Source organism: Flavobacterium luteum, from assembly GCF_008806775.1.
Classification (GTDB): domain Bacteria; phylum Bacteroidota; class Bacteroidia; order Flavobacteriales; family Flavobacteriaceae; genus Flavobacterium; species Flavobacterium luteum.
Genome location: NZ_WAEM01000002.1, coordinates 692,058 through 793,885 on the forward strand (window position 1 = coordinate 692,058; position 101,828 = coordinate 793,885).

At 31.9% G+C, this 101,828-nt stretch carries 75 protein-coding genes and 1 tRNA gene; 39 read left to right on the top strand and 37 right to left on the bottom strand.

Features of this window, described 5'->3' with window-relative positions; translation table 11 throughout:
* Positions 1 to 328: 328 nt before the first annotated feature.
* The 4 genes from F6464_RS06850 to F6464_RS06865 form a co-directional block, all read right to left on the bottom strand.
* Entirely contained in the window at positions 329 to 1,600 is a 1,272-nt protein-coding gene (locus F6464_RS06850; protein WP_151107050.1) for an O-antigen ligase family protein, read from the bottom strand.
* Positions 1,601 to 1,672: 72 nt separating this feature from the next.
* The gene (locus F6464_RS06855) at positions 1,673 to 2,206 is read right to left on the bottom strand and encodes a class I SAM-dependent methyltransferase (RefSeq protein WP_151107051.1); all 534 of its coding nucleotides are present in this window, start codon (positions 2,204 to 2,206) and stop codon (positions 1,673 to 1,675) included.
* Positions 2,203 to 3,489 carry an oligosaccharide flippase family protein gene (locus tag F6464_RS06860; protein ID WP_151107052.1) on the bottom strand — a complete coding sequence of 429 codons (1,287 nt, stop codon included), beginning with the start codon at positions 3,487 to 3,489 and terminating at the stop codon, positions 2,203 to 2,205. The genes F6464_RS06855 and F6464_RS06860 overlap by 4 nt, the downstream gene beginning before the upstream one ends.
* Positions 3,490 to 3,949: 460 nt before the next feature.
* Positions 3,950 to 4,900 carry a glycosyltransferase family 2 protein gene (locus tag F6464_RS06865; protein ID WP_151107053.1) on the bottom strand — a complete coding sequence of 317 codons (951 nt, stop codon included), beginning with the start codon at positions 4,898 to 4,900 and terminating at the stop codon, positions 3,950 to 3,952.
* Positions 4,901 to 5,190: 290 nt separating this feature from the next.
* Here F6464_RS06865 and F6464_RS06870 point away from each other — a divergent pair, with 290 nt between their 5' ends.
* The 3 genes from F6464_RS06870 (at position 5,191) to F6464_RS06880 (ending at position 21,392) form a co-directional block, all read left to right on the top strand.
* A complete protein-coding gene (locus F6464_RS06870; protein WP_151107054.1) occupies positions 5,191 to 8,580 on the top strand; it encodes a CotH kinase family protein in 3,390 nt (1,129 codons plus the stop codon).
* A 178-nt stretch (positions 8,581 to 8,758) separates the two neighbouring features.
* The gene (locus F6464_RS06875) at positions 8,759 to 12,139 is read left to right on the top strand and encodes a CotH kinase family protein (protein WP_151107055.1); all 3,381 of its coding nucleotides are present in this window, start codon (positions 8,759 to 8,761) and stop codon (positions 12,137 to 12,139) included.
* Positions 12,140 to 12,290: 151 nt separating this feature from the next.
* Positions 12,291 to 21,392, top strand: coding sequence for a putative Ig domain-containing protein (locus tag F6464_RS06880; RefSeq protein ID WP_151107056.1), 9,102 nt, complete (start codon positions 12,291 to 12,293; stop codon positions 21,390 to 21,392).
* Between the two features lie 69 nt (positions 21,393 to 21,461).
* Here F6464_RS06880 and rfbD read toward each other — a convergent pair whose 3' ends face one another.
* From rfbD to F6464_RS06920, 8 genes are read right to left on the bottom strand one after another with little or no spacing between them, the layout of a single operon-like run.
* Positions 21,462 to 22,301 (bottom strand): dTDP-4-dehydrorhamnose reductase, encoded by an 840-nt coding sequence (gene rfbD / locus F6464_RS06885; RefSeq protein ID WP_151107057.1) that lies wholly within the window; start codon positions 22,299 to 22,301, stop codon positions 21,462 to 21,464.
* On the bottom strand, positions 22,295 to 22,846 hold the full coding sequence (gene rfbC / locus F6464_RS06890; RefSeq protein WP_151107058.1) for a dTDP-4-dehydrorhamnose 3,5-epimerase: 552 nt from the start codon (positions 22,844 to 22,846) through the stop codon (positions 22,295 to 22,297). Before rfbC ends, rfbD begins: the two co-directional genes overlap by 7 nt.
* 4 nt (positions 22,847 to 22,850) lie before the next feature.
* The gene (rfbA, locus tag F6464_RS06895; protein WP_151107059.1) at positions 22,851 to 23,708 is read right to left on the bottom strand and encodes a glucose-1-phosphate thymidylyltransferase RfbA; all 858 of its coding nucleotides are present in this window, start codon (positions 23,706 to 23,708) and stop codon (positions 22,851 to 22,853) included.
* Between the two features lie 27 nt (positions 23,709 to 23,735).
* Entirely contained in the window at positions 23,736 to 24,734 is a 999-nt protein-coding gene (locus F6464_RS06900) for a hypothetical protein (protein ID WP_151107060.1), read from the bottom strand.
* A gap of 7 nt (positions 24,735 to 24,741) precedes the next feature.
* Positions 24,742 to 26,433 carry a DUF6909 family protein gene (locus tag F6464_RS06905; RefSeq protein ID WP_151107061.1) on the bottom strand — a complete coding sequence of 564 codons (1,692 nt, stop codon included), beginning with the start codon at positions 26,431 to 26,433 and terminating at the stop codon, positions 24,742 to 24,744.
* 42 nt (positions 26,434 to 26,475) lie between these two features.
* Positions 26,476 to 27,357 (bottom strand): carboxypeptidase-like regulatory domain-containing protein, encoded by an 882-nt coding sequence (locus tag F6464_RS06910; protein WP_151107062.1) that lies wholly within the window; start codon positions 27,355 to 27,357, stop codon positions 26,476 to 26,478.
* Positions 27,354 to 28,853, bottom strand: coding sequence for a GH3 family domain-containing protein (locus tag F6464_RS06915; RefSeq protein ID WP_151107063.1), 1,500 nt, complete (start codon positions 28,851 to 28,853; stop codon positions 27,354 to 27,356). Before F6464_RS06915 ends, F6464_RS06910 begins: the two co-directional genes overlap by 4 nt.
* 6 nt (positions 28,854 to 28,859) lie before the next feature.
* Entirely contained in the window at positions 28,860 to 29,729 is an 870-nt protein-coding gene (locus tag F6464_RS06920) for a M23 family metallopeptidase (protein WP_151107064.1), read from the bottom strand.
* Between the two features lie 99 nt (positions 29,730 to 29,828).
* On the opposite strand from F6464_RS06920, the gene tatA reads away from it, so the two are divergent.
* Positions 29,829 to 30,023, top strand: a complete 195-nt coding sequence (gene tatA, locus F6464_RS06925) for a twin-arginine translocase TatA/TatE family subunit (RefSeq protein WP_151107065.1) — start codon at positions 29,829 to 29,831, stop codon at positions 30,021 to 30,023.
* A 68-nt stretch (positions 30,024 to 30,091) separates the two neighbouring features.
* On the opposite strand, the gene F6464_RS06930 is transcribed toward tatA, so the two are convergent.
* The 7 genes from F6464_RS06930 to F6464_RS06955 all read right to left on the bottom strand — a co-directional run bounded on the left by F6464_RS06930 (position 30,092) and on the right by F6464_RS06955 (position 36,723).
* Positions 30,092 to 32,218 (bottom strand): Tex family protein, encoded by a 2,127-nt coding sequence (locus tag F6464_RS06930; RefSeq protein WP_151107066.1) that lies wholly within the window; start codon positions 32,216 to 32,218, stop codon positions 30,092 to 30,094.
* The gene (locus F6464_RS06935) at positions 32,215 to 32,787 is read right to left on the bottom strand and encodes a helix-turn-helix domain-containing protein (RefSeq protein WP_151107067.1); all 573 of its coding nucleotides are present in this window, start codon (positions 32,785 to 32,787) and stop codon (positions 32,215 to 32,217) included. Before F6464_RS06935 ends, F6464_RS06930 begins: the two co-directional genes overlap by 4 nt.
* A 108-nt stretch (positions 32,788 to 32,895) precedes the next feature.
* A complete protein-coding gene (locus F6464_RS06940; RefSeq protein ID WP_151107068.1) occupies positions 32,896 to 34,038 on the bottom strand; it encodes an ATP-binding protein in 1,143 nt (380 codons plus the stop codon).
* 123 nt (positions 34,039 to 34,161) lie between these two features.
* Entirely contained in the window at positions 34,162 to 35,064 is a 903-nt protein-coding gene (locus F6464_RS06945; protein WP_151107069.1) for a cation diffusion facilitator family transporter, read from the bottom strand.
* On the bottom strand, positions 35,057 to 35,389 hold the full coding sequence (locus F6464_RS14645) for a hypothetical protein (protein WP_225318037.1): 333 nt from the start codon (positions 35,387 to 35,389) through the stop codon (positions 35,057 to 35,059). The genes F6464_RS06945 and F6464_RS14645 overlap by 8 nt, the downstream gene beginning before the upstream one ends.
* 2 nt (positions 35,390 to 35,391) lie before the next feature.
* The gene (locus F6464_RS06950; protein WP_151107070.1) at positions 35,392 to 35,820 is read right to left on the bottom strand and encodes an RpiB/LacA/LacB family sugar-phosphate isomerase; all 429 of its coding nucleotides are present in this window, start codon (positions 35,818 to 35,820) and stop codon (positions 35,392 to 35,394) included.
* A 669-nt stretch (positions 35,821 to 36,489) separates the two neighbouring features.
* Positions 36,490 to 36,723, bottom strand: a complete 234-nt coding sequence (locus tag F6464_RS06955; protein ID WP_151107071.1) for a DUF2007 domain-containing protein — start codon at positions 36,721 to 36,723, stop codon at positions 36,490 to 36,492.
* Between the two features lie 111 nt (positions 36,724 to 36,834).
* Here F6464_RS06955 and rnr point away from each other — a divergent pair, with 111 nt between their 5' ends.
* From rnr to F6464_RS06975, 4 genes are all read left to right on the top strand, one after another.
* Positions 36,835 to 39,015 carry a ribonuclease R gene (rnr, locus tag F6464_RS06960; protein ID WP_151107072.1) on the top strand — a complete coding sequence of 727 codons (2,181 nt, stop codon included), beginning with the start codon at positions 36,835 to 36,837 and terminating at the stop codon, positions 39,013 to 39,015.
* A 2-nt stretch (positions 39,016 to 39,017) separates the two neighbouring features.
* On the top strand, positions 39,018 to 39,686 hold the full coding sequence (locus F6464_RS06965) for a head GIN domain-containing protein (RefSeq protein ID WP_151107073.1): 669 nt from the start codon (positions 39,018 to 39,020) through the stop codon (positions 39,684 to 39,686).
* 35 nt (positions 39,687 to 39,721) lie between these two features.
* Positions 39,722 to 40,396 carry a LysE family translocator gene (locus tag F6464_RS06970; RefSeq protein ID WP_151107074.1) on the top strand — a complete coding sequence of 225 codons (675 nt, stop codon included), beginning with the start codon at positions 39,722 to 39,724 and terminating at the stop codon, positions 40,394 to 40,396.
* 196 nt (positions 40,397 to 40,592) lie between these two features.
* Positions 40,593 to 41,486: a restriction endonuclease gene (locus F6464_RS06975; RefSeq protein ID WP_151107075.1), complete on the top strand. Its 894-nt coding sequence runs from the start codon at positions 40,593 to 40,595 to the stop codon at positions 41,484 to 41,486.
* A 376-nt stretch (positions 41,487 to 41,862) separates the two neighbouring features.
* On the opposite strand, the gene F6464_RS06980 is transcribed toward F6464_RS06975, so the two are convergent.
* Positions 41,863 to 41,933: transfer RNA gene (locus F6464_RS06980), tRNA-Cys, on the bottom strand.
* Between the two features lie 84 nt (positions 41,934 to 42,017).
* Entirely contained in the window at positions 42,018 to 42,377 is a 360-nt protein-coding gene (folB, locus tag F6464_RS06985; protein WP_151107076.1) for a dihydroneopterin aldolase, read from the bottom strand.
* 119 nt (positions 42,378 to 42,496) lie between these two features.
* On the opposite strand from folB, the gene F6464_RS06990 reads away from it, so the two are divergent.
* From F6464_RS06990 to F6464_RS07005, 4 genes are all read left to right on the top strand, one after another.
* Positions 42,497 to 44,593, top strand: coding sequence for a glutamine--tRNA ligase/YqeY domain fusion protein (locus tag F6464_RS06990; protein ID WP_151107077.1), 2,097 nt, complete (start codon positions 42,497 to 42,499; stop codon positions 44,591 to 44,593).
* Between the two features lie 312 nt (positions 44,594 to 44,905).
* On the top strand, positions 44,906 to 45,235 hold the full coding sequence (locus F6464_RS06995; protein WP_151107078.1) for a YtxH domain-containing protein: 330 nt from the start codon (positions 44,906 to 44,908) through the stop codon (positions 45,233 to 45,235).
* Between the two features lie 41 nt (positions 45,236 to 45,276).
* Positions 45,277 to 45,627, top strand: coding sequence for a competence protein (locus F6464_RS07000; RefSeq protein ID WP_151107079.1), 351 nt, complete (start codon positions 45,277 to 45,279; stop codon positions 45,625 to 45,627).
* Positions 45,628 to 45,632: 5 nt separating this feature from the next.
* Positions 45,633 to 45,914 (top strand): DUF6327 family protein, encoded by a 282-nt coding sequence (locus tag F6464_RS07005; protein ID WP_151107080.1) that lies wholly within the window; start codon positions 45,633 to 45,635, stop codon positions 45,912 to 45,914.
* Between the two features lie 30 nt (positions 45,915 to 45,944).
* On the opposite strand, the gene F6464_RS07010 is transcribed toward F6464_RS07005, so the two are convergent.
* The gene (locus tag F6464_RS07010) at positions 45,945 to 46,922 is read right to left on the bottom strand and encodes an SPFH domain-containing protein (RefSeq protein WP_151107081.1); all 978 of its coding nucleotides are present in this window, start codon (positions 46,920 to 46,922) and stop codon (positions 45,945 to 45,947) included.
* 78 nt (positions 46,923 to 47,000) lie between these two features.
* Here F6464_RS07010 and F6464_RS07015 point away from each other — a divergent pair, with 78 nt between their 5' ends.
* Entirely contained in the window at positions 47,001 to 47,645 is a 645-nt protein-coding gene (locus tag F6464_RS07015) for an outer membrane beta-barrel protein (protein WP_151107082.1), read from the top strand.
* A 33-nt stretch (positions 47,646 to 47,678) separates the two neighbouring features.
* Here the strand turns inward: F6464_RS07015 and gltX are convergent, their stop codons facing one another.
* Positions 47,679 to 49,184 carry a glutamate--tRNA ligase gene (gene gltX / locus F6464_RS07020; RefSeq protein WP_151107083.1) on the bottom strand — a complete coding sequence of 502 codons (1,506 nt, stop codon included), beginning with the start codon at positions 49,182 to 49,184 and terminating at the stop codon, positions 47,679 to 47,681.
* A 153-nt stretch (positions 49,185 to 49,337) separates the two neighbouring features.
* On the opposite strand from gltX, the gene F6464_RS07025 reads away from it, so the two are divergent.
* From F6464_RS07025 to F6464_RS07055, 7 genes are all read left to right on the top strand, one after another.
* Positions 49,338 to 52,697, top strand: a complete 3,360-nt coding sequence (locus F6464_RS07025) for a hypothetical protein (RefSeq protein ID WP_151107142.1) — start codon at positions 49,338 to 49,340, stop codon at positions 52,695 to 52,697.
* On the top strand, positions 52,690 to 53,115 hold the full coding sequence (gene ybeY / locus F6464_RS07030; protein ID WP_151107084.1) for an rRNA maturation RNase YbeY: 426 nt from the start codon (positions 52,690 to 52,692) through the stop codon (positions 53,113 to 53,115). Before F6464_RS07025 ends, ybeY begins: the two co-directional genes overlap by 8 nt.
* 64 nt (positions 53,116 to 53,179) lie before the next feature.
* Positions 53,180 to 55,051, top strand: coding sequence for a tRNA uridine-5-carboxymethylaminomethyl(34) synthesis enzyme MnmG (gene mnmG, locus F6464_RS07035; protein WP_151107085.1), 1,872 nt, complete (start codon positions 53,180 to 53,182; stop codon positions 55,049 to 55,051).
* Positions 55,052 to 55,099: 48 nt separating this feature from the next.
* Positions 55,100 to 55,570 (top strand): hypothetical protein, encoded by a 471-nt coding sequence (locus tag F6464_RS07040; protein WP_151107086.1) that lies wholly within the window; start codon positions 55,100 to 55,102, stop codon positions 55,568 to 55,570.
* Positions 55,570 to 56,424: a class I SAM-dependent methyltransferase gene (locus F6464_RS07045; protein WP_151107087.1), complete on the top strand. Its 855-nt coding sequence runs from the start codon at positions 55,570 to 55,572 to the stop codon at positions 56,422 to 56,424. Before F6464_RS07040 ends, F6464_RS07045 begins: the two co-directional genes overlap by 1 nt.
* A 251-nt stretch (positions 56,425 to 56,675) precedes the next feature.
* A complete protein-coding gene (locus F6464_RS07050) occupies positions 56,676 to 57,245 on the top strand; it encodes an OmpH family outer membrane protein (RefSeq protein ID WP_151107088.1) in 570 nt (189 codons plus the stop codon).
* 153 nt (positions 57,246 to 57,398) lie between these two features.
* Positions 57,399 to 59,669, top strand: a complete 2,271-nt coding sequence (locus tag F6464_RS07055) for a helix-turn-helix domain-containing protein (protein ID WP_151107089.1) — start codon at positions 57,399 to 57,401, stop codon at positions 59,667 to 59,669.
* Between the two features lie 77 nt (positions 59,670 to 59,746).
* Here F6464_RS07055 and F6464_RS07060 read toward each other — a convergent pair whose 3' ends face one another.
* A complete protein-coding gene (locus tag F6464_RS07060; protein ID WP_151107090.1) occupies positions 59,747 to 60,406 on the bottom strand; it encodes a response regulator transcription factor in 660 nt (219 codons plus the stop codon).
* 47 nt (positions 60,407 to 60,453) lie between these two features.
* A complete protein-coding gene (locus tag F6464_RS07065) occupies positions 60,454 to 62,364 on the bottom strand; it encodes an ATP-binding protein (protein ID WP_191963332.1) in 1,911 nt (636 codons plus the stop codon).
* Between the two features lie 479 nt (positions 62,365 to 62,843).
* Between F6464_RS07065 and F6464_RS07070 the strand changes: the two genes are divergently transcribed.
* Positions 62,844 to 63,104: a T9SS type A sorting domain-containing protein gene (locus F6464_RS07070; protein WP_151107092.1), complete on the top strand. Its 261-nt coding sequence runs from the start codon at positions 62,844 to 62,846 to the stop codon at positions 63,102 to 63,104.
* 173 nt (positions 63,105 to 63,277) lie between these two features.
* Positions 63,278 to 64,447: a T9SS type A sorting domain-containing protein gene (locus tag F6464_RS07075; protein WP_151107093.1), complete on the top strand. Its 1,170-nt coding sequence runs from the start codon at positions 63,278 to 63,280 to the stop codon at positions 64,445 to 64,447.
* A 265-nt stretch (positions 64,448 to 64,712) separates the two neighbouring features.
* On the opposite strand, the gene F6464_RS07080 is transcribed toward F6464_RS07075, so the two are convergent.
* Complete coding sequence (locus F6464_RS07080; protein WP_151107094.1) at positions 64,713 to 65,096, bottom strand: DoxX family protein; 384 nt, start codon at positions 65,094 to 65,096, stop codon at positions 64,713 to 64,715.
* Between the two features lie 5 nt (positions 65,097 to 65,101).
* Complete coding sequence (locus F6464_RS07085; RefSeq protein WP_151107095.1) at positions 65,102 to 66,250, bottom strand: DNA polymerase III subunit; 1,149 nt, start codon at positions 66,248 to 66,250, stop codon at positions 65,102 to 65,104.
* Positions 66,251 to 66,444: 194 nt separating this feature from the next.
* Here F6464_RS07085 and F6464_RS07090 point away from each other — a divergent pair, with 194 nt between their 5' ends.
* From F6464_RS07090 to F6464_RS07110, 5 genes are all read left to right on the top strand, one after another.
* The gene (locus tag F6464_RS07090) at positions 66,445 to 68,124 is read left to right on the top strand and encodes a hypothetical protein (RefSeq protein ID WP_151107096.1); all 1,680 of its coding nucleotides are present in this window, start codon (positions 66,445 to 66,447) and stop codon (positions 68,122 to 68,124) included.
* Positions 68,125 to 68,200: 76 nt separating this feature from the next.
* Positions 68,201 to 69,388 carry a phosphoglycerate kinase gene (locus F6464_RS07095; RefSeq protein ID WP_151107097.1) on the top strand — a complete coding sequence of 396 codons (1,188 nt, stop codon included), beginning with the start codon at positions 68,201 to 68,203 and terminating at the stop codon, positions 69,386 to 69,388.
* A 238-nt stretch (positions 69,389 to 69,626) separates the two neighbouring features.
* Positions 69,627 to 71,900, top strand: coding sequence for a LysM peptidoglycan-binding domain-containing protein (locus F6464_RS07100; protein ID WP_191963333.1), 2,274 nt, complete (start codon positions 69,627 to 69,629; stop codon positions 71,898 to 71,900).
* A 136-nt stretch (positions 71,901 to 72,036) separates the two neighbouring features.
* Entirely contained in the window at positions 72,037 to 73,017 is a 981-nt protein-coding gene (locus tag F6464_RS07105; RefSeq protein ID WP_151107098.1) for a DUF4837 family protein, read from the top strand.
* A 4-nt stretch (positions 73,018 to 73,021) separates the two neighbouring features.
* Complete coding sequence (locus tag F6464_RS07110; RefSeq protein ID WP_151107099.1) at positions 73,022 to 73,468, top strand: GNAT family N-acetyltransferase; 447 nt, start codon at positions 73,022 to 73,024, stop codon at positions 73,466 to 73,468.
* Here the strand turns inward: F6464_RS07110 and F6464_RS07115 are convergent, their stop codons facing one another.
* The 7 genes from F6464_RS07115 to F6464_RS07145 all read right to left on the bottom strand — a co-directional run bounded on the left by F6464_RS07115 (position 73,469) and on the right by F6464_RS07145 (position 82,130).
* A complete protein-coding gene (locus tag F6464_RS07115) occupies positions 73,469 to 74,284 on the bottom strand; it encodes an OmpA family protein (RefSeq protein ID WP_151107100.1) in 816 nt (271 codons plus the stop codon).
* Positions 74,284 to 75,921, bottom strand: a complete 1,638-nt coding sequence (locus F6464_RS07120) for a S41 family peptidase (RefSeq protein WP_151107101.1) — start codon at positions 75,919 to 75,921, stop codon at positions 74,284 to 74,286. The genes F6464_RS07115 and F6464_RS07120 overlap by 1 nt, the downstream gene beginning before the upstream one ends.
* Before the next feature lie 341 nt (positions 75,922 to 76,262).
* Entirely contained in the window at positions 76,263 to 76,655 is a 393-nt protein-coding gene (gene rnpA / locus F6464_RS07125; RefSeq protein ID WP_151107102.1) for a ribonuclease P protein component, read from the bottom strand.
* 245 nt (positions 76,656 to 76,900) lie between these two features.
* A complete protein-coding gene (locus F6464_RS07130; RefSeq protein ID WP_151107103.1) occupies positions 76,901 to 77,383 on the bottom strand; it encodes a dual specificity protein phosphatase family protein in 483 nt (160 codons plus the stop codon).
* Positions 77,384 to 77,520: 137 nt separating this feature from the next.
* Positions 77,521 to 79,416, bottom strand: a complete 1,896-nt coding sequence (locus F6464_RS07135) for a M1 family metallopeptidase (protein WP_151107104.1) — start codon at positions 79,414 to 79,416, stop codon at positions 77,521 to 77,523.
* A gap of 179 nt (positions 79,417 to 79,595) precedes the next feature.
* Positions 79,596 to 81,197, bottom strand: a complete 1,602-nt coding sequence (locus F6464_RS07140) for a S8 family peptidase (RefSeq protein ID WP_151107105.1) — start codon at positions 81,195 to 81,197, stop codon at positions 79,596 to 79,598.
* A 66-nt stretch (positions 81,198 to 81,263) separates the two neighbouring features.
* Positions 81,264 to 82,130: an MBL fold metallo-hydrolase gene (locus F6464_RS07145; protein WP_151107106.1), complete on the bottom strand. Its 867-nt coding sequence runs from the start codon at positions 82,128 to 82,130 to the stop codon at positions 81,264 to 81,266.
* A 246-nt stretch (positions 82,131 to 82,376) separates the two neighbouring features.
* On the opposite strand from F6464_RS07145, the gene F6464_RS07150 reads away from it, so the two are divergent.
* The 4 genes from F6464_RS07150 (at position 82,377) to sufD (ending at position 86,432) form a co-directional block, all read left to right on the top strand.
* Positions 82,377 to 82,706 carry a HesB/IscA family protein gene (locus F6464_RS07150; RefSeq protein WP_151107107.1) on the top strand — a complete coding sequence of 110 codons (330 nt, stop codon included), beginning with the start codon at positions 82,377 to 82,379 and terminating at the stop codon, positions 82,704 to 82,706.
* 71 nt (positions 82,707 to 82,777) lie between these two features.
* On the top strand, positions 82,778 to 84,226 hold the full coding sequence (gene sufB, locus F6464_RS07155; RefSeq protein WP_151107108.1) for a Fe-S cluster assembly protein SufB: 1,449 nt from the start codon (positions 82,778 to 82,780) through the stop codon (positions 84,224 to 84,226).
* A gap of 64 nt (positions 84,227 to 84,290) precedes the next feature.
* Complete coding sequence (gene sufC / locus F6464_RS07160; protein ID WP_151107109.1) at positions 84,291 to 85,043, top strand: Fe-S cluster assembly ATPase SufC; 753 nt, start codon at positions 84,291 to 84,293, stop codon at positions 85,041 to 85,043.
* 72 nt (positions 85,044 to 85,115) lie between these two features.
* A complete protein-coding gene (gene sufD, locus F6464_RS07165; protein WP_151107110.1) occupies positions 85,116 to 86,432 on the top strand; it encodes a Fe-S cluster assembly protein SufD in 1,317 nt (438 codons plus the stop codon).
* A 97-nt stretch (positions 86,433 to 86,529) separates the two neighbouring features.
* Here the strand turns inward: sufD and F6464_RS07170 are convergent, their stop codons facing one another.
* Together F6464_RS07170 and F6464_RS07175 are read right to left on the bottom strand one after the other, a co-directional pair.
* A complete protein-coding gene (locus F6464_RS07170) occupies positions 86,530 to 87,243 on the bottom strand; it encodes a hypothetical protein (protein ID WP_151107111.1) in 714 nt (237 codons plus the stop codon).
* Positions 87,244 to 87,315: 72 nt separating this feature from the next.
* Positions 87,316 to 88,650, bottom strand: a complete 1,335-nt coding sequence (locus F6464_RS07175; RefSeq protein ID WP_151107112.1) for a serine hydrolase domain-containing protein — start codon at positions 88,648 to 88,650, stop codon at positions 87,316 to 87,318.
* A 123-nt stretch (positions 88,651 to 88,773) separates the two neighbouring features.
* On the opposite strand from F6464_RS07175, the gene F6464_RS07180 reads away from it, so the two are divergent.
* The 6 genes from F6464_RS07180 (at position 88,774) to F6464_RS07205 (ending at position 92,700) form a co-directional block, all read left to right on the top strand.
* The gene (locus tag F6464_RS07180; protein ID WP_151107113.1) at positions 88,774 to 89,988 is read left to right on the top strand and encodes an aminotransferase class V-fold PLP-dependent enzyme; all 1,215 of its coding nucleotides are present in this window, start codon (positions 88,774 to 88,776) and stop codon (positions 89,986 to 89,988) included.
* A 10-nt stretch (positions 89,989 to 89,998) separates the two neighbouring features.
* A complete protein-coding gene (locus tag F6464_RS07185) occupies positions 89,999 to 90,436 on the top strand; it encodes a hypothetical protein (RefSeq protein ID WP_151107114.1) in 438 nt (145 codons plus the stop codon).
* Positions 90,433 to 90,852 (top strand): SufE family protein, encoded by a 420-nt coding sequence (locus tag F6464_RS07190; RefSeq protein WP_151107115.1) that lies wholly within the window; start codon positions 90,433 to 90,435, stop codon positions 90,850 to 90,852. The genes F6464_RS07185 and F6464_RS07190 overlap by 4 nt, the downstream gene beginning before the upstream one ends.
* 4 nt (positions 90,853 to 90,856) lie before the next feature.
* On the top strand, positions 90,857 to 91,180 hold the full coding sequence (locus F6464_RS07195; RefSeq protein ID WP_151107116.1) for an SUF system Fe-S cluster assembly protein: 324 nt from the start codon (positions 90,857 to 90,859) through the stop codon (positions 91,178 to 91,180).
* A 2-nt stretch (positions 91,181 to 91,182) separates the two neighbouring features.
* The gene (locus F6464_RS07200; protein ID WP_151107117.1) at positions 91,183 to 91,695 is read left to right on the top strand and encodes a DUF2480 family protein; all 513 of its coding nucleotides are present in this window, start codon (positions 91,183 to 91,185) and stop codon (positions 91,693 to 91,695) included.
* Positions 91,696 to 91,773: 78 nt separating this feature from the next.
* A complete protein-coding gene (locus F6464_RS07205; protein ID WP_151107118.1) occupies positions 91,774 to 92,700 on the top strand; it encodes a DUF3078 domain-containing protein in 927 nt (308 codons plus the stop codon).
* A gap of 59 nt (positions 92,701 to 92,759) precedes the next feature.
* Here the strand turns inward: F6464_RS07205 and hflX are convergent, their stop codons facing one another.
* Positions 92,760 to 93,986 (bottom strand): GTPase HflX, encoded by a 1,227-nt coding sequence (gene hflX, locus F6464_RS07210; protein WP_151107119.1) that lies wholly within the window; start codon positions 93,984 to 93,986, stop codon positions 92,760 to 92,762.
* 183 nt (positions 93,987 to 94,169) lie between these two features.
* Here hflX and F6464_RS07215 point away from each other — a divergent pair, with 183 nt between their 5' ends.
* Together F6464_RS07215 and F6464_RS07220 are read left to right on the top strand one after the other, a co-directional pair.
* Positions 94,170 to 98,417 carry a gliding motility-associated C-terminal domain-containing protein gene (locus F6464_RS07215; protein ID WP_151107120.1) on the top strand — a complete coding sequence of 1,416 codons (4,248 nt, stop codon included), beginning with the start codon at positions 94,170 to 94,172 and terminating at the stop codon, positions 98,415 to 98,417.
* A 514-nt stretch (positions 98,418 to 98,931) separates the two neighbouring features.
* Positions 98,932 to 101,828 (top strand): T9SS type B sorting domain-containing protein (locus F6464_RS07220; protein ID WP_191963334.1); only part of this gene is annotated, 2,897 nt, incomplete at its 3' end.

Sequence of the window (101,828 nt, forward strand, 5' to 3'; positions counted from 1 at the left end):
TAAAATAATAGTGGTATAAATATAAAACCCAATGATTTAATTAGTATTCCTATAGGTTCTTCTGGTATTAAAAAACATGATAATCCAAAAATTAAATATATGGACAGAAAAATAAGTAATTGTAATTTAAATATAACATCTGATATTTGTCTTATATTATTTAAGTTAAAAAGCAATAATAATAATATTGCTGGAGTAGAAATGCTAATTTTAAATACAAATGAAAAGCTAATGAAAACAAGTAAAAATTTTTCAAAAAACTCTATGTAAGATAAAAGTTTATTGTTTTTTAAATATAACGTTCCATTTTTCATAAAATCTTATCTTGTTAATTTGCTGGATTAATTATGCTTTGTCTTTTATTCCATACCAAAGCTAAAGGTATCGAAAGAAAAACCCATACAAAAAGCATTATAAATGAAGGAAAAGCATTAAAAGAAATTATTAATGAGATTATTCCTCCTGTAATTGCATCTTCTTTTAACTTTATTGATTTAAGTAAAGTTAGGCCCAAAAATAAAATAAATAAAATAAATCCGAAAATACCATATTCCGACCAAATTTCGAGATATACATTGTTGGCAATTGCTCTATCATTTACTCTTTTCATTGCATGATTAAAATAGGGGGAGCGTACTTTAACAATACGTTTATATTCATTATATTTATCATAATGCAAGCCATAGTTTGCCGGACCCACACCTATAATGGGATTGTCAAGCCCTGAATAAAATGCTGCCTGTGCGGTAATTGTTCTCTCTACCTTTGAATAATTAGCTCTAGTTACTTTATTAACAGGATCAAATAATTTCCCATATATATTCATTTTGTAATAATCTGTTTGAATAAATAAGAGTAAAAAAATAAAAATTATAGGGCAAAATTTTATCATGAAACTGGTCTTCAAAAATATTTTTCTATAATAAAAAACTATAAGCACAAATGAGCTAATTAGAGATACTGTCGATAATGTAATTATAACGGTTACTAATAAAAACCAAGCTTTTTTAGGCTTATTTAAATAAAATGCAATTGCCGCAGATAGTATTAAAAATGCCCCGAAATAATTTCCTTCTGCGAAAGTCCCACAACGTATTAATCCATTTAGGTTTTGAGGTTTGTCATCCATTCCTGGTAATTTTAAATAAGGCATATGTAGTGCAGAAGATAAAAATAAATACCAACCATAACAAGCAACAATTATTGCTCCTATAATCCATTTATCAAGATATTTTATATTTTTCGTAAATATTTTAAAGGATAAATAATAGGAGACTAAACAAATATAAAAATAGCATAACCGTATAAAACTGTCCCCTATTCTATTTATTCTAAAAGGAATTCTTTTAGGTGAATAATCGTAATTCCAATAGATATTTACAATAAAAGATAAAGTTACTATAAAGCCAAACAACATAACAATCGTATTCTGATTTAAAAACCAGATCGAACGACCTGAAATTGTTTTTTTATTTACATAAAACAGCAAGAGAATTACAAGAAATATTTCAGATATTTTTAAAGGAAAAAAGATATTTATTGTAAGAGCCTGTGTAAAAGGTAAAAATATTAGAAATAATTTATTTAAATCAATTTTCATTTTTAAGTTTTACTGTAAAGTGTACATTTTTTATTGACTTATTTCTTTATGGCATTTTGCTATTTACTATAATTACTTTAGTAATTTAATCTCTATGTTTAGAGCTGGTGCAATACTTCTAAGAAATGTTTCTTCATATATTTTTCGGGTTGTATTGTTTAGATTAACTAAAATAATGAAAGGCCAATTGACTGGGTTTTTATTGATAAATGTTATTTTAGAATCTATAACTTCTTTAAAGTGAAAATCATAATAATATTCTCTATTATTTAATGCTCCGTTAGTAAAAAAATTAAATGTTCGAAATGAAAACATTTTTTTATGGGTTGGATCTATAAAATTATTAGAAGATGTAAAATGGGGAACTCTTATTTCTACCACACCATTTACTGCCAAGACACGATGAATTTCTTTCAAAACTTTTGGATAGTCTATATGTTCTAATATATCGTAACATATTATATATTCAAAAGTATTACTTTCAAAAGGAAGTGGGTTTTTATCAATATCGCATACGACATCAACTCCGGGTAATTGGGCTATGTCTAAATTCACAAACCCTTCTTTAATGTCATTGCCACAACCAATATTTAGTTTGTTTTTCATTGTCTTAAAAAATTATACTTTGGGTATTTAAAAATTAAAATTGCCCACAAAGATATTGAAATAAATAGCTCAGTTATATATATGCCTGTCGAAATTCCGTAGATTCCATAGCTTTTTGACAATATTACATTTATAAATACATTTATAAATACCGCTAAAATAATAATGGGAGTAACCGATTTGTGTTTTCCATAAACCAAAAATGTTAAATAAGGAACCATATTTAATGCTACTATGAACGGTATCCAAGAATTATATATTAATAATTTTTGACATTGCTCTATGTTAGATTTGACAAAATAGGAAACAATAATATCCGAAAAAACATTTAAAATTACAGCAGCAGTGAACATACTTATAACTAAAAAAATAAATAACTTTTGAGCAAATGCTCTGTAATTTGTTGAACTTTCAATCGCTATCTCACAGGATTTCGGAAAAACACTTTGAATTACAAAAGAGCCACAAAATTTAACTGCCAAAATGATTTTTTCAACAACACAATAAATACCCAATGAATATTCGTCTACAAAATATCCTAAAATCATAGGGTTTAAATACGAATTAGCGTTAATAGAAAGTACTTGAATAAAAATTCCGAAGCCTTCCGAAATTTCTTTAACAATTGCTTTATAGTTTGGCAAGTAATGCCTCCAATTCATTTTATAAATCAAAATTAAGCAAGCGAATAAATACGTGAAAAAATCTGAAAGTCCTATAGTTAAATTTACCAAAAATAAATTGCCTTTGTCTTGTAGAAAAAGATATAATACTAAAATAGTTGCTATTTTAAAGAAAACATAGAAATAGAAAACATAGTGCATTTTGTGCAAGGCTCTTAAGACCCACATCGGGTTAAAGGCTCGGCCTAATAGGATAGTAATTGAAGTCCAATATAAAAAAGAATAATCACTTGCTTTTGGAAAAACAAAATAAATAAAACCACAAAGAAAGATTGCTATTGCTAATAAAAAAACTTTAGTATAATTAATAATAAAAAAGTGTCTATTTATAAATATTAAATCGCTTTTATTAATTGTAATCTCTCTAGTCGCATTAATATTAAAACCATAATCTGTTATTGACGATATAAGAACTACAATAGACTGAAACAAAATTACAAGACCAAATCCTTCAAGACCGCACCTTTGAATAATAATTGGCGATAATAATAAAGGAAATACAAAATTGAAGGAATTGATAAAAAACAAAAACAGGGAAGAATTAATATGCTCTATGTTAGAAACCAATAAAGATGTAATTTTAAGTCTCGCTTTAAACATTTTATAATTATAGCTTATTTAATAAAATTGATCTTGTATAATTATTAATATTTGTATTAAAAATGGCTAATGTACATAGAATTAGGCTACAAATAAAATTAATTTAAGAACAAATACTAAGAAATCAATAATTAAATTGGTCACTTTATTAAAATTGTTTTTCCTATTTGGAAGGATTTTGTAATTTCTTGCATTTCATAGACTAAATAGGTTTTGTAACGATTTAACATATTAATTCTTCCCTGTTTTTATATTGTTTTAACGCTTTATTGATAAACATAATAAAAAGTAGTAAAAATATATTTCTGATTTTATTACTTTTCTTTTTTTACAAATTCTTCAATAAGCCAAAATATCGCCATAAAAAAATTTTAACTTCAAATAAAAAACAATCACTCAAGATGAAGATGGAAGTTGTTATCATGATTGGGTCGAAACAGAAAAATAATCTTACTTGTTTTTATTCTCCTATCTCTTCACCATCTTGAATAATTTTATCTATAACAAACAATGGCCTATTTCTAACTTGATTGTAAATTCGTAAAACATACTCGCCTATTAATCCTAAAGAAATTAACTGAACGCCACTAAATAAAATTATTGCTAAAATGGTAGCTGTAAATCCTTGTGGTACATCATTGTAATATAATTTTCTATATACATTATACGCAAAATAAATTAATGAAAAAAGTATCGTTATAAAACCCAATCTTGTAATGATTTTTACAGGAAAATCACTAAAATTAAAGAATCCGTTAAAGGCCAATTCGAATAATTTACGCCAAGAGTACTTTGTTTCTCCTGCAAGCCTCTCATCACGATCATATTCAAAACCTATTTGTTTAAAACCAACCCAAGCTCTCATGCCTCTTAAGTATCGGCTTTGTTCGGGCATACTATTTAAATTATCTACTACACGTTTGCTCAACATAGAAAAGTCGCCGCTATCGATAGGAATATTAAAACTGGAAATCTTTTTTTGTAATCTATAATAGGCTAAGTAGGCCATTTTTTTTAAGAAACTTTCTTTTCTGTTTTTTCTAATAGCATAAATTACATCATAACCATTTGTTAGGAGTATATAGAATTCATGTATCAATTCGGGAGGGTCTTGCAAATCACCATCAATAATCATAGCTCCTTTTTTTCCTCTTACGTATGCTAAACCAGCACTTACAGCCAATTGATGACCGTGGTTTCTGGATAAAAGTACTCCAGTAAATCGATTGTCGGCTTTACAAATTTCTAGGATTAATTGGTCTGTTTTATCGCTACTTCCGTCATTTACTAGAATGACTTCACACGTAAATTCTGTTTGATTGATTACATTGGAAAGTCTCTCAATTAAAGCCTCGAAAACAGCTTCTTCGTTATATAGCGGAACAACTATGGAAATATCTATTTGTTTCAAATTATTTTAATTAACGCTTATAGTACTTTTTATAGAAAAAGTAGTCATTCTATATTTTGAATGTAAAACTATAAAAATAATCGAATCCTAACCTCTATATTGGAAAATTATGTCTATACTAAAATTTTTAATTATTGCCTTTGTCTACAAAAAAAACAAGTCGTTTATTTAATAAAATTTGATAAATTATTGTATTTCATAGACTAATTAAGCAGTGTAACGATAAAATATAACTTTGTATTTCTATTTGTATATTTTTACTTCTTTATTAATCAATAACTTAAAAAGTCATGAAAAAAATATCCCCGTTTTTTATTACTTTGCTTATCATTCTTTTTACAAATTCTGCAATCAGTCAAAGCATTGTTATAAACGAAATTTTAACTTCTAATACAACTATTAATACAGATGAAGATGGAAGTTATCAAGATTGGGTTGAATTAAAAAACAATGGAGCAACCGCAGTAAACTTAACTGGTTTTGGTTTAACTGATGATGCTTTGCTGCCTTACAAATGGATATTTCCTAATGTTTCTATTGCTGCTGGGAAATACCTACTAGTTTGGTGTTCAGACAAGAACCGAACTACTTCTGGAAGTCCACTTCATACCAATTTTAAATTAAGTTCTGCTGGCGGAATAATTACTTTAACAAATAAAACAGGTACGGTTTTAAATACTGCTACAACTCCAGCAATGTTGCAAAATATTTCATATGGCCGTATACCAAATGGTACGGGTGATTTTAAATTTTTCAGTGCTGTAACTCCCGAAGCTCCTAATGGATCTGTTGCTTTTACCGAAGCGTTAAGTCCGCCGACATTTTCTAACGAATCTGGGCTTTTAACCACAGGTTTTAATCTAACACTTTCAACAACCGTTGTTGGTGCAACAATTTTATACACTTTAGATGGTTCTGAACCCCAACTTTCTAATTTAGGGGGAACTACTTATAATTATAAAAATCAATATCAGGAAATAAGTACTGCTCAAGCATCTGGCCCTCTTTTAACGAATACTTTTAAAACTTTTCAATACGTTGCGCCTTTAGCAATAGCTGACCGATCAGCTTTACCTAACAAAATTGCTTCAATTTCAACCACATACTCATTTAATCCCACTTACATTCCTGAAAGTCCTATTTTTAAAGGAACTGTAGTTCGTGCTAAATTAATCAAAGCTGGAGCATTAGACAGTAAAACTGAAACCAGAACCTATTATATTTCTCCGCTTGGAACAAGTCGTTTTTCGTTACCTGTTTTAAGTTTAAGTATTGATGAAAACAAGTTATTTGATTACAACACGGGAATAAGTGTTGCTGGAAAGGATTTTGAAGATTGGAGAACTTCTAATCCAAGTGTAGATGCAACTTATGAAGAAGGCAATGCAAATTACTTTCGTAAAGGTAGAGACTATGAAAAAGTGGCTAATATTAGCTATTTAGTGAATGGGGTTGAGACTTTAAACCAAGATATTGGTATTCGAGTTCATGGAGGAATATCTAGAACTACTAGAAGTAAATCTTATACTTTATATGCTCGTGCCGAATACGGAAAAGACAAAATGAAATATAATTTTTTCTCTAATTTAACAGAAAACACATTCGATAATTTAGTGTTACGAAATTCAGGCGGGGATTTCATTCATACCATGTTTAGAGATGGTTTGTGTCATAATTTAGTGCGCTCCTTAAATTGTATTACAGAATCGTATCAGCCAACGGTAACTTTTATAAATGGAGAATACAATGGAATTTTAAATCTTCGTGAAAAATATGATGACAAGTATTTTGCTCGAACTTTTAATATTGCAGCGACTGAATTAGACTATTTAAGAGATCAAGGGGATTCAAGCAATGGTCAAGCTGATTATGGTGATGACACCCATTACCAAGCGATGTTGTCATATTTAAATGCCAATAGCATGGCAACACCTTCAAATTATACCTATATTAAAACCCAAATGGACACTGATAGTTTTAACGATTATCATATCACTAATATTTACCTACAAAATGTAGATTGGCCTGGAACTAATATTGAATATTGGCGAAAAAGAACGGCTAGTTATACTCCAAATGCACCTTATGGTCAGGACGGGAGATGGCGTTGGGCTTTTCATGATTTAGATGATACTTTCGGTCTACCAACTGACGACATTGGTCTTAATACATTGGCGCTCGCAACAGATCCTAATGGTCCTGAATATCCTAATCCAGCATGGTCTACTTTTATTTTACGTAAACTCTTAGTGAGCCCCGTTTATAAAAATGAATTTATTAATCGTTTTGCCGATTTAATGAATACAACTTTCCTTCCTTCAAGAGTAGTTGGAATGATTGACTCTATGAAATCGACTATTGAACCTGAAATATTAGAACACATTGCAAGATGGAAAATGCCACTAGAAATCGATAATTGGGAATTCTATTTGAATCAAGAACGGGATTTTGCCAATCAAAGAGCAGCATTTCAGAGAGATCATATCCGTTCACAATTTGGAATTGCATCTAATATTAATGCCACTTTGAATGTATCTAATGAAGCAGATGGTTACATTAAAATAAATACGATTGATATAAAATCGGGTACGCCAAGTATTGCATCAAATCCGTATCCTTGGACTGGAGTCTATTTTTCGAATATTCCTGTAACTTTAAAAGCTGTTGCTAAACCTGGTTTTGTATTTAGTAAATGGACTGGCGCTTCATCGAGTACCAATCCTGAAATTACAATAACCTCAGCTAATAGTTTTAATGTTACTGCTGTATTTGTTCCTGAAGCTGTGGCATCAAGTCAACCTATTTATTTTTGGATGATGAATTCAACAATTGCTAATAATATTCCTTTAGAAACTTTAAATTCAACTTATAAAAAAGGTACCACTGACGCTGTTATTCAATACCAATCATGTTTAGTTGGCTATCCTTTTGTTTCTACCGATGTGGTAAACTGGAGAAAAGCTTCTATGGAAAGACGAAATAGTCCAACAGATATTAACTATATTTCACTGGCTAATAATGATCTTACTTTCGCAACAAGCGATATGAAAGGATTACAAATTAAAGAACCTTTACAAAGTGGAAGCTTGGAAAATAATTTGATTTTTAAAATTTCTACTATTGGTCAAAAAGATATTAAGTTCTCCTTTGCAGCCATAAATGAATTAACTAACGCTACTGCAATTGTTGTCGATTATTCGGTCAACGCAGGAAGTCCTGTCTGGATAACATCGGGGCTGACTTCAAGCTCTTTGCCTTTGACCAGTGTGTATCAATTATTCAACATTAATTTCGCAACAATTACAAGTGCAAACAATAATGCTGATTTTAAAATACGTTTGCGTTTTACAGGAGCCAATATGACTGCCGATACCGGTGCTAGAATTACTTTTAATAATTTCGCCGTATACGGAACCCAAGTTTCTTTATCCGTAGTTTCGAATACCGCATTGAAATTCTCTGTATATCCTAATCCCTTTTCTGATATTGTAAACATAGTTGGCATGAATCAAACCGAAAATGTAGCTTTCAACTTATTTACAATTGATGGAAAATTAATCAAAAAAGGTAGATTAGAAGAAAACAATCAAATACATTTGAATGATTTATCAAAAGGATTGTATCTGTTGCAATTAACTTCTGATGGCAAAACGGAAACGAAAAAAATAATTAAAAAATAATCTATTTAATACTTCTCTTATAAGGGGTTAATAGTATAATGCTATTAACCCCTTTTTATATAAAATTTGTTAAATTATTGCATTTCATAGACTAATTAAGTTATGTAACGATAAAATATGTCTCTATATTCCTATTTATATATATTTACCGCATTACTAATCAACATATTAAAAAGTCATGAAAAAAACGCCCCTGTATTTTATTGCTTTACTTCTCATTTTTTTTACAAATTCTGCAATAAGTCAAAGCATAGTTATAAACGAAATTTTAACCTCTAATACTACCATCAATAAAGATGAAGATGGAAGTTATCAAGATTGGATTGAACTAAAAAATAATGAGGCAACATCAGTAAACTTAACTGGTTTTGGTTTAACAGATGATGCCTTATTACCTTACAAATGGATTTTTCCTAATGTTTCTATTGGTGCAGGGCAATACTTACTGGTTTGGTGTTCAGACAAAAACCGAACAAATTCTACAAAACCGCTTCATACTAACTTTAAATTAAGTTCTGATAGTGAAACAATTACTTTGACCAATAAGTCTGGTGTAGCTTTAAACACTACTACAACTCCTGCAATGTTACAAAATATTTCTTATGGTCGTATCCCAAACGGAACAGGAGATTTTAAATTTTTCAGTACTGTAACTCCCGAAGCCGCAAATGGGTCTGTTGCTTTTACAGAAGCGTTAAGTCCGCCAACATTCTCTAGAGATTCTGGGTTTTTAACCTCTGGCTTTGATCTAATGCTTTCAACAACCACTACAGACGCTACTATTTTATATACCTTAGATGGTTCTGAACCTCAACTTTCTAATTTAGGAGGAACTACTTATAGTTACAAAAACCAATATCCGGAGCGCCCTGGTGACGCAACTGGACCATTATTAACAAAAAATTATACAACATTACAATATAGCACTCCTATAGCAATTGTTGATCGCACAAGTCAAGAGAATAAAATTGCCTCGATTTCAAGTACCTATTCTTTTAACCCAACTTATATTCCTACATCGCCTATTTTCAAAGGAACTGTTGTTAGAGCAAAATTAGTTAAACCTGAATCTTTAGATAGTAAAACGGTTACCAATACTTATTTTATTTCGCCTCAAGGTGCTAAAAGATTTTCATTGCCCATAGTGTCTTTAAGTCTTGATGAAGATAAATTATTCGATTACGATAAAGGAATATATGTGGCAGGTGTAGACTTTGATAATTGGAGAGAAGCCAATCCCACATCAGACCCAGCCTGGAAAGAAAACATTTGTAATTACTGGAGAAGAGGTATTGAAAATGAAAAAGTAGCTAATATGACTTATTTCATTGATGGATTACCTGTTTTAAATACTGATATCGGAATTCGCATCCACGGTGGTGGATCTAGAGGACTTCAAAGCAAGTCGCTAAATTTATATGCCCGTTCTGAATATGGAACTAAATCTCTTGACTATAAATTTTTTAATAATAAAACAGATGATAAATTTGAAAGTTTAGTACTTCGAAATGCGGGTAATGATTTTAAAGGATCACTTTTTAGAGATGCTTTAGCCCAACGATTGATAAAATCTTTAAACTGTATTACAGAATCATATCAACCAACGGTTTCATTTGTAAATGGAGAGTTTTGGGGGATTTTAAACATTCGTGAACGCTATGATGATGACTATTTTAAAAGAACTTTCAATATAGACCAAACCGAATTAGATTATTTAGAAGATCAAGGAAAGTCATATAATGCATCTTATGGCGATCATATTGATTATCAAAATATGATTAGTTACATTACCAAAAATAGTTTAGCAAATGATACTAATTACAATTATATCAAAACCAGATTAGACCCTGATAGTTTTAGTGATTATTATATATCTAATGTCTATCTTCAAAATAGTGATTGGCCAGGAACAAATATCCAATTTTGGAGAAAAAGAACAACTGGTTACTTACCAAATGCTCCTTATGGTAATGATGGAAGATGGCGTTGGGCCTTCCATGATTTAGATACAACTTTTGGATTTACTTACAGTGATGTAACCTATAATACTTTAGCATTAGCGACTGCTGCTAATGGACCAGTATACCCAAATCCAGCTTGGTCAACTCTAATTTTACGAAAATTATTAGAAAATTCCTGTTATAAAAATGATTTTATAAATCGTTTTGCCGATTTAATGAATACTACTTTCTTACCCTCTAGATTACTTTCCATGATTGATGAAATGAAAGGTGTGATTTATCCAACACTTCCAGAACATATTTCTCGATGGAAATCTCCAGCCAAAAAAAGCGATTTTGATTGGTTTATAAATTGGGAGAAAAAATTTGCTGTAGAAAGACCAGCTGCTCAGAGAGATCATATTCGTTCTCAATTTGGAATAACTTCAAACATTAATGCAACTTTAAATGTTTCAAATTCAAATGATGGTTATATAAAAATAAATACAATTGAAGTTAAAGCAGGAACAGATGGAATAACCTCAAATCCTTATCCTTGGACTGGTATTTATTTTTCTAGCATTCCTGTAAAATTGAAGGCTATTGCTTATCCTGGATTTGTATTCAGTAAATGGACTGGCGCATCAGATAGTACAAATCCTGAAATTACTGTAACATCTGAAACAAGTTTTAATGTTACAGCTGTATTTGTTCCAGAAGCTGTAGCATCGAGTCAACCCATTTACTACTGGATGATGAATTCAACAATTGCCAACAATATTCCTTTAGAAACTTTAACTGCATCATACAAAACAGGAACAGCTGATGCTGTAATTCAACACCAATCGTGTTTAGTAGGTTATCCTTTTGTTTCTACTGATGTGGTAAACTGGAGAAAAGCTTCCATGGAAAGGAGAAATAGTCCAACGGATATCAACTATATTCCTATAGTAAATAATAACCTTCCTTTCACCACTAGTGATATGAAAGGATTACAAATTAAGGAACCTTTACAAAGTGGAAGCTTAGAAAATAATTTAATTTTTAATATTTCGACCGTTGGTCAAAAAGATATTAAAATTTCTTTTGCTGCAATAAATGAATTAACAAACGCTACTGCAATAATTGTCGATTATTCGGTTAATGAAGGAACTCCTGTCTGGATAACTTCGGGTCTGACTTCAAGCTCATTCCCTTTGACCAATGCCTATCAATTATTTAATATTAATTTTGCAACCATAACAGCCGCAAATAACAATGCTGATTTTAAAATTCGTTTACGCTTTTCTGGAACGAATATGACAGCCGACACTGGTGCTAGAATTACTTTTAATAATATTGCGGTTTACGGAACCCAAATTACCTTATCAATGGTTTCGAACACTGCTTTGGAATTTTCTGTTTATCCTAATCCCTTTTCTGATAATATAAACATCGTCGGAATGAATCAATCCGAAAATGCAATCTACAACTTATTTACAATTGATGGTAAATTAATTAAAAAAGGTAGATTAGAAGAAAACAATCAAATACATTTGAATGACGTGTCTAAAGGATTGTATTTATTGCAATTAACTTCTAATGGTAAAACAGAAACAAAAAAAATAATTAAAAAATAATCTATTTAATACTACTTATACTAGGAGTTAATAGTGGCACTATTAACTCCTTTTTTTTATTACCTTTTGTCGGATTTATTTGTTTTATATCGTTTAAATTTAACAGTTTGTTGACTATAGTTGTAACTTCATCGACTAACTATTAAGTTGTATGAAAAAAATTACTTTTCTATTTTGTTTATATTTTTTAATTTGCTCTTCGAAAGCTATTTTTTCTCAAAATATTGTCATTAACGAAATTCTAGCTTCTAATACTAATTCTATTCAGGATGAAGACAGTTCTCGCCAAGATTGGATAGAATTGTATAACTCTGGAGCTACTGCTGTAAATTTTTTAGGCTTTGGCTTGTCAGACGACCCTCTACTTCCGTACAAATGGACTTTCCCAAATGTTTCCTTAGGTGCAGGACAATATTTAATTATTTGGGCTTCAGATAAAAACAGGTCTGTTGCTGGAAATCCTTTACATACCAACTTTAAAATTAGTGCTTCAGGAGAAGCGCTTTTTCTTACCAATACGTCTGGAGTAACAATTAATAGCGTTCCTGCGGTTAGTCTGCAAGCAGATGCTTCTTATGGTCGCTTTCCGAACGGAATCGGTCCGTATGTTTTTTTTGAATCTCCAACTCCAAATGCTGTAAATGCAGCTGCTGGTTTTTCTGAAGCTTTAAGTCCGCCTGTTTTTTCTCAAGCTTCTGGTTTTTTAACGTCGGGATTTAATTTATCCATTTCCTCTCCAGATCCTGGAACAACTATCATATATACTCTTGATGGTTCTGAACCCGACGAAAACAACTTAAGCGGAACAACATATAATTATAAAAATCAATACCCTAAATTACCAGGACAAGCATTTGGCCCATTCCTTTTTAACAGTTTCAAAACATTACAATATACTGCCCCTATTGCTATTTCAGACAGAACTCCTCAACCCAATAAGATTTCTGTAATGTCTACTACTTATGATTTTACACCTCCATACTTTCCTAATGGCACCATTTACAAAGGAAATGTTATTAGGGCCAAAGTTATAAAGCCAGGTGCTTTGTCTAGTAAAGTGGTTTCTAGAAATTATTTTATTACTCCTTCGGGTTCAACTAAATATTCACTTCCTGTACTTTCGTTTTGTTTTGATGAAAATGATTTATACGATTATGAAGATGGGATTGTAGTGGCTGGAATAGATTTTGACAACTGGAGAACAGCAAACCCAACAAAAACACCTTCAAGGCAAATTGGAAATTTTGAAAGAGATGGAATTGCTAATGAGCGTAAAGCCAATATGCACTATTTTGTAAATGGTTTAGAAAAAATAAATCAAGATGTTGGTATTAGAATTCGAGGTGCCTTCTCAAGAGTATATCCTAGTAAATCTTGGAATATTGCCGCTCGTTCTGATTTTGGTGATGATAACTTATCTTATAAATTTTTTGCTGACGAACCGTTTACTAGTTACGAAAGATTAAGCGCAAAAAGTGGCGGAAGCGATTTTTACAATACCATGTTTAGAGATGCCCTAAACCATCAATTAGTAAAAGACTTAAGAATGGAAACGGAGTCTTTTCAGCCAATGGTAGTATTTATGAATGGTGAATATTGGGGCCTTCTTAACATGCGAGAAAAATATGATAATAATTATTTTAAGCAAGTTTACAATATTGATGCTGTCGATTTATTAGAAAATCAAGGTGCAGTTCAAGAAGGAGATGCAATAGATTATAATAATATGTATTCTTATATCTCAAGTAATAGTTTTACCAGCAATGCTAATTATGCCTATATTCAAACTAGGATGGATACGGATAATTTTATAGATTATTTTACAACAAATATTTTCGCTCAAAATGATGACTGGCCAGGAAATAATATTGTTTATTGGAGAAAAAAAACTGCTGGTTTTGTTTCTAATGCTCCATACGGTCATGACGGGAGATGGCGTTGGGCCATTCATGATATGGATAGTACTTTAGGTAAACCAGATCATAATTCATTAGCTGATGCAACCTCAACAACAGGTACGAGTCCAAATCCGCCATGGTCTACGCTTATTCTAAGAAAGTTATTAGAGAACAATACGTTTAAAAATGATTTTATCAATCGGTTAGCCGATTTGATGAATACAAATTTTATTTCTTCTAGAATTGTTGCAAAAATTAATGAAATTTCTGCAATCATTGCTCCTGAAATGAATGATCAGTATTTCAGATGGAAAGCACCTCTTGATAATGGAGATTGGCAATATCACTTAAATAAAGAAAAAGATTTCGCCAATGAAAGACCCGCTTTTCAAAGAGGTCACATTCGTTCTAAATTCGGGATTTCATCAAATATAAATGCGAATTTAAATGTATCAAATTATGATCATGGATATATCAAAATAAGTACTATTGATATTAAAGATGGAACTCCTGGAATTACAGGAAATCCATATCCGTGGACTGGAATTTATTTTAGTGGAATTCCGCTTAAGCTTAAAGCAACTGCAAAACCTGGATTTGTTTTTAGTAATTGGACTGGAGCTTCAACTAGTAGTGATTCAGAAATCACAATTACTCCAACAGCCAATTTTTCTATTACAGCTGTATTCGTTCCAGATGGCATTGTAGATATTAGTGTTCCTATCTATTTCTGGATGATGGATGGGAATATTGTTAATGGAGCACAATTGACTACTCTAAATTCAACTTATGAACTAGCATCTAATGGCGTAATTCAATACCAATCTTGTAATTCTGGTTATCCTACAACAAATGCAGGAAAGTCCTCTATGGAAAGAAGAAATCTTCCTACAACTATCAATTACAGACAAGCGGTTAACGGAAATATTGCCTATCCTGCTGATATGAGAGGAATTCAAATCAAACAACCTTTCCAAAACGGTGTGTTAGAAAACACAATGGTATTCAATTTTTCCACAAGTGGATATAAAAAAATTAAATTCTCATTTGCAGGAATTGACGAAGGTGCCGCAAGTGCCATATCAATTGACTACTCTGTTAATTCAGGTTCGCCTATTTGGATAACTACGGATCTAATTACAACATCTTTACCTTTAACTTCTTCTTATCAATTATTTCAAGTTGATTTTTCTACCATAACATCGGTAGATAATAATTCGAATTTTAAAATTCGTTTTCGTTTTACTGGGCCAAATATGACAGAAGATTTAGGAAAGCGAGTAACCTTTAATAACATCGCTGTTGATGGGGTAAAATTACCTCTATCATATCTTTCTCCTAATGTTTTTAGTGTGAGTGCTGCTATTGCAAATTTAGTGCCTTCAACAACAAGAGTTATGACTGGTTATAGTGTTTTCCCTAACTTACCTTCGGGCTTAACTTTGAATACTTCTTCTGGGATTATTTCAGGTACACCAATTGTAACTTCATTAGCATCAAATTATTTGGTCACGGGAACTTATGCAACAGGAACCGAAACTTTTAACATAAATATTACTGTTAAAGATATTGCACCTAGTTCTTTAAGTTATGCTTCTCCTAATATATTTACTAGAAATACAGGCATTAGTAATTTAACACCCACTTCATCTGGCGGATTAGTGGTAAGCTATAGTGTTTCTCCTAATTTACCTACAGGATTGTCTTTAGATATAACTACTGGTGAAATTTCAGGAATCCCAACAGTTCTTACTCCAGCTGCTACTTATACTATGACGGCTGTGAATTCAGGTGGGTCGACTTCGTTTGATGTCGTGATTACTGTCAATGATGTCGCGCCTTCGGCTCTTTCGTATGCTTCTCCGAATGTGTTTACTAAAAATAGTGCGATTGTTGCTTTAAATCCTTCTCTTAGTGGTGGTGCGGTGTTGAGTTATTCGATTAGTCCTGCTTTGCCTAGTGGGTTGTCATTTAATACTTCTAGTGGAGTGATTTCTGGAACGCCTACGGCTATTGCTGGTGCTGCTACTTATACCGTTATTGCTGTTAATTCGGGTGGATCGACTTCGTTTGATGTTGTGATTACTGTGAATGATGTTGCGCCTTCGTTACTTTCGTATTCTTCTCCGAATGTGTTTACAAGAAATTCTGCGATTGTTGCTTTAAATCCTTCTGTTAGTGGTGGCGCGGTGTTGAGTTATACTATTGCTCCTACTTTACCTGCTGGATTGTTTTTCAATACTTCTAGTGGGGTGATTTCGGGAACGCCAACTGCTATTGCTGGTGGTGCTACTTATACCGTTACTGCTGTTAATTCGGGTGGATCGACTTCGTTTGGTGTTGTGATTACTGTGAATGATGTTGCGCCTTCGTTACTTTCGTATTCTTCTCCAAATGTGTTTACTAAAAATTCTGCGATTGTTGCTTTAAATCCAACTGTTAGTGGTGGTGCGGTGTTGAGTTATTCGATTAGTCCCGCTTTGCCTAGTGGCTTGTCGTTTAATACTGCTAGTGGTGTCATTTCTGGAACGCCTACGGCTATTGCTAGTAGTGCTACTTATACCGTTATTGCTGTTAATTCGGGTGGATCGACTTCGTTTGATGTTGTGATTACGGTGAATGATGTTGCGCCTTCGTTACTTTCGTATTCTTCTCCAAATGTGTTTACTAAAAATTCTGCGATTGTTGCTTTAAATCCAACTGTTAGTGGTGGTGCAGTGTTGAGTTATTCGATTAGTCCCGCTTTGCCTAGCGGGTTATCGTTTAATACTGCTAGTGGAGTGATTTCTGGAACGCCTACGGCTATTGCTAGTAGTGCTACTTATACTGTGACGGCTATCAATTCTGGTGGGTCGACTTCGTTTGAAGTGGTGATTACTGTGAATGATGTGGCGCCTTCGGCTCTTTCGTATGCGTCTCCAAATGTGTTTACTAAAAATTCTGCGATTGTTGCTTTAAATCCAACTGTTAGTGGTGGTGCAGTGTTGAGTTATTCGATTAGTCCCGCTTTGCCTAGCGGGTTATCGTTTAATACTGCTAGTGGAGTGATTTCTGGAACGCCTACTGCTATTGCTGGTCTTGGTACTTATATCGTGACGGCTGTTAATTCGGGTGGGTCGACTTCCTTTGATGTTGTGATTACTGTCAATGATGTCGCGCCTTCGGCTCTTTCGTATTCTTCTCCGAATGTGTTTACTAAAAATAGTGCGATTGTTGCTTTAAATCCTAGTGTTAGTGGTGGTGCGGTGTTGAGTTATTCGATTAGTCCCGCTTTGCCTAGTGGGTTGTCATTTAATACTGCTAGTGGAGTCATTTCTGGAACGCCTACGGCTATTGCTGGTGCTGCTACTTATACCTTGACAGCTTTGAATTCAGGCGGGTCGACTTCGTTTGGTGTGGTAATTACTGTGAATGATGTTGCGCCTTCGTTACTTTCGTATGCGTCTCCGAATGTGTTTACTAAAAATTCTGCGATTGTTGCTTTAAATCCTTCTGTTAGTGGTGGCGCGGTGTTGAGTTATACTATTAGTCCTGCTTTGCCTGCTGGATTATCTTTTAATACGACTAGTGGGGTGATTTCGGGAGTGCCTTTTGTTACAAGTCCAACAACCATTTACACAGTGAATGCAGCGAATTCTGGTGGGTCGACTTCTTTTGATGCGGTGATTACCGTGAATGATGTTGCGCCAAATACATTTAGTTATCCTTCACCAAATGTTTTTACTAAAAATAGTGCGATTGTTGCTTTAAATCCTAGTGTTAGTGGTGGTGCGGTGTTGAGTTATTCGATTAGTCCCGCTTTGCCTAGTGGGTTGTCATTTAATACTGCTAGTGGAGTGATTTCTGGAACGCCTACGGCTATTGCTGGTGCTGCTACTTATACCGTTATTGCTGTTAATTCGGGTGGATCGACTTCGTTTGATGTTGTGATTACTGTGAATGATGTTGCGCCATCGACTCTTTCGTATTCTTCTCCGAATGTGTTTACTAAAAATAGTGCGATTGTTGCTTTAAATCCTAGTGTTAGTGGTGGTGGGGTGTTGAGTTATTCGATTAGTCCCGCTTTGCCTAGTGGGTTGTCATTTAATACTGCTAGTGGAGTGATTTCTGGAACGCCTACGGCTATTGCTGGTGCTGCTACTTATACCGTTATTGCTGTTAATTCGGGTGGATCGACTTCGTTTGAAGTGGTGATTACTGTGAATGATGTGGCGCCTTCGGCTCTTTCGTATGCGTCTCCAAATGTGTTTACTAAAAATTCTGCGATTGTTGCTTTAAATCCTAGTGTTAGTGGTGGTGCAGTGTTGAGTTATTCGATTAGTCCTGCTTTGCCTAGCGGGTTATCGTTTAATACTGCTAGTGGTGTGATTTCTGGAACGCCTACGGCTATTGCTGGTGCTGCTACTTATACTGTGACGGCTTTTAATTCGGGTGGATCGACTTCGTTTGATGTTGTGATTACGGTGAATGATGTTGCGCCTTCGGCTCTTTCGTATGCGTCTCCGAATGTATTTACTAAAAATAGTGCGATTGTTGCTTTAAATCCTAGTGTTAGTGGTGGTGCGGTGTTGAGCTATGCTATTAGTCCTGCTTTGCCTAGTGGGTTGTCATTTAATACTTCTAGTGGAGTGATTTCTGGAACGCCTACGGCTATTGCTGGTGCTGCTACTTATACCGTTATTGCTGTTAATTCGGGTGGATCGACTTCGTTTGATGTTGTGATTACGGTGAATGATGTTGCGCCTTCGTTACTTTCGTATTCTTCTCCAAATGTGTTTACTAGAAATAGTGCGATTGTTGCTTTAAATCCAACTGTTAGTGGTGGTGCGGTGTTGAGTTATTCGATTAGTCCTGCTTTGCCTAGTGGCTTGTCGTTTAATACTGCTAGTGGTGTCATTTCTGGAACGCCTACGGCTATTGCTAGTAGTGCTACTTATACTGTGACGGCTATCAATTCTGGTGGGTCGACTTCGTTTGAAGTGGTGATTACTGTGAATGATGTGGCGCCTTCGGCTCTTTCGTATGCGTCTCCAAATGTGTTTACTAAAAATTCTGCGATTGTTGCTTTAAATCCTAGTGTTAGTGGTGGTGCAGTGTTGAGTTATTCGATTAGTCCTGCTTTGCCTAGCGGGTTATCGTTTAATACTGCTAGTGGAGTGATTTCTGGAACGCCTACGGCTATTGCTGGTCTTGGTACTTATATCGTGACGGCTGTTAATTCAGGTGGATCGACTTCGTTTGGTGTGGTAATTACTGTGAATGATGTTGCGCCTTCGGCTCTTTCGTATGCGTCTCCGAATGTATTTACTAAAAATAGTGCGATTGTTGCTTTAAATCCTAGTGTTAGTGGTGGTGCGGTGTTGAGCTATGCTATTAGTCCTGCTTTGCCTAGTGGGTTGTCATTTAATACTGCTAGTGGAGTGATTTCTGGAACGCCTACGGCTATTGCTGGTGCTGCTACTTATACCGTTATTGCTGTTAATTCGGGTGGATCGACTTCGTTTGATGTTGTGATTACGGTGAATGATGTTGCGCCTTCGTTACTTTCGTATTCTTCTCCAAATGTGTTTACTAAAAATTCTGCGATTGTTGCTTTAAATCCAACTGTTAGTGGTGGTGCGGTGTTGAGTTATTCGATTAGTCCTGCTTTGCCTAGTGGCTTGTCGTTTAATACTGCTAGTGGTGTCATTTCTGGAACGCCTACGGCTATTGCTAGTAGTGCTACTTATACTGTGACGGCTTTTAATTCGGGTGGATCGACTTCGTTTGATGTTGTGATTACGGTGAATGATGTTGCGCCATCGAATCTTTCTTATCCGTCTCCGAATGTGTTTACTAAAAATAGTGCGATTGTCGCTTCAAATCCTAGTGTTAGTGGTGGTGCAGTGTTGAGCTATGCTATTAGTCCTGCTTTGCCTAGCGGGTTATCGTTTAATACTGCTAGTGGAGTGATTTCTGGAACGCCTACGGCTATTGCTGGTGCTGCTACTTATACTGTGACGGCTTTTAATTCGGGTGGATCGACTTCGTTTGATGTTGTGATTACTGTGAATGATGTTGCGCCATCGACTCTTTCGTATTCTTCTCCGAATGTGTTTACTAGAAATAGTGCGATTGTTGCTTTAAATCCTAGTGTTAGTGGTGGTGGGGTGTTGAGTTATTCGATTAGTCCTGCTTTGCCTAGCGGGTTATCGTTTAATACTGCTAGTGGAGTGATTTCTGGAACGCCTACGGCTATTGCTGGTCTTGGTACTTATATCGTGACGGCTGTTAATTCAGGTGGATCGACTTCGTTTGATGTTGTGATTACTGTCAATGATGTCGCGCCTTCGTTACTTTCGTATTCTTCTCCGAATGTGTTTACTAAAAATAGTGCGATTGTTGCTTTAAATCCTAGTGTTAGTGGTGGTGCAGTGTTGAGTTATGCTATTAGTCCTGCTTTGCCTAGTGGGTTGTCTTTGAATACTGCTAGTGGTGTGATTTCGGGAGTGCCTTTTGTTACAAGTCCAACAACCATTTACACAGTGAATGCAGCGAATTCTGGTGGGTCGACTTCTTTTGATGCGGTGATTACCGTGAATGATGTTGCGCCAAATACATTTAGTTATCCTTCACCAAATGTTTTTACTAAAAATACAAATATTATAAATTTATCTCCTTCTATTTCAGGAATTGTATTAAGCTATAGCATTGCTCCTACTTTACCTGCTGGATTGTTTTTCAATACTTCTAGTGGGGTGATTTCGGGAACGCCAACTGCTATTGCTGGTGGTGCTACTTATACCGTTACTGCTGTTAATTCGGGTGGGTCGACTTCCTTTGATGTTGTGATTACTGTCAATGATGTCGCGCCTTCGGCTCTTTCGTATGCTTCTCCGAATGTGTTTACTGTAGGAAATAGTATTTTAGAATTAATTCCTACTTATGAAGGAATTATTAATAATTTTAATATTGTTCCAGATTTGCCAAATGGTTTATCAATAGATGCTTCAACTGGTATTATTTCTGGTATTCCTAAAACAGATTCAGAAACAAAATCGTATATAATTACAGGGACTAATACTAATGGTAGTACTTCATTTGAGATAGAAATTAAGGTTGATAATACTTTAACTATTGATACTAATAATTTGAAAAATATTAAAGTTTTCCCTAATCCTTTTAATGAAATACTTTTTTTATCAGGTATATCAAGTTCCATATCATACAAAATATTTGGAATTGAAGGTAAGTTAATACAAAGAGGTGATGTGGTTAATTCTAAAATAGAGTTAAGTAATTTGCCTAATGGAGTATATTTTTTAAAATTGATTTCAGAAGGAAGAGAAGAAATAAAAAAAATAATTAAGAAATAAATAAACATAAAAAGAGGCTAAAATCACATCACATGAAATAGCCTCTTTTTAATTTCAATTTTTAATTCATTAATTGTAAAATTTCAAAGAATCGGCCCACTCCTTTATTGAAATATGAAATTCAGCCTTTATTTTTGATTTATCTAAAACACTATATTTTGGACGTACTGCTGGTGTTGGGAATTCAGAAGTTGGTATAGGCTTTAAATCAATAATTGTATTATTGATATTAAATATTTCTTTAGCAAAACCATACCAGCTTGTATTTCCTTCATTACTAAAATGATAAATTCCGTAATTTTTGCTTCCGCTTAAAATAATTTTAACAAGGGCTTGAGCCAAATCGATTGCATGTGTTGGAGTACCTATTTGATCATTTACAACGTTTAATTTATCTCTTTCTTTTGATAATTTAAGCATTGTTTTCATAAAATTATTTCCAAATGACGAATACAACCAAGATGTCCTTACAATGAAATAATGCTTTAGATTTTTAATGATTTCCATTTCTCCTTCTCTTTTTGTTTTACCGTAAACTCCTTGTGGATTTGTGGTGTCTTCTTCGGTATAAGGAGTTTCTTTAATTCCATCAAAAACAAAATCAGTAGAAACATGAATTAATGTTGCATAAAATTCATTACATATTTGAGCCATGTTTTTGGCTCCTATAACATTTACAAGAGATGCTTTTTCGGTTTCGGTCTCTGCCTTATCTACTGCAGTATATGCTGCTGCGTTAATACAGAAATCTGGTTTAATTAAAGAGAAGATTTCTTTAATATTGTTTTTATTTGTAATATCTAATTCCGATGAAGAGTAAAAATGAAATTGAATGTCAGAATAATGCTTCGAAATAAATTGTAAAGATTGTCCTAACTGACCGTTAGCACCCGTAACTAAAACTACCATGCTTTTCTAGCGTTTTTCAAAGTTGGTTGTACTTTGTCTTTTTCTGAAATATGAAATTGACTTTCCGGGATACCCCAATCGATATTAATCGCTTGGTCACTATATAAAACACCTGCTTCACTTTCTTTATTATAAAAATTATCGCATTTATAAAAAAATGTAGCTGTGTCACTCAACACTAAAAAGCCATGTGCAAATCCCTTTGGAATAAAAAATTGATTTTGATTCTCAGCAGATAACAGAGCAGAAACATATTGTCCAAAGGTTTTAGAATTTGGACGAATATCAACTGCTACATCTAACACTTCTCCAGATAATACTCGAACCAATTTTGATTGAGCATGATCTCCAACCTGATAATGTAATCCTCTTAATACTCCTTTTGACGAAAAAGACTGATTGTCTTGAACAAAATGAATGTTTTGACCTATTCCTTTTTGAAATGTTTTTTCATTGAAACTTTCCATAAAATAACCTCTATCATCAATGATTATTTTTGGTTCAATAATAAAACACCCTTCTAATTTTGTAGCGATGAAATTCATACAACTATATTATACTTATTAAATGACTACCATAACCACTTTTTAATAATGGTTGTGCTAATATTTTTAATTGATTAGCGTCTATGTAACCCATTCTAAAAGCTGCTTCTTCTATTGAGCCTATTTTTAATCCTTGACGCTCTTCAATAACTTGAACAAATTGTCCTGCTTGCATCAGAGAATTAAATGTTCCTGTGTCAAGCCAAGCAGTTCCTCTGTCGAGAATGCTTACCTTTAACTTGCCTCTTTCAAGATATTCTTTATTAATATCTGTTATTTCTAGTTCTCCTCTATGGCTTGGTTTTATGTTAGCTGCAATTTCAACTACTTCATTATCATAAAAATAAATTCCTGGAACAGCATAATTTGATTTTGGATGCTCTGGTTTCTCTTCTATAGAAAGTACTTTACCGTCACTATCAAAATCAACTACTCCATAACGTTCGGGATCATGAACATGATAAGCATATATAATTCCTCCATCTGGATTATTATTTGCTAATAATAAATCAGATAATCCCGTTCCATAAAATATATTATCTCCAAGAACTAAAGCTACTTTATCATTTCCTATAAACTCTTTCCCAATAATAAATGCTTCTGCTAACCCATTAGGGTTTTCTTGAACAGCATATTCAAAACGACAACCTAATTTTTTTCCATCACCTAATAATTGGCTAAATAAAGGTAAATCGTGTGGTGTAGAAATAATTAATATCTCTTTAATCCCTGACAACATTAGTGTTGATAAAGGATAATAAATCATTGGTTTGTCATAAATAGGCATTAACTGTTTGCTAACAGCTAATGTTAGTGGATGTAATCTTGTTCCTGAGCCACCGGCTAATATTATTCCTTTCATAGCAATCTGTTTTAGAATGTTATTGGGTTAATTTTGGTTTGCTTTTTCAGCTTGCTTTTTATAAAAACTGATGAAAATATGTATCAAGATAAAAATAAAAGTAAACAAAAACGGTAAAATGAATTTTAACTTTCCGTTAATTGATTTAGTGTTTTCAATGTTTAAAGAGGTACTATTCTCTTTTATTATTTTATCTGCGCTGACGAGTTGTAACCTAAGGTATCCTTTTTCTGATATTAACTTATTCTTTGTTTCTATAGCATCATTTAATTGAGTGTTCTCATTATAATATACTAACTTATCGCTTTTAATATTTTGGCTACTATCTGTTTTCTTTGTGAAATTATTTAAAAACCCATCTATTTGAGCAATAATATCATCATTAGCTTTTATTTTTAATTGGATATTGTTAATCTCTTGCTTTTGAACTTTACTGTAAAAGGAGCTTTTGTTAAGAAAATTTAAAATTGGTTCAACAGTTTCCTTAACATCGTTTTTATTTGTTGTGCTTATTGTTATTAAATAATGAGAATAGCTTTTACTCATTACTTTGTCTTCAACAATTTTCTTTATATCTCCGTTTTCAACCATTAACTTTAATAATTCAAAACTTTGATTGTTTTCACTTGCTGAGTTTATAAATTTATTTAAGTCAACTATAGGATTTATATTAATTTTTATGACAAAATTAGGCTCTTTTATACCTATCTGTTTTAAAAATACAAGGTCGCCTTCTTTAATTTTAGATTCAATTAAATTTATTTTAGAATATAAATAGTCTGTGCTTTTAAAATTGGGCTCAACTATAATTTGATGATCGAAAGTCTTGTAAGACTTATCAAAATAAACCCCTAACCCAACTGATATAATTATAATTATTAAAATAATTTTACTTTTTTTTATTAAAAACTGAAGTGTTTTAAAAATTGAAGTGTTAATTTTTTGAAAAAAACTTCCTATTTTTTCTGAAATTAGTGCCAAATCAATTTCTTGATCTTCTATGTTTTTATTTGAGTTTGTGCTCATTATCTTTTTATTGTATGTTAAGAATTTGTTCTAATATCTTTATTGTAATTAAATATGTTGGCTTCACTCCTGTGGTTCCAAGTCCGCCTGAAGCTAATGTACTTCCTGTTTCTAATGGGTTATCCGAAGCATAATAAGCGTATCTCACTTTAACATCTTGATTGATGCTTTTTCTAATTTTCGATGCTGATTGGATTGCTTTTTGATAGTAAGCACCTTCCATTTCTAGTCCTATAACTCCCCATGTAGATTCATGGAAAAACTTTAGTAAGTCTTTATTTTGTAATGAAGTGCCTAAAACGGTTACCATTGGCCCAGCGAATACATCAATATTATTTCCTTCTAACATTTCTTTTGTTAATTCGTTTTCAAAAGTATAGTTATCACCTGTTCCTTCATTAATATGGGCTGATGGAATCATAATATCTCCTTTTCCTCCTTGCAGAATACCCGCTTTTCCCATTATAGAAACTGATGCTACATTCATAAAGACTTTTTCTTCTTTTGTTTCTTGAAAAGGCTTTAATAATTCATCTATTGTTTCATATGCTTGTTCCCCAAACGCATAATCCATAACAATTAATACCGGTTTTGATTCGCCAAGTTTTGCTGTTGGAAAAGCGGATTTTTTTAAATCTATTTTTGCGGTGTCAAATATTTGAACATCGATATTTGTTCCTGAAAAATCGGGTAAAGAAATCATGCCGTATTGTTTGGCAAACTCCTCTACTTTATTTCGTAAATCATGAGCGCCTGATTTGCTTAGTTCTTCATATATAAAGAAATCCGTTTGGTCTTTGAATTTTGTTTTTAAAACATGAGTAGCAAAAACTGAATTCATGACACTGTGCATATTGGCACTAATGATATGAATCGGTCGATCTAATAGTTGATTTTGCTTTAAAACTTCTTTTATGTTTGTTGCCCAAATTTCACCATGAATATGATGTCCTAATCGTTCTCTTAAAACAGGACTAAAAGTAATTGTTCGTTTATCATTACCTATAATTTCTTCTAATGCCAATTTTCCTAACCAATAAATAATGTGAAGAAAACGGTCTGGCTTTTCAGTTGTTCCAAAAGCATCATAAATATCTAATACTTCTGAAAAAGTTCTTCCAAGAATATTAGCGGCATGAGAAATGGTTTTCTCTTTATCAATTAATGTGAGCTTTTTATCTTGAAAAACGGCTTCTTCCAATTTTTGCCAATCCCTAGTTACTTCTCCGCTTTCATCAATTAAAATTCTGTCTTTTATTTTGTGAGATTCTATGAAAATAAAAGTCAAATGCGTCAAAATATCATAAATATCTGATCGTCCTCTGGTAATTTCAATATTCATTTGTTCGTCATCAATTCGATAACAATTCCGTCTTCTTTTTGGTGGCACTATTGCTTTAAAATGTGATTTTGAATATCCTTCATCTGAAGTTAAATTGATGAATCTACATTGCTCTATCCCAACCGGAAGCCTTTCAATTACATATAAAAGTCCGCTTAATTCTACTTTTTCCTCTGCAATTGTTCCATATATCTCTGGGCGTAATGATAATAATGCTTCTCTTAATGTTTCTCCTGAAACACCCATAGGTTTATAGAATCCTCTATTGAACAAATGGCGCATGGTAATGTACATTTTTTCAACAGCGCTAGAAGACTCTTGAGCTCTTGATCTTACTATATTTTTAATTTCTTTCATTTATTTTGTAATTTATAACCTGCAAATGTAAGGTTTTTATTTTTAGTTCGTTAATATCAAATTTATTGCAGGCTCATATATCATAATTTTATTTTGAGAATTACCATCACTTTGATTAGTTTGTCTGCTCCATTTACCTCCTGAAAAAGTATATAAAAAATCTTTTTCTACAAAATTATAAAGCACAAATGGATAATATGTTCTTAGTGTTTGCAAAGTATTCGTGTTTTTATCTAACATACTCTTTTCAAACTTATTGCTTTCTATAATTAATTTTTCAAAACCAACGAATAGCCCTTCTAAAGGCATTTTTAAATTAAATTTTGTTACATTAAATGCTGTTTTATTGACCCCTTTACCTACTGAAACGATAAGGTTTTTATCTAAAATTTCATCTGCAGGAAAACCATTAGAATCTACTTTATAAAAATGAATTTTTATGGAAGCATTATCTATTTTGCTGTCTGTAAAAATCGTAATTTTTTTTATAAATCTTGTTTTTTTATATGAGGCATAATAAGGGAAAAACTTGGTGTCTATTCGCGGTCCATTATCAAAAGCTTCTAAAATAGCATTGTCTGTCTGCCCAATTTCTATTTCCCGTTTTTCTTTTCGATTTGATATAATTATCTCATCTAATTGATAAGTGGTTTGAACCAGATTCACTTCTCTTACCTCTGCTATTTTAACGATTTTCTTCTCATATCCTAAGGCTGAAAAAATTAAATTCTTGCTTTTTTCAGAAACATTTATAGAAAATGTTCCGTTTTCTTCAGTTGTACTTCCGTAATTTTCATTTTGAACCCAAATACTCACATAAGGAATGGGTTGACCTGTTATACTGTCTTTTACAACTCCTTTTATTTGTGCTGAAACAGAAAAAGCTGTTAAAAAAAATAAAATAGAAAAGATTTTTATTTTCATTCGTTTATTTGTTCTATAGCTAATAAATCAACAATAGTTCTATCATTGCTCAGTCTGGGTATTTTATTTTGCCCTCCTAATTTTCCTATCGATTTCATATAATCCTGAAAACCATTTTTAACGACTTTTGATATAACTAATCTCCTAAGCACTTTACCAACGATCAAATCATCATAATATACGTTTTGTTTTCGCATGGCTGTATTAATTGATTCTTCAAATGCTGTTAAATTTTCTGGCTCGTTTTCAAATTCTATAAACCATTCGTGATAAGGCAAGCCTGCATTTGGAGTAATTTGTGGCGCCACTGTAAATTCATTTATTCGTATTGAAGTTCCTATTATTGCCTCTTGTAAAGCACTTTCTACTTCTTTACCTATAACATGTTCTCCAAAAGCAGAAATAAAATGTTTTATTCGTCCGGAAACTATAACTCTATACGGTTTTAAACAAGTAAACTGAACGGTATCGCCAATATTATAGGCCCACAAACCTGCATTTGTAGAAATTATCAATACATAATTTATACCCATTTCTACTTCGCCAATAGTGTATCTCTTCGGATTTTGTGATGAGAACTCTTCTACTTTTATAAATTCATAGAAAATTCCTGAATTCAAGAGCAACAGCATTCCTTTTTCTTTTTGTGAATCTTGATACGCAAAAAAACCTTCCGAAGCGGGAAATAATTCTATACTATCAACCTTTCTACCAATCAAATTTTCGAATTTGGCGCGATACGGTTCATAGTTTACACCTCCGTAAATAAATAAATTGAAGTTTTTAAATATTTCTCCAACAGGTTTAAGCCCTTTTTCCTGTAACTTCTCAAAATACATCTGAACCCAAGACGGAATTCCAGAAATCACAGTCATGTTTTCGTTAAAAGTTTCTTCAACAATAGCATTAACCTTAGTTTCCCAATCTTCAATACAATTGGTTTCCCATGTTGGCATTCGGTTTTTTTGTAAATATTTCGGAACAAAGTGTGCAACTATTCCTGATAATCTTCCTAAATGTATTCCGTTTTTTTCTTCTAGAATTGGACTCCCTTGCAGGAAAATCATTTTTCCGTTTACAAAATCAGCTTTTCCTGTTTCGTGAATATAATGTAAAATAGCATTTCGTGCCGCTTCAATATGAAATGGCATTGAGTCGGCTGTTAGTGGAATATATTTTGCTCCAGATGTGGTTCCCGAGGTTTTTGCAAAATACAATGGTTTTCCTTTCCATAGAACGTTAGCTTCTCCTTTTACAACTCTATCAACATAGGGTTTTATAGCTTCATAATCCCTTACGGGAACTGCATTTGCAAAATCATCAAAAGTTGAAATTTGATTAAAATTATGGTCAATACCAAAATGAGTGTTTTTTGCTTCACGAATTAATTTTTCAAAAACTTTTTGTTGAGTTTCTATTGGATTTTGAACCCAATTTTGGGTTTTATTGTAGATTATATTTGCAAAAACTTTTGCTGCAATCGTTTTTAAAGACATAATTAATTATTCAAATTCAATAAATTGCTTCGGATCAATAGGATATCCGTCTTTCCAAAGTTCAAAATGCAAATGCGTTCCTGTAGATTCTTTTCCTGTCGAACCCGCCAAAGCTATAACTTCTCCTGTTTTTACAACATCTCCTTGAGATTTCGATAAAGAAGCAACATCTTTATAAACTGAAATAAAACCGTTATTATGTCGCAAAATAATTATATTGCCTGATGAAGGTGACCAATCTGCAAAAATAATCGTACCGTTCAAGATAGCTTTAATTGGAGTATCTTTTGTTAAAGCAATATCTATTGCAAAATGTTTGTTTTTCAAACTAAATTTTTCCGTAATTGACCCTTTAACGGGTGGAAATAGTAAAATACTTTCTTTTGATTGTGCCTTTTCAAAAAGATTGTATTTGTCTTCTTTTGCTACTTGTTCCCGTAATTTTAAATCGGCATCAGATGGTTTTAAATCTTGTTCCTCTGAAACCTCAACTTTAGAAGCTAAAATAGAATCTTTATTTAGTTTGGCATAATCTAAATCGCCAATTAACACTTTTTTAATTGAGGCTATATAGGCTTCATTATTCTTTATAGACAATGCTAGAGAGTCGGATTTTAAAGCCAATTCGGTTGCCTCTTTTTTTAATTGATTGGAGGCATAACCCGGAATGTATTCTCTTAAAGGTGTAAAAGCAATGATATAGGTAGTAATAAATATGATTAAAATAGCTCCAACGGTTGCCACAACAAAAACATTCATTAACGTTAATTTTAAAGAAAAAATTTCCTCAAATGTATCTTCATTCAAAATAACCAAACGGTTTTTTGTAAAAAGTTTCTTCTTTAATATTTGTCTTTTGAGCCGTTTTTCGGACATGTTTTTGATTTGTTCTACAAATATATAAATTTATAGTAGTTTTATGATTGATATGTTTTTTTGTTATTATCTTTGCTTTAACAAATAAATTTTAAAAACATGATTGCATCTGTAATATTTTTAGGAGAAGTTGGTCCTATGCAAATTATACTTGTTTTGGCTATTATTCTACTTCTTTTTGGAGGCAAAAAAATCCCCGAATTAATGAAAGGATTAGGAAGTGGTGTTAAAGAATTTAAAAACGCCGCCAAAGAAGATCAAACTGCTGACAAAAAAGACGAGACTAAAGAATAAATTATTAGTTTAGATTGAAATTCCAACTTGCAAATTACGATCAATTTGCAAATTGGAATTTTTTGTTTTTAAACCACCATCGTCAACTGAATTCGCTTCCTATCCTCATCTAACTCGACTACTTTTACCGTAACGTGTTGATGTAATTTTACCACTTCGTTTACATCGCTTACAAAACCGGCTTTAAGTTGCGAAATGTGCACTAAACCGCTTTCTTTAATTCCAACATCGACAAAGCAACCAAAAGCCGTAATGTTGTTTACAATTCCAGGTAAAATCATTCCTGTCCTAAGGTCTTTAATCGTTTTTACATTAGAATCAAATTCAAAAACTTTAGCGGCTTTTCTTGGATCTAATCCTGGTTTTTCTAGTTCTTTAATAATGTCTTTCAATGTTAGTAAACCAATATCTGGAGTAACATATTTTTCCGGCTGAATTAAAGCGGTTTTAGCTGTATTGGCAATTAAATCATGAACCGATGCTTTTAAATCTTTTGCCATCTTTTCAACAATTCCGTAGGCTTCAGGATGAACAGCAGAATTGTCTAAAGGGTTTTTTGGATTTGATATTCTTATAAAAGCCGCTCCTTGTTGATACGCTTTATCTCCTAAACGAGGCACTTTTTTAAGTTGTTTTCTATCCTGAAAAGGACCATTTTCAGATCGGTATTGCACAATATTTTCAGCAAGCTTCTCGCCTATTCCGCTTACGTAGCTCAGTAAATGTTTACTTGCCGTATTAATGTTTATTCCAACTGAGTTTACACATCGAATAACTGTAGCGTCTAGTTCTTCTTTTAATTTTAATTGATCTACATCATGCTGGTACTGCCCTACTCCTATAGCTTTCGGATCAATTTTTACTAATTCGGCTAAGGGATCTGATAGTCGCCTTCCTATAGAAACTGACCCGCGAACAGTAACATCATAATTCGGGAATTCTTCTCTTGCAATTTTTGATGCTGAATATACTGATGCGCCAGCTTCTGAAACTACAAAAACTTGAATTGGACTATCAAATGCTATTTTCTTTATAAAAAATTCGGTTTCTCTACTGGCGGTTCCGTTGCCTATAGCAATTGCATCAATTTTATACGAATTTACCATAGATCGTATTTTTTTCATCGCCATAATATCTTCCTTTTGTGGCGCATGCGGATATATGGTTTCGTTGTACAACAAATCGCCTTTCTCGTCTAAACAGACTACTTTACAGCCCGAACGGAATCCAGGATCGATGGCTAAAATTCGTTTCTCACCTAAAGGCGGTGCTAACAATAATTGACCAAGATTTGTTGCAAAAACATGTATTGCCGTAGCATCTGCTTTAGCTTTAGCCTCTTGTAATGTTTCATTAGCAATTGCAGGGTGAAGTAATCGTTTATAAGAGTCTTCAATAGCTAATTGAATATGTGAGAATGAGGGAGAGTTACCATTTTTTATGATAATTTCGTCTATCAAATCATACCCTTCATCGCTATCTACATCAATTTTTAGTTTCACGAAACCTTCGTTTTCTGCACGAAGCATGGCTAGCAATCGATGTGATGGAGCTTTGCTTAAATTTTCGGACCAATCGAAATATTGAGAATATTTTTGCGCTCCTTCGTCTTCAGCTTTGTTTTTTACAACTTTTGTTTCAATATTGGCTTTACGTTGATACAATCTTCTTAATTGCTTTCGAACATAAATATTTTCGTTAATCCATTCAGCAATAATGTCTCTAGCGCCCTGTAAAGCTACATCTTCGTTTTGCACTTTTTCATTCAAATATTTAGACGAAATAAAATCAACATCGTCATTATTTTGAGCCATTATAATCTTTGCTAAAGGCTCTAATCCGTTTTCACGAGCTACATCGGCGCGTGTTTTTTTCTTCTTTTTATAAGGTAAATAAATGTCTTCTAACTCTTGCAAATCGAAGCATTCGGTAATTTTTTTAGACAAATCTGGTGTTAATTGTCCTTGCTCGTCTATAGTTTTTAAAATGCTTTCTTTTCGTTTTACAATTTCATCATATTGTTTAGAAAGTTTTGCAATTTGTTCAATTTGAACCTCGTCGAGATTGCCTGTAGTGTCTTTTCTGTATCGAGAAATAAACGGAATGGTACAATCTTCCGAAAGTAATTGTACTGTGTTTTTAATGTTTATTGCAGCTGTTTGAACAGTTTTGGATATGAATTGTATGTTGGTCATTTGGTTTGTCTCAAAAATTTTATTGGGTTTGGGTAAAAGTTTATAATATCATTTTTTTTAATTCTATTTGCAACGTATATTGAATATGAAATATTGAATAATAAAAGTAAAAAGTAGATTAGAATAAAGTAAGATAAAATATATAAATGTTGAATTTTTCCAACAACTCCGATGATTAAAATTAAATTATTGAACAAAGAAAATAGAATTTGAAAATTTAAAATATTTTTACCTTGGTTATTTACTTCAATAATACTGTCTCTTTTATTTAACCACAAAATAAGTGGTAAAATAATGTTTCCTAAAGGAATAATAATATTAGAAATTATCGATAAATGAAAGAAAATTAAGTACGTTTTGTCTTCTTTTTCTCTATAATCTATCAATTCTTCTATATTTATTTTTAAAGCTTCACAAATTTGTTGTAAAGTATTTCCTCTTGGTTCATTTTCTTCTTTTTCAATTCGTTGTAATGTTCTTAAATTAATTTTTGCTAAGTCCGAAAGCACTTCTTGAGACATTCCTTTTTGCTTTCTAACTTTTGAAATTTTAGCTCCGATAGTTTCCATAATGTATTTATTAAAATTTCTTCAAAATTAGATTCATTACTTAATTTTATATTGCGGTTTATTTACGACTTTTTTACGGTATTGATATCTAGAATCTATTTATTAAGGTTAAGTTATGAAATCTAAATAATTTCCTTTGTTTATAACTTCAAAAGTAGCTTCTGGATAGGCTTTTGCAAAAGCAGTCGGAATTTTTGCTTTTCGGTTTTCGTTCCATTTGAATTCAAAACCACTTAATTTTCCGTTTTCTTCCTCTAGCCAATCTAATTCTTGTTGGTCATAAGTACGCCAAAAATAATTTGTAACTGTTTTTTGAGCATAATTTTGGTGTTTTATTCGCTCTGATGCTAAATAATTTTCCCATAATGCTCCTACATCTGTTCTGGATTCTAATCGTGTGAAATTAGCAATTATTCCGTTTCTAATGCCATTATCATAAAAATACCATCGGTTGGATTTTGTAATTTCTTTTCGCAAATTTCTACTAAATCCTGGTACTTTATAAATGACAAAAACCTTAGATAACAAGTCTAAATAACTTTCGACTGTGTTTTTTGAAATTCCTAATTGTCTGGCTAATTCCTGCAACGAAACTTCTTGACCAACTTGAAAAGCAATCAATTTTAATAAATCTAAAATTTTATTGGATTGTTTTATTCCATCAAAAACAAGTATGTCTTTTAATAAATAGGAATTAATAATTTCTTTCAAATAACTAATTTTATCATTCCAATCTGGATATTGTTCTAATTCAGGATAACTTCCAAAAAGCAACCGTTCTTCTAATTTACTAGTTGTTTCTTTATAATTTTCATAGTTAGCGAACTCTATTTGTGCCAACGGAAATAAATAAATCGTATTTTTTCTGCCTACTAATGGCTCGCCTAACTTATTCGACAAATCAAAAACAGATGATCCTGTAGCAATAATTTTTATACCATCGATGGAGTCAACAATCAATTTTAAAATCAAACCTATATCTGGAATATTTTGCGCTTCATCAATTACTAATAGTTTTACATTTGATAAAAGACGGCTGTAATTAGTAATCGAACGCTCTTTTAATAAATTAGAATCTTCAACATCTTCTCCGTTTAGTTGTAAATAACTCTCTTTCGGAATTGTTGAAAGATAATTTTTTATTAATTCGGTTTTGCCAACTCGCCTTGCTCCTAACAAAATCAATACTTTGTTAGGAAGTAACTTTCGATGAAATTCAGCTAAAACTGCTCTTTTATAATAATTTGACATTTCAATTCTTTTAGAATTACAATACAAATATAATAATAAAAATGTAAATTCAGTCAATATATTGACTGAATTAATGTAAATTTAGTCAGTTAACTGACCGAATTAATGTAAATTCAGTCAATATTAATCCTGAACAATAATATCTTTTGAGTCTTCTTTCTTAAATTCGGGTTGAATATTAATGTGGTTGATATGGAATTTTTCAAGCAAAACTAGTTCTATTTGATGAAGCAAATTATTGAATTCACTCATTTTAATATCGTTCGAACAATCTAAATGCGCTTCAAGATGTAATTCGCCGTCATTTAAATGCCAAACATGTATATGATGCAACTTCCCTACTCCTGAAATTTTGTGCACTTCACTAACTATTTCTTTAATATTAATGTGATCTGGGGTAAAAAGCATCAGCATTTTTGTTGAAGTTCTAAGCAAATCTATTCCAACAAAAATCAAGTAAACTGCTATTAGAATAGTCATTACACTATCGACCCAAAACCATCCAAAATATTTCATCAACAACCCTCCAATTAAAACAGCAACAGATGCTAACATATCTGTAAACAAATGCAAATAAGCCGACTTCATATTGATGTTATGTTCAGAATCTTTTTTGAGAATGAGTGCTGAAACTCCGTTGAAAACGATTCCTAAAAAAGACAATCCTATTACTAAATTAGAACTAATAATAACCGGATTACTAAAACGAATAATTGCTTCATAAATAAGGAAAATCGCTACTATAATTAAAGTTATCGAATTGACAAAAGCTGCAATAATTTCAGCACGTTTGTAACCAAAAGTTCTATTCTCATTGGCATCTTTCTTTGATAATCGATGTGCAAAAAGACTAAGCAGTAGAGAAATTACATCACTAAAATTATGCAAAGCATCTGATAATAACGCTAAACTTCCAGAAAGTATTCCGCCAATTACTTGAGAAACAGTAATTAAAATATTAAGAAAAATAGAAAAAATTAAATTTTTATCTTTTACTTCGTGGTTGTGGTTGTGTACATTAGACAATGGAAAATGAAATTAAATTATATATTTTAAATCCTAAATCAATGTATAAATATCCAATAGGAATATTAAGAAAAAGTAAAAAAAGAGCGGTTAATATTGGTTTTCTGTAATCTTTGTTATTACTATAACTAATCAACAATTGAATTGCAAAAAAGGTGTTTACGAAGAAAGCACTTACCATAAATAATAAAGAAAAATATATAGTTCCGTGATAATGTGTAATATGATAAAGTAATAAAATTATGCTTCCTATAAGAAAAGTAAAAAAAGCTACTCGCTTACCTATATAAATTTGATCTTTACAATCTTTAGAAAAAAAATCCATTTTTAACAACTTATTTTATTTACCCGAATTGCATGTCTTCCGCCCTCAAAAGCAGTATTTAAAAACGTTTCCACCATTTCAACCGCCTGAGGAATCGATGTAAAACGTGCAGGAATGCTAATTATATTTGCATCATTATGTAAACGCGCTAATTCGGCAATTTCTTTTGTCCAACATAAAGCAGCGCGCACTTTAGGATGTTTGTTTACCGTCATGGCTATCCCGTTTCCGCTTCCGCAAATTACTATACCAAAATCTACTTTCCCTTCTGAAACATCATTTGCAACAGGATGTCCAAAATCAGGATAATCAACACTATCTACAGTATCAGTTCCGTAATTTGTTATTTCGTATCCTTTTACCTTTAGCATATTTACAATAGCTATTTTATAATCTGGACCAGCATGATCGTTTCCTATAGCGATTTTCATTTTTATGAATTTTAAGTTGTGCTATGCAAATTTACCAAAACTAATTTGTTTATTTCGATTACTAAAAACAAATTAAAAAAAGGAAATTTTAACATTCTAATAATAAGCAAATTAACCTCTTTAATGTATTCCTATATAAATATAAAATACTATAAATCAGTAATTTAAAATATTTAAAAAACGTTATGTTAACAATTAAAACTAATTCATTGATAATCAGTTAACCTTAAATTAACATTATATGTTAACAACTTTAGATAGAATTTTAGAACTATTTCTTGTTTGTATCGGTTTAAATTGTAATCCAAAACCGAGATGAAAAAACCTAATTTAGTTTCCTTAATTTTTATAAAAGTTATAAGCTGTTTTAAAACGTTTGTTAACAAAAAAGAGGTGTTGAACTTATTTACAAAAGCAATGTGGTTTCATTTGTTAACAGTTGTTAATTGTTTTTTAAAAGGACTTTAAAATGAAGCTTTTAAACTAAGATAAGTATGTTAACAAGTCTTTATAACTAACTATAACAATAAAAACATAATTTTAAAATTAAAGTTATTGTACCTATTAACACGCTATAATAACCATCATAAATTAATTTTAATTTAATATTTCTTTTTGTTGTTTTTAATAGATGTTGAAAACTTTACATTTTAAATATGATTTAGAATTTCAAACTATATCTAAATTAGTATTCATTTGATCTAAAATTTCTTGTACTTGTAAAACATCGTTTGAATGCACTTGTAAATCAATTCCGCCGTAAGCAAAACTTGCTAGTGGATCAATAGCAACTACATTTTCGTTTTTAAAAAAATATGGAATTCCTTCCCGTTCTAAAATAGATTTTAAAACAATAGTTTCGTGTGCAAAATTAAATGTGGCAATCGTTACAAATTCAATCATTTTTATTTTTTTATAAAGATAGTTAAATGTTACTTTTTAGATAAATCTTAAAACTAAATACTTTTATCTTAATACTTCTTCGTAATTTTAAACTTTATTATAAAAAAGATTATGAGTAAATTCCCAAAAAAGTTTGGAAAAACAGAGAAAACCTTCTCTGAAAAGATTTTAAAAATACTATCACAAAACGCAAATAAACCATTCAATTACAAGCAAATATGTGCTGTTTTAGAATTAGATGATACTAAAAGCAGAAACGAAATCATTAAAGATTTAAAAATTCTAGCAGCGCAAAAAGTGATTATTGAAAGTGAACCTGGAAAATATTTAGTAAAAGCCATTTCGCAAGATTATTTAGAAGGCACTATCGACATGACTTCAAGAAGAACGGCTTATTTTATTTCTTTAGATTTAGAAGAGGACGTTTTTATTCCTACTAATAATTTAAATCATGCTTTAGATAAAGACAAAGTTAGGGTTTATGTATATAACCGTCGTCGTGGTAAAAGACCTGAAGGTGAAGTTATTGAAGTTTTAGAACGAAATAAAACAGAGTTTGTTGGAGTAATTGATATTCAAAAGAATTTTGCTTTTGTAACAACTGCAAATGCTAAAATGTATACCGATATTTTTATTCCAAAAGATAAATATAACGGAGCTGAACAAGGTGATGTTGTTGTGGTTAAAATTGAAGATTGGCCTAAAAAAGCCGATTCACCATTTGGTTCAGTAATAAATGTTTTAGGAAAACCTGGTGAACACGATACTGAAATTCATGCCATTTTAGCCGAGTATGGTTTACCTTATGATTTTCCGGTTGAAGTTGAAATTTTTGCACAAAAAATAGATACAGCAATTCATCCAGAAGAAATTGCAAAACGTCGTGATATGCGCGATACGCTAACGTATACAATTGATCCTAAAGATGCTAAAGATTTTGACGATGCTTTATCTTTCAAAAAATTAGAAAACGGAAATTACGAAATAGGTATTCATATTGCCGATGTTTCACATTATTTACAAGAAGGAACCATTCTAGATGATGAAGCGTATAATCGTGGAACTTCGGTTTATTTAGTAGATAGAGTAGTACCAATGTTACCTGAAGTTTTATCAAATTTTGCTTGTTCTTTGCGCCCTAATGAAGAAAAATATACATTTTCAGCCATTTTCGAAATAGATGAAAAAGCTACTGTTAGAAACCAATGGTTTGGAAGAACAGTTATTAATTCTGATCAACGGTTTTCGTATGAAGAAGCACAAGTAATTATAGAAACAAAAGCTGCTATAATTCCAGCTGAAATTTCTCTTACTGGTGCAACATACAGAGCATCAGATGCAATTACAGAAGCGACTTTAAAATTAGATGAATTAGCTAAAATTCTTAGAAGAAATAGAATGAATAATGGAGCTATATCTTTTGATAAAGTCGAAGTAAAATTCAATTTAACAGCAGAAGGCGAACCTGAAGGCGTTTATTTTAAAGTTTCTAAAGATGCCAATCATTTAATAGAAGAATTCATGCTTCTCGCCAATAGAAAAGTGGCAGAATATATCGGAAAACAGAAGAAAACATTTGTTTATAGAATTCACGACGAGCCTAACGAAGACAAGCTTTTTGCCATGCAAGCGTTGATTTCTAAATTTGGTTACAAGATTGATTTAAGAGATAAAAAAGATATTTCAAAATCGTTAAATCAATTAATGGCAGACGTTAATGGTAAAAAAGAGCAAAATTTAATTGATACTTTAGCGATTCGAACGATGAGTAAAGCCAAATATTCGACAGAAAATATTGGTCACTACGGTTTGGCTTTTGATTACTACAGCCATTTTACATCACCAATCAGACGTTATCCAGATGTAATGGTACATCGATTACTGCAATATTATTTAGATGGCGGAAAAAGCGTAGATTCAGATGTTTTTGAAGAAAAATGCATTCATTCTAGTACTATGGAAAGTCTTGCCACAAATGCAGAACGGGATTCTATAAAATACATGCAAATAAAATACATGCAAGACCACAAAGACGAAGAGTTCTTGGGTGTTATTTCTGGTGTTACCGAATGGGGGATTTATGTAGAAATCATCTCGAATAAATGCGAAGGAATGTGCAGAATTCGAGAAATAAAAGACGATTATTACACCTTTGATGAAAAGCAATATGCATTAGTAGGAGAAATTTCAAAGAGTATTTTACAATTAGGCGACGAAGTTTATGTTAAAGTAAAAAATGCCGATTTGGTGAAAAAACAACTAGATTTTACATTTTTAAGAAAAAACGAATAGTCATGAAAAAAATAGTTTTTAGTTTATTATTAATCAGTTCAGTAGTATTTTCACAAACACAAAAAGAAGTTGGAGATTTTAATAAAGTTACGTCATTTGATAAAATAGATGTTGTATTAGTGCCTTCATCTGAAAATAAAGTGCTGCTGAACGGTTCAGGTTCAAATGAAGTAGAATTAGTCAATAAAAATGGAGAATTAAAAATTAGATTACCATTAACGAAGTTATTATCTGGCGATAACATTTCGGCAACCGTTTACTATAAAAAATTAGATGCAGTAGAAGCTAATGAAGGCTCAAGAATTTCAAGCGAAGCTACTTTTAATTCCTCAGCTTTTGATATTATTGCTAAAGAAGGCTCAGAAATTAAAATTAAAATTGCGACAGAAAGAGTAACCGTAAAAGTCTCCAATGGTTCTAAAGTACAATTAGAAGGCAAAGCAACAAATCAAGACGTTCTTATTAATTCTGGAGGTATTTATGAAGCTGAAAAATTAATTACTAGTCAAACCATAATTACAGCAAATGCTGGTGGTGAAGCCATTGTTTATGCTACTGATTTTGTAGATGCAAAAGTTCGTGCCGGTGGCAATATTACCATTTACGGAAAACCAAAACAAATTAATCAGAAGATAGTTGCAGGCGGTAGAATAGAAGAAGCTAAGAAATAATTCCTTATTTTTGGTTTTATTTTAAACAGTAAAAAATGATTGAAGATATTTTATCAGGAATACCATTAGGAATTTTTTTAAGTTTAATGGTAGGTCCTGTTTTTTTTGTATTATTAGAAACCAGTGCTGTAAAAGGGTTTAGAGCTGCTTTTGTATTTGATTTAGGAGTGGTTTTAGCCGATATAGTTTTTATTTCTATTGCTTATTTTAGTAGTTATCGGCTCATTCAATCCATAAAAAACGATCCAGCCATTTATATTTTTGGTGGAATATTAATGTTTACTTATGGCATAATTTCTTTATTAAAAATACATAAAACTTCTAAAAATCTAGATAAAAAAACCATAAACGAAATATTAAAAAAAGATTATTTAAGTTTATTTATCAAAGGGTTTTTATTAAATTTTATAAATGTTGGGGTATTACTTTTTTGGTTTTTGATATTAATAACTATTGGACCAAAATTACAATTAGAAACTCCTAGAATGATTGTTTTTTTCTCATCGGTGCTGTTAAGTTATTTATTGATAGATATTGGAAAAATTATATTAGCCAAGCAATTAAAACACAAAATGACACCAAACAACATTCTTAAAATAAAAAAGCTTATCAGTATTTTGTTACTTATTTTCGGAATGGTTTTAATGTTTCAAGGTTGGTTTCCCAGCGAAAATAAATTAGCTAAAAAGGTTTTAGAGAAGATAGAGTAGGAGGTTCTAAAATAGTTTATAACTATAACTACTTTTTAAAGAAGTAGTGTGTAATGAATTATATTTGGAATAGTAAATAAAGTCTGATGTTTATCAGACCTATCTACCCAAAATTAGGCGGATAGGTCTAAAATGTCACTAGTAAATACGAGTTGGCTTTTATGTTACCCTAGAATACCAAATAATGTAGATAAAAATGAATATAGAAATACCCAAATTTCACGAGACTTTTAATCCAATTTTGGAAATTCTAAGTAATGGAGAAGCTATTCATATAAGAGAATTGCAAAAATTAGTAATAGAAAGATATTTCTCTCAACTTAGTGAAGAGCAACTTACAGAAAAAACTAAATCAGGTGAAAACTTAGTAAACAACCGAATTGCTTGGGGAAAATCATATTTAAAGAAAGGTGGTTATATTTTTTATCCAGAAAGAGGAAATGTAAAAATTACAGAAAAGGGATTAAAACAAAAATCTGAGCTTTCTTTGAAAAATGTTGTTGAAGATTCTGGAATTGTAAACTTTTATTCCGAAGAAAACGCAAAACCTAATTCTGAAAAAAGTGAACTAAAAGAAATCATTAATTCTTCTCCGCAAGATTTAATGGATACTGGTTTTTCTCAAATTGAGAAAGAAGTTAAGAACGATTTATTGGAAAAACTTAAAACTATTGATCCATATTATTTTGAAAAGGTAATATTAATTTTACTAAAAAAAATGGGATATGGAGAATTTATAGAAACTTCAAAATCTGGTGATGGAGGAATTGACGGAATTATTAACGAAGATAAACTTGGCTTAGACAAAATTTATATTCAAGCAAAAAGGTTTAGTGAAAATAAAGTTCGTGAAAAAGATATTAGAAATTTTATTGGTGCAATGAGCGGTGATACAAATAAAGGAGTTTTTGTAACAACTTCACTTTTTGACATTGGAGCTATTGAAAAAGCTAAAAATGCTCATCATAAGATAATATTATTAGATGGAAACAAACTAGTTGACTTAATGCATGAATTCAATGTTGGAATACAAATAAAAGCAACTTATGAAGTTAAACAATTAGACGAAGATTTCTTTGAAGAACAATAAACACAACAGCTAACACTTGCTAAATCTCATAACTTTGTTTTCGGTAAATTGTTCGTTTATTTTTTCTAAAAATCCCATAAAAAACCCAAAAGTTTCCTTGAAGGTTTAGAGGAATCGTCCGGATTCGAACCCTATCTTTACATAATTTTTCTTAAAAATTTACATAAAAAAACCTCTCACTTGGAGAGGTTCATTCAGAGGCATCGTCCGGATTCGAACCCTATCTTTACTTAATTTTTCTTAAAAATTTACATAAAAAAACCTCCAAGTTTCCTTGAAGGTTTCAGAGGCATCGTCCGGATTCGAACCCTATCTTTACTTAATTTTACTTAAAAATTTACATAAAAAAACCTCCAAGTTTCCTTGAAGGTTTCAGAGGCATCGTCCGGATTCGAACCGGAGTAGGAGCTTTTGCAGAGCCCAGCCTAGCCGCTCGGCCACGACGCCAATTATTTAATTGGATTGCAAATATAGCAAACAATTGATAATTAACAATTGATAATTAACAATTTTATAAATTCCAATTTGATTTTAATTTCGGTATTCTTCCAATTCAATGGTAACCGCTTCAACATCACCACCTATAGGAGGATTTAGTTTAGAAACCGCCAGTATTATTCTGGAAATAGAAGGAATTTTAGCAAAAATTCGCGTAATTATTCTATGTCCGACATGCTCTAAAAGTTGCGAACGAATTTCCATTTCTTCTACAACAATTTTGTTTAGTAGCACATAATCTACCGTATCCTTCAAATCATCTGAAATACATGATTTCCTCAAGTCGGTTTTAACCTCTAGATTTACTGAATAATCAGACCCTATTTTTCCTTCTTCGATCAAACAACCGTGATAGGAAAACGTTCGAATATTTTTAAGTTTTATAATCCCCATAAATTTTTTATTCAAAGTTTAATGTTTCAGGTTTAATGTTAGCTCGATCAACTTTAAACCTGAAACTTTAAACCATTTTAAACTAGCTTTTTTTATCTTTGCTAAAATTAAACAAAAATATGTCAACCGAAGAAAAATCACTTCATTTTATAGAACAAATCATAGAAGACAGTTTAGCAAGCGGTTTTCCTCAAAATAAATTACGATTTCGTTTTCCGCCAGAACCTAATGGCTATTTACATATTGGTCACGCCAAATCGATTTGTTTGAATTTTGGTTTAGGTTTAAAGTATAATGCACCAGTTAATTTACGTTTTGACGATACCAATCCTGCGAAAGAAGAACAGGAATATGTAGATGCTATAAAAGAAGATTTACAATGGTTGGGGTTTAATTGGGCTGAAGAACGCTATGCTTCTGATTATTTTCAACAATTGTACGATTGGGCTATACTTATGATTAAAAACGGAAAGGCTTATGTAGACAGTCAATCCTCTGAAGAAATGGCTATTCAAAAAGGAACTCCAACCCAACCCGGAGTTGATGGACCTTACAGAAATCGTTCGGTTGAAGAGAATTTAACTTTGTTTGAAGCCATGAAAAACGGCGAATTTCCTGAAGGAAGTCATGTTTTGCGTGCTAAAATTGATATGGCTTCTACCAATATGTTGATGCGTGATCCGTTGATGTATCGTGTTTTGCATCGCCATCATCACAGAACGGGTAATGATTGGAAAATCTATCCCATGTATGATTATGCTCATGGCGAAAGTGATTATATTGAACAAATTTCACATTCTATTTGTACTTTAGAATTTGTCATGCATCGTGAATTGTACAATTGGTTTTTAGATCAAATTTATGATGATACTAAAGTAAGACCGCACCAATACGAGTTTGCTCGTTTGAATTTGAATTATACCGTAATGAGCAAACGAAAATTATTACAATTGGTTCAAGACAAAGTGGTTAATGGTTGGGACGACCCGAGAATGCCTACTATTTCAGGGTTAAGACGACGTGGGTATACCGCAGCTTCTATTCGTAAATTTTGTGAAACCATTGGAGTTGCCAAGCGTGAAAATGTTATAAATGTTTCTCTTTTAGATTTTTGTTTGCGTGAAGATTTAAACAAAACCGCTCCAAGAGTAATGGCTGTTTTAGATCCTGTAAAGCTAGTAATTACGAACTATCCTGAAGGTAATGAAGAGTGGTTAGAAGCCGAAAACAATCAAGAAGATGAAAGTGCAGGGTATAGAAAAGTACCTTTTTCAAGAGAATTGTATATCGAAAGAGATGACTTTCTTGAAGTGGCGCCAGCTAAATTTTTCAGATTAAGTATCGGAAACGAAGTGCGTTTAAAAAACGGATATATTATTAAAGGCGAAAGTGTTACTAAAGATGCAAACGGAACAATTACCGAAATTCAAGTAACTTACGATGAAGATTCTCGTTCTGGAAGCGGAAGCGAAGCCAGTCAAAGGAAAGTGGCTGGAACCTTGCATTGGGTTTCCATTCAACACGCTATTGAAGCTGAAGTTCGTTTGTATGACCGATTATTTATAGACGAAGCTCCCGACAGTCATAAAGAAAAAAACTTCTTGGATTTTATGAATACATCATCGTTAGAAGTTGTTAATGGTTTCGTAGAGCCAAGTTTGGCAGATGCAAAAACAGGGGATAAATTCCAGTTTCAGCGTTTGGGTTATTTCAATGTGGACAAGGATTCTATCGCTTCTAAATTAGTTTTCAATAGGACAGCAGGATTAAAAGATGCTTGGGAAGAAAAAGGGAAGAAAGAAGAGAATCTATTGATGGCCACTCAAAAGGAAATCAATAAATATGTGAAAGAAAAAGATTCAACTGCTGCCAAAATTATTTTACAACCAATTATTGAAAATATTAAAAGCATTGATAATTTTAGTTTATTGGTACAAACAATAACTAAGAACATAAAAAATGACAATAATTCGTTATTGTTTTCTAATTTAATTTTGAATTATTCAAGTAATGTTTATTCAAAAGATATTGAGCAAGAATCGTTATCAAAATTATACACTATGTCGTTAAAAAGTCAATTGGCTGCTGTTCGAATTTTTGGCATTCAAAATTTAAAGAAGGACGCTAAAAATTGGAGTGATTTTCAAACACAATTAGAAGAGTTGAAAAATTCAGAAAAAAACGAGCAAGTTTTAGAATTGTTAAAAACGATTTAAAAAAACGAAATCGCAACTATAGATTTTAACAATGAAAATCGCCGTTTAAGGTGCTTTTTTTCGATTATTGTAAAATCTTATAAAAATCTTATAAAAGATAGAGTTTATCAATTAAAAACAGCTTCTGTAAATAGATTTTAAGGCGTTTTTTAATGTTTTACCTCTTAATATGTGTTTATTGTTTTTTCATCAATTTAAAAAGCTTATTTTATGTTTTAGTGTTTGAAATATAATTTATTTAACGCCTCATTAACTATATACTGTTACTTTATTTTGTAACTTTAGATTAATATTAATTTAAATAAAAAAGTCATGTCAAACAACACAGGAAACGTACTGATAGCTCTTTTAGCAGGAGCTGCGGTTGGAGCAGGTATTGGAATTTTGTTTGCTCCTGATAAAGGAACAAGAACCAGAGAAAAAATAAAACATGGTTATGATGATGCTAAGGATAACTTGGTACACAAATGGGACGATGTATCTAGAGAGATTAAAAGAAAATTTTCTAATCGTAAACATGATTTAGAAAAAACGTATGAAGATTTGGTTGAAAGCATGAACGATAAAAATGGTGACATTATTTCTTTTTTAGAAAAAAAATTGGCTGATTTGAAAGAGCAAAATGCTAAACTTCAAAATTAGTTGGCGTTTATAATTAGGTTTCAAAATTTAAATAATAAACGATGGCTTTTGAAGAATTAAAAGAGCATACCGAAAATATTCAAGACCAAGCTCAAGCTTTTTTTGAAAATAATGTAGCGTATTATAAATTGTGGGGTTTTAAAGTAGCGATGAAATCTACAACCATGATTTTTAAATTTACACTTATTTTATTATGCTTGAGCATGGTTTTGTTGTTTTGCTCCATTGCAGGAGCCTTTGCTATTGGTAAAGCATTAGATAATTATTCATATGGATTTCTAATTGTAGGAGGTGTCTATGTCTTTTTTACAGGAATTTTATTTTTAATTAAAGATAAAACAATAGAAGGACCAATTTTAGAGAAGTTTTCTGAAATCTTTTTTAATGACTAAAATTTATGGCAACTAAAAAATATTCTTCTTACGCACAAATAGATGCTGATTTAGAAATCTTAAAATTAGAGAAAGAAATTCATTATCAAAAAATGATTCTGAGTCTTCAAAAAACGAAAGAAACATTAACTCCAAATGCTATTGTTGGCAATATAATAAGTTCTACTAATTCCGTTCTTTCAAGTCCTTATGGAGTGATGATTAAAATGGCAGCACCGTTTATTATAAACAAAGCTATCCCATTTATTAGAAAATGGTTTTCAAAAAAAACAAAAAGAGGCAAATAAGCCTCTTTTTTAGTATTAAAAGTTTATAAATTATTCTGGATTTGAGGTATCACTAGGATTAAAATCTGTCGATGTGTGATCGTCTTTCTTTTTTATACGTTTAGGTTGGTTTTTCATAGTTTCACCAATTTGATTGCTTGCAGAAAAACTAGCCACCATATTATTTAACATATCACTTCCTGCTTGTGGTGAATTTGGCAATAAGATTAAATTAGAATTGGTATCGGCACCTATAGCTTGTAGCGTATCATAATGTTGTGTAACCACAATTAATGCCGATGCTTCTTGAGAATTAATTCCAACAGAATTTAAAACTTCAACACTTTCTACTAATCCACGAGCAATTTCTCGACGCTGGTCAGCAATACCTTGACCTTGTAATTTTTTACTTTCTGCTTCCGCTTTTGCTTTTGCAACAATTCTAATTCTTTGTGCTTCACTTTCAAATTCGGCAGCAGTTTTTTCTCTATCGGCAGCGTTTATTCTATTCATGGCATTTTTAACTTGAATATCAGGATCGATATCGGTAACCAATGTATTTATGATATCGTAACCATAGGTCATCATTGCTTCGTTTAATTCGCGTTTTACACCAATGGCTATATCATCTTTTCTAACAAAAACGTCGTCTAAAATTAACTTTGGAACTTCGGCACGAACAACATCAAAAACATAAGCTGTAATTTGATCGTGTGGATATTCTAATTTGTAAAATGCTTCATATACTTTATCTTGAATCACTTTAAACTGAACAGAAACTTTCATTTTTATAAAAACATTATCTTTCGTTTTGGTTTCAATTAATACATCAAGTTGTTGAATTTTAAGATTTACTCTTCCTGCAATTCTATCAATAAGCGGAATTTTTAATTGCAAGCCCGAGTTTCTGACGCTCAAGAATTTTCCGAAACGCTCAATAATTACTGATGTTTGTTGTTTTACGGTAAAAAAAGAAGAAAGGAATATAAATATCCCGAATACAAAAATGATAATTAGTGTAATGTTCATGTAGTTAAAATTAAGTTGATAAATTATCAGTTAAATTACAAAAATTATTTTAGGTTTGTGGATGATTAAAACTATTATATGAAAAATAAATTTCTTACAGTAGCATTTGTTTTTGTTTCCCTGATAGCTTCAGCGCAATATGGGTATAGAGATGCCAATAGAATTGGGATTATTTTTGGATTAAACCAAATCAATTTAAATACTAAAAATTTTACTTCAACTCCTGAATTAGGTTGGAATGTAGGGCTTTCTGTCCGTGGAAATTTCTATAATGATTTTGATATGGTGTATACTATGCAGTTTAGTGAAAACAAATTTACGGTTCCAACGACCAATTTTTTTTTAAAAAAGGAAGATATCAACTATAAATTGCCATCGGCACAGATTTCGTTGATGTTGAGTTATAAAATTGTTGAAAATCATTTGAGTGTCGAATTTGGTCCGCTTGTTCAAGTAAACGGAAAATTTGTTATTGATACTACTGAGGAAGACAACAAAATTTCAGGAACAACCTTATTAGCTAAAGATATTGTTGATATTTCAAAATTTAACTTTTATCCCGCAATAGGAATCACCGCAGGGGTAAAGCATGTAAGAGCGAATATTCAATACCAATATGGAGTAACCAATTTGCTCGGAAACTTAAACGGACAAGAAGGAATTAGCACTAATTTCAAATCGCATCCAGGAATTATAAGCGTAAATATTATAGCTTATTTGTAAAAAAAGCTCCTAAATTCAGGAGCTTTTTTGTTTTTATAACGTTGCAATTGCTTTCTCAATTCGCTTAATCGTTTCTTCTTTTCCAATTAATTCTACGATATCAAAAAGATGCGGGCCTTTTAAAGCACCAACCAAACTCAATCGAAACGGTTGCATGACTTTTCCCATTCCTATTTCGTTTTTTGTCATCCAGTCTTTTACAATGATTTCGATATTTAATGAACTAAAACCGCCTATAGTTGAAAGAACAGCAATCAATTCGTGCATTATAGCTGGTGTTTCGACTTTCCAGTTTTTTGATGCTTTTTCATCATAAGAAGTTGGAGCAACAAAAAAGAAATCACTCAAATCCCAAAACTCAGAAACGAAATGAGCACGTTCTTTTATGGAGGAAACAATCTGTATTAGTTTATCATTTTCAACAACAATACCTTTTTCAGCTACAATAGGAGCAAAGGCTTTCGCTAAAATTGCATCATTTTGTTTCACCAAATACTGATGATTGAACCATTTATTTTTTTCAGGATCAAATTTAGCTCCAGCTTTATGAACGCGATTCAAATCGAATTTTTCAACCAATTCCTCTAAAGAAAACAACTCTTGTTCGGTTCCGTCATTCCAACCTAGTAAAGCTAAAAAGTTGATAACCGCTTCCGGAAAAAATCCCTTTTCTCTGTAACCTGAAGAAATGCCTTCATCTGTTTTCCATTCTAAAGGAAATACTGGAAATCCTAATTTATCACCATCGCGTTTGGATAATTTTCCGTTTCCAACAGGTTTTAGAATCAAAGGTAAATGCGCAAATTCAGGAGCGTCCCAACCAAATGCCCGGTACAACAAAACGTGTAATGGCATTGATGGTAACCATTCTTCACCACGAATCACGTGAGAGGTTTCCATTAAATGGTCATCAACAATATTTGCCAAATGATAGGTTGGCATGCCATCAGATTTAAACAAAACTTTATCGTCTAATAAATTGGTTTCAAATTTAATGTCGCCACGAATAATGTCATTTAAATGCAAGGTTTCATTAATAGGAGTTTTAAAACGAATCACATACTCTTCGCCATTAGCAATTCTTTTTGCGGTATCTTCTTTAGAAATTACTAAAGAAGTATCTAATTTTTCACGATTATGATGGTTGTAAATAAAAGTTTTTCCTTGTTCCTCATGTTGTTTTCTATGAAAATCTAATGCTTCAGCGGTATCAAAAGCATAATAGGCATTTCCAGAATTGATTAACAAATCGGCATATTGTTGGTACAACTGTTTTCTTTCAGATTGACGGTATGGACCAAATTTTTCATTTTTTCCAATAGTTTCATCTGGAGCAATTCCTAACCATTCTAAAGCTTCCATTATATATTCTTCTGCTCCTGGAACAAAACGATTTTGATCGGTATCTTCAATTCTTAAATAGAATACACCATTATTTTTTTTTGCAAAAAGGTAGTTAAATAAAGCAGTACGAACACCGCCAATATGTAAAGGTCCCGTTGGACTTGGTGCAAAACGCACCCGAACTGGTTTAGACATTGTTATGAATTTTATGGCAAAGATACGTTTTCAAAGTGTCAATTTAAAAAGCGTATATTCCTTTTTAACTCCTAAAAAGTTTGAGATTTTTTTAACGTTTTGTAATTCAGATAAAATCGTACTTTTATCGGTTATTAAAACAAATTGAAATCTTTGGAATCTTCAAGTGCTATTTATCAGAAATTAGAAGCTTTTATCAAAAAATATTACACGAATGAACTCTTAAAAGGAATCATTTTTTTCCTTGGTTTAGGATTGTTGTATTTCTTGTTGACGCTTTTTGTAGAGTATTTCTTGTGGCTTAAGCCAATGGGAAGATTATTCTTATTCTGGGCGTTTATTGGTGTTGAAGTCTATCTTTTACTAAGATTTATAGGGTTCCCAATATTTAAATTATTTAAACTCCAAAAAGGAATTGATTATAAAGAAGCATCAACCATTATTGGAAATCATTTTTCTGAAGTCAGCGATAAACTTACTAATTTTCTTCAATTATCTGAAAATAAAAATCAATCTGAATTGTTGCTGGCGTCAATAGATCAAAAAGCAAATGCTTTGCAACCCATTCCTTTTGGTAACGCTATAAGTTTTAACTCCAACAAAAAGTTTTTACCATTAGCGATTCTTCCAATTTTGTTTTTCGCTTTCTTTTATTTATCAGGTAATAGCAATTTAATTTCACAAAGTTTAAATAGAGTAGTGCATTTCAATTCAGCATTTACTCCACCAGCACCTTTTAAGTTTATAGTTATAAATGATAATTTGCAAACCGAACAAAACAAAGATTTTACACTTATAGTAAAGACCGAAGGAAAAGTTATTCCAGAGAATGCATTGATTTTTATTGATGACGAAAGTTATTTTATGGAAAGTACTAAGGCTGGAGAATTTCGATTTAAAGTAGAAAAACCAATTTCTAACATAGCGTTTCATATAGAAGCAAATGCAATTTCTTCGCCAGAATATGAGTTGAATGTAATTACTGTTCCTTCGATTGCTAATTTTGAAATGCAATTGAATTTTCCTTCTTATTTGAATAAAAAAGCTGAAATCATAAAAGGTACAGGAAATGCCGTTTTGCCTGAAGGTACTCGCGTAACTTGGATAATGAATACGCAAGCGACTCAAAATGTAGATTGGACAGATTTGAAATTGAATTTTCCTTTTTCTAAAACTGAAAACACATTTGTTTTGTCTAAGACTATTTCTCAAAACACCGAATATCAAATTCGTACTTCAAACGAAAAAGTGAAGCATTACGAGAAGTTAAATTATCAGATTTCAGTTATTAAAGATCAGTTTCCAACAATTACAATAAACAATGCGCCTGATAGTTTAAAAGTCGATAAAAGTTATGTTTTAGGACAGCTTTCGGATGATAATGGTTTGTCTAAACTTTTTGTTGTTTATTATGAAAAAGACAAACCTCAAACCGCTAGGAGAGGAGCAATTGCAATTAAAAAGGCTAATTATGATCAGTTTGTTTTTGCTTTTCCGAGTACGCTTCCTGTAGTCGAAGGCATTTCGTATGACTATTATTTTGAGGTTTTTGATAACGATGCGCCACATCATTTTAAGAGTACTAAATCAGCTGTTTTTTCTAACAGAATAGTTACGGAGCAAGAAAAAGAAAATCAGGTTTTGCAACAACAAAATAGCAACATTAATAGTCTACAAAAATCGTTAAAGAATCAGAACAAGCAAATTTTTGAATTAGAAAAGTTACAAAAATCAGGAAAAGAGAAGGATAATTTAGAATTTAAAGATCAGCAAAAAGTTAATGATTTTATCAAGCGTCAGAAACAACAAGACGAAATGATGAAGGAGTTTGCTGAGAAAATGAAAGACAATTTAGAGAAGTTAAAAACAGATAAAAACGATGACTTCAAAAAAGAATTAGAGAAACGGCTAGAAAATGCAGATAAAGATTTAGAAAAAAACCAAAAGCTTTTAGACGAGTTAAAGGAATTGAATGATAAAATAAAGAATGAGGAATTACTTGAAAAGTTAGATCAATTCAAGCAAAATAGTAAAAATCAAATAAAGAACCTAGAACAACTTGTCGAGCTTACTAAGAAATACTATGTAGAAAAGAAAGCCGAACAAATAGCTGATAAATTAGATAAACTTTCTGAAAAACAAGATAAATTATCAGATAACGAAAAAGAAAACAAAACCGACAAACAAGAAGAAATCAATAAGGAGTTCGACGCCATACAAGAAGAATTAAAAGATCTGGATAAGGAAAACAAAGAGCTTAAATCTCCAATAGATATTCCCAAAGATGCCGAGAAAGAGAAAAGTATTGATGAAGATTTAAAGAAGGCTTCTGAAGAATTGCAAAAAGAAAACAAAAGTAAAGCTAAACCCAAACAGAAAAGTGCTTCTAAGAAGATGAAAGAAATGTCGATGAAGATGACTGAAAGTATGGAAAGTGGCGAAATGGAAGAGCTTGAAGAAGATGTTAAAATGTTGCGCCAAATTTTAGATAATTTATTAGCGTTTTCGTTTTCTCAAGAAGATTTGATGACTGAATTTAAAGGTTTAAAACGTGGATCTCCTTCTTTTAATAAAAATTTAAAAATTCAACAAAATTTAAAACAGCAGTTCAAGCACGTTGATGATAGTTTGTTTGCCATGTCATTACGAAACCCAAAAATTGCTGAGAACATTACTAAGGAAATTGGTAATGTTCATTACAATATCGAAAAAGCAATTGAAAATTTAGTTGATGCTCAAATTACAAAAGGCTTGTCACATCAGCAATATACGATTTCAGCATCTAATAAGCTGGCTGACTTTTTAAGCGACATCTTGAATAATATGCAAATGTCTATGTCTAAAATGGGCTCAGGAAAACCAAAGCCTGGAAAAGGAGAGGGGTCAGGTATTCAATTACCAGATATAATAAAAAAGCAACAGGGTTTAGGCGAAAAAATGAAAGAGGGAATGAAAAAAGGAGCTAAACCCGGGGAAGGGAAAAAGCCTGGGGAAGGAAATAAGCCAGGAGATGGTGAAAAGGGAAAATCTGGTAAAGACGGAAAAAGTGGAAATGGAGAAGGTCAAGGAGGAGAAAATGGAGAGAATGGGCAAGATGGCGAAGGTGATGCAAAAGCTATTTTAGAAATTTATAAAGAGCAAAAGCAGCTTAGAGAAGCCTTACAGAATGAGCTTAATAAAAAAGGAATTGGCGGAAACGGTCAGGGGACTCTTGAGCAAATGAAAGATATTGAAAAGCAATTATTAAATAAAGGTTTTAAAAATGAAGTACTGCAAAAAGTGCTTAATGTGAAACAAGAATTACTAAAATTAGAGAAAGCCATTCAAGAGCAAGGAGAAGAACAAAAGCGTCAATCTCAAATCAATAAGAAAGAGTATAATAATCAAATTAAAGCTTTGCCAGACAACTTACAAGATTATTTAAACAGCATCGAGATTTTAAACAGACAAAGCTTACCTTTGCGCTCCAATTTTGAACAAAAGGTTCAAGAATATTTTAAAAGTAATGATTAGTTTTAATTACGAAACCGAGTTTGAGTTGCCAAATGAAAGTGAAATTTCAAATTGGTTATCTAACGTTATACAAAGCGAAAATAAGAAGGAAGGTGATATTAATTATATATTCTGCGATGACAACTATTTAGTTGAAATAAACCAACAATATTTAGCTCATGACACTTTAACAGATATTATTAGCTTTGATTATTCTGTAGGAAACGAACTACATGGAGATGTTTTTATTTCTATTGAAAGAGTTCGTGAAAACGCACAAGAATTTAAAGTTTCTTTAGAAGAAGAATTGCAGCGAGTAATGGTGCATGGAATTTTACACTACTGCGGATATAAAGACAAGTCGCATGACGATGAGTTGTTAATGCGAGAAAAAGAAAATGAAAAAATTAAATTGTTCCACGTGAAACAAATCAAATAGTTTTCAAAACAAAAAAGTTATAATTGTTTCACGTGGAACAATCAAATAAAAAAAAGAAATCAAAATGTTTCAAGATCTTTATGATGTGATTGTGGTAGGGGCAGGTCATGCAGGTTCAGAAGCGGCTGCAGCTTCAGCTAATTTGGGCGCAAAAACCTTGTTGGTAACTATGAGTTTGCAAAACATTGCTCAAATGTCTTGTAATCCTGCTATGGGAGGAATTGCAAAAGGACAAATCGTTCGGGAAATTGATGCGCTTGGCGGTTATTCGGGAATTGTTTCTGATAGAACAGCTATTCAATTTAAAATGTTGAATAAATCCAAAGGACCAGCAATGTGGTCGCCTAGGGTTCAAAGTGACCGAATGCGTTTTGCTGAAGAATGGCGATTGATGTTAGAGCAAACTCCAAATCTTGATTTTTATCAAGAAATGGTAAAAGGGTTAATTATTGAAAACGGAAAAATAAAAGGAATTACTACGTCATTGGGAGTTACAATTAAAGCCAAATCGGTTGTTTTAACGAACGGGACTTTCTTAAATGGATTAATTCATATTGGAGAAAAACAGTTTGGTGGAGGTAGAGCCGGCGAAAGTGCTGCATACGGAATAACCGAAGACTTGGTTAAAGCAGGTTTTGAATCGGGTAGAATGAAAACCGGAACACCGCCAAGGGTTGATGGCCGTTCGTTAGATTATTCGAAAATGAATGAAGAGAAGGGCGATGCTAAACCAGATAAATTTTCTTATTCAGATGTTACCATTCCATTAGTTCATCAAAAATCGTGTCATATGACCTATACTTCTTTAGAGGTTCATGACATTTTAAGAGAAGGTTTTGATCGTTCTCCTATGTTTAATGGAAGAATTAAAAGCCTTGGTCCAAGATATTGCCCATCTATTGAAGATAAAATTAATCGTTTTGCTGATAAAGAAAGACATCAATTATTTGTAGAGCCTGAAGGTTGGAATACTTGTGAAGTGTATGTGAATGGATTTTCTACATCTTTACCAGAAGATATTCAATTCAAAGCTTTGCGTTCAGTTGTTGGTTTCGAAAACGTAAAGTTTTTTCGACCAGGATACGCAATAGAGTATGATTATTTTCCGCCAACACAATTAAAACATACTCTTGAAACTAAGTTAGTCGAAGGTTTATATTTTGCTGGACAAATAAATGGAACCACCGGTTATGAAGAAGCCGCTTCCCAAGGATTAATGGCAGGTATAAATGCAGCTTTAAAAATTCAAGAGAAAGATGCGCTAATATTAAAACGAGATGAAGCCTATATAGGTGTTTTAATTGATGATTTAATTACAAAAGGCACTGAGGAACCTTATAGGATGTTTACTTCTCGAGCAGAATACAGAACACTTTTACGCCAAGATAATGCTGATTTTAGATTGACACCTATGTCACACGAAATAGGTTTAGCCTCCGAGAAGAGACTTCGTAGAATGGAATATAAACTCAACGAATCGGAGAAAATGGTTGCCTTTTTTAAAGAAACTAGTGTTACGCATGCTGAAGCAAATCCAATTTTAGAAGCGAAAAAAACGGCTTTGGTAAATCAATCGGATAAAATGTTTAAGATTTTTTCTCGTCCTCAAATTGATTTAGAGGATATGATGAAATTTGAGAAAGTGGCCGCTTATGTTGAAGTAAATAATCTAGACCAAGAGATTTTAGAACAAGCCGAAATACAAGTTAAATATTCTGGTTACATTGAAAAGGAAAGAAACAATGCTGATAAATTGACTCGATTAGAAGATTTAAAAATCCCAGAATCGTTTGATTATAATAAAATAAAATCGATGTCGATTGAGGCAAAACAGAAGTTAAGTAAAATTCGTCCTGTAACAATTTCGCAGGCCTCAAGAATAAGCGGGGTTTCACCGAGTGACATTTCGGTGTTGCTTATTTATATGGGAAGATAATTGTTTCACGTGGAACGAATTTTAAAAAGCGTTACTTGTAAAGGCATAATGATGTTTTTATTGTTCTTTTTGGTGTTTATTAGTTGTGGAGGGTTGCAACAAAGAGTCTCAATTGCCGATTATATTTTGGTTTCTAATGGGAAAGAAGTCATAGGAAATAAAAACCTAAATGCTTTTATTTTTGAAAACAATTTAAAGAAATTACCAATTGAACAATTTCTTGTTGCAAAATTCAATACCAATAATTACACGCAAAATGACTTTTGGATAACTATTGATAAGGACAAATATAAAATCATGATTTATGATAAAGCCGATTATGAAAAGTATTTTATAAGCTATAATTTTGCAGTTGTTAACGTTGAACCACAGAACATAAAATCAATTGATCAAAGAGCATTTATTGCAATCTCGATGATTAATTCTAATAATGAAGATTGTCTTGATGACAATTCGTTGTATCAAAACATTGCTGTAAACTATTTAAAAAAATTAAAAGACGAATTTTATAATCAATAATGGATCAAATAAAACATAAACTATTTCTTACTATTAAAGACCACTCAGTTTCTAAAGAAACCTTCGAATTGTTTCGTGATGAAACACTCGATTTAGTATACACGCATCCGCAACCCAAAGAAAATACATTGCCTAAATACTATGAAAGTGAAGATTATATTTCCCATACCGATGGGAAACGTTCCTTCTTTGAAAAAGCGTATCATTTTGTAAAGAATATTGCTTTAAAAAACAAACTCAATCTCATTAACAATATCCAGAAATCTAAAGGGTCGCTTTTAGATATAGGTGCAGGTACAGGAGAATTTTTATTTTTTGCAAAGGAAAATGGCTGGAATTGTGTAGGAGTAGAACCCAGCGAAAAAGCAAAAGCAATTGCGCTTAAAAAAGGTGTTTCGTTTTCTGAAACCACCAATCTTTTAGAAGATCATTCTTTTGATGTTATTACCATGTGGCATGTTTTAGAACACGTTCCTAATATCGAAGATCAAATCAAAGAATTAAAACGATTGTTAAAACCAAACGGAACAATTTTAATCGCGGTTCCTAATTTCAATTCGTATGATGCAAAACAATATGGTGTTTTTTGGGCAGCTTATGATGTGCCTAGACATTTGTGGCATTTTTCAAAAACAGCTATAAAATTACTTTTTCAAAAACAAAATTTACATTTAGAAAAAGTTTTGCCCATGAAGTTTGATGCATTTTATGTTTCGCTTTTATCTGAAAAATACAAATCAGGGAAAATGAATTTTGTTAAAGCTTTTATTATCGGTTTACAATCTAATATTAGAGCCAAGCAAACTTTAGAATATTCATCGCACATTTATATCATAAAAAACGGAAATAACTAATATTAAACCAAGGATTAAACGATTTAGCTTTAAAATACACTTACGTTAATAAAAACTCAAATCAGCCTTTAAAACGCTTTATTTTAATCTAAATATCATCAGTTTAATTTATTTGTTATTAGGAATCAATAAGAATATCTTATAATCAGTAAAAAACAAAAAAAAGCTCAAATAATTAACAATTAGAAATTGCAGCAAAAAGTTTTATACTTTTGAAAACGAAAAGAAAATTAATATTTTAAAAACAACTAATGAAAAAATCAATTCTAATTCTAGTACTCGCTTTATCCATAATTTCATGTACTAATAAAACCGCAGAAGTTAAAGAAGTAAAAACAGCTTATATAGATACTTCAAAATTATTAGAAGAATATAACGAAGCTAAAGATATAGACACAAAATACAAAGTCAAATCGGAAGCGATGGGAAAAGAATTAGAAGCCGAAGTAGCTCGTTTTAAATCGGAAGCTTCTAATTTTCAAAAAAATGCACAAGCAAACGGTCAGGCTTGGGCGCAACAAAAAGGTACCGAATTGCAAAAAAGAGAGCAAGAATTAAGTTATGCTCAGCAAGCTATGGCGCAACAATTGCAACAAGAAAGCGGATCAGAAATGGATACTTTAGTAAAAAGCGTTAAAAAATTTATTAAAGACTACGGTAAAGAGAAAGGCTACGCTTACATATACGGAACAGGAGAAGCAAATTCTGTTTTATATGCTGAAGACAAGTATGACATAACTAAAGAAATAGTGAAGCTTTTAAACGATAAATACAAATCAAGTTCTAAGGCAGTTGTTAAAGATGATGCGAAAATTAAGTAGAATCCTTAAAAAATAAGAAATATATTTCAAATTCTAACCCCAATGCAAACCTTCAACTTAAATTCCGTTGAAGGTTTTTTTTCACAAAAAATGTTCGTTAAGAATCGCATTACAATTATTTTCAATATTTTAGCTTCATAATTTATACGCCAAATGGAAAATTTATCAGAAGAAGCCAAATACACCTTACAATTTATCAATCAAACGCAACGTTCTATTTTCTTAACAGGAAAAGCAGGAACTGGAAAAACCACACTTTTAAAAGAAATCATTGCATCAACTCATAAAAATGTTGTAGTTGTTGCTCCAACAGGAATTGCAGCATTAAACGCTTCTGGTGTTACCATACATTCCATGTTTCAGTTGCCTTTTGGCGGATTTATTCCTGATACTACTGCTTTCCATTTTTCGGATGCTGTAAAGTTTGAAAGCAAAAGCACCTTAGTCAGACACTTTAAAATGAGCAGTTTAAAGAAATCAGTCATCCGAAATATGGAATTGCTTATTATTGACGAAGTCAGTATGCTTCGTGCTGATTTATTGGATGCGATGGATTTTATGATGCAGTCTGTTCGTAAAAAGAAAATTCCTTTTGGTGGCGTTCAGGTTTTGTTTATTGGCGATTTATTGCAATTGCCGCCCGTAATTCGTGATGAAGAATGGAAAATCTTGCGTATGTATTACAAAGGAAAGTTCTTTTTTCATTCGCATGTAATTCAGCAAAATCCACCTTTGTATATTGAACTTTCTAAGATTTTCCGTCAAACAGATGATGTTTTTATTTCTATTTTGAATAATCTCCGAAATAATACAATTTCGCAGGCCGATATTCAGAATCTAAACCAATATGTACAGCCTAATTTTGACCTTAAAGCCAATAAAGGCTACATCACTTTAACGACACATAATGCTAAAGCTGATGCCATGAATGCGCAAGCCCTTCAAGATTTACAAGGCAAATTAGTTAAGTACAAGCCTGAAATTGTTGGCGAATTTCCAGATAAAATTTTTCCGGTTGATGAAACTTTAGAATTAAAAATTGGTGCTCAAATTATGTTTGTGAAAAATGATTTGTCTTTTGATAAAAAATATTTCAATGGAAAAATGGGAATTATAAAATCACTTTCTGCCGAAGAAATTTTGGTTCATTTTCCCGAAGAAAACAAAACTATCGAAGTCGAAAAATACGAATGGCAAAATATTAGATATAAAGCGAACGAAATGACAAAGGAAATTCAGGAGGAAACTCTTGGTACTTTTGTGCATTATCCAATAAAATTAGCATGGGCTATTACGGTTCATAAAAGTCAGGGTTTAACATTTGATAAAGCAGCACTTGATGTTTCGCAAGTTTTTCTTCCAGGGCAAGCCTATGTAGCATTATCGAGATTGCGGTCGTTAAACGGACTGATTTTGCTTTCTCCGCTTAGGATGAACGGCATTTCGAACGATCAAGACGTTATGGATTATGCATTGAACAAAGCCAGTGAGAAAATTTTAGAACATGCTTTACAAGAAGAAACCAAAAATTTTATTCTCTCTTACTTAAAAAGCACTTTCGATTGGAGCGAATTGGCTCAAGAATGGCGCAACCATCAGTTTAGTTATGGGGAGAAATCAGAAAGTTCTGAGAAATCAAAACACGCTATTTGGGCCAAAAAAAATGCAGAAACCGTTGGCGAATTAGTAGGACCGGCTAGAAAATTTCTTTCGCAATTAGACAAGCTTTTTGCAGAAGAAACTTTTGATGTTGTGTATGTTTCAGAAAGGATTCAAGCGGCTCATGATTACTTTTTTGTTCCAATGGACAACTTGGTTAATGAAATTCTGTGGAAGTTAGAAGAGATTATTCGTATCAAGAAAGTAAAAGGGTTTTATGAAGAAATAATTGCTTTGGAAGAAATTCAAACAAGAGCTGTTTTGCGATTAATGAAAGCCAAACTATTGATAAAAACCATTGCTTCAAATGAAACAATTTCTAAAGAAAAATTAGTATCGGAAGAAATTAAATACTACAAAATCAATAAATTAGAACGCATTCGGGAAGAATTCAAATCAATAAATGTCACGCTTATTGAAGATGAATATGATCTTGAACGGTATACGTCGTCAAAAAAATCTAAAGAGAAAACTCCTAAAAAATCGACCGTTCAAGAAACCTACGAATTGTGGCAACAAAAGCTTTCTATCAAGGAAATTGCAGAACGCAGAGTATTAACCATGCAAACCATTAGCGGACATTTAGCCAAGTTAATAGAAGCTAAAACCATTTCACTCTCAGAAGTTTTACCAAATGATAAAATTCAAGCTTTGGCGAAAGCTTTCGACGGTTATAATGAAGCTTCCTTAAATCCGTTGAAAGAAAAGCACGGAGATACTTTTACCTGGGATGAATTGAAATTGTTTAAGGCGAGTTTAAATTAATCTTTTCTAGAATTGTAAAGTGTTGCTTTTTCTTATAAAACAAGAGCCGTTTGCAATCTTAAGGAATACGTTTAAAATTACAAAAAAGGCTCTGTTAGTTTATTGTTGAATGAAAAAAGTACTAAACCTACTTTTGATTTTATCTGATAGCGTTCAAATAAATTTGCGCGATAACTTTCTAACGATTTTACAGATAATCCCATTTGAGCAGACATTTGCTCATAAGTAAACTCTTCTTCAGCACAGACTAATGTCAAAAACTCATGCTCACGATCAGACAAAACAATTTTATTGTATTTTTTTATTGCACTAAAGGCATCATGATGCTTTACTCTTTTTAGAATCTCAGTTATATTGTGATAACCAATCGTAACTATTTTATCGATGGCGAATTTCAACTCTTGTGCCGAACAATTTTTGTTTAAAAAACCTCTTGCACCAAAACGATAGGCTAAATTGATAATATCTTCATCAAAATGTTGCGTTAAGAGTAATACTTTATATTCTTCTTCTTTCTTTTCTAATATTTTCAATACGTCTATACCGTTACTATTTGGCATTGAATAATCTAAGATGTACAAATCTGGTTTTTGTTGAAGCGGAATCGCGTCTAAAAAAGCTTCACCACTTTCAAACTGGTAAACAACTTTAATGTCTCCTAATTTTTGAATTAATTCCACAAGACCTTCTCTTACTATTTTGTGGTCATCAATAATACAGATGCTAATTTGTTCCATGTTTTTCTTTGAATTCGGCTTGGTTTATACTTGGTAACACAGTGCTGTTATTTTTCTTTCTCTTTTAAAAGAATTTTAGTCCCCTCAGTAGGAAACGATTCAATTTCAAAATCATATCCAATTATTTTTGCTCGATTATAACAATTTTTCAATCCCATACTTTTGCTTTTCGGGACCTTTATTTTTTGGTCAAAACCAATACCGTTGTCTTCAATTTCAAGTCTAAAAAGAGGAAATGTTATAATATTGATAGTAACTTTAGTCGCCTTGGCATGCTTTAATATATTATTGATGCTTTCTTGAAAAATTCTGTAAATTATAATTTGTTCGTTATATTTAAATTTTCGGTTCTTTTGATCTTCAATTAGCAAATTAAATGAGATTGTTTTATTTTCATTAATTCGCGATACTTCAACAAAAATTGAATCTATTAATCCCTTTTCTGATAAATAATTATGGTCTATCGAATGGCTAATTTGGCGTAAATTTTCGGATAATTTTTGTATGGAAAACGAAATAGGAGATAAGTTATCAGTAAAATCAGGAAAATCTAATTTTAAATTCTCAATCTGAAAATTAATCACAGACAATTGCTGCCCTGCATTATCATGCAACTCTTGAGAAATATTTTCAAAAACCATTTCTTGTGTTTCAACAATTGTAGCGTTTAGCTCTTTTTGATGTGCTAATTTGTTGCGTAACAATTTTTCGTAAATAAGATTTTTATCAGTCATCAACATATAGTTTTTTTTAACCGTATTTCTATAAAAAAAGGCTATAAGTCCACCTAAAAAAACGGTTTCACTGAAAGTAATTATATAAAAATAAAACGGATATGAAATGTCATATAGTTTTATAAAACCTAGATAATTAAAGAAATAACTGGCAGGATTAAAACATAAAAAAAATAGAGATACTACACCTCCTAGTACACCATAGTTATACTTTTTAAAATTGAAGAATATAAATAACCCATTGAGGGCAATTGTAAGAAGAATAAAGAAATAGGAAACTTTCCAAAATACAGAGTAAATAATAGTGTTAAAACCCAAATGCTCCATAAACAAGAAATAAATTAGGCTAAACAAGATGCCAAATGCAATAGTAAAACTTAAATAATAAGGTATTAAGATTCCTTTCAATCCCAGATCTATTTTTAACAATTTTGCTAATAAAAAAGTAGTTAAAAAATGTAGAGAAACGCTTATTAGTGCTAATGGCAAAGAATTCAATCTATATAAAACATCAAATATAGGACTAGGAAATACAGCTATAAACAACTCTTCTTGAAGCAATATTTGAATGACTACAAAAAGGTAAATTGCGTAAACAAAAAATATTTTCTTAAACACAATCAAACCAGCTAAAATGCTTATGATGCATATAATTAAAAATCCCCCAATGAGAATTCCAATCTTCCAATAGAAACCAACTTCCCATTCTAAATTATCAATTGCAGTAGTAATATCAAAGTAAACATAGCTAGAATGGCGCTTGTTTTTTATTTGCAATAGAAGTTCCTTATTGGGATTTGTACTAAAATTTAGCGTTGTAGCCAGGAACCGCGTTCTTATATTTCTAGAATTCGAGACACGAGAATAATCTAAAGTATCTACAACAAACCATTTTTGGTGTAGTTTTTCATAAACAAAAACAGTATCTGATTGTGTATAAATACCCCACCAATATTTCTTTTCTTTTGGCGAATGGTTTTGTACCACAAGATGAACCCACAAATCTTTAGATGAATTTACCGCATACAATAATCGTGTAGATTTCCAAGACTTAAAATGATTGTTTTTTAATGCATTTGCGGCATTAACTATAGTACTTCTGTCTGAGGAGTCTTTCCAACAGTCTAAATAATTTAAAAGTGACTTCGAATGAACTCCTTCTAAATAATAGACATTTTTTTTTATAGTATGTTGGGCAATACCACAAACATAACTAAACAGCATATAAATGACTATGTATTGCTTAAGATTATTTTTATAAAACATAGTAAATTATAAGGTTGCTGTTCTAAAAATACAGCTATTGATCTAAAACCAACTAAAAGCTATTGAATTTTATACTAAAAGCAGTCAAGATATAAATGTAAAGTTTTTTTTGAATAAGTCTAGTTTTAAAACAAAAACAATTTAAGGAAAATTCCTTATAAAAATAGGGTTTCCCCTATTGTGCTGTCTTAGCAATTTAAATATTTTTGAATTTAAATTTACTTTTCAAGTAGTTTATATTTCATTTTTACCTTTTTATATTTCAGTTCAATTAATAAATCGAATATCTAAAGAAGTATGTTATATAAGTCCCAAAACCCTATTTATAGGGTGTTGTGCCCTTTTAAATTTAAAGTAAGCTTTACTAAAGAATTACTCAGCAGTTGTTGCTCCAAGATTTACGGTAACCAAACACTTAATAAAATCGGTCATAGAATATGATAATTTATCCAAACACAGTTAAAAAAATTTTAAAATGGACCCTATTTCCCAATACATATACAAGATCAGTAGAAATATTTAATGAAACAGGTACTAGACTGCTTTTTAAATGTCAATTAAAAAATCATGTCACTATAAATAAACTTTTAATAGGAACTTATGTTTTAAAAGTTGAAACCAATTACGGAGAATTTACTCAAACGTTTACAAAAAACAAAACCAATAGACCTCTGGCAAAACAGCTTATTACTGGCTGAGGTGGGAAAATACGCGTGGCGAAACGGGCGCCTGGAGCGACGTAACCATGGCCACCATAACAGGGTAAATCATTAAAACCCTATCAATGTTAAAACCCTGATAGGGTTACTTATTTTATAAAAAAGGAGTACGCCGAAAATCCTGAAGAGAGTAGGTAAACTAAATAAAAATTATGAAAAAAATTACATTATTTATGTTAATCGTTTTTACGATTACCTTACAAGGACAAAACAAATTATTATCAAGTGTTACCCAGTACCTAGATGTTAATAATGTTTGGCAAAACGGTCAAGGTTCTAATTATGAATACGACAGTAACAACAACCTAATTTCAGAAACATCACTCAGTTTTTGGCAAACTAACTCATGGCAAATCTCTTCTAAAGACAGTTATACGTACAATGCTAGTAATAAAGTTTTAGTAAATATTTATCAAAATTGGAATGCAACAACTAATAAATTAGAAAATTCAGATAAAAGATTAAATACGTACACCAATGGCAATATAACAGAAAGTATTATTCAAAATTGGAATACCTCTAACTCAAGTTGGACAAATAGCCGTAAAAATACTCTTACTTGGAATAGTAAAAATATGCCAGACAGTGGTTTATTCTATAATTGGGATGGTTCCCAGTGGGCACCCGCTACTCGACTTACCATAACTAATAATGCAAATAATAAAATAACTTCATTACTATTTGAAAAATGGGATGGTGCTAATTGGGTTAATTCAGAAAAAGATTTACGCACCTATAATGGCAATAACCAACTTATAACTGATAGAGAAGCTAGTTGGGATGATTTTAATGCCAACTGGAAAGTAACCAATCAAACCGATTATGTATTAGATGCCAATGGTAATGTAACTAGCGAAACCTACACCAATGCAACCGACAATACTCAAAATAACATAAGGAATTATACATACGATACATCGAGCCTTATGTCTAGTTTTGTGAATCCTTTTAATGATAAAGACGGGACAGACTATCTTAGTCAAAATCCTCATGTAAATAAGGTGCTAGGTTATACGAATTCTAAATATGGCACAACGACTTACAATTATAGCAATACCATTGTTTTAGGTACAGAAAAAAACGAAATAGCTAAAGCAACGATATGCGTATTCCCAAATCCCGCCAAAGATTTCTTGACTATTCAAAACGCATCCAACTATAAAATCGATAAAGTTATTGTATCTGATGTTTCTGGAAAAACAATCTTGCAACAAAACCAAAATACAAATCAAGTAGATGTACAAAACCTAGCTAAAGGGATGTATTTAATTCAAGCTTTTTCAGGAAAAGAAAAGTTTGTAAGCAAATTTATTAAAGAGTAAAATGTAATTCTATTAATTTTAAAAGAGGGTTCAACTTATGGTAGTTGAACCCTCTTTTTATATTAAAGTACTTTACATTTACTTATACCCACCTATTTCTAATTGCTCTAGTAATAAGTTCAGCGAAAATGATGGTTTGAGTTTTTTTAAGCAATGTCTTTACTAACTTTTCTAGTAATTTCTAATTGAAGTTATTTGCAAAATAATTTAAATCTATGTTCGTATTTAGTTTTTAATTTCAATGATATAAATGGAATATGAATTATTAACTCAACCAATACACCACCATCACAGCAGGAATAAAATAAAGTACAATTGTTCGAGCGCCATCATAATCTTTGGCTAGTCGTTGCCCAAAAAGCAACATGATTAAAGTAATACAAGAAAAAATTCCGGCATAAAGACCAAAAGTTCTGCCATTATTTACTATCAATTGTATACATCCTACTACAGCTAATATTCCTGAAATAAGTTCTAAAACCAGAATATGAAATAAGGCTAAAGGCACGTGGTTTTTTAGTCGAGTATTGGCAAAATGTTCTTTCAACCATGTCAAATTATCCTTCCAATAAATGGCTTTATCATAACCTGATTGTATAAAAGTTACTGCAAGCAATACTAAAACTAAAATGGATGCAACATTAAACATAAGAGTTATTTTTTATGGATTAAACGGGTTAGTTTTATAGATAGATCTGTCAAAATTATTTTTGCATTTCCGTTGCGCTCAATATGATACATAGCATCCGAAAGTTCTTTAAAGATATCGTGAATATTAGCGCTGTTTACAAATGGAGCAAAATTCTCTAGTTTAAATTTTTCAATTTTTGGTTCCATATACACCAAACTAGTGGTTTGATAATTCAGCAACAATGCTTGACGAAACATATTGATGCAATAGTGCAGAAATTTTTTTTGTGTTTCTCTTCCCAAACTAGCAATTTGCTCGCTCCAGATTATCAAATCCTGAATCGCTGAAGCATTTCCTTTGGCTCTAAAGGCGGCTCGAACCCAATCGACAAAATGTTTTTCAAAAAAAGCATCTTCGCCTTTATCTTCTATTAGTTGTAAAGCTTTATTGTAATTTCCTTGAGCTTGATGAGCAATTTTAGTAGCCATTCTAGCATCTATGCCTTTTTGAGCAATTAGTGCTTCAGCAATCACTTTTTCGGGCAACGCATTAAAATGCAATACTTGACATCGAGAACGAATAGTTTGAATGATGTCTTCTTCATTTTCTGATATTAGAATAAACAACGTTTTATCTGTAGGTTCTTCTAGTAATTTCAATAATTTATTCGATGCCGAGATATTCATTTTATCAGCCATCCAAATAATCATTATTTTATAGCCACCTTCATAGGATTTTAATGCTAAAGATTTTAAAATCTCTTGCGCATCTTCTACACGAATTTCTCCTTGTTTGTTTTGAACTCCAAGAACTTGATACCAATCAAATAAACTACCATAAGGGTTTTCGATAATAAACTGTCGCCAATCAGCAATAAAATCAATGCTTTTTGGTTTGGTTTTTATATCTTCAGTAGTTACTGTAGGATATGTAAAGTGCAAGTCTGGATGTGAAACGCTTTGAAATTTTAAATTACACGATTCATTCCCACCGTCATTTTCATTATATATATTGTTACACAATACATATTGCGCATAAGCTATTGCAGCAGCTAAAGTACCTGACCCTTCTGGCCCAACAAATAATTGAGCATGGGGAATTCTACCAGAGTTAGCACTCTGCGTCAAATGACTTTTAATATATTCTTGACCTAATATTTCTGAAAACAGCATGTAGCAAATATAAAGTTTTTTGATTATTCAATTGAATGAAATTTCTTTAAAGAATGAAATTATAAAACTTAAAGTTAACTAAAATTCTTATTTATTTTTTGTTCAATTAAAAAAATAAGGTACATTTGTTAATAAATATGGGTGTTTCAAATAAAATACATTAAATAATTTGGAATTAACAAAATATTAATTTAATGAAAAAAATTTATTTCCTTCTTGCAATTTTTTCGTTTTTAATTTCTTACTCACAATTAACTACTCCTTTTAAATTAAGATACAAAGCCTCTCTTAAAGGCGATATGACGGTAATTTCAAATAATATTACTAATAGAGTTGAAAAAGGGAATTCGAATATTCCTTACAATACTTCAAACATAAGCTCTTCTAAGCATAATGATGAGTTTGTAATGGGTTATATTGATATTGATAATGATTCAAGCACTTTTTCTTCAAGTAGCGTAGACTTAATTTTTGAAAAAAAGGACTCAAAAAAAATTGTTTATGCAGGATTATATTGGTCTGCTACCTACAAATACAATAACGGAGAATTAACAAAAGAAGGTCAATTTTTACCTTTAGACCCTACAAGAGAAGACTTTAATGAAATTAAAATTAAACTACCTAACCAAGAAAATTATATTGACATAAAAGGGGAAGTTATATTTGACGGATTAGGATATAGAAATTTTAAAGAAAATGCTCCTTATGCCATTTATGCCGATATTACAAAAGAGATTTTAAATTTATCAAATCCATTAGGAACGTATACAGTTGCGAACATAAGAGCAACAGTAGGTAAGATTAAAGGTGGAGTAGCTGGAGGTTGGACAATGTTTGTTGTATATGAAGATCAATCCATGAAAGAAAAAGTCATAACAAGCTTTGATGGTTTTGCAGGGATTACAAATAAGGCTTTGGATTTGGTTTATTCGGGCTTTCAAACCCTACCTGAAGGTCATGTAAATGCGAAAATAGCCATTGCTGCATTAGAAGGAGATTCAAATCTAGTTGGAGACCAAGTGCTGTTTAAAGTTTCAAATAAAGAAAAGTACATTCCGTTTAGTAATTTGTTACGAAATGAAAACAATTTTTTTAATAGTACTATTTCAATCGAAAACGAGCATTTTTTAAACAGAGAACCACATAGTAAAAACACATTAGGATACGACTCTAGCCTTATTACTATTCCAAATCCAGACAATTCGGTTATTGCCAACAATACTAAAAAGGCAACAATTCGTTTAAAAACATCTGGAGACAGATACTTTTTATTCTTTACAGCTTTTAATGTAGAGTGCTTAGAAACAGTTAAAATTATAAAACTAGAAGAATCAAAAGAAAATCCTTTAGCTGCAACTCCAACATCATCCGCTACAGTGGTTGAGAACGCATCAGATAATCCAAAACCAGAACAAACTTCAGAACCTGTAAAAGAAGTTACTTATAACATTACACCAAAACCAACAATTGCAAAGCAAGAAGAATCAGCTTTGGTTGTACCTTCTGTAACACCAACCGTTGTCAAGGAAATTTTTAATTATGATATTCCAGGTCAAACAAAGGGATATTACATTATCGTAAATGTATTTGCAAAACAAAGAAATAGCATTAATTTCATTAAATTCTTAAAAAATAAAGGATTAAATGCCGCATCTTTTTTTAATCCTATCAAGAAATTTTATTATGTTTATATAGTTAAAAGCGATGATAAAAAGTTAGTAGAGAATTTAAAAGCTTCAAAATTCAATGATACTTACTCTCAAGATATGTGGGTATTATCCGTAAATAATTCTAAACAATCTTCTCCATTAGTTTATTCAAATAATAAAAAAACTAAAACCAAAAGAATTAGTCCTTACAAAAAAGAGGTGTAAACTGTTTTCAAATTATTTTTTTTAGAAAAAAACAAAGCCGTACCTTTGTGAAATTATAATTCTATAAATACTAAAAATGAGAACACTTCAAGATTTCAATTTCAAAAATAAAAAAGCTTTAATTCGTGTCGATTTTAATGTTCCGTTAGACGAAAAATTTAATGTTACAGATGCCACTAGAATAGAAGCAGCTAAACCTACAATCGATAAAATTTTAGCCGATGGAGGAAGTGTAATTTTGATGTCACACCTTGGTAGACCAAAAGGAGTTGAAGAAAAGTATTCATTAAAGCATATTTTAAATACGGCTTCAGAAGTCCTTGGAGTTCCAGTAAAATTTGCAGAAGATTGTATCGGAGCTGTAGCTAAAAATGCTGCTGAAAATTTAAAACCTGGAGAAGTTTTATTACTAGAAAATTTACGTTTTTATAAAGAAGAAGAAGTTGGAGATGTTCCTTTTGCAAAAGAATTAGCCTCACTTGGAGATGTTTATGTAAATGATGCTTTCGGAACGGCTCATAGAGCTCACGCTTCTACCACAATAATTGCACAATTTTTCCCTAATGATAAATGTTTTGGAACATTATTAGCGAAAGAAATAGAAAGTTTAAACCGTGTGCTTAAAAACAGTGAAAAACCAGTAACAGCAGTACTTGGAGGTTCAAAAGTATCTTCAAAGATTACGGTTATCGAAAATATTTTAGACAAAGTAGATCACATGATTATTGGCGGAGGTATGACTTTTACTTTTGTGAAAGCATTAGGAGGTACGATTGGCGATTCTATTTGTGAAGATGACAAACAGGAATTGGCTTTAGAAATTTTGAGATTGGCTAAAGAAAAGGGAGTTCAAATACATATTCCTGTTGATGTTGTAGCAGCAAATGCTTTTTCTAATGATGCTCAAACACAAATTGTTGATGTTACTAAAATTCCTGATGGATGGCAAGGTTTAGATGCAGGTCCAAAATCATTAGAAAATTTCAAAAAAGTAATTTTAGAATCAAAAACCATACTTTGGAACGGACCCTTGGGTGTTTTTGAAATGCCAACCTTTGCGAACGGAACTATAGAATTAGGAAATTATATAGCTGAAGCAACCGAAAAAGGAGCTTTTTCTTTAGTAGGTGGTGGAGATTCAGTTTCTGCGGTAAAACAATTCGGATTAGAAGATAAAATGAGTTATGTTTCTACTGGAGGAGGAGCGATGTTAGAAATGTTGGAAGGAAGAGTTTTGCCAGGAATTGTTGCAATTTTAGAATAGATTCTATCAATATTTAGTTAAAAAATGCATTTTTAACAATATTTAGGAGAAATTTAAGTTATAGTATTGACTTTTATTCCTTTAAGATTCTTATGTTTGCAAAAAGACAATTGTTTGAAAGATAGCTACTTGTAAATAAAGTTCGGTTTTGTACTTTATTTTAATGTTTTTTTTGCTAAATATAAAGTTTAAAAAATAATATTGTTTTTACCTACTAAAAACAATTAAAACAAAATATATGAATTTAAGAAAAATCACCTTATCTGTTCTTTTGCTTATTGCAGGAAACACTTTTGCCCAGAGTATTTCTAGTAATTTAGTTAGAAGACAATCTAATCTAGCTTTTTTAGATTCTATAAAAAGAACATTTGTAAATGACAATTTAGCATCTCGTGTGGATAGTCTGTGGCTGAAAGAATTAACCAGTTTAGATATTTACAATGATTTAGAATCAGACATTAAATCAATAAATCTAGACGAAAAAGTAGATTATGAATTGCCTACTGAATTATTGAAAGCCAGATTAGCTGCCATGGACGCTAAATCGCCTTTTAATATTGAGTACAATCAGGGGCTAGAAAATATTATTAAATCATTTCTTAAGAATAGAAAAAAGTCTTTCGAAAGATTAATGGCTATTTCAGAGTACTATTTCCCAATTTTTGAGGAAGCTTTATCTAAACAAAATGTTCCTCTTGAAATTAAATATCTTGCGGTTGTTGAATCTGCATTAAATCCTAAAGCAGTTTCGCGTGTTGGTGCAACTGGGCTTTGGCAATTCATGTATCAAACAGGAAAGCAATATAATTTAAATATCGATTCTTACGTAGATGATAGAAGTGATCCCTTAAAAGCCAGTCAAGCCGCTGCTCAATACATGACTAATATGTATAAAATATTCGGAGATTGGGATTTGGTTTTAGCTTCATATAATTCCGGACCAGGTAATGTGTCTAAAGCCATTCGACGATCTGGAGGGCAACAAAATTACTGGAATATCAGAAAACATTTGCCTCAAGAAACACAAGGTTATGTTCCTGCGTTTTTAGCTACAATGTATATTTATGAATATCATACTGCTCACGGAATTAAACCTGAAAGAGCTAAAGTAAAACAATTTGCTACTGATACGATTATGGTTAAGAAGCAAATGAGTTTTAAACAAATTTCAGATTTACTAGACATTCCTGTAGCTCAGTTGCAGCTTTTGAATCCACAATACAAGTTAAATGTGGTTCCTACATACAATGACAAAAAACATTTCTTGACGTTACCATCTCAAAAAATTGCTGTTTTTACTTCAAATGAGGATAAAATTTATGCTTATGTTCAAAGAGAGTTAGACCAAAGAGAGAAACCTTTTACACGACAACAACATGCTTTTGCCTCCAGAGATTCTTTAAAGTTTGGTGATAGTTATGTCGTTTCAAAAACCAAGTTTCATAAAGTTAGACGAGGAGACAGTTTAAGCGAAATAGCGGATAAGTATAGTGTTACTATGTCTGAAATTAAAAAATGGAACAGACTAAAGAACAATAAAGCACCATTAGGAAGGAATTTAAAGATTATTACTTCAGAAAGTATAGCTTACAAAGAAAAGAAAGAAAAGAAAGATACTATTTCGGTTGTTAATAAAGTAGATATTGTTGCCACTACTGCTGTTGCACAAGTTCAAAATAATGAACTAAAAACACCTCGAGAATTAAAAACCTACAAAGAAGAAAAAGTAATTTCTTTTAAAGATGTAACTAAACTACATAAAGTTAAAAAAGGAGATAATCTTGGTGAAATTTCAGATAAATATGGTGTAACTGTAGCTGAAATAAAAAAATGGAATAAACTTAGAAATAACAATATTCCATTAGGAAAAAGTTTAAAAATTATAAGTAATGAAAGAGTTGTAACTACAATTAGAAAAGAAGTTAAACCTACTGAAAGTATAGCTTCAATAGAGAAAGAAACAGATTTTTATGTAGTGCAACAAGGAGATAATTTAAGTGCAATTGCAAGAAAAAATAACGTTTCTATTGAAGATTTAAAACAATGGAACAATCTTTCGGATAACAATATTCAATTAGAAAGTAAATTAAAAATTGCAGACCTAATTAATAAACAAGACGAATTATCAACTTCTAAAACGGAATTTAAAAATACAGAATACACCGTTCAAAAAGGAGATAATTTAGGGAGTATTGCGAAAAAGAACAATGTTGCTGTTGCTGATTTAAAAACATGGAATGATTTGTCTGAAAACACCATTCAATTCGGACAAAAACTGGTAGTTGCAAAAACTTTAGTACTTGATGATAGCAAATCAGTTGCAGAAAAACCCAACAAAAAAGATAAAAATAGCGCAAGAGAAAAAGACGATCATTATTTCGTTAAAAAAGGAGATTCATTATTTAGCATTGCAAAAAAATACCCAGGAATTACAATTTCGGATATTAAAAAATGGAATGGAATTAGCGGAAACGAATTAAAACCTGGAATGCGATTGAAAATAAACGGGTAATTCAAAAAAACTACATAAATTTAGGGCCTTTCATATTCAATAAAATTATGAAATGAGCTTAGCCTAAATTCGTCGCAAACACCAATATTGAAATGCAAATTACATATGACCGATAAAAAATAATAAATATCAGCATATGAAAAACGCCCTTTTTTTATTGCTTTTTATTTCCACACTTTTTTTATCATGTATTAAAAAGCATGATAAGAATACTGAGAAAACAATCGGAAAAATCAACACGATTTCAGTAATAATCGATGATCAATTGTGGAATGGTGAAGTAGGTGATAGTATTAGAAATAAGTTTGCCGCTCCAGTAATAGGACTACCCAAAGAAGAACCTCTTTTTAACATCAATCAATATCCTGTAAAATTATTAGAAGGTTTTGTAACTAAAACTAGAAATAGCGTTGTTATAAAAAAAGAAGCTAAAAACAACTTTGAAATTGTAGAAAATGAATACGCATCACCACAAAATGTATTTCATATTTCAGGAAAAACTACAGCAAGTATTTTAGCTTTAATAGAAAAAAATGCCCCTGAGATTATCAAGAAAATGCGTCAAACTGAAATTGAAGAAAATCAGAGAATCATTGACACCGCAAGAATTGAAACCAAAAAAATTCAAAAAAAATTCAACATCAATCTTCATATTCCTAAAGGATATAATTATGTTTTTGAAAGAAGAAAATTCATTTGGTTAAAGAAAGAAATAACAAGCGGAAACACGAGTATTTTAATTTATCAACTGCCTTTTCGTACCATAAAACCGAACACAAATATTATTAATAAAATCATACGAAATCGAGATTCTATAGGTCGGTTATACATTCGCGGTACTATTCCGAGAACACATATGATTACTGAAGATTCCTATTCACCCTATTTATTTCATATAAATTTAAACGGAAAAGAGGCCTATGAAACTAAAGGAACTTGGGAGTTAAAAAACGATTATATGTCGGGCCCATTTATAAACTACACGATTATTGATAGAACCAATAAACGGATTTTAGTTTTAGAGGGATTTTGTTACGATCCTTCAAAAGAAAAAAGAGATTTAATGTTTGAATTAGAATCTATAATAAAATCAGTTGAATTTTTAAAGAAAAAGTAAATCGATGTCAATACAATGGAAAATAAAGCCATTTAAAGCGCTTTCAGCACCCGAAATATACTCTATACTACAATTAAGAAGTGAAGTCTTTGTTGTAGAGCAAAATTGCGTCTATCAAGACATTGATGGTAAAGATGTAAGAGCTTTACATTTAATGGGTGAATACGAGGGTAAATTAGTGGCTTATGCCCGACTTTTTAAATCAGGCGATTATTTTCAGCAAGCTTCTATTGGCAGAGTAGTTATTGCCGCTCATTGTCGTGACAAAAAATGGGGACATGCTATGATGGAACAAGCAATTTCAGGTATTGAAACTCATTTTAAGGAATCAAAAATTACGATTTCGGCGCAATTGTATTTACAAAAATTTTACGAAAAACATGGTTTTGTGCAAACCAGCGAAATGTATTTAGAAGACGATATTCCGCATATTGAAATGAAAAGGGAATAATTATATTTTTGTAATTACCAATTCTACTCGGCGGTCATATTCTGAACCTTTACCTAACGGAACCGTGTTGCCATACCCTTTAAAAGACATTCTGTTTTTTGATATTTTTTTAAAAACTAAGTATTTGTAAACTGATTCGGCGCGATTATGAGACAAATTCCTTTTTCTGGTTTCCCTATCGATTGCTTCTTTTTGATAAGGTGGCGTACAACAGACATGACCTTGAATTTCGAATTCTAAAGTTTTATATTTCAATAATAATCTCGAAATTTTATCCAATTGGGTTTTTGCTTCAAATGTAAGTTTACTACTTCCACGTTCAAATAAAAGGTTTTCTAAATAAACGTGATCACCAACAATATGTTTCTTTTGTATTGTATTATAAAAACCTGGAATTTCAATTTTAGGCAATGGTTTTAAATTCAATACTACATCAACACGTCTGTTTTTAGAGCGACGTTCCGGAAGATTTTCTACCACATCATCATCTATAAGTATGCGTCCCTTACCTTCTATGGTTACAATAATTTTATTTTTAATACCATTAAAAGTCAGTTTTTCTCTAATGGCATTGGCTCTATTGGTAGACAATTTAAAATTGTACGCTTCTTTACCAACATCATCTGTATAGCCAAAAATTTGTATGGATTCGATTCGTGTAGAGTCTGTTTTTTTTATAAAATCAACAACGGTATTTCCTTGTTTTTCGTCTAAAGTAAACTTATCAAAATCAAAATAAACCGATTGCACAACTTCCTCCTGAGCATACACTATTCCGCAAATAAAAAACGAAAATATTTTAAAAAATCGAATCATTATTGTTGTAATATTTTTTTGTATTCCGAAGGGTTATTCAAAATAGAAACTGCTTTTTTAATCTCAGAATTGTTTTTAATATAATACTCATACAAACCTTCCTTGTATTGATAGCGTTTAATGATTTCTTCTAAAATTAATTTTTTAATTTCTTTCTGATTTTGATTCAATTGATTCTCTTCGCTTTTTTGCAAAGCAGTCAATAATTGTTGGTATTCGGTGGCAATTGATCCGTCAATTTTTTCTTTTTTGGCAGCAGCCAAAGTGTTTTTTAGCGCCACTTCAGTTTCAGTATCAAAATTAAAATTTTGCTTTTTTAAGAACCCTTTAAATGCCATAAAATCAGTATCAGAAATGGTTGGAATTGCAGTTCCTAAATTCGGATTTTTATAGTAATAGTCGGTCACATAATTGAAAATTCCGTCGTTTTTCAGTAAAGCTTCGGCAATAGCACTCGTTTTAGATTCTTCTAGAACTTCATCAGGCAAAACGCCACCACCATCATAAACAGGTCTCCCTTTTCTGGTTTTAAAAGCATTATAGTTTTGTGATGCCGTTCGTATTGCTTTTCCGTCTTTGTCTTTATGCGAATAATCTAAAGCTTGAATACAACGGCCAGAAGGCGTATAATAGCGTGAAATTGTAATTTTTATTTGGGTTCCGTAGGTTAAATCTACTGGGCGCTGTACCAAACCTTTTCCAAAACTTCGGCTTCCAACAATTACGGCGCGATCTAAATCCTGTAATGCCCCCGAAACAATTTCTGAAGCAGAGGCGCTTTTTCCATCAACAAGAATCACTAAAGGAATTTCAGTATCTATAGGTTCTCGCGAAGTTTTATAGGTATTGTTGTGTTTTTCTATTTTCGATTTTGTAGTTACAATTACTTCATCTTTTGGCACAAAAAGATTGCAAATATTAACCGCTTCACCCAGTAAACCTCCCGGATTGCCTCTTAAATCTAGAATAATTTTTTCTGCACCCTCTTTTTTCAGTTGTTCTAAAGCTTCTTTGGTTTCTAAAGATGCTTTTTTGTTGAATTGCGACAAAACGATATAACCGGTTTTATCATCTACTTTTCCGTAAAACGGAACTGCTTTAATCTCAACTTCATCAAGAACCAATTGTGTATTCAACGTTTTACCTTGACGTATGTATTTAATATCTACTTTGGTATTCTTCGCTCCTTTTAGCAATTGCGAGGCATCGTCTTTAAAATCAATTAAACTGACATCGCCAATTTGAACAATCTCGTCACCTGCTTTTAATCCTGCTTTATCAGCTGGAAAATTTTTATACGGTTCTTTTATGATGAGTTTTCCATCTTTTCGGGTAATTAAAGCGCCAATTCCAGTGTATTCCCCTGTATTGTTAATTTTAAATTTTACAACATCTTGTTCGTTAAAATAATTGGTATACGGATCTAAATCGGCGAGCATGCTTTTTATGGCTTTGTCCATTAAATCTGCTGGATTCGTATCATCTACATAATTAGCATTGACGGCTTTAAAAAGCGTTGTGAAGATTTCTATTTGCTTGGCAACCTCAAAAAAATCTTGGTTAAAACTAACACCAACAAACAGAAAAGCACTTGCTACAACAGGAATTACCACTCTTTTTTTAAGAAATGAATGCATGATTTTAGGATTCTTTTTTAAATTATTGCAAACGAAAATACGAAATAAGTTCAAATATAGCCGTTTAAACGAATAGTTTTAACCTATTCTAAAATTCTTAACGAATTGTATTCGGTTTTATTGGTCTCAAAAATAGTTAAAACTTTGCCTATCGGCAGACAGGAATCTACTTTAGTGAATTTACCTTTCAGGTTCTAAAAATGTTTACCACAGATTCGCAGATTAATTTTTACTTGATTAATTAAAATCTGCGAATCTGCGGTTACATTATTTGACATTGTTTTAACCAGGTAGACTTTCAGACTGCCAACCAAACCTATGGACTTCTAGTCTAAGGTGGTTTATTCTTCCTTTTTTATCTGAACTAAAAATTTTTCAAACAATTGAATCGTTTTTGTCTCAATTTCTTGATAGGTTAACCGCTCTTTGGTTTGATAAAAAAACATAAATGCATACGGTTTATCTAAGTTTTCGGTAAGTAAATGTTTGTTTAAGCGATAGGTTTCTCGCAACACGCGTTTAAAATAATTTCTATCAACAGCGTGTTTGAAATATTTTTTAGAAACCGAAACGCCCATCTTAATTTTCTGTTCTGAATCTGTAGCAATACCATAATCGCTTTCTATATACACCAATCGCAATGGAAATTTCGATACTGATTTCCCTTCAGAAAAAAGTAAATCGATCGTTTTTTTGCTTTTGAGTTTCTCTGATTTTGGATAGGTAAAGTTCATTTCTTGTTATTAGCGCTAAGCGGGTAAAGGTACAAAATTGAGGAAACAAATTTTTTTAAAGAGGTTTGTACAAAATATGCTGTGTATTTGGAAGATTTTAGCGTGTCGCAGCTTGTGACAGTTGCAACGATTTATTACTGATGATTCCAAAGTTAAAATTACTTTTTGAATTTTCGCAGAAAATTCGGGAGAAATCCAAGCTTAGCAATTGTTACAAAAGGCTGTTATGTATAGTGCGTTTTAGTTTAAAACTTACTAACTTTTAAATCCTTTCGCATTTCGGCGATTATTTTCCTTTCAATTTCTTCAAAAGGTTTGTTACTTTTTAATTTTTCAGAAGCTTCAAAGAATTCCTTTAAATTATCAGTATCCTTTACAGCAATATGTTTATAGAATTTTTCAAAAACTTCTTGAAACTCACCACGAATCTTATCTAAATCAGATATCATTTCATCTGATAAGAAAGGTTGGTTTGTTGTATAAAACTCTATATATTCATTTATTTTCAACATGATTTTTTGTGCGTCTTCTTCGTTGCCTATATACTGAAATCTAAAAAGCTCTTTTTTAATTGCATAGGTTTTATCTAATAAATTTCTATAGATATCTACTTTTTCCTTAAAAAGGCCACTATAAGCAATCTTACTTCTTTCTATAGATTTACTTATCCAAAAGTAAAAGATTATGTTTCCAATTATAGTTATAATAATTGGCAGATATTTTTCCATAAGATTAAGTTCTATATTGCACATTTGTTAAAGCATTACACATAACCCGTTTATATACGAAATAAATTTTACCCAATATAACCAAAATGCGGGATAATAGCAGAGATTTGTTTCGTTAACCTCTCAAAAATACACTTTTATTTTTTTACAATCTCTACAGGATAAGTGTTATTGTTTTTATTCACATCGGCTAGTAATCCGCTTTCGTCAATAGTAATTTTTTTAATAGTTGTTTTGTCAATGGTAAAAGTGTAAATAGGATTCGCCCAAGCCCAATCTTTCAAAATTGTTCTTTTTATTTCAGGATTCGGGTTTTCTTTTTCAAAGCTCATCATGCGCAGCGGAATGTAAAAACTTTCTTTTATGCCGTCAGTATATTCTACTACTAAATCAATAGGCATGGGCATTCTGCCTATTCGTTCTAAAGTGATTGTTGTTTTTTCGCCAACTACAAAATCAGTAGTATTAACTACATCTTTAATGCCGTAATCTATGGTGTTTGTAGTTTGTGTCCAATCGGTTAAATACCAATCTAAGTTGGCTCCCGAAACGCGTTCTGCGGTGCGCTTAATATCATTTGGTGTTGGATGTTTGAATTTAAAATCAGCATAATATCTTTCCAGCGTTTTCATCAAATTTTCTTTCCCGATGAGGTATCCCAATTGCGCTAAAAACACGTCGCCTTTACTGTAAGAGGAAATACTATATATTTGGTTAACATCATAACGATCAGAATGCGTGCTTTGAGGTTGTTCTTTTCCGGTTTTAATCATATAATAATAGCCGTTATAGGATCCTTCATGCGGATTTTCCAGTTTCTTTTCGGCTATTTCATTTAAACCCAAATCCTCTAAAAAGGAAGTAAATCCTTCGTCCATCCAGGAGTGTTTGCTTTCATTACTGGCCAAAACGTGCTGAAACCAAGAATGCGCCATTTCGTGAGCAATAACTCCAATTAAGCCTTCGTAAGTGCCTTCGCCAAGAATTAATGTACACATGGCATATTCCATGCCTCCATCGCCACCCTGAATAACAGAATATTGATTGTACGGATATTTACCAACGGTTTTGTTGTAAAATTGCATCAATTGATCGGTTTCTTTTTGCGCTTTTTTCCAATTATCAATAATTTTCGGGTTGTTTTTATATAAGAAATGTAGTATTGTTCCAAAATCAGTTTCAACTACATCATGAATGTAATTTTTATCGGCAGCAAACGTAAAATCATGCACGTTTGGCGCTACAAAATGCCAAGTCAGGTTTTTAGTTTTCTTAGGATACGAAACGGAAATCCCAGCATCTTGATACCCGTGACCAATTTCGTTTTTGTTTTGCAAATAACCACTTCCTCCTAAAACATAATCCTTGTCGATGGTAATGTTGACATCAAAATTTCCCCAAACGCCATGAAATTCACGGGCAATATAAGGATCGGCATGCCAACCTTCAAAATCGAATTCAGCTATTTTTGGATACCATTGCGCCATCGAAAATTCTACTCCTTCAGCATTATTTCTTCCAGCTCGACGAATATGAACAGGAACTTGTCCGTCAAAATCTAAAGTAAAAGTGGTTTTTGTATTAGGTAAAATAGGCTTTGCTAAGGTGACTTCGAGAATAGTTCCTACTTCTTTAGCAAAGGCATCAACACCGTCTTGTTTGAAATTCGAAATTTTTAAATAACCAATTTCATTGGGTTTTAATTTTGAAATCCGACTTTCTTTTACTTCTTTTCCGCCGACTTTTATTTTAGTTATCATTCTTCCGTCTGGGTCGGCAATATTTTGCAAACGAGCATCCATTTCGCTGCCAGGTTGAAAAGCATTGTAGTACAAATGATAAAAAACACGTTTTAAAGTGTCTGATGAATTATTGGTATACACTAATTCTTGTTTTCCTTTGTATTGGTAGTTTTTGGTATCCATAACCACGTCCATTTTATAATCGACATGTTGCTGCCAATAACAAGCGTTTTGGGCAATTACGGTTTCGAGACTTAGTAAGGTAAAAGCGAACAAAAATAGTTTTTTCATATGTTGATAGTTATTGTTTTTTATAGGTCATATGTAATTGCTTCGCCTGTTCGAGCAAAGCTCTCGGGTCGCAGATGAACACTGGGATTTACGACCAATTTTCAGGCATGCTCATTTCATGATAGTATAAATAAAAAATGGAAGAACCTGAATTCTTCCATTATAGAATTAAAGCGAAATTATTTCTTTTTAGCCATTTTTTCAGCCATTAATAAAGCATTGTAAGCGTTTACCATTTTTCCTGACTTTGAAGCATTTGTAAAAGCACGTTTTTCTTGATTTTCTCCTAAAAGCACTGTTACATTTACTACAGTTCCAGAATCCATTAGAATTTGTTTTACTTGAACTGCTGTTAAACTAGGATAATAAGAACGAAGCAAAGCAGCTACTCCGGCTACGTTTGGAGACGCCATTGAAGTTCCTTGCTCGTATTTGTATTTATTGTTTGGAACGGTAGCGTAAATTTCTTTTCCTGGAGCAAAAACATCAACATTTAAACTACCATAATTTGAAAAATCAGCAACTAATCCAGAGCCATATGCTGTGTTTAATGCTCCTACTGTAATCATGTTGTTTGCAATTTCTGATGTATTATCTTCGGAATCATTTGGATAATTTTTGTTTTCGGGTAAATCGATATCAAGACCATCATTTCCTGCGGCATGCACAATCAATACATCTTTACTAGCCGCATATTTTATAGCCTCAAAAACCCATTGTTTGTTCGGGGAAAAACTTTTTCCGAAACTACCGTTAATTACTTTTGCACCGTTATCTACAGCATAACGAATAGCCAGCGCAATGTCTTTGTCGTATTCGTCTCCGTTAGGAACTGCTCTAATTGCCATGATTAGTGCATTATTGGCAATACCATCACCCCCTTTTTTATTATTACGAACTTGAGCAATGATACCAGCAACGTGGGTTCCGTGAAGCGCATGCTCTTTATCTGGACCAAAAACAATATTGTTTCCATAATTTTTATTGGTAATATCTTCGGGATTGTCGCCAACAACTTTTCTTCCATTAAATTCAAGATTTAAGTTGTAATTCAGCATGTCATAAACCTGCTCTTTAAAGCCATTTATTTCTTCAATAAAATCAGGACCAGTCTGACCAATAACACTAATCATAACTTGCTTACTTTGCAACAAAGTAGGATCTACTGCCGTAATAGCTTTTAGTTCAGTAAGCGTATAGTTTTCTTTTTTTAAATAATCGCATATTGTTTTATGCGCTTTAAAGATAAAATCTACTTGCTCTTTATTACTCAGTGTTTCTTCTTTCTTTTTGTCATAAGCAATTTTTGCTTTTTTGTAATTTTCAGAACCATCATCCTCTTTTTTGAGTATACGTGTCACTTCCAGATTTTCATTTAAAGTATTTCCCAGAAAATTCCAACCATTAACGTCATCAATAAAACCATTTTTATCATCGTCAATTCCGTTTTTAGCAATTTCTTTAGAATTGGTCCAAATTACCGATTTTAAATCTTCGTGTCCAATATCAATGCCAGAATCTATAACTCCAACAATTACTTTTATTCCTTTTTTACTTTTCAATATTTCAGAATAAGCTTTGTCTACGCTCATCCCCGGTAAGGTATCTTTTGTTAAATCTAAATGACTCCAACGTTTTAAATCTGTTTCTTTTATTGAACTAATTTTGAGTGGTATTTTGTCGATACTAGCAACGTTGGAAGGAATCATTTTCGAAGTTCCACAACTGGTTACGACTAAAAGTAACGAAAGTGCTAAGAAAAGCGATTTTGTTATTCTCATTAGGAATTGAGTTTTAATTTAAATTTGGCTACTAAATTATATTTTTTTTGCAACATCATTTTAGTGTTAACTGTATTTTAAGATTTCATCTGATTTAAATATTTCTTTCAATCGAACGCCTCTTTCTGTTTTTTCAACAGTTATGATTTCGTTGTAAGCGTCATGTTCTAGAAATAAATAGTAGTTGTTTTCAGCAGCCGTAGTAAGAAATTTAGATTTCTCAGGCATTGTTAATAGCGGTCTTGTATCATAACCCATAACATAAGGAATAGGAACATGACCTGCGGTTGCTATCAAATCGGCACAAAAAACAATTGTTTTGTCTTGGTATTGAATGTGTGGTAGCATTTGTTTTTCGGTGTGACCATCGGCATAAAAAATCCCGAATCCCATTTCTTCCGAAAAAGCAAAATCACTTTCTGGATTGGCTATAAAATGCAAATGGCCACTTTCTTGCATAGGTAAAATATTTTCTGAAAGGAAAGAAGCTTTCTCTCTAGCATTGGGTTTAGTAGCCCATTCCCAATGGTTTTCGTTAGTCCAAAATTTGGCGTTTTTAAAAGCAGGTTCATATCCTGACTTATCTGAATTCCACTGAATACTTCCTCCGCAATGATCAAAATGTAAGTGTGTCATAAAAACATCGGTAATATCGTCTCTATGAAACCCATATTTAGCTAATGATTTATCTAAAGAATGAGTTCCCCAAAGCGAATAATAGCCAAAAAATTTCTCAGATTGTTTGTCTCCCATTCCAGTATCAATAAGAATTAAACGATTGCCGTCTTCAATCAGCAAACATCTTGAGGCAATATCTATCAAATTATTAGCATCGGCTGGATTGGTTTTATTCCAAATGGTTTTAGGCACCACTCCAAACATGGCGCCACCATCAAGTTTAAAATTTCCAGATTCTATAGGATAAAGTTTCATGATTATTTTGCATAGTGTTGCAACAAAGTTATACAATTACTATGCTTTTTGATATATATTATAAATTTTTTCTATGTATAGATTTGTTATAAAAATGTTATCAATTAAGAAAAAAAGATATTTATGCACTATATTTGCTGTTAATTTAGACAAAATCAAAATAAGCAATTTTTAATAATCAATCTTTTGCGAATTAATAGCACAAGATTTTTTATAAAATGTTTAAAAACAAATACAATTAACAACATGATACAAGTTTCTGAATCAGCGAGCAAAAAAATTGTCGATATGATGAAAGACGACGGATTTGACGCTACTAAAGACTATGTAAGAGTAGGCGTGAAATCTGGTGGATGTTCAGGTCTATCGTATGATTTGACTTTTGACAAACAAATAGGGGAGAACGACAAAGTTTTTGAAGACAATAACATTAAAATTGCAGTTGAGAAAAAATCTTTTTTGTACTTAGCCGGAACTATTTTGGAATTCTCAGGAGGATTAAATGGTAAAGGATTTGTTTTCAATAACCCAAACGCAAGCAGAACTTGTGGATGCGGGGAATCATTTTCACTTTAATAAATTTAAATGATTTAAAAGGTTAATTTTTTAAATCCTTCTATTTTTAAATTTTTCAATACTACACAAAAATGTCAAAATACACCGAAGACGATTTAAAAATCGAATTAGAAACTAAAGAATACGAATACGGGTTTTATACCGACTTAGATTCTGAAACCTTTCCTATTGGTTTAAACGAAGATATAGTTCGTGCGATTTCTAAGAAAAAAGAAGAACCCCAATGGATGACCGATTGGCGTATTGAGTCGTTTCGTGCTTGGCAAGAAATGGTGGAGCCAGAATGGGCAAATGTTCGTTATGAAAAACCTGATTTTCAAGCCATATCCTATTATTCAGCACCAAAAAAAGCAGACCCAAACAAAACCTTAGATGATGTAGATCCTGAACTATTAGAGATGTATAAAAAGTTAGGGATTTCTGTCGATGAGCAAAAAATGATGAATAATGTTGCTATGGATATCGTTGTCGATTCGGTATCAGTAGCTACAACATTTAAAAAGACATTAGCCGAAAAAGGAATTATTTTCATGAGTATTTCTGAGGCTATTAGAGAATATCCTGATTTAGTGCGCAAGCATTTGGGTACCGTTGTTCCTCAAAAAGATAATTTTTACGCCGCTTTAAATTCGGCCGTTTTTTCTGACGGAAGTTTCTGTTACATTCCAAAAGGTGTTCGTTGTCCAATGGAATTATCCACTTATTTTAGAATTAATCAAGCGGGGACAGGACAATTTGAAAGAACATTATTAGTTGCAGACGAAGGCAGTTATGTTTCCTATCTAGAAGGGTGTACTGCTCCATCACGTGACGAAAATCAATTGCATGCCGCTGTGGTAGAATTAATTGCATTAGACGGTGCCGAAATAAAATATTCTACGGTTCAAAACTGGTATCCTGGAAACAAAGAAGGCAAAGGCGGGGTTTTTAATTTTGTGACTAAAAGAGGATTGTGTGAAAACAATGCTAAAATTTCTTGGACTCAAGTGGAAACAGGTTCTGCAATAACTTGGAAATATCCATCGGTGGTATTAAAAGGAGATAATTCTATTGGAGAGTTTTACTCGATTGCCGTTACTAATAATTACCAACAAGCCGATACGGGAACAAAAATGATTCACTTGGGTAAAAACACTAAGTCTACCATTATTTCTAAGGGAATATCGGCAGGAAAATCACAAAACAGTTACAGAGGATTGGTTCAAATAAGCGCTAGAGCAGATAATGCTAGAAATTTTTCGCAATGTGATTCTTTATTAATGGGGAATAATTGTGGCGCGCATACTTTTCCGTATATAGAAAGTAAAAATCCTACAGCAAAAATAGAGCACGAAGCGACAACAAGTAAAATTGGAGAAGATCAGGTATTCTATTGCAACCAACGTGGCATTCCAACCGAAAAAGCCATTGCTTTAATCGTAAACGGTTTTAGTAAAGATGTCTTGAACAAGTTACCCATGGAATTTGCTGTAGAAGCACAGAAATTATTAGAAATTTCCCTTGAAGGAAGTGTTGGATAATCTTTGGTTTAAATAAAAAACTTAATGAATCTTAATACCTTAATGGTTTAAAAAATAATTACAAATGTTAAGCATAAAAAATTTACATGCCTCAATAGGCGATAAAGAAATTCTTAGAGGAATAAATCTAGAGATAAAAGCAGGAGAAGTTCACGCTATAATGGGACCAAATGGTGCTGGTAAAAGTACCCTTGCTTCGATAATTGCTGGAAACGAAAACTATGAAGTAACAGATGGTAAAATTCTTTTGGAAAACGAAGATATTTCAGAATTGGCTCCTGAAGAACGAGCTCATAAAGGTGTTTTTCTGTCATTTCAGTACCCAGTTGAAATTCCGGGAGTTTCGGTAACTAACTTTATGCGAACTGCCATTAACGAAACCCGTAAAGCAAAAGGTCTAGAAGAAATGCCAGCCAACGAAATGCTGAAATTAATTCGAGAAAAATCTGAATTATTAGAAATAGACAGAAAATTTTTATCTCGATCTTTGAACGAAGGTTTTTCTGGTGGGGAGAAAAAACGAAATGAAATTTTTCAAATGGCAATGTTAGAACCAAAAATTGCTATTCTAGACGAGACAGATTCAGGATTAGATATAGATGCATTAAGAATTGTAGCTAATGGTGTAAACAAACTTAAAAATAAAAATAACGCCGTTTTAGTTATTACACATTACCAACGTTTACTAGATTATATCGTTCCAGACTTTGTTCACGTTTTGATGGACGGAAGAATTGTTAAATCAGGCGGGAAAGAGCTAGCTTACGAATTGGAAGAAAAAGGATACGACTGGATTAAACAAGAACAAGAAGCGTAAAATTTGTTTTTAGTTTATTGTTCTAATACGAACAATAAACTAAAAACCATAAACCATAAACAGTAAAAATAAATGGAATTGAAAGAAAAATTACTATCTTCATTTATGGCTTTTGAAGAGCGCATTGATGTGCATTCTGATTTGTATGACGTTCGAACTTCGGCAATAAAAAACTTCGAAAATAAAGGGTTTCCAACCAAAAAAGAAGAAGCTTGGAAATATACTTCGTTAAATACTATTCTAAAAAATGACTTTTCTGTTTTTCCAAAAACAGAAAATACCATTCAATATAGTGATGTAAAAAAGTACTTTTTACATGAAATAGATTCTTATAAAGTAGTTTTTATTGATGGTGTTTTTAGCTCTTTTTTATCATCAACAACACATGATGGAATAGATGTTTGCTTGATGTCATCGGTATTAACTAAGCCAAAATACAAAATGATTATTGATAGTTATTTTAATAAAGTGGCAAGTAAAGATGAAAGTTTAACGTCTTTAAACACTGCGTTTGCCAATGAAGGAGCCTATATCAATATTCCAAAAAGTAAAGTAGCTGATAAGCCTATTGAGATCATGTATTTCTCTACAGGAAAAGAAGTAGCCTTACTGGTTCAGCCAAGAAATTTGATTATCGTGGGCGAAAATTCGCATGTTCAAATTATAGAAAGACACCAAAGTTTGAATGAAAATCCTGTTTTAACCAATTCGGTTACTGAAATTTTTGCTCAAAAACGTGCTATTGTCGATTATTACAAAATTCAAAATGACAATCTCGAAGCCAATTTGATTGACAATACATATGTTTCTCAAAAATTAGAGAGCACCGTTTCTGTAAATACTTTTTCTTTTGGAGGAAACCTAACCAGAAACAATTTAAATTTCTATCATTTGGGCGAAAGAATTGTGAGTAATCTTAACGGAATCACTATTATTGGAGATAAGCAACACGTTGATCATTATACATTAGTGCAGCATGCACAACCCAATTGCGAAAGCCATCAGGATTATAAGGGTATTTTTTCGGATCGTTCTATAGGGGTTTTTAACGGAAAAATTTTCGTAGAAAAAGAAGCTCAAAAAACCAATGCTTTCCAGAAAAGCAATAATATTTTATTAAGCGATAAAGCAACCATTAATGCCAAGCCTCAATTAGAAATTTTTGCAGATGATGTAAAATGTTCTCACGGTTGTACCATTGGACAACTAGATGAAACGGCTATGTTTTATATGCAATCACGAGGAATTCCTAAAAAAGAAGCCAAAGCATTATTGATGTATGCTTTTTCTAATGCCGTTATAGAAAGTATTAAAATACCGGAACTCAAACAACGAATTACCACTATTATTGCTAATAAATTAGGTGTTAAATTAGGATTTGATTTGTAGCAATAAAATATAGAATATTAATAAGAATAATGGTATAAAAAAAGAGGAAATTGATTTCAGTTTCCTCTTTTTTTATATTATAATCCAAAATAATAATTTAAAAAAGATTAAAACTCTCAATAATGGTTGTTCTATTTATTTGATCGGAAATAGAAATAGATTTTATGATACCTATATTTTCTGCAAACCAATATTCTTCAGAAGCTGTTGATATTTGATTGTTTGCATTGATAGTAATATTTACTTTTGTTTTTATTACATTAGGATATACAATCCCGTTTTGCGTGATTTCGCCTTTGTAATAATTTTCGCCTTTATAGTCTACTTTAAATGGAAGTGTTCCTGATTGACCATTTCCAGTAAATGTAAATTTTGGAGTTAATGTACCAGTCCATTTTTTGTTTATTTCATAGTCGTCTCTCAAAATAGGTATTTCATAACTTTCAAGTTTAGCAATAATACCGTTAAAATCTATTTTACTTTCATCAGCTTTTAGTAAATAAGTGGCTCCTTTTTTACCAAAAAATTGTTTAATTGTAACATCAAAACCAATATCAAGTGCGCCATCACCAATAAATTCATAATATGTGGAACCACTAAATTGAATTGCACTAATAATTTTAGTTGTATACGAATCACTTTGATTTTCTACCGTATATTTCCAAGAATTATTAACTGCTAAAGGCAAGAAATTTCCTGTAGATAATCCGTAATCAATATTATTGTTGTTGTCATCATCATTGCTACAAGAAGCAAAGAATAATGTCAAAATTGAAATTAAACAGTATTTAATAAGATAAGTCTTTTTCATAAATTTATTTTTTTAACAAATATAATTGGTATTTATGGATAAAAGTTACCATTGGGTTAATAAAAATTATATTTATAAACTTCCAATAATCCCACTCAAAAACCCATTAAAATCAAAATCTTCGCTCAACCCCATCCGTACTACTACTAAATTAGCCGAAGGAATAATAAAAATCATCTGTCCTTGATACCCACTACAGCGATACATGTCTCTTGGCACATCAGGATAATCCCCCCCGGCATTAAGCCAAAAGTGACCGCCGTATATTCCGTTAGAAGTATTGGTAGGAGTAGCAACATATTTTGCCCAACTTTCATTAAAAAGTTGTTCGCCGTTCCAATTGCCTTTGTGTAAATAGAGAAGTCCAAATTTTGCCCAATCACGTGTTGTTGCCCAACCGTATGAAGAACCCAAATAATTACCTGCCATATCCGTTTCTACAATCATAGAATGCATTCCAATTTTATCTATTAATGCCGAATACCAAAAATCCAGATATTCTTGATGTGTTTTAAACTGTTTGCGTAGTATACCAGATAATAAATTTGTAGTTCCTGAGGAATAATTCCAATGTGAATTGGGTTTGTATTTTGCTGGTTTTCCTATTTGTGATTGCGACATATCTTCGGCTTGAAAAAGCATTTTAGTTACATCTGAAATTTTGGAGTAATCTTCTTCCCATTCCAATCCAGAATTCATGTGAATCAGGTCGTTAATAGTAATTTTTTTGCGCCCATCATTAGTCCATTCTTTAATTGGTGCAGGCTTATAAATATCAATTTTTCCTTGTTTTTGCAAAATACCAAAATAGGTTGCCGTCAAACTTTTTGTCATAGACCATCCTAAAATTCGTGAGTTTTTAGTAAAACCATTCGTATACTTTTCGGCAATAATTTTGTCTTTATAAATTACAAGTACTGATCGGGTTCGTTTTTTAATTTCGCCTTTTTTATCAAAAGCATCGGCAACTACTTTGTTTAATTTGGCATAATCTATTGTAGCGAAAATGGTATCTTTTGGGTCTAAATACCCGTAAGGAAAAGGTAAATTTGTATTCTTTTTGTTTCTATTAGGAACGTCATAGGGTTTAGTCATATCGAAATTATCGTTGATAAGCGTTGCTCCTAAACCTTCACGGTAAATTGCTTTTCGTTTTTTCAATCCGTAAACACTGGCTGTAACAAATTTTCCGTTTTCATCAATTTTGTTTGAAGCCAAATCAATCATGTCAATATCATTATCTCCTTTTTCGATCATTTCTTGAGAACGGTTATCTATAAAATGACCAGAAGCCACGCTTTTAGCAGAAAAACCAGATATTAAGTCCAATTTTGGATAAGTCGTATAACCGTAATAAATCACAAAAGCCAATAATGCAATTCCTAGAAACTTGAAGATTTTTTTCATAAAAAACGGAGTAAAATATTTTTAAAGTAAATGTAAAAATTTAAACTAATTATTAACAAGTGTTTGGTAAATATAGCTTCGTATTTTATTACTTTTGTATTTAGAAAAATTCTAAATAAAGTAATGTTAGATATACATAAAATAAGAACTGATTTTCCTATACTTTCACAAAAAGTAAACGGAAAACCTTTAGTTTATTTTGACAATGGGGCAACATCACAAAAACCACAGGTCGTGATTGATGCAATTTCAAATTATTATAAAGATATAAATGCCAATATTCATCGCGGGGTACACACTCTAAGTCAGCTGGCTACAGATGCATATGAGGCCTCTCGCAATACAATTCAAAATCATATTAATGCTAAGTTTTCTCATGAAGTTATTTTTACTTCAGGAACCACACATGGTATTAATTTAGTTGCTAATGGTTTTGCTTCTATTTTAAAACCTGGAGATGAGGTTTTGGTTTCTGCCATAGAGCATCACAGCAATATTGTGCCTTGGCAAATGCTTTGTGAAAAAACAGGAGCTGTTTTAAAAGTGATTCCAATGAATGAAAAAGGCGAATTAATTTTATCTGAATTTGATAAATTACTTTCAGAAAAAACTAAATTCGTTACAGTAAATCATATTTCGAATGCTTTGGGAACTATAAATCCAATAAAATATATTATTGATAAGGCACACGAATTTGACGCAGCAATTTTAATAGATGGTGCTCAAGCGGTATCTCATTTGAAACCAAATGTACAGGAATTGGATTGCGATTTTTATGCTTTTTCAGGGCATAAAATGTTTGGGCCAACTGGAACAGGTATTTTATACGGTAAAGAAGCATGGTTGAATAAACTACCCCCATATCAAGGTGGTGGTGAAATGATTAAAGAAGTAAGTTTCGAAAAAACTACTTATGCCGAATTGCCTCATAAATTTGAAGCAGGAACACCCAATATTGCCGATGGAATTGCTTTAGGAGCCGCTGTTGATTATATCAATGCGATAGGAATTGCAAATATTCAAGAGCAAGAAAAAGAATTGTTAGAGTACGGAACCAAAAGATTATTAGAAATTGAAGGCTTGAAAATTTTTGGAACTGCAGAGGCAAAAACTTCAGTAATTTCGTTTAATATAGAAGGTATTCATCCGTACGACATTGGTACAATTGTTGACAAGTTAGGAATAGCAGTTCGAACAGGACACCATTGTGCGCAACCAATTATGAATTTCTTTCAAATTCCCGGAACGATAAGAGCAAGTTTTGCTTTTTATAATACGAAAGAGGAAATTGACGTTATGGTTGAAGCTGTAAAAAGAGCGAAATTAATGTTATCTTAACAACTCTATTATGAAACTATTGTCTTTATTTTTCTTGACTATTTTTTTAGGAAAAAGCTGTGATGTTCAAAAAAAACAAGATTTAGAAACTACTGTTATCGAGTATGTTGCTAATACTCGTGGATTTTATAAAAAAATAACGGTACAAAATCAAATGGTTTTAGTCTCTAAAGACAGAAAAGGCAACGACAAACCAGTTGAGATTAAAATTTCTGATTCGGATTGGAAGAAACTAATTGCTGATTTTCAAGAAATTAATTTAGATGAGATTCCAAATTTGAAAGCGCCATCAGAAAAACGATTTTATGACGGAGCTGCTATCGCTAATTTAAGAATTACGTATAAAGACAAAACATATGAATCGACAAGTTTCGATCATGGAAATCCGCCAGCCGAGATTAAAAAATTAGTTGTATTAATAAATCAATTGGTTAAAGAAAAAGAATGAAAATAAAAGAAATACAAGACGAAATAGTCGAAGAGTTTTCGATGTTTGACGACTGGATGCAACGCTATGAATACATCATCGATTTAGGAAAAAATCTTCCATTGATAAAAGAAGAATATAAAACAGACGACAATATCATTAAAGGATGTCAATCTAAAGTTTGGCTCAAAGGGGAGCAAAACGATGATACCATTGTTTTTACTGCCGATAGCGACGCTATATTAACCAAAGGAATTATTGCTATTTTAATTCGAACTTTTTCAAACCAGAAAGCAATGGACATTCTTGAGGCCGATATGAGTTTTATTGACGAAATAGGATTAAAAGAACACTTGTCGCCCACAAGGGCTAACGGCTTAGTATCGATGATAAAAAATATTAAAATGTATGCTTTGGCATTCAACTCAAAAAATTAAAATTATGGAACAAACAATAGATACCAACGTATTAGGAGAAGCAATCGTAAAAAAATTAAAAACCATTTACGATCCTGAAATTCCTGTGGATATATACGAATTAGGATTAATTTATGATGTAATGGTAAATGAAGATTATGAAGTAAAAATCTTAATGACGTTAACATCGCCAAATTGTCCCGTTGCCGAAACTTTACCGCTTGAAGTAGAAGAAAAAATCAAATCGATAGAACACGTAAAAGATGCTGACGTAGAGATTACATTTGATCCGCCATGGAGTAAAGATTTAATGAGTGAAGAAGCAAAATTAGAATTAGGAATGTTGTAAAAATGCAAGACGAAATTATAAATAAAGTAGCCAATTCTGCGCTCGAAGTTTTTGATTTGGAAGATTATTATCCAAAGGGAATTCGAACACAAATTGACATAGCACAATGGTTAATTGAAGGTTTTTTATTGAAAGAAAAAGATTTTAGAGAATCACTAAAAAATCACGATTGGCATCAATATCAAGACCGTTTTGTGGCAATATATTGTTCAACCGATGCTATTCTTCCGGCTTGGGCTTCTATTTTAGTTACTATTCATGTGGCTCCATTTGCTAAGAAAGTGGTTAACGGAACTTTAGAAGCATTAGATACCGCATTGTATCAGGAAATTTTACCCACTTTAGATTATTCGATTTATCAAGATAAACCAATAATCATAAAAGGATGTTCTAAAAAACCAGTGCCAATGAGTGCTTATGTTTTAGCAGTTCAAAAATTGCAGCCTTTTGTAAGAAGTATTATGTATGGTGAAGCTTGTTCTGCCGTACCTTTGTATAAGGTTTCTAAAAAATGAATTTAGCATAAATATTCTAAAAAATTTAGGTTTTAAATGTTTTACTATATTTGTAACTCAAATTTTTAAAATTAAAACATGAAAAAAACACTACTATTTGTGATCTTATTTTTGTTAAGTTTTGTAGCTAATGCACAAAATTTAGAGAAGGAATTAATACAAAACACCGAAGCGTCAGTAAAAAAATTAATTGATACTTCAGGAAACGGTTGGAAAAAATTCGGAAATGTGTCTCTTCTTTTTAACCAATCAACTTTTAACAACTGGATAGCTGGAGGAGAAAATAATATTTCAGGAAATTTAGGAATCAATTATGATTTTAACTACAAAAGAAACGATTTAACTTGGGACAATAAAGTATTAGCCTCTTACGGTTTACTTCAAACCAAGAATGCCGATTTTGAGAAAAAAACCGATGACCGCTTCGAATTTAATTCTGTTTTAGGGAAAAAAGCTTTTGAAAATTGGTACTATTCACTCTTTTTAAACTTTAGAACGCAGTTCACTACAGGATATATCTATGGTAAAAAAGATGGTGTAGAAATCAGAACCGAGAGTACTAATTTTATTTCTCCTGGATATTTAACTTTTGGACCAGGTATGTTTTGGAAAAAAAGTGATAAATTGAAATTTAATTTTGCTCCACTAACTTCTAAAATGACATTTGTAGATAAAGAGAATACAACAATTGCAGGTTATGTGGATGGAAGCTATTTTGGAGTAGATGCTAATAAAAGCATGCGTTATGAATTGGGTTTTTATACATCAGGATATTATAAATTTGATGTTATAACCAATGTTTCCGCAGAAAACACTCTAAATTTATATACAAATTACCTTGAGAATCCTCAAAATGTCGATTTGGATTATACTTTAGCAATTGTAATGAAAATCAATAATTATATGTCAACAAATTTTGTTTTTCAAACGATTTATGATGATAATGCCTTTAGAGGTTTTCAAACAAGACAAGTACTTGGTTTAGGAATAAATTATAAGTTTTAAAATTATTTAATTTATAAAAAAGGGTCTTTAGCTTGCGTTAAAGACCCTTTTTGTTAGAGTTAATCTTCATTTTCAATTACATCTTTATAATCAGGATATAAAAACTTGTTATATGGAAAACGGGTGATGTGAATTTGTCTTACCGCTTCATAAACACGAGCTCTAAATTCCTCAATATTTTCTTTATTAATAGCAGAAATAAACAAGGCATTTTCTTCCCCTACATTGCTCATCCAAGTTTGTTTCCATTCTTGAAGTGTATAATGTTTTTTGGTTTTTTCGGTAATCAAATCATCTTCGTCAATCGTAAGATGTTTGTAAGCATCTATTTTATTAAAAACCATAATGATTGGTTTATTATTGCTTTTAATATCTAATAATGTTTGATTGACAGAAGCAATATGATCTTCAAAATCAGGATGAGATATGTCAACAACATGAAGCAACAAATCGGCTTCGCGAACTTCGTCAAGCGTGCTTTTGAAAGAATCTACTAGTTGAGTAGGGAGTTTTCGTATAAATCCTACTGTGTCTGAAAGCAAAAAAGGCAGATTTTTAATAACTACTTTTCTAACAGTAGTATCTAAAGTTGCAAATAATTTATTTTCTACAAAAACCTCACTTTTACTAATGACATTCATTAAAGTTGATTTCCCAACATTAGTATATCCTACAAGAGCGACACGAACCATAGCGCCTCTATTACCTCGTTGTACCGACATCTGTTTGTCGATAACTTTGATTTTATCTTTTAGTAAAGCAATTCTATCTCGTACAATACGTCTGTCTGTTTCAATTTCTGTTTCTCCAGGACCACGCATTCCTATTCCTCCTTTTTGACGTTCTAAGTGTGTCCACATTCCGGATAATCGAGGCAATAAATAGATACATTGAGCCAGTTCTACTTGAGTTTTTGCATAGGAAGATTCAGCTCTTTGAGCAAAAATATCAAGTATTAAGTTTGTTCGATCTAATACTTTACAATCTAGAATTTTAGTAATGTTTTTTTGTTGTGAAGGCGATAGTTCATCATCAAAAATTACGGTTGAAATGCCGTTTTCTTTAACATAATGATTAATTTCTTCCATTTTACCAGTCCCCAAAAATGTTTTAGGGTTTGGCCGTTCCATCTTTTGAAAAAATCGCTTAATAACTTCTCCCCCTGCTGTAAAAGTTAAAAATTCTAACTCATCAAGGTATTCTTTAAGTTTATCTTCGGTTTGATTTTGAGTTACAATTCCAACAATAACTGTCTTTTCAAATTTTATAGTTTCTTTTTCTAACATAAGTTTAAATGTAGTGCAAATTTAATGAATTGACTATAATTAAGGGTAAATGAAATCAAAACTTTTGTAGATTGCAATATATATTCAAAACATTGATAAATGGTTAATCTAAAAATTTTATAAAAACTAAAAAAGCAGTATATTGCATCGCAATTTTTAAAATAGCGAAAAGAGCAGATAACGATGAGAAAATATTGGGAATTACACTTTGTTTTAATTTATTTATTATCAGTAAATATTTATTCTCAAAATCTTATTACAAATGGAGATTTCGGGAATTTTAATGCGACTATATTTAGTCCACCATTATTAGGCTTTACAACGACTCATGCTCAGATACCCTATAACGGAGCTTCTAAGCCAGGAACTTATGCAATCACAAATGACCCATTTATTTTGTCTCCTGGCTCATTATATAGCGCCTACGACACTAAAGACGGAGTTATAGGTAACGGTACTGGGAATATGATGTATGTAGATGGAGATAAGAACAAAGTGTTTTGGAAACAAGACCCTCCATTATTACTAAATGCTGGAAAAATATATACATTCAGTTATTGGATAAGAAATGTTAATCAGACTGTTAATGGTGGCAGTCCGCCCCCAACAGTAAAATATAATGCAGTGGGTTGTACGAGTTGTATTACTGAAACTTATACAACTGCATTATCAAAAAACTGGGAAAAGGTTACTTATCAAGTTGTGCCAACTGCCACACAAATGGTTTCAATAGAATTATCAACTGTTAATGCTAATTCAATTGGAGGACATAATTTTGCAATCGACGATATTTCTCTAATTCCCCCTATTGTAGATTTGTCAATATCTTCCTCTCAAATAAACCCGTCTTGTCTTAACTCCACTGATGGATCAATTGTGGTTTACCCAAATAGTGGAGTTGGACCATTTACCTATATTTTAACAGGAACCAAGACAGATACGAATTCTACAGGAATTTTTACAGGATTATCTTCTGGATCTTATAGTGTTTCTGTTACTGATTCTGATGTTATTCCCATAACTAAAACAACAGAGACAATTAATATAGCAGATCCTCTTAATATAGCTATAAATATTTCACCATCAGGGTGTATTTTAGCGGCATCTCAAGTTTCTTTAACCGCAACAAATGGAGGGTCAACATATAAATGGATTGCCAATTCAGGGGTTCCTATTACAGATACTGATGATGTAGTTATTGTAAACCCACTCATAGGAACAGTCTATACCGTACAATCAGCAATTGATAAAACAAATCAAAATTTAATTAAGAACAGTGGGTTTGAAGATGAAACAGCTGGTTTCTATACGGATTATGTTTATTCAAATTTAAACACTAGTGGATCAAAATTTGCATATGGAGTTGTAAGCAATCCGAAAGATTGGTCTAACGGTTTTATTACTAGCACTGACAAAAGTGGCTCTGGAAAAATGCTAGTTACAAGTGGCTCGACAACCTCAAATACAATTATTTGGTCCCAATCGATACCAGTTTCAAATAACAGTGTCTACTCTTTTTCTTTTTGGGCACAAAACGTAGTTGCTGTAAGTCCAGCTCAATTTCAGGTATTAATAAACGGAATTCCAGTTGTGTTATCTCAAATATCAGCTAATAATGGCTCAAGTTCGGGTTGGACAGAGATTAAAGGAGTTTGGAATTCATCTACGTCATTACTTGCAAAAATTGAAATTTTAAATACTAATATTACATCAACAGGAAACGACTTTGCAATTGATGATATTTCATTTAGCACCTCAACACCCAAAACATGTCTATTGTCCAATCAAGTAACAGTGAACATTGGGGGAACAACGCCTGTAACAGCTTTCTCATATTCAACACCAATTTGTAAAAGCAGCTTAAATTCTTCTCCAATTCCTGCTTCAGGCTTTGTAACTAGAGGAGTTTATTCAGAATCAACAGGTTTATTATCAATTAATCCTTTAACAGGAGTAATAGATTTAGCTTTATCTCCAAGTGGAAATTATATTGTAAAATACGCTCTTGAAGCAAATGCAACAAAATGCCAGACTGATGGATTTTCAACTTTTCAAATTACTATTAACAATACATTAGAAGCTCCTAATGTAATTTCGCCTATTAATTATTGTAGAGATAGTGTTGCAAATGCACTAACGGCAACTGCTGTTACAGGAGCCACTTTGAATTGGTATGGTACAAATTCATCAGGGGGGAGTCCATCTGCAATAGCTCCATTACCATCTACAGGTAATGATGAATCTATTATTTATTATGTAAGTCAATCTATTGGATTATGTGAAAGTCCGCGTTCTGCAATTGTTGTGAATGTAAATGTTCCACCAAATGCAGGAACGTTAAGTGGTAATCAGAATGTTTGTTTAGGTTTACAAACATCCTTTGAATCAACAGTTTCAGGAGGAATATGGAGTTCTTCAAACACATTAATTGCTAACATTGAATCGTCAACTGGGGTAATTTCAGGTATAGCAATTGGCACATCTACTATAACTTATACGGTTTCTGGGTCAGGAGGGTGTGCTAATGCTTCAGAATCCCGAGATGTAATTTATAGTGCTGGTACCGATTCAGGATTGATAAGCGGAACGCAAACAGTTTGTATAGGGAAAAACACAATATTTGAATCAACTGCTTCAGGAGGAACTTGGGAATCTTCTAATTCTACAATTGCAACAGTAGATAATTTAACAGGAGTTGTATCTGGCGTTTCAGAAGGGACGGCAATAATTTCATATACTCTTACAGGAAGTGGTGGTTGTTCAGATTCTATTTCTATTCGTAATGTAACAGTGTATGTTGCTCCAAGCGCAGGAATATTAAACGGCAATCAAAACATATGCTTAGGTTTAGAAACAACTTTTTCATCTTCTTCATCTGGAGGAACTTGGAGTTCATCTGATACATCAATTGCTGCAATAAATCCTTCAACAGGATTAATTAAAGGTGCTACAATTGGAACAGCAACAATAACCTATACGGTTTCTGGGTCTGGAGGTTGTTCTAATGCTTCAGCAACTCGAGTTGTAACTTTTAGTGCTGGATCAGATGCAGGTGTATTAAATGGTGCAGAAAATGTTTGTATTGGAAAAAGCGCAGTATTCTCATCATCGGTTTCAGGAGGAATTTGGAGTTCATCAGATTCTACTATTGCCAAAGTTGATTCTTTTGGAGAGGTTAAGGGAGTAGCGCCTGGAACGGCTATAATTATATATACTGTTTCAGGAACAGGAGGTTGTTTAGATGCCATCGCTACTCGTAATGTAATAGTAAAAGCAACACCAAATGCTGGAATATTGAATGGCAATCAAAATGTATGTTTAGGGTTTACTACAACTTTTTCATCTTCGTCGTCAGCAGGAACTTGGAGCTCGTTAGCTCCAACTATTGCAACAGTAGATGATTTAGGAGTTGTAACAGGAGTTGCCGTTGGGACAACTACAATTACATATACTGTATTAGGATTGGGTGGATGTTCAGATGATACAGCTACTCGGGATGTGACGTTTAATGCAGATTCTAATGCTGGAATACTAAGTGGAATTTCAAATGTTTGTGAAGGTCTAACATCAACTTTTTACTCTAGCATTTCTGGAGGGACTTGGAGTTCTTTGGATACCACTATTGCAACGGTAGATACTACTAATGGATTTATTTCAGGCGTTTCGCCAGGTAAAGCAATAATAACATACACTATTGCTTCAACTCAAGGACAATGCATTAAAACATCTACTAAGGATATAGAAATAAATCCAAGTATTATTCCAACATTTAATTCAGTTAATCCAATTTGCTATGGAGAAGCTTTAGATCCTTTACCTACAGTTTCAATAAATGGTATAAAAGGAAATTGGTCGCCACTTTTAGACAATTTAACAACAAAAAAATATACTTTTACACCTAATAACTATCAGCAATGTGTAATAAAACAAGAATTAACTGTAACGGTTAAGGATCTTCCTGAATTTGGAATTATAGGAGACTGCAATAGTAAAAATTATGTTTTAAGTACTAATTCGAATTCGAAATTCTTATATACTTGGTTAAACTCGATGAGTGAAAGTATCAGTACTACTAATTCAGTTATTGTAAATAAAAACGGGAATTACAGTTTAGAAGTTATATCTGATGGGTGTAAAAGCATGAAGGAATTCGAAGTAATTAATGTATCATGTAATTATCCTAAAGGGATCTCGCCAAATAATGACGAATACAACAACTTTTTCGATTTAAGAAATTTTAAAGTAAAAAGCCTTCAAATTTATAACAGGTATGGACAAGAAGTGTATTCTAAAAATAATTATAAAAGTGAGTGGGTCGGATTAAGTAATGACGGAAAAGAGCTTCCCGATGGAACATATTATTATGTTATTAGCTTATTAAATAATGACAAACCAGAAACAGGATGGGTTTATCTTAATAGGAATAATTAGATGAAATATCTTTGAATCATTAATAGTTCCCCTTTTTATTAAGAATTTCAAATGTTTTAGTTTCTTTATGTTTTATTCCTAAAAGCTTCGTTTTAATTTATTTTTTCTACGAGTTTTCACAGATTTTTGTATGTGTTGGTTTGTAAAATTTGTTTTTTAAGCTTGAATTCAAAATTGTAATTTATCCTCCGAAATTCCTTTTAGAAACTTAAGGCATTGGTCTTAAGTTTTCCGTTTAGTTAAACTTAGAGACTCTTTTTCTTTTATCATGTAAATTTATGTTTTTGTAATTTGTACATGTTAATGATTTTCTAAAAACTCAAATAAAAAATTAAAAATTGTCATTGGCGTTAACAATTTAAGGATTTAAAAACAATATATTTATTAACACTATTACGTTTTCGTAATGGTTGTAGCTTAAACTTCTGCAATCACTATTTTTTTTTCTATAGTTTTACAATTCAAATAAAAAAACACTACTGTTTTTAGTAGTCAAAATCTTAAAAATGTATCAATGATAAAAAAAACAAATTGGTCAATAGCTTTAGTATTGATTTTATCAACATTTAATAGTTATTGTCAAAATCTTCTTGAAAATGGCGATTTTGAAAGCGGAGGTAATGGTGTTGGATTTAGCATAAATAGTTCGCTATACACAGAATTATCTACTCCGTTTTCTGGTAATACTTCTCCAGGAAATTATGCAGTTACAACTAATCCTCAACCAATGAACACCGCTAATTTTATTTCTGGTGGCGATCACACATCAGGTTCAGGAAAAATGCTGGTAGTCGATGGAACTACTTCTGGCGGACAACAACGATTTTGGAGAGCAGGTAATAATGGAGGAGGCGTTTGTAGTTTAAATTTGACAACAAAATATACTTTTAGTTACTGGGTAAAATCAGTATCTAATCTGGTAACCAATACAAGTACAAGAGCAGAAATTAAAATTATATTTAACAATGCTTCAAACGTTACTTTAGTTTCAGGTAATGCATTGGCACCTTTGCCTGCTTCAGGATGGCAGCAAGTGGTTTATACTTTTACGCCAACCAATCAATGTGTTAATATTGAAATATTCAATAACAATCTGAATGCAACAGGGAATGATTTTGCGGTTGATGATTTTTCACTAACAGCACCACCTGCTCCATTGACAATTTCAATTTCAAAATTAAACCCAACGTGTCCAGGAGCTTCAGATGCAACAATTGTAGCTTATCCCAACGGTGGCTTGGCTCCTTATAAATTTTTATTATCTGGTGCAACAACACCTATTTCGTCAGGTATTTTTCAGGGATTAAGTGATGGTTCTTATACTGTTACTGTAACAGATTCTAATATTCCACCAAGTAGTGCTACAACTCCAACGATTTCAATTGTTTCTCCTTTGAATATAACATTGTCCTCATCTTCAACAGGATGTACTACAGCAGGGTCTACAATAACACTTACCGCTACAAATGGTGGATCTACTTATAATTGGTCCGCATCAACCTTGATTCCGATTTTAGATACAGATGATGTTGTAGTAGTAAATCCGCAATTGAATACAACATATACAGTGACCTCAACAACTTCATCTTTAACAAATCTTAATTTAATTGGAAATGGAGATTTTGAATCAGGTACATCAGGATTTTTTTCCGATTATGGCTATTCAACGTCTAATACAAGTGGTGCACAATTTGCTTATGGAATAGTGAATAATCCAAAAAATTGGTTTGTCGATTTTGTAAACAGTACAGATCATAGTGGATCAGGAATGATGTTGGTGGCAGATGGAGCAACAAATTCTAATAAAGTTATTTGGTCGCAATCGTTACCAGTAGATAATAATAAAGTGTATACATTTTCTTTTTGGGCTCAAAATTTGGTTGCGAATAGCCCTGCTCAATTCCAAGTTTTAATAAATGGAGTTCCAATTACAATATCACCAATTTCAGCGACAAACACATCTACATCAGGTTGGACAAAAATTACTGGAACTTGGAATTCTACTAATAGTACATTAGCAACTATAAAAATTATTAATGCCAATATTGCAGTTGATGGTAATGATTTTGCTATTGACGATATTTCATTTAGTACTCCTACACCAAAAACATGTAATTTATCAAAACAATTAACAGTTACTGTTGGAGGAGTAAAACCTATAACTGATTTTTCTTATACAACACCAGCTTGTAAAAGCGGCATTAATCCCAAACCAACTCCTGCTGCAGGGTTTGTTTCGGGTGGAGTTTATTCTGAATCAACAGGGTTATTATCTATTAATTTCGCTACTGGTGAAATAAATTTATCTGCTTCCCTTAGCGGAACATACAAGGTTATGTATTCTATAGCAGAAAATTCAAGCACATGTCAGCTAGCCGGATTTTCAACGTTTGATATAATTATCGATTCAGCAATAACTGCTCCAGAGGTAACGCCAATTAATTATTGTATAAATACTTCGGCAACAGCATTATCTGCAACAGCATTATCAGGAGCAACTCTAAATTGGTATGGTACTAATGAAACTAGCGGAGTTGCATCACCAACCGCTAATGTGCCATCCACAACAACATTAGGAACCACTTTATATTATGTGAGTCAAAGTATTGGTGCTTGTGAAAGTTCTCGCGCAGCTATTGCAGTTGCAGTAACTGATTTGGCATTACCAATATTTACAGGAATTCCCACTTCAATTTGTTCAAATTCTACAGTATCAAGCTTGCCATCAACTTCAACTAATGGCATTAAAGGAATTTGGAACCCAGCAACGATTAATAATGTAGATACTACAATATATACTTTTACTTCTGATTCTGGACAATGCGCAACTAATGCTATAACTAAAATTATTGTTGATTCTAATATAGTGCCAACCTTCAGTCCAATAGCCCCAATATGTTCAGGTAGTTTGATTTCACCTTTACCTACAATATCTTCTAATAATATAATTGGGTCATGGTCTCCAGATTTAAATAATATATCAACAAAAATTTATACTTTTACACCAGATTCTGGACAACAATGTGTAACAACACAAACAATAACTATTGTTGTTAATTCAGTTCCAGAATTTACTATTTCCCAAGGATGTGTTGGAACGGATTATGTTTTAGATGTTGTAATGAAAAATAATTCAAATAATTTTCTATATTCATGGTATAATTCGGATGGAGTGGTAAAAGGTAGTAAATCATCAATTATAATTACTCAAAAAGGGAATTATAGTTTAGAAGTTAAGGAAGGAGAATGCAAAGCAAATATGAGTGATATTGAGATTAATAATGTATATTGCAATGTTCCAAAAGGCATTTCTCCTAATAATGATACTTTGAATGATACTTTTGATTTAAGCAATTTCAATGTATCCAAACTTGAAATATTTAATAGATATGGCATTAAAGTTTACAGCAA

Bases quoted from the DNA above. Each gene is read 5' to 3' on its own strand.
- F6464_RS06850 (WP_151107050.1), bottom strand. From the start codon at position 1,600: ATGAAAATTGATTTAAATAAATTATTTCTAATATTTTTACCTTTTACA.
- F6464_RS06855 (WP_151107051.1), bottom strand. From the start codon at position 2,206: ATGAAAAACAAACTAAATATTGGTTGTGGCAATGACATTAAAGAAGGG.
- F6464_RS06860 (WP_151107052.1), bottom strand. From the start codon at position 3,489: ATGTTTAAAGCGAGACTTAAAATTACATCTTTATTGGTTTCTAACATA.
- F6464_RS06870 (WP_151107054.1), top strand. From the start codon at position 5,191: ATGAAAAAAATATCCCCGTTTTTTATTACTTTGCTTATCATTCTTTTT.
- F6464_RS06875 (WP_151107055.1), top strand. From the start codon at position 8,759: ATGAAAAAAACGCCCCTGTATTTTATTGCTTTACTTCTCATTTTTTTT.
- F6464_RS06880 (WP_151107056.1), top strand. From the start codon at position 12,291: ATGAAAAAAATTACTTTTCTATTTTGTTTATATTTTTTAATTTGCTCT.
- rfbD (WP_151107057.1), bottom strand. From the start codon at position 22,301: ATGGTAGTTTTAGTTACGGGTGCTAACGGTCAGTTAGGACAATCTTTA.
- rfbC (WP_151107058.1), bottom strand. From the start codon at position 22,846: ATGAATTTCATCGCTACAAAATTAGAAGGGTGTTTTATTATTGAACCA.
- rfbA (WP_151107059.1), bottom strand. From the start codon at position 23,708: ATGAAAGGAATAATATTAGCCGGTGGCTCAGGAACAAGATTACATCCA.
- F6464_RS06900 (WP_151107060.1), bottom strand. From the start codon at position 24,734: ATGAGCACAAACTCAAATAAAAACATAGAAGATCAAGAAATTGATTTG.
- F6464_RS06905 (WP_151107061.1), bottom strand. From the start codon at position 26,433: ATGAAAGAAATTAAAAATATAGTAAGATCAAGAGCTCAAGAGTCTTCT.
- F6464_RS06910 (WP_151107062.1), bottom strand. From the start codon at position 27,357: ATGAAAATAAAAATCTTTTCTATTTTATTTTTTTTAACAGCTTTTTCT.
- F6464_RS06915 (WP_151107063.1), bottom strand. From the start codon at position 28,853: ATGTCTTTAAAAACGATTGCAGCAAAAGTTTTTGCAAATATAATCTAC.
- F6464_RS06920 (WP_151107064.1), bottom strand. From the start codon at position 29,729: ATGTCCGAAAAACGGCTCAAAAGACAAATATTAAAGAAGAAACTTTTT.
- tatA (WP_151107065.1), top strand. From the start codon at position 29,829: ATGATTGCATCTGTAATATTTTTAGGAGAAGTTGGTCCTATGCAAATT.
- F6464_RS06930 (WP_151107066.1), bottom strand. From the start codon at position 32,218: ATGACCAACATACAATTCATATCCAAAACTGTTCAAACAGCTGCAATA.
- F6464_RS06935 (WP_151107067.1), bottom strand. From the start codon at position 32,787: ATGGAAACTATCGGAGCTAAAATTTCAAAAGTTAGAAAGCAAAAAGGA.
- F6464_RS06940 (WP_151107068.1), bottom strand. From the start codon at position 34,038: ATGTCAAATTATTATAAAAGAGCAGTTTTAGCTGAATTTCATCGAAAG.
- F6464_RS14645 (WP_225318037.1), bottom strand. From the start codon at position 35,389: ATGGATTTTTTTTCTAAAGATTGTAAAGATCAAATTTATATAGGTAAG.
- F6464_RS06950 (WP_151107070.1), bottom strand. From the start codon at position 35,820: ATGAAAATCGCTATAGGAAACGATCATGCTGGTCCAGATTATAAAATA.
- F6464_RS06955 (WP_151107071.1), bottom strand. From the start codon at position 36,723: ATGATTGAATTTGTAACGATTGCCACATTTAATTTTGCACACGAAACT.
- rnr (WP_151107072.1), top strand. From the start codon at position 36,835: ATGAGTAAATTCCCAAAAAAGTTTGGAAAAACAGAGAAAACCTTCTCT.
- F6464_RS06965 (WP_151107073.1), top strand. From the start codon at position 39,018: ATGAAAAAAATAGTTTTTAGTTTATTATTAATCAGTTCAGTAGTATTT.
- F6464_RS06970 (WP_151107074.1), top strand. From the start codon at position 39,722: ATGATTGAAGATATTTTATCAGGAATACCATTAGGAATTTTTTTAAGT.
- F6464_RS06975 (WP_151107075.1), top strand. From the start codon at position 40,593: ATGAATATAGAAATACCCAAATTTCACGAGACTTTTAATCCAATTTTG.
- folB (WP_151107076.1), bottom strand. From the start codon at position 42,377: ATGGGGATTATAAAACTTAAAAATATTCGAACGTTTTCCTATCACGGT.
- F6464_RS06990 (WP_151107077.1), top strand. From the start codon at position 42,497: ATGTCAACCGAAGAAAAATCACTTCATTTTATAGAACAAATCATAGAA.
- F6464_RS06995 (WP_151107078.1), top strand. From the start codon at position 44,906: ATGTCAAACAACACAGGAAACGTACTGATAGCTCTTTTAGCAGGAGCT.
- F6464_RS07000 (WP_151107079.1), top strand. From the start codon at position 45,277: ATGGCTTTTGAAGAATTAAAAGAGCATACCGAAAATATTCAAGACCAA.
- F6464_RS07005 (WP_151107080.1), top strand. From the start codon at position 45,633: ATGGCAACTAAAAAATATTCTTCTTACGCACAAATAGATGCTGATTTA.
- F6464_RS07010 (WP_151107081.1), bottom strand. From the start codon at position 46,922: ATGAACATTACACTAATTATCATTTTTGTATTCGGGATATTTATATTC.
- F6464_RS07015 (WP_151107082.1), top strand. From the start codon at position 47,001: ATGAAAAATAAATTTCTTACAGTAGCATTTGTTTTTGTTTCCCTGATA.
- gltX (WP_151107083.1), bottom strand. From the start codon at position 49,184: ATGTCTAAACCAGTTCGGGTGCGTTTTGCACCAAGTCCAACGGGACCT.
- ybeY (WP_151107084.1), top strand. From the start codon at position 52,690: ATGATTAGTTTTAATTACGAAACCGAGTTTGAGTTGCCAAATGAAAGT.
- mnmG (WP_151107085.1), top strand. From the start codon at position 53,180: ATGTTTCAAGATCTTTATGATGTGATTGTGGTAGGGGCAGGTCATGCA.
- F6464_RS07040 (WP_151107086.1), top strand. From the start codon at position 55,100: ATGATGTTTTTATTGTTCTTTTTGGTGTTTATTAGTTGTGGAGGGTTG.
- F6464_RS07045 (WP_151107087.1), top strand. From the start codon at position 55,570: ATGGATCAAATAAAACATAAACTATTTCTTACTATTAAAGACCACTCA.
- F6464_RS07050 (WP_151107088.1), top strand. From the start codon at position 56,676: ATGAAAAAATCAATTCTAATTCTAGTACTCGCTTTATCCATAATTTCA.
- F6464_RS07055 (WP_151107089.1), top strand. From the start codon at position 57,399: ATGGAAAATTTATCAGAAGAAGCCAAATACACCTTACAATTTATCAAT.
- F6464_RS07060 (WP_151107090.1), bottom strand. From the start codon at position 60,406: ATGGAACAAATTAGCATCTGTATTATTGATGACCACAAAATAGTAAGA.
- F6464_RS07065 (WP_191963332.1), bottom strand. From the start codon at position 62,364: ATGCTGTTTAGTTATGTTTGTGGTATTGCCCAACATACTATAAAAAAA.
- F6464_RS07070 (WP_151107092.1), top strand. From the start codon at position 62,844: ATGATAATTTATCCAAACACAGTTAAAAAAATTTTAAAATGGACCCTA.
- F6464_RS07075 (WP_151107093.1), top strand. From the start codon at position 63,278: ATGAAAAAAATTACATTATTTATGTTAATCGTTTTTACGATTACCTTA.
- F6464_RS07080 (WP_151107094.1), bottom strand. From the start codon at position 65,096: ATGTTTAATGTTGCATCCATTTTAGTTTTAGTATTGCTTGCAGTAACT.
- F6464_RS07085 (WP_151107095.1), bottom strand. From the start codon at position 66,250: ATGCTGTTTTCAGAAATATTAGGTCAAGAATATATTAAAAGTCATTTG.
- F6464_RS07090 (WP_151107096.1), top strand. From the start codon at position 66,445: ATGAAAAAAATTTATTTCCTTCTTGCAATTTTTTCGTTTTTAATTTCT.
- F6464_RS07095 (WP_151107097.1), top strand. From the start codon at position 68,201: ATGAGAACACTTCAAGATTTCAATTTCAAAAATAAAAAAGCTTTAATT.
- F6464_RS07100 (WP_191963333.1), top strand. From the start codon at position 69,627: ATGAATTTAAGAAAAATCACCTTATCTGTTCTTTTGCTTATTGCAGGA.
- F6464_RS07105 (WP_151107098.1), top strand. From the start codon at position 72,037: ATGAAAAACGCCCTTTTTTTATTGCTTTTTATTTCCACACTTTTTTTA.
- F6464_RS07110 (WP_151107099.1), top strand. From the start codon at position 73,022: ATGTCAATACAATGGAAAATAAAGCCATTTAAAGCGCTTTCAGCACCC.
- F6464_RS07115 (WP_151107100.1), bottom strand. From the start codon at position 74,284: ATGATTCGATTTTTTAAAATATTTTCGTTTTTTATTTGCGGAATAGTG.
- F6464_RS07120 (WP_151107101.1), bottom strand. From the start codon at position 75,921: ATGCATTCATTTCTTAAAAAAAGAGTGGTAATTCCTGTTGTAGCAAGT.
- rnpA (WP_151107102.1), bottom strand. From the start codon at position 76,655: ATGAACTTTACCTATCCAAAATCAGAGAAACTCAAAAGCAAAAAAACG.
- F6464_RS07130 (WP_151107103.1), bottom strand. From the start codon at position 77,383: ATGGAAAAATATCTGCCAATTATTATAACTATAATTGGAAACATAATC.
- F6464_RS07135 (WP_151107104.1), bottom strand. From the start codon at position 79,416: ATGAAAAAACTATTTTTGTTCGCTTTTACCTTACTAAGTCTCGAAACC.
- F6464_RS07140 (WP_151107105.1), bottom strand. From the start codon at position 81,197: ATGAGAATAACAAAATCGCTTTTCTTAGCACTTTCGTTACTTTTAGTC.
- F6464_RS07145 (WP_151107106.1), bottom strand. From the start codon at position 82,130: ATGAAACTTTATCCTATAGAATCTGGAAATTTTAAACTTGATGGTGGC.
- F6464_RS07150 (WP_151107107.1), top strand. From the start codon at position 82,377: ATGATACAAGTTTCTGAATCAGCGAGCAAAAAAATTGTCGATATGATG.
- sufB (WP_151107108.1), top strand. From the start codon at position 82,778: ATGTCAAAATACACCGAAGACGATTTAAAAATCGAATTAGAAACTAAA.
- sufC (WP_151107109.1), top strand. From the start codon at position 84,291: ATGTTAAGCATAAAAAATTTACATGCCTCAATAGGCGATAAAGAAATT.
- sufD (WP_151107110.1), top strand. From the start codon at position 85,116: ATGGAATTGAAAGAAAAATTACTATCTTCATTTATGGCTTTTGAAGAG.
- F6464_RS07170 (WP_151107111.1), bottom strand. From the start codon at position 87,243: ATGAAAAAGACTTATCTTATTAAATACTGTTTAATTTCAATTTTGACA.
- F6464_RS07175 (WP_151107112.1), bottom strand. From the start codon at position 88,650: ATGAAAAAAATCTTCAAGTTTCTAGGAATTGCATTATTGGCTTTTGTG.
- F6464_RS07180 (WP_151107113.1), top strand. From the start codon at position 88,774: ATGTTAGATATACATAAAATAAGAACTGATTTTCCTATACTTTCACAA.
- F6464_RS07185 (WP_151107114.1), top strand. From the start codon at position 89,999: ATGAAACTATTGTCTTTATTTTTCTTGACTATTTTTTTAGGAAAAAGC.
- F6464_RS07190 (WP_151107115.1), top strand. From the start codon at position 90,433: ATGAAAATAAAAGAAATACAAGACGAAATAGTCGAAGAGTTTTCGATG.
- F6464_RS07195 (WP_151107116.1), top strand. From the start codon at position 90,857: ATGGAACAAACAATAGATACCAACGTATTAGGAGAAGCAATCGTAAAA.
- F6464_RS07200 (WP_151107117.1), top strand. From the start codon at position 91,183: ATGCAAGACGAAATTATAAATAAAGTAGCCAATTCTGCGCTCGAAGTT.
- F6464_RS07205 (WP_151107118.1), top strand. From the start codon at position 91,774: ATGAAAAAAACACTACTATTTGTGATCTTATTTTTGTTAAGTTTTGTA.
- hflX (WP_151107119.1), bottom strand. From the start codon at position 93,986: ATGTTAGAAAAAGAAACTATAAAATTTGAAAAGACAGTTATTGTTGGA.
- F6464_RS07215 (WP_151107120.1), top strand. From the start codon at position 94,170: ATGAGAAAATATTGGGAATTACACTTTGTTTTAATTTATTTATTATCA.